Genomic DNA, 113502 nt, shown 5'->3' with positions numbered 1-113502 from the left:
AAGTTGATCGAATAGAAGTGCAGTTCGCAGTCGTCCGGGCGCATGCCGAAACGCGTGATCACGGCCTGGCAGTGCATGGCGATTTCGCCGTGAGAAACCACCACACCCTTCGGTTTACCGGTCGAACCGGAGGTGTAAATCAGGTACGCCTGATGCTGCGGCAAGCTGATCAACGGCAGCTCGGTGGCCGGGTAGCCGGCCAGTGCCGGACTGTCTTCTTCCAGGCTCCAGCGCGCCACGCTCGGCGGCAGATCACCAAGAGCATTGAACATTGCCTGATCGCTGAGCAGCAGACCAATGCGGCTGTCTTCGATCATGTAGTGCAAACGGTCGAGCGGATATTCCGGGTCCAGCGGCACGTACGCGCCGCCGGCCTTGAGAATCGCCAGCAGGCCGACAACCATTTCCAGCGAGCGCTCCAGCGCCAGACCGACCCGCACTTGCGGACCGACGCCGCGTTCACGCAGGGCCCAGGCCAGGCGATTGGCGCGGGCGTCGAGTTCGGCGTAGCTCAGGGTCTGCCCGGCGAACGTCAGGGCCGGCGCGTCTTTACGGGCCAGCGCCTGCTCGGCAAACAGGTGATGGATGCACTGATCGAGGCGATGTTCGCCCGGCTCCGCACCGAGGCTGTCGATCAGTTGCTGTTGTTCCGGCGCCGCCAGCAGCGGCAACTCGCTGAGGCGTTGGTGCGGATCGCTGATCAGCGCTTCGAGCAGATTGCGCCAATGGCAGGCCATGCGTGCAATGGTCGGTTCATCGAACAGATCAGTGCTGTAGGTCAGGCAGCAACCGAGGCGATGGTCGAGGTCGGTGACCTCCAGGTTGAGGTCGAACTTGGTCGCCCGCGCATCGTTGGCCAGGTATTCGACGGTCATCCCGGCGAGCAGGCGGCTCTGCTGGAACTCCCAGCGCTGCACATTGCACATGACCTGGAACAGCGGGTTGTACGCGGCGCTGCGCGGTGGCTGCAGGGCTTCGACCAGATGATCGAACGGCAGGTCCTGATGCGACTGGCCCTCAATCACGGTATGGCGCACCTGCTCGCACAACTCGCCCACCGACATCTGGCCGTCGAGCTGGCAACGCAGCACCTGGGTGTTGAGGAACGCGCCGATCAGCCCTTCGCTTTCCGGGCGGATACGGTTGGCCACCGGCGCACCGATGCGCAGGTCGGTCTGGCCACTGTAGCGGTAGAGCAAGGTGGCGAGCGCGGCGGTCATGGTCATGAACAGGGTCAGACCGTTTTGCGCATTGAAGGCACGGACACGGGCGGCGAGATCATCACTGAGGTCGAAACGGAACAGTTCGCCCTGGTGGCTTTGCACCGGCGGACGCGGACGGTCGCCGGGCAGCTCCAGCAGCGGATGTTCGCGTCCGAGTTGCGCGGTCCAGTAGTCGAGTTGGCGCTGACGTTCACCGGACTCCAGCCAGTTGCGCTGCCAGACGCTGTAATCAAGGTACTGCACCGGCAACGGTTCCAGCGGCGAGTCGCGGTCATCGACGAACGCTTCATACAACGCGCTGAGTTCGCGGGCGAAGATGTCCATCGCCCAGCCTTCGGTGACGATGTGGTGCAGGGTCAGGACAAAGTAGTGCTCATGTTCGGCGGTCTTCACCAGACAGGCGCGCAACAGCGGCCCGGTTTCCAGATCGAACGGCAGGTGCGCTTCGGCATCGGCCAGTTGCTGCACCTTCTGCTCACGCTGGTCAGCCGGCAGTTTCGAAAAATCCTTCCAGCCCATGCGTACGCCCGTCTCGGCATGCACCTGCTGCCGGGCCACGCCGTCGATGCTCGGGAAGGTGGTGCGCAGGGTTTCGTGGCGCAGGATCAATGCCTGCAAGGCCGCCTCGAAACGCTCGACATGCAACACGCCACGCAGGCGCGCCATGCCGCCGACGTTGTACGCCGGGCTGTCCGGTTCCATCTGCCAGAGGAACCACATGCGCTGTTGCGAATAGGACAGCGGCACCGGCTGGCTGCGGTCGACTTTTGCAATCGGTGGCTGCTGGTTGGTCTTGCCGCTGGCCTGGATCAGGCGGATCTGCTCGGCAAAATCGCCAAGTTCGCTGTGTTCGAACAAGGCGCGCAGCGGCAACTCGACGTCACAGGCCTGACGGCTGCGCGAGATGATTTGCGTGGCCAGCAGCGAGTGCCCGCCGAGGGCGAAAAAGTCGTCGCGCAGACCGACTTGCGCCAGACCCAGTACTTCGCGCCAGATCGCGGCGATCTGTTGTTCCAGCTCAGTGACCGGCTCGACGTGCTCGCGGACTTGCCACTGCGGCTCGGGCAAGGCGCGACGGTCGAGTTTGCCGCTGGGGCTCAGGGGCATTTGTTCGAGACGCATCAGTTGCGCCGGGACCATGTATTCCGGCAGCTCGGCGGCCAAAGCGGTTTTCAGACGGGCAATCAGTACGTCCTGATCTTCGCTGCCATCGGCAGCAGTGAAATAGCCGATCAGTTGCGCGCCGGCAGCGGTTTCACGCACCAGCACCACGGCTTGGGCGACACCTTCCTGAGCCAGCAGGCGCGCTTCGATTTCTTCCGGCTCGACACGGAAGCCACGCAGTTTGACCTGCTGATCGAGACGGCCGAGGTATTCGATCACACCGTCCGAGGTCCACCGTGCGCGGTCACCGGTGCGGTACAAACGCGCGCCCTGCTCACCCAGCGGATCGACCACGAAACGCTCGGCAGTCAGCGCCGGGCGACCAAGGTAACCGCGAGCGAGACCGATGCCGCTGATGCACAGTTCACCCGGCACCCCGGCCGGCACCGGATTGAGATCGGCGTCGAGTACGCGGCAGATCACGTTGCCCAACGGCCGGCCGATCGGCGAACGCTCGCCATCAGCCGCTGTGCAGTGCCAGTGGGTGACATTGATCGCGGTTTCGGTCGGGCCATAACGGTTGTGCAATTGCACCGCCGGCAGTTGCGCCAACACGCGGTTGCGCAGTTCTGGCGGCAGCGCTTCACCACCGGAGAACAGCCGACGCAGGCTGGTGCATTCGGCGCTGAGCGGTTCGTCGATGAACAGCGAAAGCAGCGGCGGCACGAAGTGCAACGTCGTCACGCCATATTGCTGAACCAGTTGGGCGATGCGATGCGGATCGCGGTGCTCGCCCGGCGCGGCAATCAACAGCCGCGCGCCGGTGATCAGCGGCCAGAAGCACTCCCACACCGACACGTCGAAACTGATCGGGGCCTTTTGCATCAGCACGTCGGTTTCATCGAGGCCGTAGGTGTTTTGCATCCATTGCAGACGTTCGGCCAAGGCGGCGTGAGTGTTGCCGACGCCCTTCGGTTGGCCGGTGGAACCCGAGGTATAAATCACGTAGGCGAGGTTGTCGCCGTGCAGGTGCAGACCCGGCGCCTGACTCGGCCAGTTTTCCAGGTGCAGCGCGTCCATCGCGATCACACTGACGCCGTCGCGGGCCGGCAGACGGTCGAGCAATGCGGTCTGGGTCAGCAGCAGTTCGACACCGCTGTCGCTGAGCATGTAGGCCAGACGCTCGGCCGGGTAATCCGGGTCCAGCGGCACATAGGCACCGCCGGCCTTGAGAATCGCCAGCAGGCCGATCAGCAGTTGCGGTGAACGCTCGGCAGCAATCGCCACACATACGTCCGGGCCGACCCCTTTGTCGCGCAGGTAATGCGCGAGGCGGTTGGCCTGGGCGTGCAATTCGGCGAAATCGAGACTGCCGCCGTCCCACACCAGCGCAGTGCGTTCCGGAGTCTGGCGCGCCTGATCGTTGAGCCGTTCCGGCAGCCATTGTGGCGCCGGGGTGCATGGCGCGACGCTCCATGCCTGTTGCTGTTCGTGCTCGCACGGCGTCAGCAATTGCAGGTCGCCGATCGCCTGTTGCGGCTGTTCGCAGACGGCGCGCAGCAGGTTGCTGAAGTGTTCGGCCAGACGCTCGATGGTCGCCGCTTCGAACACCTCGTCGGCGTAGTCGAAGGACAGGGTCAGGCGCCCGTTGCGATCCTCTTCGCTGTGCAGTTGCAGGTCGAACTTGGCCTCGCGGCTGTGCCACGGCAGTTCTTCGGCGAGCAGCCCCGGCAAGCGTTTCAGCGCGCCGAGATCGCGTTGCTGGTGGTTGAACATCACCTGAAACAGGCCGTGTTCGCGAGCCTGTGGGAAGGCTTCGAGCAGTTGTTCGAACGGCAAGTCCTGATGGGCTTGAGCGCCAAGCGTGGCCTCGCGGGTCTGCGTCAGCAACTCGACAAACGACAGGTGCGAATCGACCTCGGCACGCAGCACCTGGGTGTTGATGAAGAAGCCGATCAGGCCTTGGGTTTCCAGGCGCGGACGGTTGGCATTGGGCACGCCGATGCGAATGTCGCGCTGACCGCTGTAGCGGTGCAGCAGGCTCTGCAAGGCCGCGAGCAACAGCATGAACGGCGTCGATTGGTGGGCCTGGGCGGTCTGTTTGATCGCATCGCTGAGGCTGACGCCGAGGCGCACGCTGTGGCGGGCGGCGCTGTGCAACTGTCTGGCCGAGCGAGGATGATCGGTGGCCAGTTCCAGCACCGGTTGTTCGTCGCCCAGTTGTGCTTTCCAGTACGCCAGTTGTCGCTCGCCCTCGCCTTGCGCCAGCCATTGGCGCTGCCAGCTGCCGTAGTCGGCGTATTGGGTCGGCAGCGGCGCAAGGTCGGCGCGCTGGCCTTGGGTGGCAGCGGCGTACAGGCGCGAGAACTCGTCGATCAGCAGGTTCAGCGACCAGCCGTCGGCGATGATGTGGTGCAGCGTCACCAGCAGTTGATGATCTTCGTCGCCGAGCCGCACCAGCGTCACCCACAGCAGCGGGCCTTTTTCCAGGTCGAACCGGGTGCGCGCTGCGTCTTCACGGATCTGTTGCGCGCGGGCTTCACGCTCGTGGGCTGGCAGGTCGCTGATGTCGATCAGTTGCAGATTGAATTCAGTCGCCGCCTCGACCTGTTGCAGGGCCACGCCGTCGCGTTCGAAAAAGCGCGTGCGCAGCGATTCGTGGCGTTCGATAAGTTGCTGGAAGCTGGCGCGCACGGCGTCCTGGTCCAGTTCGCCGCGCAGACGCAGGGCACCGGGAATGTTGTAGGCGCTGCTGTGCGGGTCGAGCTGCCAGGTGATCCACAGCCGGTTTTGTGCCAGAGATTGCACGATTGGCTCGCTGCGCGAGAGCGTGTTGATTTGCCCTTGAGCGCTGCCGCCGTCCTGTTGCTGTTGCGCCACGGCGGCGGCAAATGCACACAGGGTCGGCGCCTCGAACAGCAGGCGCAGATTCAGCTCCAGCGAGAGCGCCTCACGCACCCGGGCAATCACTTGCGTGGCGGCGATGGAATTACCGCCGAGCAGGAAGAAGTGGTCGTCGGCGCTGACCTGTTGGACGTTGAGCTGCTCGGCCCAGATCCTGCCGATCAGGGCTTCGAGTTCGTTGGTTTGCACGGCCGATTCGATGCTGGAGGCCTGCGCGGACGGGAACAGCGCATAGCTGTCGAGGCTGCCATCGGCCAGACGATTACGGCAGGCGGAACGTTGCAGCTTGCCGCTGGAGGTCTTCGGCAAGGCGCCCGGATTGAGCAGCACCACCACGCTCGGCGCTTGCTGATACGCCTCGGCCACCGCTTGGCGAATGGCTTTGATCAGCGCTTCGGGCGGGAGAATTTTCTGCACGCTGCGGCTGATTTCCGCGGCGATGCCAATGCCTTCCTCGCCGTCCTGAGAAACCGCAAATGCCGCGACCCGGCCCTTGCGCACCACCTCGACTTCGCGCTCGACGGTTTGCTCGATGTCCTGCGGATACAGGTTGTGACCGCGCACGATGAGCATGTCTTTCAGACGCCCGGTGATGAACAGTTCACCATCGCGAACGAAGCCCAGATCGCCGGTGCGCAGCCAGGTCTGGCCGGCGTGCTGGACGAAAGTCCTGGCGCTGGCTTCGGGGTTGCGCCAGTAACCGCGGGCGATGCTCGGGCCCGCAGCCCAGACTTCGCCGACAGTGTTGTCAGCCAGCTCCTGTAGCGTAACCGGGTCGGCGATCAGCACCGCGTGCTCTGGCTGACTGATGCCGCAACTCATGATCGGGCTGCCGTCGCCCGGCTCGGCGCGGTTTTGCGCCAATGCCTGATCGTCCACGCGCAGCGCCGGAATGCCGGTGCCACGCGGAGTACCGGCCACGAACAGCGTCGCTTCGGCCAAACCGTAAGAAGCCATGAAACTGTCTTCGCTGAAGCCGCACGCGGTGAACTTCTCGGCGAAGCGTTCAAGGGTGTCGAGACGGATCGGTTCCGAGCCGGAATAGGCCACGCGCCAGCGGCTCAGGTCGAGCCGTTCCAGTGCCGATTCGCTGACCCGTTCGCTGCACAAGCGGTAAGCGAAATCCGGTCCGCCGCTGATGGTGCCGCCGTATTGGCTGATCGCTTCGAGCCAGCGCAATGGTCGGCCGAGGAAGTACGCCGGTGACATCAGAATGCACGGCACACCGCTGAAAATCGGCTGGAGCAGACCGCCGATCAGGCCCATGTCGTGGTACAGCGGCAACCAGCTGACGATCACATCGTCGGGGTTCACGTCGATGCCGAAACCGCGGCGAATCAGCAATTCGTTGGCAACCAGATTGCCGTGGCTGACCTGCACGCCTTTGGGCAACGCGGTGGAACCGGAGGTGTATTGCAGGAAAGCGATGTGCTCTGGAGGCAGCGTCGGTTCAACCCAACGCTCGGCCAGTGCGCTGTCGAGGGTGTCGACGCACAACAGCGGCGGCGCGCCGTCGATCTGCTGCAAGGCATCGCGCAGGTCGGCGCTGGTCAGCAGCAAACGCGGCTCGGCGTCGGCAATGATCGACAGCAGACGCTCTTGATGGTGGCGACGCGCCGACTCCGGCGGATAGGCCGGGACCGCAATCACTCCGGCGTACAGGCAACCAAAGAACGCCGCAACGTAGTCTGGGCCGCTGGGGAACAGCAGCACCGCGCGATCGCCGAATTCGGCTTCAGCCTGGAGCGCGGCCGCGATGCTGCGGGCGCGCTGATCGAGTTCGCGATAGCTGAGTACCACAGCCTGCTCTGGGTTTTCAGCGAGAAAACGCAAGGCCAGTTGATCCGGCGTCAGGGCCGCGCGGCGCTGGAGGGCTTGGACCAGGGTGCTGGGGAGTTCGAACGCGTCGGTCATGAGGTTTCCTGCCTGAAGTCGGCTTGCTAGTGGAATCGGGTTGCTGCGTCACGCCCCTTCAAGGGCATGCAGGGCGCGGTCTGTGCCGACCACGCATGGCTTGGGAATGCTGGCTGGCCGGGGCTGTGCAGCCGGAGCCATTCACCAATGAGAACGGATGACGTCTGGAAATAATTAGTCAGCGGGCGGGAGCGCCAACAGGGCTGGGGTGTGGCGGCGTGTCGCAGTTCTCAGAACGCACCTTTGTGGCGCATTACTTCTCTTTCTCAATTGACAATCATTATCATTCAACATAATTTGTCGCTCGATGTGTAGGACGGCCCCTCCCCCAGCCGTCCCACTAACCTATTGGCAGCAAGGTGATTTCCATGACGGAACAAGTATCCACAAGCAGGTGCGATTCACCGCTACTTCAGGCCTTTGTCGACAATCGACTGATTCTGGTCAAAATCGCCGCCCGCATTACCGGGTGCCGGTCGCGTGCCGAAGACGTGGTGCAGGATGCGTTTTTCCGACTGCAATCGGCGCCACCGATCACGTCCTCGATCAAGGCTCAACTGAGTTATCTGTTCCAGATCGTGCGCAACCTCGCCATTGATCACTACCGCAAACAAGCGCTGGAGCAGAAGTATTCGGGCCCCGAAGAGGAAGGGTTGAATGTGGTCATTCAGGGCGCTTCGCCAGAAACCTCACACATCAACTTCTCGACCCTGGAACACATTGCCGACGCGCTGACCGAGCTGCCCAGCCGCACCCGTTATGCGTTCGAGATGTACCGCCTGCACGGTGTGCCGCAAAAGGACATCGCCAAGGAACTCGGCGTCTCGCCGACCCTGGTCAACTTCATGATTCGTGATGCCCTGGTGCACTGCCGCAAGGTGTCGGGCAGTCGTGGGGATGCGGCATCGTTGGGTCGTCGCTAAGCCCGGCTCGCGGCCAAAAAAGATCGCAGCCTTCGACAGCTCCTGCAGAGGAATACGTTTCATGCAGGAACTGCCGAAGGCTGCGATCTTTTGCTTTTACGCCAACGTGCACCGATCAAAAAACCGCTCGCGCCCCAGCAGCATCAGCGCCGCGCGTTTGTGCGGAAAGTCGAATTCCTTCTCGCAGTGGAAGCACTGGTTCTGCATATGCCCGATCATCTTCGCGTTGTCGGCACGCGGCTCGGCCACCACGCGTTGCGTGCGCGGATCATCGAGAAACAGGTAATGCACCAGCGCCGATAGCCAACTCGCCACCTTGTGCGGCCCGCGATGCTCCTCCTCCCCCACCAGCATATGAATGCCGCGGTCGTAATTATCGGCGTCGTAGAACGGCGCGATGCGATCCTCTTTCGCCCAATACGCCTCGAAATAGGCAAACGGCTGATCGTCGAAACAACCGATCAGCGTCAGGGTGTGTGGATCGGTTTCGAGTTTGCTCAGGTACTCGCGGTGCTGCTCGATGCTGCCCTCTTCCTGCCAGAAACGGGCGACCCGCGGGCTGTTCTGCCAGCGATGGAAGCGTGGCAAATCCTCTTCGATTTCCAGCGAACGCAGGGAAATCCACGCGCCAAGACGCGCATCGAAACGCCGATAGACTTCACCGCGCGGCTTCACCGGGCGCAGCGGATGGCGCCTGCCCTGGCTGATGACCATGTGCTGCGGATAGCTGCCAGCCAGTGAAGTGCCCAGCCACGGTTGCGGCAATTGCCAGAACAGCGTGCGCTGGCAGCGGTACTCGCCAGCTACCTCGGTGCTCACCAGCAAACCGCTGCGCAAGGCGTCGGTCGGCGGTTGATCCAGTTGCCAGGTCAATTGCTGACACGCGGGATCGCGGGCGAACAACCAGTAACAGGCTGCCCACAGCGCTTGCCCCACAGGCAGCGCATAACGCTCATCGAGCTGGATCGGTCCCTTGCCATCACGTTCGAGGCGCAGACGAATCAGCGGCTGTCCGTCCAGGCTCAGGCTCAGACGGCTTTCAGTGGCATCGGCTGCGAGGTGACGGCCCGAAGGCAACGCCAGGGCAGTCAGGTCATTCAGATTGGGCATGGGTCGGGCTCACGATATTCGTCGACAGTTCAACGATGGGACGTGAGCCGAGAGTGGAAATTTAGGCCAGCAGGACAATCAGTGATGGGGTACCGGCACTACCGCGATCTTGTACGGCTCGAAAATTTTCAGCATTTCGCCATTGTCGCGCAGGCCTTTGAGCAACTTGCCGAACGCTTCACCGGTGATCGGTGCGGTCGGGCGAAGAATGGCGTAGTGGTGGTAAACCTGATCGATACGCTGCGAGACCAGCAACGCCTCGCGCACCTTTTCATTGCGCAGCAGGTAATCGAACAGATAGGAACGGGTCACCAATGCGATATCGGCGCGGCCGCGCAGAACCATCAACAGGTTGCTGTCGTGGGAATAGGTCAGTGTGGCGTTGTAGTTCTGGGCGAGATACTTCGGGTCGGCATTGAAGTTGGCGAATTCATAGTGATAACCGCTGAACAGCGCCAGACGCTTGCCCGACAGATCGGCGAAATAGTTTTGCTGGCGACCGTCCTCCCGTTGCGCGACGAAAATCTCCGCGTCCTCAAGGCCCATGTCGACGTCCGAGTGGGGAATGTCCTTCCAGCCCCACTCCGGGTTCTCGAAGATCGCCATGTCAATCCGGCCTTGTTTGAAATCACCGAACCGTCGGGGAATCGAGGTCGGCACGAGGACAAACTGATAGTCGCTCTGCAACCGATTCAACGCCTCGACCAGTTGCGGCAACAGGCCGGTGTCGGCCCCGTTTTCCGGGCGAATGGTGTAAGGCGGAAAATGCGCTGCACCCACCCGAACCAATTGCGCTGCCTGCGCGGGCAAAACCCATAATGCAGCCAGCGCTGCGAGCATCAGCCCAGCGGCCGTCCGAACTGGCGAAGACTTCAAAACACCCCACTCCCCGAAAAAATACCGATCAATGCATTCAAGCTAGGCGGTTTCGCCCAGTTAGCCAGTTTCCCGGCCCGATAGAAAGTGGCTCAACGCTCTTCGAGCACCAGAATCAATGCCTCGTCAGCCAGTTGATCGAGGCTCAAACTGCCGCCGGCACGGAACCAGGTGGTGGTCCAGGACAACGCGCCAGTGAGGAAACGTCGGGTAATAAATACATCGCCGCGAATAAACCCGACGTCCTTGGCCTCACCCAGCACCTCTAACCAGATCGCTTCGTAAATATCGCGCAACGCGAGGACTTTGGCCTGGCCCTCCTCGGACAACGAACGCCATTCGTACACCAGCACCGCCATGGCTTCACCGCTGCCGCCCATGATCGATTGCAATTCGCAGCGAATCAGCGCCAACACGCGTTCACGCACATTGCTCGCTTCGGCCAGCGCCGCTCGCATCAACGCCGTGTTGTAGTGAATGGTTTCTTCCATCACCGCACGGAGGATTTCGTCCTTGCTCTTGAAGTGATGAAAAATGCTGCCCGACTGGATACCGACCGCGCCGGCCAGATCGCGCACTGTGGTGCGCTCATAGCCTTTGTTGCGAAACAGGTGAGCCGCCACTTGCAGCAATTTGCCGCGGGCGCTGTCCGGGTCGGTCAACTGGCCTTGATCGACCAATTCGCGCATGACCCTCAGGGCTTTTTGCTCGTCCACCCGTTCTCTCCTACAGTCGATCAGTCTGTTGCCCCCTGAAACCACAGGGTTGCGCGCAATTTAAGCCGCCGACGACGACCAAGCAAGCGCTTGGGCAGAAGATATTTCAGCTGTTTACAAACCAAGCGCTTGCTTGGTAGCCTCCAGACACTTCTGTCGCAGGTTTCTGAGTCGGAGATAAAAATGCCCACCACCGTCCGCATCGGATGCGCCAGCGCATTCTGGGGAGACACCTCCACCGCCGCCGCGCAGCTTGTAGGCGGTGGACGCCTGGATTATCTGGTGTTTGATTACCTCGCCGAGATCACGATGTCGATCATGGCGGGCGCTCGCATGAAGGATCCGCAAGCGGGTTTTGCCGGTGACTTCATCGAAGTCCTCACGCCACTGCTGTCACAACTAGCGAAGCAGAAAATCCGCGTGATCAGCAATGCCGGCGGCATCAACCCGCAAGCCTGCGCCGCCGCTCTGCAAGCCGCCTGCGACAAGACCGGGGTCGCGCTGAAAATCGCCGTATTACTTGGCGATGACCTGCAACCGCAGTTCAAACAACTCGGCGGCGTCAGTGAAATGTTCAGTGGTGCGCCGTTGCCGCCGATGTGTGTGTCGACCAACGCCTACCTCGGCGCACCGGGGATTGTCGAAGCGCTGCGACTGGGTGCCGACATCGTCATCACCGGGCGAGTGGTCGACAGTGCGGTGGTCAGCGCGGCCCTCGTGCATGAGTTCGGCTGGTCGTGGCATGACTACGACAAACTTGCCCAGGCCGCCCTGGCCGGGCACATCATCGAATGCGGCGCGCAATGCACCGGCGGTAACTTCACCGACTGGCGCGACGTGCCGGATTACGAGCACATCGGTTTCCCGATCGTCGAGGTAAGTAGCGACGGCCAGTTCATCGTCAGCAAACCCGAAGGTTCCGGTGGACTGGTCACGCCGCTCACCGTTGGCGAGCAGATGCTTTATGAAATCGGCGACCCGCAGGCGTATCTGTTGCCCGATGTGGTCTGTGACTTCACACAGGTCAAACTCCAGCAACAAGGCAAAAACGCCGTGCATGTGCACGGCGCCAAAGGTCTGCCACCGAGCGACAAGTACAAGGTCAGCGCCACCTACCCGGACGGTTTTCGCTGCACCGCCAGTTGCCTGATCGCCGGTATCGACGCGGTGGAGAAGGCCCGGCGCGTCAGTCAGGCGATCATCGACAAGACATCCGGGATGTTCAGCCAGCGCGGCTGGGGGCCCTACGGCGAAACCGATATCGAACTGCTCGGCAGCGAAGCCACCTATGGCCCCCACGGGCGGCGCCGCGACAGCCGCGAAGTGGTGATCAAGATCGCCGTGCGCCATGCGGACAAACAGGCCTTGGTCCTGTTTTCCCGGGAAATCGCCCAGGCGGCCACCGGCATGGCGCCGGGACTGACCGGCATTGTCGGCGGCCGGCCGACGGTATATCCGGTGATCCGCCTGTTCTCGTTCCTGATCGATAAAAGTGTCTGCAACCTCGAAGTCGATATCGCAGGCGAACGGCATCCCTGCGCCCTGCCGGCGCCCATGCCACTCGACAGCCAGGCGCTGCCAGCGCCCGACCAGCCACCCAGGCCTCAAGGCCGGGCCGACGCCAGTGTGCCGCTGGTGAAACTGGCCGTGGCGCGCTCCGGTGACAAGGGCAACCACAGCAACATCGGCGTCATGCCGCGTAAACCCGACTACCTGCCGTGGATCGCCGAGGCGCTGACCCCGGCCGTCATCGTCGACTGGATGAGCCACGTGCTCGATCCGATCCATGGCCGCGTCGAGCGCTGGTACCTGCCCGGCACCCACAGCCTGAATTTCCTCCTGGAAAACGCCCTCGGCGGCGGCGGCGTGGCCAGCCTGCGCATCGACCCGCAAGGCAAAGCCTTCGCCCAGCAACTGCTGGAAATCCAGATACCGGTGCCGCAGAGCATCGCCGAACAGTTCGACTAGAGGATGGTGTGCATGGCTTACGCGTCGGTTTTCAGAAACGATCTGTTCAGCGGCCAGACCCTCATCGTCACCGGTGGTGGCAGCGGCATCGGGCGTTGTACCGCGCATGAACTGGCGGCGCTCGGCGCCAATGTGCTGCTGGTCGGGCGCAAACCGGAAAAGCTCGAAAAAGTCGCCGCCGAAATCGCCGAAGACGGCGGCCGTGTGCACTGGAAAGCCTGCGACATCCGTGACGAAGAAGCGGTGAAACAACGGGTCCGCGAACTGATCGCCGAACACGGGCCGATTCATGGACTGGTCAACAATGCCGGCGGCCAGTACCCCTCCCCCCTGGCCTCGATCAATCAGAAAGGTTTTGAAACCGTACTGCGCACCAATCTGGTCGGCGGCTTCCTGATGGCCCGGGAAGTGTTCAACCAGTCGATGAGCAAGCACGGTGGCAACATCGTCAACATGCTCGCCGACATGTGGGGTGGCATGCCCGGCATGGGCCACTCCGGCGCGGCGCGTTCGGGCATGGACAACTTCACCAAGACTGCCGCCGTCGAGTGGGGTTACGCCGGGGTCAGGGTCAACGCAGTGGCACCGGGCTGGATCGCTTCCAGCGGCATGGACACCTACGAAGGCGCCTTCAAAGCGGTGATCCCGACCTTGCGCGAACACGTGCCGCTCAAGCGCATCGGCACCGAATCGGAAGTCAGTGCGGCGATTGTGTTCCTGCTCAGCCCGGCGGCGGCGTTCATCAGTGGCAGCACCTTGAAAATCGACGGTGCCGCCAGCCTCGGCAGCCGTGCGTGGCCGTTGCACAAGGCGACCCACAGCGAATCATTCAACGGGTTCCACCGGGCGTACTTGCCCGACGTGCTCAAGGATAAGGAATAAACCATGGCGCAGATCCAGTCCCGACTCGATCCGCACAGCGAAGACTTCGCCCGCAACCGCGCGGCGATGCTCGCAGCCATCGAGCACGTCCAGCAACTCGAACAGAACCTGTTGAACAAAGCCGCCGAAGCCAAGGCGAAATTCGACAAGCGCGGGCAATTGCTACCCCGCGAACGCCTGAACCTGTTGCTCGACCCCGGCGCACCGTTCCTCGAACTGGCGAGCCTGGCCGGCTACAAACTGCACGACGACAAGGACGGCAGCGCCGCCGGTGGCGGCTTAATTGCCGGTATCGGCTACGTCTGCGGCGTGCGCGCGATGGTGGTGGCGAACAACAGTGCGATCAAGGGCGGCACCATTTCGCCGAGCGGCCTGAAAAAGTCCCTGCGCCTGCAGCAGATCGCCCAGGAAAACAAACTGCCTTTGATCACCCTTGCCGAAAGCGGCGGCGCCAACCTTAATTACGCCGCAGAAATTTTCGTCGAAGGCGCACGCAGCTTCGCCAATCAGGCGCGCATGTCGGCAATGGGTTTGCCGCAGATTACCGTGGTGCACGGTTCGGCCACGGCGGGTGGTGCCTATCAGCCGGGGCTGTCGGATTACGTCGTGGTGGTGCGCGGCAAGGCCAAGCTGTTTCTCGCCGGGCCACCGCTGCTCAAAGCCGCGACCGGAGAAGTGGCCACCGATGAGGAACTGGGCGGCGCGGAGATGCACGCACAAATTGCCGGCACTGCCGAATACTTGGCCGAGAACGACGCCGACGGCGTGCGTCAGGTGCGTGAAATCCTCCGTATGTTGCCGTGGAACGAGCAACTGCCGTGGCTGCCGGAGCCGCAATACAAGGAACCGCTGTACCCCATCGAGGAGTTGCTCGGACTGATTCCGGACGATGCGAAAAAGCCGTATGACGTGCGCGAAATCATTGCGCGGATCGCCGACGAATCGGACTTCCTCGAATTCAAGGGCGAGTACGACCAGCAAACCCTTTGCGGCCAGTTGAAGATCCAGGGCCGCGCCTGCGGCTTCATCGGCAACAACGGCCCGATCACGCCCAATGGCGCGAGCAAGGCCGCGCAGTTCATTCAGTTGTGCGACCAGAGCCAAACGCCGCTGCTGTTTTTCCACAACACCACCGGGTTCATGGTCGGCACCGAATCCGAACAGCAAGGCGTGATCAAGCACGGTTCGAAACTGATTCAGGCAGTGGCCAATGCGCGGGTGCCTAAACTGACGATTGTCGTCGGCGGCTCCTACGGCGCGGGCAACTATGCGATGTGCGGGCGCGGTCTCGATCCACGCTTCATCTTCGCCTGGCCGAACAGCCGCACGGCGGTGATGGGCGGCGCGCAGGCCGGTAAAGTCCTGCGCATCGTCACTGAAGCCAAACAGCTCAAGGATGGCCTGACGCCAGACCCGAAGATGCTCGACATGCTCGAGCAGGTCACTGCGCAGAAACTCGACAGCCAGTCCACCGCACTCTACGGCAGCGCCAACCTGTGGGACGACGGCCTGATCGATCCGCGCGACACCCGCACCCTGCTCGGCTACCTGCTGGACATCTGCCACGAGGCCGACATTCGCACGCTGCAACCCAACAGCTTCGGCGTCAGCCGCTTCTGACTGCCACGGATCCCAAGGAGAACAATAAAAATGATCTTCACCCCGGAACACGAAGCCCTGCGCCGCACCGTTCGCCAGTTCGTCGAACACGAGATCAATCCGCACGTCGACGAGTGGGAAAAGGCCGGACGCTTTCCGATCCACGAGATTTTCCGCAAGGCGGGCGACCTCGGTCTGCTGGGGATTTCCAAACCGGAAAAGTTCGGCGGCATGGGCCTGGATTACAGCTACTCGATTGTCGCCGCCGAAGAGTTCGGCACCGTTCATTGCGGCGGCATACCGATGTCGATCGGCGTGCAGACCGACATGTGCACCCCGGCGCTGGCCCGCTTCGGCTCTGATGAACTGCGTGAAGAGTTCCTGCGGCCGGCGATTACCGGCGAGCAGGTCGGCTGCATCGGCGTCTCGGAAGTCGGCGCCGGCTCCGATGTCGCCGGGCTGAAAACCAGCGCGCGCAAGGACGGCGACGACTATGTGATCAACGGCAGCAAGATGTGGATCACCAACTCGCCGAGCGCCGATTTCATCTGCCTGCTGGCCAACACCTCGGACGACAAGCCGCACATCAACAAGTCACTGATCATGGTGCCGATGAACACGCCGGGGATCAGCCTCAGTTCGCACCTGGACAAACTCGGCATGCGCAGTTCGGAAACCGCCCAGGTGTTTTTCGATAACGTTCGCGTGCCGCAGCGCAACCGCATCGGCCACGAAGGCGCCGGCTTCATGATGCAGATGCTGCAGTTTCAGGAAGAACGCCTGTTCGGTGCGGCGAACATGATCAAGGGCCTGGAATATTGCGTCGACAGCACCATCGAGTACTGCAAGGAGCGCAAGACCTTCGGCAACGCACTGATCGACAATCAGGTGATCCACTTCCGCCTTGCCGAGTTGCAGACTGAAATCGAATGCCTGCGCGCGCTGGTCTATCAGGCTACCGAGCAGTATGTGAGGGGCCAGGACGTCACGCGTCTGGCGTCGATGGCCAAGCTCAAGGCCGGACGCCTCGGCCGCGAAGTCAGCGACAGCTGCCTGCAATATTGGGGCGGCATGGGCTTCATGTGGGACAACCCGGTAGCCCGCGCCTATCGCGATGTGCGGCTGGTGTCGATTGGCGGCGGCGCCGACGAAATCATGCTCGGGATCATCTGCAAACTGATGGGCATCCTGCCAGGGAAAAAGAAATGAGCCCCCTGCCCACTTGCCAGACCCTGCTGCTCGAAGAGCATGGCGGCGTGTTGCACATCACCCTCAATCGCCCGGACAGCCGCAATGCGATGAGCCTGCAGATGGTTGCGGAACTGCGTGCGGTGTTGGCGGCTGTGCGGGATGACCGCCGTGTTCGCGCTCTGGTGCTCAGTGGCGCCAGTGGGCATTTTTGTGCCGGCGGCGATATCAAGGACATGGCCAACGCCCGCGCTCAGGGCACCGAGGCTTACCGCGATCTGAATCGCGCGTTCGGCGCCCTGCTGGAAGAAGCACAGCACGCACCGCAAGTGCTGATCACTGTGTTGCAAGGTGCGGTGCTTGGCGGCGGTTTCGGGCTGGCCTGTGTCAGCGATATCGCGATTGCCGATCACCAGGCGCAATTCGGCCTGCCGGAAACCAGCCTCGGTCTGCTGCCGGCGCAGATTGCCCCGTTCGTGGTGCAACGCATCGGCCTCACCGAAACCCGCCGACTGGCACTGACCGCGGCGCGCTTCGACGGCCATCAGGCACGACGCCTGGGGCTGGTGCACTTTGTCGAGCAGGACCCGCAGGCGCTGGCCGAGCGCCTCGATGAGGTTCTGCAGCATGTGTTGTGTTGCGCACCGGAGGCGAACGCCATGACCAAGAAGTTACTGCTGGCCAGCGCCGGGCAACCGTCGAGTGAATTGCTGGATGAGGCGGCGCAGTGGTTCAGCGAGGCGGTAACCGGGGCCGAAGGGATCGAGGGCACCATGGCCTTTGTGCAAAAGCGTAAACCCGGGTGGGCCCTTTAAAAGCATCGCAAGCAGGCTGACTACTACAAGGGGTTTTGTGTCACTCACACAATCTGTAGCAGTGAACCTGCTCGCGATGAGGCCAACACATTCACCGCCACAACTTCAGGAACAAGACTATGCCCGCCATCCACAAAATCCTGATCGCCAACCGCGGTGAAATCGCCTGCCGCATCCAGCGCACTGCCCAGGCTCTGGGCTATCGCACGGTCGCCGTGTTCAGCGACGCCGACGCCGATGCTCTGCACGTGCAGATGGCCGACCAGGCAGTGAACATCGGCCCGGCACCGGTGCAGCAGTCCTACCTGAACATCCCGGCGATCCTCGACGCCGCGCGCCGTAGCGGCGCCGACGCGATCCATCCCGGCTACGGCTTCCTCTCGGAAAATGCCGGGTTCGCCCGGGCCTGCGCAGAGGCTGGCCTGACCTTTATCGGCCCGAGTGCCGAGGCCATCGAGCTGATGGGCAGCAAGCGCCTGTCGAAAATCGCCATGCTCGGCGCCGGCGTGCCGTGCATCGCCGGTTACCAGGGCGCCGCGCAGGACGATGCCACTTTACTGCGCGAAGCCGAACACATCGGCTATCCACTGATGATCAAGGCCAGTGCCGGCGGTGGTGGTCGCGGCATGCGCCTGGTGCACAGCGCAACCGATTTGCCGGCGCAACTGCGCACCGCCCGCTCGGAAGCGATGAGCGCGTTCGGCAGTGACGAGTTGATCCTCGAACAGGCGCTGATCGAACCGCGGCACGTCGAAGTGCAAGTGTTCGGCGATCAGCATGGCCAGCTCATCTACCTCGGCGAACGTGACTGCTCGGTCCAGCGCCGCCATCAGAAAGTCATCGAAGAAGCACCGTGCCCGGTGATGACCGCCGAGCTGCGTCAGGCCATGGGTGAAGCGGCGCTCAAGGGTGGACGCGCTGTCAACTATGTCGGCGCCGGCACCGTGGAGTTTCTGCTCGACGCACGCGGGCAGTTTTACTTTCTGGAGATGAATACCCGGCTGCAGGTGGAGCATCCGGTGACCGAACTGATCACCGGGCTGGACCTGGTCGCCTGGCAGCTACTGGTCGCCGAAGGGCAACCACTGCCGCTGACGCAGGACCAGGTCGTACTCGACGGCCATGCCATGGAGGTGCGCCTCTATGCCGAAGATCCGGCGCAGGATTTCCTGCCGCAGACCGGTCGCGTCACCGCGTGGGAACCGGCGCTGCAACCCGGCACCCGCATCGATCATGGCCTGTACGAAGGCCAGTCGATCAGCCCGTTCTACGACCCGATGCTCGGCAAACTGATCGCCCACGGCGCGACCCGCGACGAAGCCCGGCGCAAACTGTTGCGGGCGGTACAGGACAGCGTGTTGCTGGGTGTGCAAAGCAATCAGCGGTTGCTGGCCAGCCTGCTGCAGCACCCGCAGTTCATCCGTGGCGAATTCAGCACGGCGTTCATCCCTGAGTACTTCAGCGATCACCCCAGCCTGCATCGCTACGTGCCGAGTGCCGAGCAACTGGCAATGGCCGCCGTCCTGTTTTACCAGGCCGCCGCCCAAGGGCATCGCACCTCATTGAAAGGCTGGCGCAACAACGCCAGTGTGCCGCTGCACTATCGCCTTGGCCTCGACGACCAGGACTGGACGCTGCAGCTGCATGCCGGGCGCGATGGCTGTTTTCAGGTACAGGTGCTTGAGCGCACATTCGAACTGAAACTCATCGACTGCAATGCACGTTCAGTGACCCTGGAAATCGATGGCCTGCAGCAACGCCATGCTTTTCGCCAGGCGGCCGATCAACTGTGGCTGTTCGTCCATCCCGGCAGTCTGCATCTGGAGGATCGAACTCACGCCATCATCAGCAGTCAGATCAGCGTCAGTTCCGGCACCCTCAAGGCACCGATGGACGGCGCCATCGTCGACGTCCTGGTCAGCGAAGGCAGCGCGGTCAGCAAAGGTCAGCTGCTGGTGGTGCTGGAGGCAATGAAAATGGAGCATCCGCTCAAGGCCGGCATCGACGGCGTGCTCAAGCGGGTGCAGGTCAAGGTTGGCGATCAGGTAAAAAATCGTCAGGTTCTGTTGCAGGTCGAGTAGTCGCCCAGACACAAACGCCGGGTTTGACTACGCTCTGATGAATCAGGACGCGGAAATCAGGAACCCTGCGATGCCACACTGGCTGGTCATAGATCTGGAAGCCACCACCGATGAGGGGGGCTGGCCGGTCACCGAGATGGAAATTATCGAGATCGGCGCAACACTCGTCGATCGCGCCGGACGCGAGCAGGATCACTTTCAGCGCTTCGTCAAACCGACTCGGCGGCCCTTGCTGACGCCGTTTTGCCGTGAACTGACGCACATCACCCAGGCCAATATTGACGCTGCGCAGCCGTTAAGCGAAGTCTGGCCGGCGTTCGAACGCTGGCTCGCCCAGCATCAGGCGCGGCTCGAAGGCTGGGCCAGTTGGGGCGATTACGACCGAAAGCAATTGCTGCAAGAGTGGCAGCGCCTGCAACTCGACAGCGGTTTGAGCCGGGTGCCGCACATGAACCTCAAGCAGCGCTTTGCCAAGGCGCGACGCCTGGAGCGGCCACTGGGCCTCAATGGTGCATTGCAACTGGCCGGCTTGCAGTTCAGTGGCCAACAGCATCGCGCCCTGGAAGATGCGCGCAACACTGCGCGGTTGCTGCCGCTGGTCTTGCCACTCTAGGGTCAATTCGAGAACTCACTGGACAGTCGCCAGGCAGGTGACGGCGCCAGAAGCCTTGTGCATACTGGCCGCCTCCATTTTTTAGCCCTTTTTCGAGGAATCGCCCATGTTTAAAGTCAACGAGTACTTCGACGGCACCGTCAAGTCGATCGCCTTTGGCACTGCTGAAGGTCCGGCGACCATCGGCGTCATGGCCCCGGGCGAATACGAATTCGGCACCAGCCAGCGCGAAATCATGCACGTCGTTTCCGGCGCTCTGACGGTCAAACTGCCGGACAGCAACGACTGGGAAACCTTCGCCGCCGGCAGCCAGTTCAACGTTCCGGCCAACAGCAAGTTCCAGCTGAAAGTCGCCGTCGACACCGCTTACCTGTGCGAATACCGCGGCTGACACCGCGGTTTTTCCCGGCGCAAAAAAATGCCCGTGTCCAAGGACACGGGCATTTTCATTTGAGGGCCGGTTACTCGAGGATTTCCACCGGCATTCCGACTTGCAACTGACCCTTGCTGTCGTTGACCAGATTCTGCCCGAACATTGCGCCGTCGGCCTGGGCACGGTATTTCTGCAAGGTCGCCAGCGGTTCGCGATCGGCACTGCGCTCGCCGGTCTGCGGATCGATGGTGGTCAGAATGCACCGCGAGCACGGCTTCACGACCCGGAACTCAACATCACCGATACGGATCCGCTTCCAGCCATCCTCGGCGAACGCCTCGCTGCCCTCGATCACCAGATTCGGTCGGAAACGCAGCATCTCCAGCGGCCGCCCAACCTTTTGTACCAGGTCCTGTAACGACGCCTCACCGATCAGCAACAACGGGAAGCCGTCGGCAAACGCAACCTGGTCGTCCTCATGGCCATAACCGGATTGAGTCATGCGAGCGCGACTCAGTGGCACCTGCACCAGCCGCGTGGGTTTGCCAATGAACTCGCTGACCCAGCGGGCCGCTTCGTCGCCGGCATCCGGAACGCGCAAGGTATCGCGCCAGATGGTCACGCCGCGCAGGTCGGAATCAGCCTCAGGCAATGGCACCTCCAGCGCTGCGTGCCCGGGAGCGCTCAGGGTCAAACCGCCCTGCGCATTCCACAGCGCCGCCAGCTGGCTCATTTTCGCTTCGGCGCGCTGGGTCAGGAACCGTCCGCTGGCCTCGTCCACCAGCATCCAGCGGCGGTCACCTTCAAGGCCCAGTTTGTCCAGGCCAATCGATTGCAGAACCTCGGGCTTGCCGGATTTCAACGGGTAACGATAAAGCGCGCTCAGACGCAGCATGGCCAGCTCCCTGGTGGCTAAAGAAAGCCACCCTATACGAGCTTTATCTGCGAATCAAAGCCTGAGTCCGGGCACTGCACGACAACGCAGGCGCAGCGTCGCTTCACTCGACAGCGCCTACGGATGCCGTGGGGTAGTGTGATCAGGCCGGCACTTCATCCAGCATCAAACGCTGGCGCACTACATCGACCAGTTTGTCCGGCTGGAATTTGGAGAGGAAGTTGTCACAGCCGACCTTCTTCACCATCGAGTCGTTGAAACTGCCCGACAGCGACGTGTGCAGCACCACGTACAGCCCACGCAGGCGCGGGTCGTTACGGATCTCGGTGGTCAGGCGATAGCCGTCCATTTCCGGCATTTCCGCGTCGGTGAAGACCATCAGCAATTTGTCGGTCATGCTCACGCCGGTGTCAGCCCAGGCCTTGAGCATGTTCAGCGCCTTCAGACCGTCGCTGGCAATGTGCATTTTCACCCCGAGCTGGCCGAGGGTGTCGCGCAATTGCGAGAGCGCCACGTTGGAGTCGTCCACCAGCAGCACTTCACGGCCACGGGCGCGCTCCAGCACCGGATCATCGAGTTTGTCGCGGGACACCTTGGCGTTGTACGGGACGATTTCGGCGAGCACTTTCTCGACGTCGATGATTTCCACCAGTTGATCGTCGACCTTGCTGATGGCCGTCAGGTAATGCTGGCGGCCGGCGCTGGTCGGCGGTGGCAGGATCGCTTCCCAGTTCATGTTGACGATGCGGTCCACGCCACCGACCAGGAACGCCTGCACCGAACGGTTGTACTCGGTCACGATAATCGTGCTGTTCGGCCCGGGCACCAACGGACGCATGCCGATCGCCTGGGACAGGTCGATCACCGGCAAGGTCTGCCCGCGCAGATTGACCACACCGCACACGAACGGGTGACGTTGTGGCATCAAGGTCAGTTTCGGCAGTTGCAGGACTTCCTGCACCTTGAACACGTTGATTGCGAACAATTGGCGTCCGGCCAGTCGAAACATGAGAATTTCCAGGCGATTCTCACCCACCAGTTGCGTGCGTTGGTCTACCGTGTCGAGAATGCCGGCCATCAATGACTCCTGGGCTTGTTCTGTTGAATTCACTAAGAAGGGTTATCGGCGGTAAATAACGAATCTTGATTCCCGCAAAATTCGCCATCAAAATGCCACAGCCGGGCATTGATGTCACATTAACATCATGCTTTACTGGCTCTCGTGATTTCATCTGCTACAGTCCTGACGGCGCGACCTCGGTTCGCACGTTAGGTTCCCGCGCCTAAGGGATTCCCCTAGTCACAATCAGGCCCAACCTGATGTTCGCAATATCCAATAGCCATTAATGTGACGCCATTCTCATTGCATGAACGGAGTCAGGCTATTGTGTGCGATCGCAGGTCAGTGGAAACACATCCTCTCGAAACCCCGGATCTGTGCACCTGCGCAGTGGGGCGCGATCTCGCGACGGTGCATGATCGTCGGCACACACGGCATTCCCTCATCAGACATGACGTTGTGGAGATAAGCATGCCTATCGACCGTAAAGAGTGGACCCAGCGGTTCCCCGAATTTCTCGTCGAGGCCGAAACGCTCCTGGCCAAGTCCGAAGAATGCCTCAGTCACCTGCAACTGATCAGCAATGACAAGGACGCCATCGACTGCATGCTCAGCACGCTGCTCAAACTCGCGAGCCGGGCCCAGGCCCTGGCGCTTGAGGCGGTGTCCGAGTTTTCCCTGAATATCCACGATCTGCTCATTCAGGCCCAGGATCAGATCGACCTGCACGAACAGGCGCTGCAAGCCTTGCAGGACTGCCTGACCTTGATGGCCTGGCAGCTTGAGCTGGTCGATCCGAGCACCGGCCAGTTGAGCCTCGATGAAAGCGAACAGGCTTCGCTGATCGAGGCATTTGCTTTCCAGGTCGGCCAGACCCGGTTCCAGCCAGCCATGACGGGCAAACGTTTGGCGCCCCTTTCCTGGTCGGAGCGACAGGCCTGACCGGCGCGAGTACACACTGAGCTGCTCAGTGAGACTGCCATGCCACATGTCGCAAATGAATAGTTCATACCTGCCAGCGACATAACGAATTAAATAATTGCGCCTGACCGAGACGGATCTTTTCCGGCGACCTCAGGGTTTTCCTGTGTGCAGCTAAAGCCATCAACTTGCGCTGCCGGCGATATCCACGCAAGACAATTAAACGGGGTTTCCATAATGGAACTCGCGTCCAACACGGCGTATTTCCTGACTCATTGGACATATATAGCAAACGCGACCAACGGTATCTTAAGTGGTATTATGCCGCCCATTAGTTGCTTTCAATTAATGGCACAGTGACTTCAGTGATCGACAATCATGCAAAGTTTGCCGTCAACTTTCGCTTACTGATCCGCGTTGAAACCAATAACATTATTGACAGTATTTCCAGACAGAGATCCGCCCGCGACCGGTCGATCTACCCGCAGCGAACATCCATTGGCTCCATCCGTTATGTACGCCAGCCTCAAGTCAATCATCACATGGCCACCTTCCCGGGAAAACGCCCGCCGGTTCACACTCATACTGTGTATCGCGGCAGCGCTTGGCAGTCTGCTGACCTATGGTTTTTCCGCGCCCGTTCACGTCGGGCTGCTGCTGCTCAATTTCGCCGCGACCGCGTGTGTCTGGGTGCAATATCGACTGTCGCGCAAATCGATCAAGTTCCAGCCACAGGAACTCGCCGACCGCTTGCTGGAAGTTCAGGAAAACGAGCGTCACCGACTCAGTCGCGAACTGCACGACGATATCGGTCAATTGCTGACGGCCGCCAAGCTGCAGAGTGAGTGGCTGAAAAGGCGAATACCGGAAGATCTGCAGGAACACTGCACAACCCTGTGCGACACCCTGGAAGAAACGCTGAACAAAGTGCGCGATGTTTCGGCCATTCTCAATCCACGACAGTTGACCAGTCTCGGTCTTGAAGCCAGCCTGCGTGCGCACTTGCTCAAGACCATGGCCAACACCAACGTGCACTGGAGCCTTGATTGCCAGCAGCGGCTCAATGGCATTCCGGAAGAAATGGCGGTCGCCGCCTTTCGAATCACCCAGGAAGCGGTCACCAATATTCTGCGTCACGCCCAGGCGAAAAACCTGCTGATTCGTGTACAACGGTTGCCGCAAGGCCTGACGTTGCTGATCAGCGATGACGGTCAGGGGTTCGCCCCGGCTGTCGATCCCGGGCGAGAAGGACAACGCGGCATGGCCGGGATGACCGAACGGATCGAGCAACTGGGTGGCACCCTGAGCGTCAGCAGTGAGCCTGGCAAAGGCACTCGAATCGAAGCACTCTTCCCCTGGGCGCCGCGGGCACTCGAGCGGGCCAGTACGAATAAGGTTATGCGTTGACTTGCAACTTACTTCTGGTGGATGACCACTCGCTGATCAGGGCCGGCGTGCGCGCTCTGGTGCTGGATATTCCCGGTTACGCGGTGATTGGCGAAGCCAATGACGGCTCGCAGTTGCTCGAAATGGTCGAGCAACTGAATCCCGATATCGTGTTGCTGGATATCTCCATGAAAGAAACCGGCGGCCTGGAAGCCCTGCAACGGCTCAAACGCGTGCGCCCGCAGAGCAAAGTGCTGATCCTGTCGATGCACACCGACCCCGCCCTGATCATGCAGGCGCTGGAGTCCGGCGCCCACGGCTACCTGCTCAAGGACACCACGGCCACCGAACTCGAACACGCGCTGGAAGCGTTGCGCAACAACGAACGCTACCTGAGTCCGGCCATCGCCCACACGGTGATCAACCAGGCACTGACCCGCAATCAGAAGCAGGCGCCGGAAACCAGCGACTCGCACAACCTGACCGCCAGACAGCTGGAAATATTGCGCCTGATCGTGCGTGGAAAATCCACGCGGGAAATCGCCAACGGCCTGGGTTTGAGCATCAAGACGGTGGAAACCCACCGCTCGCAGATCATGAAGCGCCTGCAGATCTACGACGTGGCGGGCCTGGTGCTGTTCGCCGTACGTGAACAGATCATCAGTCTGGACGACTGACCGCAGGCACGCCGCTCAACAGCGGCGAGTGCTCCGGCAAATGCACGCGCAACGCTGCCGGTCGCGCCTCGAACCGCATGCTGTCGCCCTCCAGCGGCTCGCCATCGAGATTGATGTACAGCCCTTCGGCCACTTTGATTTCGACCCACGGCAAACGGGTCCGGACAAACATATTGTCGATCCCGAAACCGTCGCTGAGCAGGTTTTTCAAGGTGCCCACCAGCTCCTGCGGCGCCGGCAGGATGCTGATGTCCAGCAAGCCGTCGTCGACCAGCGCCTGGGGACACAACACGTGCCCGCCACCCGCCTGGCGACCATTGCCGATCCCCAGGGCCAGCAACTCGCCACTCCAGTGAAAGTCGGGGCCCTGCAATTCGCCGTACGCGGCATGCAACTCACTGAAACGCGACAGACCGGTAAACAGATAAGCCGCGCCGCCCAGCACCTTTTTCAGATCCTCCGAGGTATTGGCCGTCACCTGGCTGCCGAAACCGCCAGTGGCCATATTGAGAAAAATCTGCCCGCCTACTTCACCCAGATCAATATCCCTGGGCGGCACATCCAGCAGTTCAAGCGCCTCGGCCGGCTCCAGCGGAATACCCGCTGCGCGTGAAAAGTCGTTGGCAGTGCCCAGCGGCAGCAGAACCAGGCTGGCCTTGCCCGGATGCGCCGCCAAGGCCTCGGCGATGTCGCGCAAAGTGCCGTCGCCGCCACCGGCAATAATCGTCCTGTAGCCGTCCGCCAGCGCCTGCTCGACCCATCGCTGGGCGTCGCCCGCTTCCCAGGTCAGACGTACCGCCAGTTCCCAGCCTTGTTGGCGCTTTTGCTCGACGGCGGTACGGACCGCCTCGTTCAACGCTTGCTTGCCATGAAGAATCAACAGCGCCCGGCGCTCACTCATAGCGTCACTCCCTGAAATGAATCGGTTGAAACATCTTGACCACTCAGACACGCAAAAAAGCCACAGGCACCGCAATTAATTCGCCCATCGGAGCACCGCGTCCTACACAGCGGTATTTTTTCGTACAAAACATACGGAATCGGCTTAATTGACCCACCTCGACCAATGCTTCAACGTGCGCAGGCTGTATCAATTTTCAATTCAACACCACACGGATGTGCATTTAATGAGTGGATACACCCCCAATACCTCCTGGCGTTCGAGCGCCGGAAGCGTCAGCAAGCGTACCGTTGAAACTGCCGGTGGTTTTTCCCATGGGAAGCCTTGAGGCGAGAATACCGGTGTGTTCGGTGCCCGGTCTGGAAGAACAACACGCGAACATCAAATCCGGTTTTGGGCAAAACACCAGAACCGCTGGAGAAGTGAATATGGAACCTCGTGTGACCGAGCTGGAAACCCACCTGAAATACATTCGGCGGGACATGGACGAGGTTCGCGGTGACGTCAAAACGATCAAGCACCGATTGGCCTACTCGGCAGGAGCAACCGCTGTTGTGCTGGCGCTGCTGGGCTGGGTAGCCAATAGCCGGTTCGACCAGCTCGTAACCTTGATCAGCCATTGAGCGGGCCAATCGTGGCAGGCTTCGCTGGTATTGATCGAAGCCTGCCTTTGCAAGACGGGAGTCACCCCAAAAGGTCGCTCAGCGGAATGAAGACCACCGCATCGCCTTCAAGCAACGTTCTGCCCTCCAGCACTTCCACCAAGCCATCTGCCCACGCGGCACTGCGAAGCACACCGGAGCTCTGGTTGCGATAAATAGTCGCCCGTCCCAGTTCGAGCCGGCCCCGCAGGTATTCACGCCGACTGCCCGCCACCGGCCAGACAAAACCTGCTGGCACCGTGAACTTGAGTGGCTCGACATCCTGCACACCCTGGCGTCGCAACAGATAAGGCCGGGTCAACAACGCAAAGGTCACCAGCGTCGAGGCCGGATTACCCGGCAGACCAATGACCGGCAGGTTGCGGAAATGGCCGAACGTCAGGGGCTTGCCGGGCTTGATCGCCAGTTTCCACAGCGCCAGTTCACCCTCTTCGCGCAAGGCGATACCCAGAAAATCCGCTTCACCCACCGATACGCCGCCGGTGGAAAGAATCAGATCGACATCCAGCAGCTCACCCAGGCGGGCGCGGGTCGCGGCCAGGTCATCCGGAAGAATACCGGCATCGACCACCTCACAGCCCAAGCGCTGCAGCCAACTGCAGAGCACCACCCGATTGCTGTTGTAAATCTGCCCCGGCCCCAGCGCCTGACCCGGCTCGACCAACTCATCGCCGGTGGAGATCACCGCCACGCGCACCTTGCGCACGACGTTCAGTCCGGCGCGCCCCAGCGACGCGCACAGACCTTGCTCGATCGGGCCAAGTCGGGTCCCCGCCGTCAGGATCAGCTCGCCGACGGTGGTTTCCTGGCCTTGCGGACGAATGTTCTGCCCGACCGCCATTGTCTCGATGAAACATACGCGACCATCCGCCCCAACCTCGGCGTTTTCCTGCATTTCCACGCAATCGGCGCCCGGTGGCACTGGTGCGCCCGTGAAGATTCGCGCACAGGTCCCCGGGGTCAATGGCTGCGGAGCCTGCCCGGCGAACACCTTTTGACTGACCGGCATGGCTTCCCCCGTCCAGTCCGCCAGGTTGAGGGCATAACCATCCATCGCACTGTTGGGCCAAGGTGGCAAATCGAGGGTCGACACCAGATCTTCAGCCAGCACCCGCCCCTCGACCTGCGCCAGAGGCAAATACTCATGCTCTGTGATGGGCGTGGCTTCGGCCATTTCCAGCAACCGCGCCAACGCCACCTCGACAGGCAGCAAGCTACCGGTCTTGCCCGCCTTACCCACGGGATTCACAAGGCGCCGCCTGCTTCAGGTGGGTGACGAAATTGCATGGACGGTGACGAGCATCCAGTTGCTCACCCAGAATCCCGTCCCAGCCGGTACGCACCGCGTTGGTCGAACCCGGCAGGCAGCACACCAGCGTGCCATTGGCCAGACCGGCCAACGCCCGCGATTGCACGGTCGAGGTGCCGATATCCGCCACCGAAATCTGCCGGAACAACTCACCGAACCCGTCGACCTGCTTGTCGAGCAGACAGGCAACGGCTTCCGGCGTGCTGTCACGCCCGGTAAAACCGGTACCGCCGGTGATCAGCACCACCTGCACAACGTCGTCGGCAATCCAGTTGGCAACTTGCGCGCGAATTTTGTAGAGATCATCTTTGAGCAGAACCCGTTCGGCCAAAAGATGGCCGGCGGCCGTCAAGCGGTCGACGAAGACCTGGCCTGAGGTGTCGGTTTCCAGAGTTCGGGTATCGCTGACCGTCAACACCGCTATATTGAGCGGCACGAAAGGTACATCAGCCTTGGCTTTCATAGGCTCGTCCAGTTGTAGGGGAAACAGCCCGGTGTTATATCACAGCGCCCCCATTTCCCGCCGCCCTACCGGAGAGCTGCCATGACGCTGAATACCCAATTGCCGCCCTGCTCCATCCTGCTCCTGGCAGGCGGACGCGGCCAACGCATGGGTGGCCAGGACAAAGGGTTGGTCGAGTGGCTGGGCGAGCCTTTGATCGCCCATTTGCAGCGCAAGGTGCGTGATCTGACCGATGACTTGATCATTTCCTGCAATCGCAATCGCGAGCGGTACGCACCGTTCGCCGATCAATTGGTGGTGGATGACGAAAGCGATTTTCCGGGCCCCCTGGCCGGCATTCGTGCCGGCCTGAAAGTCGCGCACCATTCGCATTTGCTGGTATTGCCGTGCGATGTGCCGCGAATCGACGCGGCACTCGTGCAAAGCATGCGCGAAGCCGCTCAATTGCAACCTGAAAAACCTTTAATGTTGCGCCACGATGAACATTGGGAACCTTTGCTCTGCGTGATTCCGGTTGCCCTTCTGCCGGCCTTCGAAACCGCCTGGAACGCCGGTGAACGCAGCCCCGGCCGGGTGATGCGCGGTCTCGGTGCCACCGCGTTGCAATGCCCGGACAATGACCCGCGGCTGGCCAACCTCAACACCCCTGAACTGTTAAGTTCGCACAACACTGTGTCAGACTGACACCATTCAAGGAACTCTCACGCCTTGTATACGTCTCAAGCTCAGTAACCAAAAGAATTCCCATTCGGAGACACACTCATGACTCAACGGACCCTCGCCACTTTCATGCTCGCACTGGGCCTGGCTACCCTCGCAGGTTGCTCGTCGCCAACAGTGATCACCTTGAATGACGGTCGCGAAATCCAGGCCGTCGACACCCCGAAATACGATGATGATTCGGGCTTCTACGAGTTCAAACAGCTGGACGGCAAAGAAACTCGCATCAACAAGGATCAGGTTCGTACCGTTAAGGAGCTGTAAGCTCCGGGTCGACACCCGATACAGAAAAGCCCGCATTCGATGCGGGCTTTTTCATGGGCGCTCGGAAAGTCCGGTGATATCACCACTGCAGGGTGATTCGACTCTCGAACTCGCGCAACTCACCGGTCACCGGGTCGACAAACCGCAGCCCTTGCGCCAGCAGCTTCAACGGATTGGCGTAGTCATCCTCAACATCTTTCAATACCTCCGGATAAAACGGATCGTTGCAGATACTCGCCCCCAACGCAGTCATGTGTACCCGCAGTTGATGCTTCTTGCCAGTGACCGGATACAGGCCATAACGCCATAGATCGCCGTTTTTCTCACGCACCTCAACCGCTGTTTCGGTGTTGCTGACGCCCGGCCCTTCCTGCATGCGGAAAAACGGTTCGCCATCGACCAGGCGACTTTTATGGATCAGGGGAAATTCCAGTCCGGGCAGCGCCGGCGCAATGGCTTCATAGCGTTTGTCGATCTGCCGCGTCGGGAACAGTGACTGGTAAGCGGAACGGGACTGCGGATTGGCGGAAAAAATCACCAGTCCCGCCGTATGCCGGTCGATCCGGTGCAGCGGCACCAGATGGGGATTGTCGAGGCGTCGGATCAACCGGCGCAGTAATGTCTGCTCCACATACTCGCCGGCCGGCGTCACCGGCAGGAAATGCGGTTTGTCGGCCACCACCAGATGGTTATCGGCATACAGAATCGACTCGATCACCGGAATCGGTTTTTCGTCCGGCACTTCGCGAAAGTAATGAATCCGCAGGCCTTCCTTATAGGGCAGATCCACTGCAATCGGCTGTCCCTGACCATCCAGCACGCGGCCCCGGGCGATCCGGTCCAGCCATTGCTCGCGGCCGATGGCGCTGAAGTGATCGCACAGGCAGTCGAGTACGGTCAGCCAGTGACCAGGCGGCAGATAAAGCGTGCTGGCCTGATTCTGCGCAGCGGAAAATGGAGATGTGGACATACGGAAATTCGAACCCTCAATGCAGGCCGGGATTATCCAGCACGGGAGGCCACGAACCTAGCGCAGATTCCTCAGGCCGGAATCGTTTTGAGCGCAGCCGCCTCCGTGAACTCCTTGAGCCAGCGCAGCACGTCGACAGCCTCCCAGCGCCCCGGATCATACAAGGCGTACAGCAAGCCCTGATAGCCGACCACATCCAGCTGCTTGTGGTACCCGGCCCGCTGAAACAAGGCCTCGATCTCGGCAAAGCAGGTGTTGAAATGCAGTTTGTTGAACGGCGTCTTGCCTTCCGTGACCAGCCCGTCAAGGCGCAACTCGAGGACGGCCTCGCGCACCACGTCAACCGACATCCGGTTCACGCTGTTCTTCAACTGTTCGACATTGACCACGGTTCGTCCCTCTGACTCAATTACTGTATGAACATACAGTAACCGAATAAGCCGCGAGGTGCCAAGGGATGGATAAGCGTTGCGACCAGCGGGATGAATGATTAACGCAAGAAGGCCACGACTTCATCCGCGCTGAACGGCCAGCCCAGCTCTGCGCCGGTATCGACCCGGCGCAGTACCGGAATCCGCAGGCTGTAGGCCTCAAACCATGACTCGTCGTCAGCGATATCCACCAGTTCCACCAGCAGACCGCGCTCGACGAACTCCATCAGCATGGATTCCGCGACTTCGCACAGATGACACCCCAGGGTGCCGAACAACTGACATTCAGGAAGCATGATCGCTCAACCAAAAATTCGTGGGCTTATTCTAGGCCGCGCCTGAAAACCCGTCGAGCCAACGCCGCTCAAAGGCTGTAACCCTCCTGCAGGGGGTTGGCGCGCAAAACCCTGACGCAAATCAGTTCGCCCAGAAGCCAATTACACGATGCTCCCGGACTTTTTGCCTCTACGCTTGAGAGGTCAAAACCTGACATCGGAGCGCCCAGTGTTTGCCAATCTGTTGATTATCCTCGCCTCATCCCTCGTGGTGATTGCCCTGTTTCGTCGGCTGCGGCTACCACCCGTGCTGGGTTACCTGTGCGTGGGTTTGCTGGTCGGGCCCAGCGCATTCGATTGGGTCAACCAGAGCGAACACCTGCCGGATGTGGCGGAGCTGGGCGTGGTGTTCCTGCTGTTTTCGCTGGGCCTGGAATTCTCTCTGTCGAAAATGATTGCCCTGCGTCAGGTGGTATTCCGTCTCGGCAGTCAGCAGGTGCTGATCAGTACGGCGCTGCTCGGTCTGTTGCTGATGCTGCTGGGCATGTCCGCGACGCCCGCGCTGCTGCTCGGCGCCGGGCTTTCGTTGTCTTCCACGGCGATCGTCACCAAGGAACTTGGCAGCCTCGGTGAAGTGTTCAGCAGCCACGGGCAGAACGCCGTGGGTGTCTTGCTGTTTCAGGACGTGGTCGCGGTGCTGCTGTTGACGTTGGTGCCGGTGTTCGCTGGCAGCAGCACTCAGGCGTGGTACTGGGCCTTGCCACTGACGTTGTTGAAAACCGTGCTGCTGTTTGTCGGCCTGCTGCTGGCCAGCCGCTGGTTGTTGCCGCGTCTTTTCCATGAAGTGGCGGCGTCACGCTCGGCAGAATTGTTCGTGCTGCTGGCGCTGGTGATCGTGCTGCTGACCGCTTGGCTGACTCACCTGCTGGGGCTGTCGCCGGCCCTCGGCGCATTTCTCGCCGGCATGTTGCTGGGCGAAAGCCATTATCGCCATCAGATCGAGGCGGACATCCGGCCTTTCCGTGACATTTTGCTCGGGGTGTTTTTTGTCAGCATCGGCATGCTGATCGACCTGCAACTGTTCGTCAGTCACAGCCTGCTGATCCTCGGTCTCACCCTGGGCTTGATGGTGATCAAGGGCCTCGTCGTGGCCCTTTTGGTGAAGTGGCGCGGCAGCGACAGCGAAACGGCCTGGCGCAGTGGTCTGGCCCTCGCCCAGGGTGGCGAGTTCTGTTTCGCGCTGATGGCGCAAATGCAACAAAACAGCCTGCTGCCCGACAGGTTGGGCGCCCTGCTGCTGGCAACCACCTTTTGCTCGATGGTACTGACGCCGCTGTTACTGCGGGCAGCCCCGCGCATTGCCGCGACCTTGCACCGCAAGCCCAATCAGGAAGCGCAGATCGAAGAAATCAGTGCGCTCAATGCCGACCTCGACAAGCATGTGGTGATCTGCGGCTACGGACGGGTCGGCCAGTCGATCGGCCGGTTCATGCGTAACGCGCAACAGCCTTACATTGCGCTGGACAACGATCCGGTGCGCGTTCAGGAAGCCACAAGCGGGGACAGCGACGTGCACTACGGCGATTCGACACGCGGCGATCTGCTCACCGCCGTCGGCCTGCTGCGTGCCAGGTTGCTGGTGATCGCCGTGGACCAGAGTGACGTCGCGCTGCGCATCCTCACGCAAGCACGCCGGCTCAATGCCCATGTGCCGATTCTGGTGCGCACGCGCGACGACAGCCAATGGGCGGAACTGAAAGCCGCCGGCGCCACCGAGGTGGTGCCGGAGCTGCTGGAGTCGAGCCTGATGCTCGCCTCACATGCCTTGATCATGCTGGGTCTGCCGGCGCATCAGGTGCAGGAGAAAGTCGATCAGGTGCGCATCGATCGCTACCGTCTGTTGCACGGTTTTTATCCCGGTGCCGACGATGTGGAAACCTAATCCTGACTCACCGCGCCGATTTTGTGCAGCGACAGATCGGCGCCGTAATACTCTTGCTCCTGACTCAGGCGCAATCCGTGCAGCGCCTTGATCACGCCGTAAACGGCGAAGCCGCCGATCAGTGCCACTGCCACACCGAGGGCGCTGCCGATCAACTGGCTGATCAGGCTGACACCGCCCAGACCGCCAAGCGCCGCCTGACCGAAGATGCCACAGGCAATACCGCCCCACACCCCGCACAAACCGTGCAATGGCCACACGCCCAGCACGTCGTCGATGCGCCATTTCACCTGCGCGGCGGTAAAGCACCAGACAAACAGCGCCCCGGCAATCGCCCCAGTCAGCAGCGCGCCGACCGGATGCATCAGATCGGAGCCCGCGCAAACCGCCACCAGTCCGGCCAGCGGGCCGTTGTGCAGGAAACCCGGGTCATTGCGTCCGACGATCAACGCCGCCACCGTGCCGCCGACCATTGCCATCAACGAGTTGACCGCCACCAGGCCACTGACGCCCTGCAGGGTCTGCGCACTCATCACGTTAAAGCCGAACCAGCCGACAATCAGAATCCACGAGCCCAGCGCCAGAAACGGAATGCTCGACGGCGCGAACGCCACCAGTTTTCCATCGCGGTAACGGCCGTTGCGCGGGCCGAGCAGCAGCACCGCTGCCAGCGCCAGCCATCCCCCCATGGCATGCACCACCACGGAACCGGCGAAATCATGGAAGGCCGCGCCAAACTGCGCGGTCAACCAGGCTTGCAGGCCGTAGTTGCCGTTCCAGATCATCCCCTCGAAAAACGGATAGATGAACGCCACAATCAACGCCGTGGCACACAACTGCGGAACAAACCGGGCACGCTCGGCGATGCCGCCGGAAATGATCGCCGGGATCGCTGCGGCGAAAGTCAGCAGGAAGAAAAACTTCACCAGCCCATACCCATGATCAGCGCTCAAAACGGCCGCTGGCTGCATGAACGTCACACCGTAGGAGATCCAATAGCCTATAAAGAAATAGGCTAGGGTCGAGACGGCAAAATCACTGAGGATTTTCGACAACGCGTTGACCTGGTTTTTCTGGCGAACCGTACCGACCTCCAGAAAAGCGAAACCGGCGTGCATCGCCAGCACCATCACCGCACCGATCAGAATGAACAATGTATTGGAGCTGTGCACCAGTGTGTCCACAGCACTTTGCAGATTTTCCATGGAGAGGCAGACCTGAAGGAAAAAAGAGCACCAAAGCGGTTCATGCGGGCATTTCATGCACCAAGTTGCGACCGCCCGGTCAGGGATCCGCAGATTCGCTGTACCGTTTTGGCGCACGAGGTCGATGTCCTGACACGAACCGGGATTATTTGAGTTAAGGTTTTCCGGCATGCACGCCCGGCAACAGCGCACGACTGCCGGACGACGCACCAGCACACAGCAAAAGTTGTACCAGTCATTTGTAATGAACCTTCGCGCAAGGCTCATACTCGAACGCTTCAGACGCCACTTACGGAGATCCACCCATGGCCAGCATCAAGGCAAAGACTGCTCAAGAAATCCTGATGAACGACTTCCAGACGTTGGTTGCCGACACCGAACGGTTGCTCGAGCACACCGCGACCCTGGCCGGTGATCAGGCGGATGAGTTGCGTGAGCAGATTCACGACAGCCTGCTGCGTGCCCGCGAGACCCTGAAACTGACTGAAGAGACGTTGCGTGATCGCGGTCAGGCAGCGGTCAACGCCACCGAGGATTACGTGTCGGCCAATCCGTGGCAGTCGGTCGGTATCGCCGCTGGCGTCGGTTTCCTGATTGGCCTGCTGGCCACTCGGCGCTGATCATGTCGATCGGTGAATCCGGCCCGACTGCGGGCACCGCCTCCTCCACACGGCGTCTGGGCGCCGCTGTCCTTGGTTTGCTGCACAGCCATGTCGAATTGTTCGGCATCGAGCTGCAGGAGCAGAAATCCCGTACCGTCAGCCTGTTGTTGTTTGCGGGTCTGGCGCTGGTGTTTGCGCTGCTGTTGCTGGTCGGCCTGTCAGCCCTGGTGTTGATCCTGCTCTGGGACACCTACCGGCTGGCCGGGATTATCGGCCTGTGCGTGTTCTACACCCTGGCGGCAATCTTCTGCGGGCTGCGCCTCAAGGCAGCGATCTTCGATGAATCCTCACCCTTCCACGGTACGCTGGAAGAGCTGGCCAACGACCGGGAGCGCCTGTTGCCATGAGCCTGCCTGAACTGCCTCACAACAGCTCGCGCCGGGAAATGCGCAAGGCGCTGATTCGCCTGCGCATGGAAATGCATCGCCAGGAAATCCGCCACGAAGCCGGACAGGTCCTGCAACCGTTGCAGCGCGTGCGCGGCATGACGCAAAACCTGCACGACGGCTTCGGCATCAAACACGCGCCGTTATGGGGCGTAGCCGCTGTCACCCTGCTGGGCTTCATTACCGGCAAAGGCGCGAAAAGCGGTGGTATCAGTGGCCTGACGCGGTTGATCCGACTCGGGACCAGCCTCGGGCCGCTGATCAAACTGGTCATGCAAAGCTCGGCCAAGCGTTAAACCGACACATCTGGCTGCATTCTTGCAATATCACCGGGATGAACCTCTTTTATCGAGAGGTTCGATCCTGTACGCCTACCCGGTCGACAGGGTTCAATCAGAACAAGAACGACTAAGGAGGCCCCGTGATCGACGGGCAACCGCTCGCCTGCTTTCAGCCTTTCATCGACACCGCCACCGGCCGTATAGCAGGCGTCGAAGCACTGGGTCGTCTGCGCCAGAATGACGGTCAACTGACCTCGGTCGGACCGCTGTTCGCCGATCCGCGTACGCCGGCAGTCGCCCTGCGGCGTCTCGACCGGCAAATCCGCGACAACGCTCTGAGCCGTTTGCACCAAGCACCGGCGGACTGGTTTCTCAGCCTGAACATGTCGCCGCGCTGGATCAGTCGCCTGCGCCCCGATCAAGCCTTGCCCAGCCTCAAGCAACTGGCGCGTCACGGTGTCGATGCGCAGCGCATTGTGTTCGAGATCACCGAGTTGGGTGGCAACAGTCAGCGTTTGGCCGAAGTGGTCGCCCGCTACCGCGAGGCCGGGGCGAGAATCGCCATTGATGACTTTGGTGCCGGCTACTCGCAACTCGATCGCGTGCTCGCGCTACAGCCGGACATCCTCAAACTCGACATGCGCCTGTTCCAGGCCGCCGCACGAGGCGGGCCGAGCAGTGACGTGGTCAAGGCGCTGGCACAGATGGCCGAGAAGACGGGTTGCTGGATCATCGCCGAAGGCGTCGAGACTGAAGCCCAACTGAATTTCGCCCTCGAGTGCGGCTCACGTTATGTGCAGGGTTTTCTGTTCGCGCGGGCGCAGGAAGCCTTTTTTGCTACCGACGCGTTTGTGCCGCGCTTCGCCGAGTTGCGCCAGCGTTATGTCCAACAGAAACTCTCTGAGCGCGGGCGCTTGATGCGGATGCGCCAGCAACTGGCGGAATTGATGGCGATCCTGCAGGGCTGGGCGCAGGCCCATGCACCTCTCAGCGCCCTGCCCCACCTGGAGGCGTTTCCTTGGCTGCTGCGGTTTTACCAATGCGACCGGCACGGTACGCAGCTGACTCCGAACCTGGAGTGGCGGCACCATGGCTGGGTCGCCGACAACCGGTACCTGGGGCATAACTGGTCATGGCGACCCTACTTCTATCATTTGCTGGCCGAGGGCTGGGAAGAACGTCGCCTGACCCTGTCCAGCACCTACCGCGATGCCACCAGCAATCAGTACTGCCTGACGGCCGGGCAGTTTTTCGATAACGGCGAGCGGCTGCTGTTGATCGATATTGATGCGGCGGGGCTGTAGTTCCGCTTGCAGGTGGCAGCATGAACCGGGAAGCTAGGGCAACAGTCACTTTGACGGAGAGAACCAGCCTTGGATTGGCAAACCCTGCTCAACCGCGAACGCCTCGGAAAACCGCTGCACAGCCCGCAAGAACTGGGTCGCAGCCCTTTTCACAAAGACCATGACCGCATCATTTTCTCCGGTGCCTTTCGCCGCCTCGGGCGCAAGACCCAAGTGCACCCTGTGTCGAGCAACGACCATATCCACACACGCCTGACCCATTCACTGGAAGTCAGTTGCGTGGGCCGTTCGCTGGGTATGCGCGTTGGCGAAACCCTGCGCAATGCCCTGCCCGAATGGTGCGACCCCAGCGATCTGGGAATGGTCGTGCAATCGGCCTGCCTGGCCCACGACATTGGCAATCCGCCCTTCGGCCACTCCGGGGAAGATGCCATTCGCCACTGGTTCCAGCAGGCTGCCGGGCGCGGTTGGCTCGATGGCATGAACGAGGCAGAACGTGCTGACTTCCTCAATTTCGAAGGCAATGCCCAAGGCTTCCGGGTGCTCACGCAGCTTGAGTACCATCAGTTTGACGGCGGTACGCGACTGACCTACGCCACCCTCGGCACGTATTTGAAGTACCCGTGGACCGCGCGTCACGCCGACTCCCTCGGCTACAAGAAGCACAAGTTCGGCTGCTATCAGAGCGAGTTGCCGTTACTCGAGCAAATTGCCCACAAGCTCGGCCTGCCTCAACTGGAAGACCAGCGCTGGGCGCGGCATCCATTGGTGTACCTGATGGAAGCCGCCGACGATATCTGCTACGCGCTGATTGACCTCGAAGATGGTCTGGAGATGGACCTGCTCGATTACAGCGAAGTCGAATCGCTGCTGCTGGGGCTGGTCGGTGACGACCTGCCGGAAACCTACCGGCAACTCGGTCCGCAGGATTCGCGCCGACGCAAACTGGCGATTCTGCGCGGCAAGGCCATCGAACATTTGACCAATGCTGCGGCCCGGGCCTTCGTCGAGCAGCAGGATGCACTGCTCGATGGCACGCTGCACGGCGATCTGGTTGAGCACATGCACGGACCGGCCAAGCGTTGCGTGTTGAACGCCAAGGACATCGCCCGCAAGAAGATCTTCCAGGACAAACGCAAGACCCTGCACGAAATCGGCGCCTATACGACGCTGGAAATCCTGCTGAATGCCTTCTGCGGGGCTGCCCTGGAGCAACACAACGGCCGTACGCCTTCCTTCAAGAGCCGGCGCATCCTCGACTTGCTGGGCAACAATGCGCCGGACCCACACGGTTCGTTGCACACCTCGTTTCTGCGCATGATCGATTTTATCGCTGGCATGACCGACAGCTACGCCAGCGACATGGCCATGGAGATGACCGGACGCTCCAGTCATTGATCCTGACGTATTCAGCCGGCGCTCTTGGCCGGTTGAATACGGGCTGTTTCATGTACAGCGTTAAAGTGGTCAACGCTGTTTCCCCAAGGCTGCGGTATTTTTATTCACCGCCCAGACATTTACACAAACAAATAATAAACAACTGACACAACACCAACCGCCCCTCTAAAACCATTAATCCGCCGCATTTGCAAAACATCCAATGCCAACTATAAGCCAATTAAAAAATTGAGCATCCTTACGCCAAACCCAGATTAGTCGTAGTCCCTTTCCTCATTAGTTGTAGGAATTATCTGATAACGCAAGTGAGTTCATGACAGTTCATGCGAGTGCTCATTCATCTGAGCTAAGGTGCGCCCTTTATTCGTGCTTGTATGGGATTTGATTATGAACTCCGTTTTTATTGTCGACGACCACCCGGTCATCCGTCTCGCCGTTCGAATGCTGCTGGAGCATGAGGGTTACAAGGTCGTCGGTGAAACCGATAACGGGGTCGATGCCATGCAGATGGTGCGCGAGTGCATGCCAGACCTGATCATTCTCGACATCAGCATTCCCAAGCTCGACGGCCTTGAGGTATTGGCCCGATTCAACGCCATGAGTTCGCCATTGAAAACCCTGGTACTCACTGCTCAATGTCCAACGCTGTTCGGCGTTCGCTGCATGCAATCCGGCGCATCAGGTTATGTGTGTAAACAAGAGGACTTGAGCGAACTGGTCAGTGCAATAAAAGCCGTACTTTCCGGCTACAACTATTTCCCCAGTCAGGCATTGAACCCGGTTCGCAGCGACGATATTCGTTATGCCGAACTGGAATTATTCAAGTCCGTCAACGATCGCGAATTGATGGTGCTTCAACTCTTTGCACAAGGCCGCACCAATAAGGAAATCGCCAAGGGCATGTTCTTGAGCAACAAGACCGTCAGCACTTACAAGAAGCGGTTGATGCAAAAGCTCAAAGCCAGATCCCTTGTCGAACTTATCGAGATGGCCAAACGAAACGCACTCGTGTGAGACCCCGCATGCCCAGTCGTTTAAAGGACTATTTAGTTGCGTTGAGCGTTGCTCTTTTTTTGAGTACCTACGCCTTTGCCATGCCCAACGCGGCACCGGACTATGCCCTGCTCAGCCGGTCTTCAGGCGAGGCGGTGCCGGTCATCTTCGAACAGTCCCAACGCGTGTGGCTGAGTGCTCGTAAAGAATTGATACTGGGCACCTCTGCACCCGACTATCCGCCTTTTGACATGACTGTCAGCGGCAAGGACTACGAAGGTCTGACGGCCGACTACGCCGGACTCCTCAGTCAGGCCACCGGCTTGCCGATCCGTGTCATGCGCTTTGCCTCCCGGGACGCAGCGATACGCGCCCTGGTCGATGGCCAGATCGATCTGCTCGGCACCGCGAACGCTTTCGAGGCGGGCAACGCGAACCTCGCGCTGACGGTGCCCTACGCGAGGGATCAGCCGGCGCTGGTCACCCGTGAAGACGAAACCCGCTCCCTGGCCCAAGGCCTGGCCGGACTGCGCCTGAGCATGGTCTATCACTATCTGCCGTTGCACGAGGTCAAGGCGCTGTACCCCAAAGCGCTCATCACTTGTTATCCCTCCTACCAGAATGCCATCAATGCGGTTGCCTTCGATCAGGCCGACGTGTTTCTCGGCGACATCGTTTCCACCCAATACATGGTCAACAAGGGCTACCTGAATAACGTGCGCATGGCCAATTTCGGCAAGCAGGAAACCCGGGGATTCAGCTTTGCCATACGGCGCAACAATCCGCAGTTGCTGTCGATCATCGACACCGTACTCAATGCCGTACCCAGGAGCGAACGCGATAACATCGCCAAGCGCTGGAGTGCCGGCAGTGACCTGTTGCTGACCGACCAGAAACTGCAACTCACCCAGCGTGAAGAAACCTGGATCAAACAGCACCCTGTAGTGAGTGTGGTGGTGAATGAAGCGCTGGCACCGCTGACGTTCTTCGACAGCGGCGGCAATTTACGCGGTATCAGCGCCGACCTGCTCGAACTGATCCGTTTGCGCACAGGCCTGCGTTTCGACATCCGGCGCAGTCGCAACGACGCGGAAATGATCCGGCAAATAGACAGTCACCAGGCCGATCTGATTGCCGCGTTGTTGCCGTCCGCCGAACGCGAGCGAACCCTGAACTTCAGTCGCCCGTACCTGGAAAATTCCTATGTCCTGTTGACCCGCAAGAGCGCCGATGGTCCGACAAACCTGAGCCAGCTCAAGGGCAAACAACTGGCGATTGCCCAAGGCAATCCAATGGTCGAGTACTTGCGCCGGGAGTTTCCTCTCATCCAGTTGATCGAGACGCCGGACACCTTCAGCGCGGTCTCGCTGCTCGCCGAAAAGCATGTCGATGGCGCGGTGAACTCACTGGTGATCGCCAACTATTTCATCTCTTCGCGGATCTTTGATCAGGCGCTGCAAATCACCACCACCATCGGCACCAGCCAGGCCGCGTTCTCATTGGCAACAGCGCGGGACAACACCGAACTGGTCTCGATCATCAACAAGGCGTTGCTGAGCATCGCCCCCGAGGAACTGGGGGTGATCAACGGTCGCTGGCGCGGCTACTCCACCTCGCAGAATATCTGGCGCAATTATCAGCGCCTGTTTTATCAAGTGATCGGCGCCGCCGGGCTGGTTCTCCTGCTGTTACTGGCGTGGAACGCCTACATGCGTCACCAGATCAAGCAACGCCAGGCAGCCGAGCGCGCCCTGAACGATCAGTTCGAGTTCATGCGCTCGCTGGTCAACGGCACACCGCACCCCATTTACGTTCGCGATCGCGAAGGCCTGCTGCAAAGCTGCAATGACAGCTACCTCGAAGCATTCAACGCCAGGCGCGAAGACGTCATCGGCAAAAGCGTGATTGAGGGCTCCCTGAGCAACGCGTTCGAAGCCCAGGCCTTTGAGGCCGATTACCGCCGCGTCGTAGCCGAAGGCACGCCGTTGATACTTGACCGCCCCCTGCACATCGGCAACCGCCGCCTGACCATCTATCACTGGATTCTCCCGTATCGTGATTCCAGTGGAGCCGTCAAAGGCGTCATCGGTGGCTGGATCGACATCAGTGAGCGCCGCCAGCTCTTCGAGGAACTGCGCGCGGCCAAAGAACGCGCCGATGAAGCCAACCGGGCGAAAAGCACGTTTCTGGCCACCATGAGCCACGAGATCCGCACACCGATGAATGCGGTGATCGGCATGCTCGAACTGACACTCCGACGCATGGATCAACAGCACCCGGACCGAACATCCATCGATACCGCCTACCACTCGGCCAAAGACCTGCTCGGTCTGATCGGCGACATTCTCGACATTGCCCGGATCGAATCCGGACGCCTGAGTCTGTGTCCGGAGCGGGTCAACCTGGTCGAAACCGTGGCGTCCGTCACCCGAATCTTCGACGGTCTTGCACGCCAGAAGAGCCTGGCCCTGCACACGTACTTCAATCCGCCGGACCTCGCGGTCGACGTGCAACTGGATCCCCTGCGTTTCAAGCAGGTCCTGTCGAATCTGATCAGCAACGCCATCAAGTTCACCGAGCAAGGCCAGATCAGAATCACCCTCGACCTCATGCAAACCGAGGCCCCTGCCCATGCGCTGATGCAACTGACCGTGCAGGACAGCGGCGTCGGCATCAGTGCCGAGGATCAGCAGCGCTTGTTCGAACCCTTTGCCCAGGCGCCAAACAGCAGTCAGCAGGCCAGAAGTGGCGCCGGCCTCGGTCTGGTGATCAGTCGCAACCTCTGCGAAATGATGGGAGGCCATCTGCAATTGAGCAGCCAGCCAGGCATCGGCACGCAGGTCTGCGTTTCTCTGCCCCTGCAAACCCTGCCGGCCCAGGCGAGCCCCCCTCAACAGGTGCCATCAATCAAGACTGCGCCGACGCCGCTGAACGTTCTCGTGGTGGACGATCACCCCGCCAATCGCCTGTTGATGTGTCAGCAACTGGAGTTTCTCGGGCATCGTTTCAGCATTGCCGAGAACGGCAGCATTGGCCTTGAGCAATGGAAGGCCGGCCAGTTCGACCTGGTCATCGTTGACTGCAACATGCCCTTGATGAACGGCTATGAACTGACTCGCGCCATTCGTCAGCATGAGCTGCTCACGCGCTGCTCGCCCTGCACCGTGCTGGGTTTCACGGCCAATGCGCAGCCCGAGGAAGTTCAGCGCTGCAAACAGGCCGGCATGGACGACTGCCTGTTCAAACCCTTGAGTCTGAGCGTGCTCGGCCAATGGGTCGATGGCATGACCCCGAAGGCACAACCGCCGGCCTTCAACCTGCAAAGTCTGAATCTGCTGTGCGGTGGCGACCCGACGCAGGCTCGGCGCCTGCTGGTTGAACTGCTCAAGAGCAGTCGTCTTGACCGGGAGGAACTGCTCGCGCTGTCGTCCGCCTCCGATCTCGGCGCACTGGCAATCGTCGCCCACAAAATCAAGGGCGCTGCCCGCATCGCCCAGGCTGCGCGGGTGATTGCCTGTTGCGATGCACTCGAACAGGCCTGCGCACACGCATTGTCGAGCGAAGACATCGCCCGCCATTGCGCGGCGACTGACCGGGCCATGCTCGAACTCGAACAGGCGTTACGGCAACAACTTGCCCTCGCGGATCGAAGCACGATGAGCCTGCCTTAACTATGCTTGAACGCTGAGCAGTGAGTTAACCATCATGGAGAGCCTGAAATGCCCAGCCCACTGCGCCCGGAGCAACGCCGGTTCCCGCTGCACGTGCACATCAGCGTCATGTTCACGTTTCTCCTGTTGCTCACTGGCATCGTGCTGGGCCTGTTCAATTATCACCAGACCACGAAAATCATCCTGTCGAGCAGCGAACAACTGTTCAACCGTATCGAACAGGATGTACGCCTGGACCTGCGCGCAACCTACCAGCCGATCCGCCATGTGCTCAGTCTGTTGGCGGACAACCCGGCCACTCAGGCCCAGCGCCTTGAAGAACGCTTGCCGTTGCTCAAACCCTTCGCCCAGTCACTGACGGACAACCCCAACCTCGCCTCCTTGTACCTGGGTTACAGCAACGGCGATTTTTTCATGGTCCGGCCGCTGCGCGACGCTGCCCTGAAAACACGGTTCAAGGCTCCGGATACTGCAAGCTATCAAGTCTGGAGCATCGAGCATGACGCGCAGGGCACGCCGCACTCGCAATCGCTGTTCTTCGATCAGGCCTTGCAGCCGGTCAGCCGCCTGGAGAACCGCGACGACGCCTACGATCCGCGCAGTCGTGCCTGGTTTACCGATGCACGCCGGCAACCCGGTCAGATCACCACTGAACCCTACGTGTTTTTCTCCACCCACAATATCGGCACCACGCTGGCCCGGCGCAGTGGAGAGCGCGCCGTGATCGGTGCCGATCTGACCCTGGCCACACTGTCGGCCACCCTGATCAAGCACCGGGTCACCCCGTCGACCGAGATTGCCCTGTTCGATGCCGATGGCAACGTCGTGGCTTACCCCGACAGCGATCGCTTGATTGTCGATGATCGCAACGCACGCCAGGCCAAAGTGGCTGATCTGAGCCCCGGGCTGCACGTGCTGCTGACGACAGACAACCCTGGCAAGCGCCTGCAGGCCGATGGCCGGCAATGGATCGTCGCCCGCAGCAGCATGCAGGAAGGTGGGCCGAAAGGCCTGCAACTGGCGCTGCTGGTGCCCGAAGACGAACTGTTGGTCGACGCCTATCGCATGCGCTGGCAAGGCGCACTGGTGACCCTGGCCACGTTGTTGCTGTGTCTGCCGCTGGGCTGGCTGATCTCGCGGATTCTGGTCAAACCCTTGCATGCGCTGGTCAAGGAAGCAGACGCAATCCGCAGCTTCGATTTCAACTTTCCCCTGAGCCGACGCTCACCCGTGCTGGAAGTCGATCAGTTGAGCGTGTCGATGGCGCAGATGAAAGACACGCTGGCGAGCTTCTTCCGCATCACCGACAGCCTGTGCGCGGAAACCCGTTTCGCACCGTTGCTGCACAGGGTGCTGTTCGAAACCGTGGGGATCGCCCAGGCCCAGGCCGGCCTGATTTATCTGCGCGACAATGACGACACGCGCATGGTGCCTTACGGGCTGGTGATCAATGGCACGCCGCAGCCCCTGGAGAACTTCGACATTCAGGCGCATGACCTGCAACAGGACCACGGCCCGATGTGGTTCAGGCAACTGATCGGTGCGAACAGCCTGGTCAGCGATCTGGGTTTCGATCAGGCGGCGGATCTGCAGCAAGTCCTGCTGGCCATGCAAGCGCCGCGCGTTCATATGATCGGCATCCGCCTGCACAACCGCCACGATGAAACCATCGGCCTGCTGATTCTGCTGGTCAACGACAGCGGCACGGCGGCGGATCTGGAAAAACTGCAGCCTGATCGCATCGCGTTCCTGCAAGCGGTGTCCGGTGCCGCCGCCGTGAGTATCGAAAGCCAGCGTCTGCAAGCCAGACAGAAACAGTTGCTGGATGCGTTCATTCAACTGCTCGCCGGCGCCATTGATGCCAAGAGCCCCTACACCGGCGGCCATTGCCAACGCGTGCCGGAGCTGACCCTGATGCTGGCCCAGGCCGCCGCGGCCAGTCAGGCCCCGGCGTTCAGCGCCTATCGGCCGACCGAGGATGAATGGGAAGCCCTGCACATCGCTGCCTGGCTGCACGATTGCGGCAAGGTCACGACGCCGGAATACGTCGTCGATAAAGCCACCAAACTGGAAACCATCAACGACCGCATCCACGAGATCCGCACCCGCTTCGAGGTGCTCAAGCGCGATGCGTGGATCAGCTACTGGCAGGCACTGGCGCTCGGTGCTGACGCGACAACACTGGCGCAAGAGCGAGATGCCACGCTGAGCGCGCTGGACGACGATTTTGCCTTCGTCGCGCGCTGCAATCTTGGCAGTGAGGCGATGGCCGAAGCGGATCTCGAACGCCTCAACGACCTTGCCCAACGCACCTGGATGCGCACCCTGGATGACCGTCTGGGGGTGTCGTGGGCAGAAAACAGGCGTCAGGCACAAACACCGGCATCGACCCTGCCGGTTCGCGAAAAGTTATTGGCGGACAAGCCCGAACATTTGTTCGAACGAGACAAGAACGAGTTGATTCCCGACGACAATCCATGGGGGTTCAAGCTAGACGTGCCACGTTATAAATACAATCGCGGCGAACTGTACAACCTGAGCATCACCCGCGGCACACTGACCCGTGAGGAGCGCTACATCATCAATCATCACATGGTGCAGACGATCATGATGCTCAGCCACCTGCCCTTCCCCGGCCATCTGGACAGCATCGCCGAAATCGCCGGCGGTCATCACGAAAAAATGGACGGTACCGGATACCCGAAACGCCTGAAGCGCGAAGACATGAGCCTGCCGGCGCGGATGATGGCGATTGCCGATATTTTCGAAGCGTTAACGGCGGCCGATCGCCCCTACAAGAAGGCCAAGACCCTCAGCGAAGCGCTGGGGATCATGGCCACCATGTGTCGCGAAGCGCACATTGATGCGCCGCTGTTCGGCCTGTTCATCAGCGATGGCGTCTACCTGCAGTACGCCACGCGCTTTCTCGATCCACAGCAGATTGATGCCGTGGATACCGCCAGCCTGTTGCGCAAGGCTGGCCTCAGCGCTTGATCAGCAGTCGGTCAGGCGCAGGAAAATCGCCGCCAGTTGCTCAATGCCGGCCTGATCGTCGACGCCAAAGCGCGCCAGCTTCGGGCTATCGAGATCGAGCACGCCGATCAAACGGCCATCCTTGACCAACGGCACCACCAGCTCACTGTTCGAGGCGCTGTCGCAGGCGATATGGCCGGGAAACGCATGCACGTCTTCCACCCGCTGGGTTTGCCGACTGGCAGCTGCCGCGCCGCACACACCGCGTCCAAACGGAATGCGCACGCAGGCGATCTGACCCTGAAACGGGCCGAGCACCAGCTCTTCGTTGCGGTTGAGGTAGAAACCGGCCCAGTTCAGGTCCTCGAGCTGGTTGAACAGAAACGCCGAAAACTGCGCGGCGTTGGCGATGAAGTCGCGCTCGTCCGCCAGCAGCGATTCCAGTTGCGCGGCCAACATGCCATAGCCTTCGAGGCCCTGGCCGCTTTGTTGCAAATCAATCATGCCTTGTGCTCCAACAATTTCAGTCCCACCCAGTAACGGGCGAATTGGTACGCGCAACGTCCGTTGCGGTTACCGCGGCCGGTGGCCCAACGCACGGCGAGGATGTCCAGTGCTTCGTCGCGCTGCCAGCTCAAACCGGCCTTGGCGGCCAACTGACCGATCCAGTGCTCGACGACGTTGAGGAAATGCTCCTGGGTAAACGGGTAAAACGACAGCCATAGACCGAAACGGTCCGACAGCGCGATCTTGTCTTCCACGGCCTCGCTGGGGTGCAGCTCACCATCGACGCGTTTCCAGTTTTCGTTGTCACTTTCCTTCTCCGGCACCAGATGGCGGCGGTTGGAAGTGGCGTACAGCAAGACGTTATCCGGCGCCTGCTCCAGCGAGCCGTCGAGCACACTTTTGAGCACGCGGTAATCGCCTTCACCGGACTCGAACGACAAGTCATCACAGAACAGCACGAACCGTTGCGGCAACTTGGCGATCTGCTCGACCACACGCGGCAGGTCGGCCAGATGGTCACGCTCGATTTCGATCAGGCGCAGACCCGCCCCGGCGTGTTCGGCGAGCAGCGCCCGCACCAGCGACGATTTGCCGGTACCGCGCGAGCCCCAGAGCAAGGCATGGTTGGCCGGCATGCCGTCAAGGAATTGCTGTGTGTTGCGACCCAGTTGCTCAAGCTGCCGATCAACACCGATCAGGTCGCTCAGGCGCATGTCGAGACTGACTTCCAGCGGCAGCAGATACCCGCTGCGCCCGTCGCGCTGCCAGCGCGCCGCCAGGCAGGTGCTCCAGTCAATGACGGGACGCGGTGCCGGCAACAGCGGCTCGATCCGCGCCAGAACCGACTCGGCGCGCTCAAGAAAAGCATTCAATCGGGAATCCACGTCTTCTCCTCGGGCACGTTCACAGTGATGATGGTGATCCAGCGACGACAATCAGATCAATAATCCCGCACCGCGCCTTGTTACAAGGCGATTCGGGAACCTCGGTTTCGAGACATGATCGACTATGCTTGAGCAGCGAAGGGAAACGGAAGTGGTTCAACACCCCATGGATATCAAATTCACCCACCGGCTGTCATACAAGCAAGCCAGGCTGACTGTGCTGGTCGGGTTTATTCTGGGCACGCTGCTCAGTCTGCTGCAAATAGGCATCGATTATGCCAGCGAAGACGCCTCCATCAACCGTGAAATCCTGTCCTTGCTGGAAATCAGCCACAATCCGGCATCACGCATCGCCTACAACATCGACGCCGAACTCGCGCAGGAACTCACCCTGGGCCTGTTGCGCTCACCGGCGATCATCTCCGCGCAGCTGACCGACAACAACAGTAACGTGCTGGCCAGCGTCAAACGTCCGGAACTGCAAAGCGGCTACCGGGTGATCAGCGATTTTCTGTTCGGCGCCAAGCGCCAGTTCGAGGATCGCCTGTACCTGGATCATCTGCCCAACGAATCGTTGGGGGTGTTGAGCCTTGAAGTCGATACCTACGCATTCGGCAGCCGCTTTCTGCGCCGCGCCGAGATTACCCTGTTCAACGGTTTCGCCCGCAGCCTGATCCTCACCGGCCTGTTGCTGGCGTTGTTCTACGTGATGCTGACCAAACCGCTGGTGCGGGTGATTCGCGAACTCAGCGGGCGCGATCCACGCAGCGCCGAACCGACCTCACTGATCTGTCCGGGCGGACACGCCAATGACGAAATCGGTGTGCTGGTCAAAGTGGCCAATCAACAATTCGAAAATATCGCCACCGAGATCCAGCAGCGGCGCAACGCCGAAAACCGTCTGACCGACTACCTCGGCCAACTGGAACACATTGTCTCGGCGCGCACCGCCGAACTCAAGGCAATCAATGCCCGGCTCAGTCAGTCCAACGAGGAGCTCGAAGTCGCCCGCCGCACCGCACTGGAAATGGCCGAAGCGCGATCGGCGTTCCTCGCCAACATGAGCCATGAAATCCGCACGCCGCTCAACGGTCTGCTGGGGATGATCGCACTGTCCCTCGACGGGCCGTTGAATGCCGAGCAACAGCAACAGCTTTCGATCGCCCACGACTCGGGCAAGGTGCTGGTGGAACTGCTCAACGATATTCTCGACCTGTCGAAATTCGATGCCGGGCAACTGGAGCTCGAGCACATCCCGTTCGATCTGGGTTCGCTGATCGAGGACACGGCCAACCTGTTGTCGCAGAACGCCGCACCGAGCGTTGAACTGACCTGCCTGATCGATCCGTACTTCCCGGCGCTGGTGCTGGGAGACCCGACCCGCGTGCGGCAGATCGTCAGCAACCTGTTGTCCAACGCGCTGAAATTCACCCGTTTCGGTCGCGTGGATGTGCGCCTGTCGACCTGTAACGACGGCGTGCGCATCGAAGTCTGCGACACCGGTATCGGCATTGCCCAGGAAGCGCAGGTCAGGATCTTCCAGCCGTTCACCCAGGCCGGTGCCGGCATTACGCGCCAGTACGGTGGTACCGGGCTCGGACTGGCGCTGACGTACAACCTGTGCGAAGCGATGCAAGGGCGCCTGACCATCAGCTCCGAGACCGGCTTCGGCAGCCAGTTCTCTGCCGAACTGCCGTTGCCCTGCCACACCCGGGCTCTGCCCCCCGCGCCATTGCACGGCAAAGTACTGGCCATCACCGCCGCCAGCAGTGGCCTGGCCGAATTGCTGAAAAGCCTGCTGCCGGCCTGGGGCCTTGAATACGAGCAACGCACCATCGAGGATTCACTGCTCGGTCTGACGCCTGACGTTTTGATCACCGATTGCCCGGAATGCCTGTTCGGGCTGCGTCCGACCCTCACCGCCCCGATCCTGCTGGTGACCGCTTACGGCAGTTTCCTGCCCAGCGAAGAAGCGGCGGCCCTTGCGCCACTGCAGCAACAGGCGCGTCCGCTGGCACGCAATGCGCTCTATCAGAATCTGCGCCGCACCCTGCAACCCGACACCGCGGCCATCCACGATACTCGCCTGGAGACAACCCCCAACGTGCGGCGCGGGCTGGTGCTGCTGGTCGAGGACAATCCGGTCAACCAACTGGTGGCCAAGGGCATGCTCGGCAAACTGGGCTGCGACGTCGTGGTGGCTGCCCACGGCGCCGAGGCGCTGGATCAACTGGAGTATCACTCGTTCGATCTGGTGCTGATGGACTGCAACATGCCGGTGATGGACGGCTACGAAGCCAGCCGGCAGATCCGCCAGAGCGGACGCTGGCCGGACCTGCCGATCATCGCCCTGACCGCCAACGCCATGTCCGAGGAACGCGAACGCTGCCGGGCAGCGGGCATGAGCGACTATCTGGCCAAGCCGTTCCGCCGGGAAGAACTGGCAGCCCTGCTCGATCAATGGATTCCGGCTACGACAGCGCCTTGATCTGCCCCAGCAGATGATCGAGACCGTGGCGCAAGTCGTTGAGACGATCCAGATCGACCCCGCTGTCGCATAGCAGGCGCGCCTTGAGCGGCCCGACCTGCTCGCGCAGTGCCTGACCTGCCGGGGTCAGGCTCAAGTGCACTTCACGCTCATCGCGCGCCGAGCGTCGACGCTGCACCAGTTGCAACTGCTCCAGCCGCTTGAGCAAGGGCGTCAGCGTCCCGGAATCCAGGGCCAGGCGCTCACCCAGCGCCTTGACCGTCGGTTGCTCCGGCGCGCAATCCTGCCACTCCCACAACACCAGCATCGCCAGGTATTGCGGATAGGTCAGGCCAAGCTCATCGAGCATCGGCTTGTAAGCACGAATCACCGCCCGGGACGCGGCATACAACTTGAAGCACAACTGGCTGTCGAGCTTCAGCGAATCGACGGGCAGGCGGTTCATTTGAGCAGGGCTTCGATCTCGCCAGTCAGGTCCTGCGGCTTGGTGGCCGGGGAGAAACGCTTGACCAACTGGCCGTCCTTGCCGATCAGGAACTTGGTGAAGTTCCACTTGATGCCTTGGGAGCCGAGCACACCCGGGGCACGTTTTTTCAACTGCACGAACAGCGGATGGGCCGCGGCACCGTTGACGTCGATCTTCTTGAACAGCGGGAAACTGACGCCGTAGTTAAGCTCGCAGAACTCGCTGATCGCGCCTTCATTGCCCGGCTCTTGCTTGCCAAATTGATTACACGGGAAACCCAGCACGACCAGGCCCTGGTCCTTGTAGGTCTGCCAAAGTTGCTCAAGGCCTTTGTATTGCGGAGTGAAACCGCATTTGCTGGCGGTATTGACCACCAGCACCGCTTTGCCAGCGAAATCAGCCAGGGTCTTTTGCTCACCCTTGATGGTGGTGCACGGAATATTCAGCAGGTTGTCGCTCATGGCACGAGGTCCTCGGGTTATCGGCGAAGGCCAAACATAGCGAGCAATTAAATTGTGTGCAATTTAATATTTGAAATCGTTCCCCGCAGGAACCGCCAAAGGCTCGGGCCGCATTCGGACGATCTTTCGATTTGTCTTGAAGATCAAAAGATCGCAGCCTTCGGCAGCTCCTGCCGAGGTTCAATCAAACCGTTCAAACGTGAAGTTCATTCGCGCGGTTCAAGGTTCAGGCACACCGAATTGATGCAATAACGCAAACCGGTCGGCGGCGGGCCGTCCGGGAATACGTGCCCCAGGTGCGCATCGCAACGGGCGCATTTCACTTCGGTGCGAATCATGCCGTGGCTGGTGTCACGGATTTCGGTCATGGCGCTTGCGCCGATCGGCGCGTAGAAGCTCGGCCAGCCGCAGCCGGAATCGAATTTGGTCGTGGAATCGAACAGCGGCTCGTTACAGCAGACACAGTGATAAACACCGTCGGTTTTGGTGGCGTTGTATTTGCCGGAGAACGGTCGTTCGGTGGCACTCAGACGGCACACGTTGTATTGCTCGGGGTCGAGCATCGCACGCCATTCTTCCAGGGTTTTTTCCAACTTTTCCATCATCACACCTCAGCGGCTGAAAAAGCCCGATCTGTACCTTTTCCACGGATCGGGTGGCACGTATGATTGCGCCTCGTCACACGCCAGTCTGGCAGTCAGACCGGGCGCATTCAAACGGATTCTCGGCGCCACGGCGCAAGACTCCGCCTGTGCGAAGACGCAGGAATCCCAGTACGGTTGTCCATTCGCCGTCTGGATCGTTCATTTTCGGGATCACATCGCCATGCAGTTCAGCAAATCGAACAAGCTCGCCAACGTCTGCTACGACATTCGCGGCCCGGTGCTCAAGCACGCCAAACGACTGGAGGAGGAAGGCCAGCGCATCCTCAAGCTGAACATCGGCAACCCGGCGCCATTTGGTTTCGAAGCGCCGGACGAAATCCTTCAGGATGTGATCCGCAACCTGCCGACCGCGCAAGGCTACAGCGACTCCAAAGGCCTGTTCAGCGCGCGCAAGGCCGTGATGCAGTACTACCAGCAGAAGCAGGTCGAAGGTGTCGGCATCGAAGACATCTACCTGGGCAACGGTGTTTCCGAGCTGATCGTGATGTCGTTGCAGGCATTGCTCAACAACGGTGACGAAGTGCTGGTGCCGGCCCCGGACTATCCGCTGTGGACCGCTGCCGTGAGCCTTGCCGGTGGCAACGCCGTGCATTACCTGTGCGACGAAGGCGCCGGCTGGTTCCCGGACCTGGCCGACATCAAGGCCAAGATCACCCCGAACACCAAAGCGATGGTGATCATCAACCCGAACAACCCGACCGGTGCGGTGTATTCGAAGGAAGTCCTGCTAGGCATGCTGGAAATTGCCCGGGCACACAACCTGGTGGTGTTCTCCGACGAAATCTACGACAAGATCCTGTACGACGACGCCGTGCACATCTGCACCGCTTCGCTGGCGCCCGACCTGCTGTGCCTGACCTTCAACGGCCTGTCCAAGTCCTATCGCGTGGCCGGTTTCCGCTCCGGCTGGATCGCCATTTCCGGACCGAAGCACAACGCCCAGAGCTACATCGAAGGCATCGACATGCTCGCCAACATGCGCCTGTGCGCCAACGTACCGAGTCAGCACGCCATCCAGACCGCCTTGGGCGGCTACCAGAGCATCAACGACCTGGTGTTGCCGCAGGGTCGCCTGCTGGAACAACGCAATCGCACCTGGGAGTTGCTCAACGACATTCCGGGGGTGAGCTGCGTCAAGCCGATGGGCGCGCTGTACGCGTTCCCGAAAATCGACCCGAAGGTCTGCCCGATCCACAACGACGAAAAATTCGTCCTCGACCTGCTGCTTTCGGAAAAGCTGCTGGTGGTGCAAGGCACGGCGTTCAACTGGCCGTGGCCGGATCACTTCCGTGTCGTCACCCTGCCCCGCGTCGATGATCTGGAAATGGCCATCGGCCGCATCGGCAACTTCCTCAAGTCGTACCGCCAGTAACTGGCCAGCAGTGCGCAACGGCCCGAACGTTGCGCACTGTCTGATTCAGCAACACTTCTGTGAACCGCACTTCCACAGCCCTTCTACACTTGCGATTCGAACAGCTCATCCGCACTTGGCGTAATGGCGACGGGTCGCTGCCGCGCGTTATCCGTTTCGATATTGGCGGTGAGAATTGTCCTTCATACCGGGGAATTGGCTGTAGGACACAGTTTGAAATAGTCACTCGGTTGAATAGCCCGGTGCAGCACCTTATATACCCCGCAGTACGCTACATCTTTAGCTTGAGGAGATTTCTATAACCATGATGCGCATCCTGCTGTTTTTGGCCACTAACCTGGCGGTCGTGCTGATAGCCAGCATCACCCTGAGCCTGTTCGGCTTCAACGGGTTCATGGCGGCCAACGGGGTTGATCTCGACCTTAGTCAGCTGCTGGTTTTCTGTGCGGTCTTTGGTTTCGCCGGCTCCCTGTTCTCGCTGTTCATCTCCAAGTGGATGGCGAAAATGAGCACCGGCACCCAGATCATCAGCCAGCCACGTACCCGGCATGAGCAATGGCTGCTGCAAACGGTGGAGCAACTGTCCCGCGAAGCCGGGATCAAGATGCCCGAAGTCGGTATCTTCCCGGCCTACGAAGCAAACGCCTTCGCCACCGGCTGGAACAAGAACGACGCGCTGGTCGCGGTCAGCCAGGGTCTGCTGGAGCGCTTTTCGCCCGACGAGGTGAAAGCGGTGCTGGCCCACGAAATCGGTCATGTGGCCAACGGTGACATGGTTACCCTGGCACTGATTCAGGGCGTGGTGAACACTTTCGTGATGTTCTTCGCACGGATTATCGGTAACTTCGTCGACAAGGTGATCTTCAAAAACGAAGAAGGCCAGGGCATCGCCTACTACGTGGCGACCATCTTCGCCGAACTGGTGCTGGGCATTCTCGCCAGCGCGATCGTCATGTGGTTCTCGCGCAAACGCGAATTCCGTGCCGACGAAGCCGGTGCACGCCTGGCCGGCACCAACGCCATGATCGGCGCCCTGCAACGCCTGCGCGCCGAACAGGGCCTGCCGGTGCACATGCCGGACACCCTGAACGCCTTTGGCATCAACGGTGGCATCAAACAGGGCTTTGCCCGTATGTTCATGAGCCACCCGCCGCTGGAAGAGCGTATCGACGCGCTGCGTCGTCGCGGTTGATCAATCTGTAACGAAAAGGCCCGCAGCGATGCGGGCCTTTTTTGTGCTCGGGATAATGGATTGCCTGTTCTGGCCCCATCGCTGGCAAGCCAGCACCCACAGGATTTTGTGCTGTTATCTGGATCTCTGATACAACACGGATCACTGTGGGGGCTGGCTTGCCAGCGATGAGGCCGGCCCTGCCAATAAAAAACCTATCGGCCAGAAACCCGGTAAACCCGCTCCTCCAGCCGCGTCACGCCTGCCTGCAGAAACTTCCAGCTCTCGCCCAGCACATCCCGCTCTTCCAGCGCCTGCACCTGCCAGAGATCCCCGAGCAACCGCTTTACCTCATCATCCCCCACCGCAAATGGCGGACCCGGTATCTGCGCCTGATCGTAATCCAGCGTAATCAACACCCCTTGCACACCCTGCGGCAGGATCTGCTGAAGATGCGCCGCATAGCGCTCACGCATCGGCGCGGGCAAGGCAATCAGCGCGGCGCGGTCGTAAAAGGCCACACAATCCGCCACATCGCTCGCCGTCAGCGCAAAGAAATCGCCGCACCACAACTCGATGGCATCACTGCGATAGACCTTGAATGCGCCCTTCTCGCTGATCTGTGGCTGTATCTGGTGCTCGTTGAAAAAGTCCTCAATGGCCTTTTCCGACAGTTCGACCCCCAGCACCTGATGACCGCGCCCGGCCAGCCACGCCAGATCCAGACTTTTCCCGCACAGAGGCACAAGCACCCGCGCCGTTGCCGGGATCGACAGTTCCGGCCAGTGCCGTTGCAAATACGGATTCACCTCCGACAGATGAAAGCCGATCTGATTCGACGCCCACTTTTTGTGCCAAAACTCAGGCTGCATGCATCACTCCCAAAAAACCGATCAAAACGCGTTAAAACTTATATTAGATTTAGATCAATGTACTGACCGAAGATGGCTCATCTTAACGCTCAGGAATCCCTCCATGTTTCCCAGCCTGTTTATTTCCCATGGTTCGCCCATGCTCGCTCTCGAGCCCGGCGCCAGCGGTCCGGCACTGGCCCGACTGGCCGCCGAGCTGCCCCGTCCCAAAGCCATCGTGATCGTCTCTGCCCATTGGGAGAGCGACGAATTGCTGGTCAGCAGTCATCCACAGCCCGAAACCTGGCACGACTTCGGCGGCTTTCCTCGGGCGCTGTTTGAAGTGCAGTACCCGGCACCGGGCGATCCGCAACTGGCGACCGAAGTCACCAAACTGCTGAACGCCGCGCATCTGCCTGCACGCCTCGACCCGCAACGGCCGTTCGATCACGGCGTGTGGGTGCCGTTGTCGCTGATGTACCCGCAGGCGGATATCCCGGTGGTGCAGGTTTCACTACCAACTCGTGGTGGTCCGGCACTGCAAACCCGTGTCGGCCGTGCGCTGGCAGGGCTGCGTGATCAGGGAATTTTGCTGATCGGGTCCGGGAGCATCACCCATAATCTGCGGGAACTGGATTGGCATGCGGGTCCGGAGAGCGTCGCGCCATGGGCACGGGATTTTCGCGACTGGATGATCGACAAGCTGGCGGCAAATGATGAGGCGGCGCTGCAAGACTACCGTCAGCAAGCACCGAATGCGGTGCGCAGCCATCCGAGTGATGAGCATTTGTTGCCGTTGTATTTCGCCCGGGGCGCGGGGGGTGAATTCAGTGTGGCGCATCAGGGATTCACGATGGGTGCGCTGGGGATGGATATCTATAGCTTCGGCTGACGTCATCGCTGGCAAGCCAGCTCCCACAGGGTTTTGTGTGAAACCCGGGCAGCAGGCAAAAAAAATCCCCGAACCAGTCGGGGATTTTTTTGTTCGATCAATCAGTCCAAGGGCGGATCAATCTTCGCGATAGCGACGCAGCTTCAACTGCTTGCCAGCAACGCGAGTGTCCTTCAGCTTGGTCAGGAGTTTGTCCAGACCATCTTCCGGCAGCTCGACGAGGCTGAAGCTGTCACGCACCTGGATGCGACCGATCGCTTCACGGGCCAGACCGCCTTCGTTGAGGATGGCGCCCAGCAGGTTCTTGGCGGCGATACCGTCACGCGCACCCAGCGCGGTACGGCAACGGGCACGGCCTTCGCCCAGAGGCATTGGCGCGCGACGCTCGCGATCACCACGATCAGGACGGTCACCGGAACGCTCAGGACGGTCGCCACGCGGTGCGTTGTTCGGCACCAGTGGACGTTCCTTCTCGATCGCTGCCAGGTTCAGCGCCTGACCGTTGGTAGCCTTGCGCAGCAGGGCTGCAGCCAGTGCACGCGGGGTGCAACCGATGTCAGCGGTCAGACGATCCAGCAGCTCACCGTGAGTCGATTCGGCATCAGCGACCAGCGGCGACAGGCTGTTGGTCAGTTTCTTGATGCGTGCATCGAGAACGGCTTGAGCGTCCGGCAGGCGAACTTCAGCCACCTTCTGACCGGTGACACGCTCGATCACTTGCAGCATGCGGCGCTCACGTGGAGTCACCAGCAGCAGCGCACGACCTTCGCGACCGGCACGGCCGGTACGGCCGATACGGTGCACGTAGGATTCCGGGTCGTACGGCATGTCCACGTTGAACACGTGAGTGATGCGCGGAACGTCCAGACCACGGGCAGCAACGTCGGTCGCGACAACGATGTCCAGACGGCCATCCTTGAGCGAGTCGATCACGCGCTCACGCTGGTTCTGGGCGATGTCACCGTTCAGCGCCGCGGCTTTGTAGCCTTTGGCGTCGAGGGCACTGGCCAGGTCCAGGGTCGCTTGCTTGGTGCGCACGAACATGATCAGAGCGTCGAAGTCTTCCACTTCCAGCAAGCTGAGAACGGCAGAGGTCTTCTGGTCAGCGTGAACCAACAGGTGAGCCTGTTCGATCGCGGTAACGGTCTGGGTCTTGCTCTGGATCTTCACGTGCTTCGGATCGCGCAGGTGACGCTCGGCGATGGCACGGATCGACTGCGGCAGGGTCGCCGAGAACAATACGGTCTGACGGGTTTCCGGCATGGCCTTGAAGATCACTTCCAGGTCGTCCATGAAACCGAGTTTGAGCATTTCGTCTGCTTCGTCCAGAACCAGGTGGTTCACGGTAGCGAGGACTTTTTCGTCGCGACGCAGGTGGTCGCACAGACGGCCCGGCGTGGCGACAACGATCTGTGCGCCATTACGGATTGCTTTCAATTGTGGGCCCATCGGCGCGCCGCCGTAGACAGCCACAACAGTTACGCCCGGCATTTGCTTGGCGTAGGTTTCGAAAGCGGTTGCAACTTGTAGCGCCAACTCACGAGTTGGGGCCAGGATCAGAGCTTGCGGCTCGCGCTTGGACGGATCAATGCGGTGCAGGATAGGCAGGGCAAAGGCAGCGGTTTTACCGGTACCGGTTTGCGCCTGACCAATCATATCGTGACCGGCGAGGATGATCGGGATCGACTGCTGCTGAATGGCCGAAGGCTCTTCATAGCCGGTAGCGACTACTGCAGCGACAATATTAGGATGAAGTTCAAGAGCGGCGAAGCCGCCGATTTCCTGGGTCATGGGTCTGCCTCTAAGTGCATCCGCAAAGACCCATGCTCCAAAGCTGCACATGCCGTGTTGAGACTCAAGAGTCGCCCTGGCAGCTTTGTCGGCGGGGATTTGCGAAAACGTATGAATGAAAAAGAATCGTCAAGGAAGAGCCCGCAGTGCGGACGTGCAGCCGAAGCTGACTTCGGGGAATTGCGCTACCTAAACGCGGCCCGGTTAAAGGCCGGCGCGCACTATACCGGAATTTGCCCAAAAAGGGAGCTTTTTTTATTGCCTGAATCCGTGTGTCACCGCCGTGTAACGGGGTTTTGCGGATAATCGGGCGAAGGTCTATTTTTCAAGGGCCCGGCCCTGCGGGCGATGACGCTTAAACGATTCACCGAGCTGCGACATACCGTCGCTGCACCCGCCCTTCCCGTCCGAGGATTTAGCCATGAATCAGCCCTGCGCCGGCCGCGTCAGCCGTGAACGTCGTGGTCATGTCCACCTGATCGGCCTGGATCGAGCCGCCAAACGCAACGCCTTCGACCTCGACCTGCTCAACGAACTGAGCCTGGCCTACGGCGAGTTCGAGGCCGACAACGAAGCACGGGTGGCCGTGGTGTTCGGTCACGGCGAGCACTTTACCGCCGGCCTGGATCTGGTCAACGCCAGTGCCGCACTGGCCGAAGGCTGGCAGGTTCCGACCGGCGGTTGCGACCCGTGGGGTGTTTTCGTCGGACCACGGGTCAGCAAACCGGTGATTGTCGCCGCGCAGGGTTATTGCCTGACCATCGGCATCGAGCTGATGCTGGCGGCGGACATCAACCTCTGCGCGAGCAATACCCGCTTCGCGCAAATGGAAGTGCAGCGTGGGATTTTTCCTTTTGGTGGCGCGACGTTACGTTTTCATCAGGTCGCCGGCTGGGGCAATGCCATGCGCTGGCTGCTGACCGGCGATGAGTTCGATGCCCACGATGCCCTGCGCCTGGGATTGGTGCAGGAAGTGATGGCCAGCGAAGACTTGTTGCCGCGAGCGATTGAACTGGCCGAACGGATTGCCCGGCAGGCACCGCTGGGGGTGCAGGCGACGTTGATGTCGGCACGGCAGGCGCGCTATGAAGGTGAGACAGCGGCGGCGCAAGGGTTGCCGGCGCTGGTGAAGAAGTTGCTGGCCAGTGAAGATGCCAAAGAGGGAGTACGGTCGCTGGTGGAGCGGCGACCCGGCATATTCAAAGGAATATGAATCTGTGGTGGTCTTGAGGCCCCTTCGCGAGCAAGCTCGCTCCCACAGTGACCAGGTCGTTCACGGATTTTGTGAACGACGCTAACCCTGTGGGAGCGAGCTTGCTCGCGAAGGGGCCATCACTGACAACTCAGGTCGCCGGGCGAATCGCATTGATCAACGACTGCAACGAATACCCCAACTTCGGCGCCAGGGCTGCAGCCCGCGCAGTCAGCGCCTGCATGTCCAGCGCCTGATCGAGGTCCGCCGGCACAATCAGAATCACATTGCCCTCCTTCACCGGCAGTTCCCAGTAATGCCGGTGATAGAGCCCGCGCAACAGCGCGGCGCCCAGCGGTTTGCCGTCATCGGTGGCCCACTGGTTGATCACCAGCCAGCCACCCGGATTCAGGCGTTTCTGACAGTCACCGAGGAAACTCCAGGCCAGATGCCCGACGCCAGGACCGACATCGGTATACAGATCGACGAAAATCAGATCTGCAGGCTCGGCCGTCGGCAACAACTCCAGCGCATCGCCAACACGAATGTACAGCCGCGGATCGTCGTCCAGCCCGAGGTATTCGATCGCCAGACGCGGTACGTCCGGGCGCAGTTCGATGGCTTCGACGTCCTCCAGCGGCAGGAACTTGAGGCAGGCCTGGGTCAGCGTGCCGGCACCGAGGCCGAGGAACAGCGCGCTCTCCGGTTGCTCGTGGCACAGCGCGCCAATCAGCATCGCCCGGGTGTAGTCGTATTCCAGCCAGCTCGGATCGGCGGTAAACACGCAGCTTTGCTCGATGGCATCACCGAACTCCAGAAAGCGGTAATCAGCCACTTCCAGCACGCGAATCACGCCGAACTCATCCTGTACTTCGGCGAGCAGATGCTCGACGCGCTCCTCAGTCATTTCGTCTCCTGATGGTCACCGGGCGCGGTGACGCGATGGCACCGCTATGGTGCCGTGGCAAAGCGGCGATTGTCGGCGATGGGGCGGGAACAGGTCACGCACTAATTTGCTGATACCATGCCCTTCCGTGCGTAGAAAACTCGAGACCGTGATGAGCCAACCGTGGAGCCCTGACAGCTGGCGTGCCCTGCCGATCCAGCAACAACCCCAATACCCCGACGCCGCGCATCTGCGTCAGGTCGAGCAGACCCTGGCCAGCTACCCGCCGCTGGTGTTTGCCGGCGAAGCGCGCGAGCTGCGCCGGCAGTTTGCCGAAGTAACCCAGGGCCGGGCGTTCCTGCTGCAGGGCGGCGATTGCGCGGAAAGCTTTGCCGAGTTCTCTGCGGCGAAGATTCGCGACACTTTTAAAGTGTTGTTGCAAATGGCGATCGTCATGACCTTCGCCGCCGGTTGCCCGGTGGTCAAGGTCGGGCGCATGGCCGGTCAGTTCGCCAAGCCGCGCTCCGCCAACGATGAAACCCTCGACGGTGTGACCCTGCCGGCCTACCGCGGCGACATCGTCAACGGCATCGGCTTCGACGAAAAGAGCCGCGTGCCGGATCCGGAGCGCCTGCTGCAGTCCTATCACCAGTCCACCGCCACCCTGAACCTGTTGCGCGCCTTCGCCCAGGGTGGGTTTGCCGACCTGCATCAGGTGCACAAGTGGAACCTGGACTTCATCGCCAACTCGGCACTCGCCGAAAAGTACAGCCACCTTGCCGATCGCATTGATGAAACCCTGGCGTTCATGCGCGCCTGCGGCATGGACAGCTCGCCGCAACTGCGCGAAACCAGTTTTTTCACTGCCCATGAGGCGCTGCTGCTGAACTACGAAGAAGCCTTCGTGCGTCGCGACAGCCTGACCAACGATTACTACGATTGCTCGGCGCACATGCTGTGGATCGGCGACCGCACCCGTCAGCTCGACGGCGCCCATGTCGAATTCCTGCGCGGGGTGCACAACCCGATCGGAGTGAAAGTCGGCCCGAGCATGAACCCGGACGACCTGATCCGCCTGATCGACGTGCTCAACCCGGACAACGACCCGGGCCGCCTGAACCTGATCGCTCGCATGGGCGCGAACAAGGTCGGCGATCACCTGCCGGCGCTGATTCGCGCCGTACAGCGTGAGGGCAAGCAGGTGCTGTGGAGTTCCGACCCGATGCACGGCAACACGATCAAGGCGAGCAGCGGCTACAAGACCCGCGACTTCGCGCAGATCCTTGGCGAGGTGAAGCAGTTCTTCCAGGTGCACGAAGCCGAAGGCAGTTATGCCGGCGGGATTCACATCGAGATGACCGGGCAGAATGTGACCGAGTGCATCGGTGGTGCGCGGCCGATCACTGAAGATGGGTTGTCGGACCGTTATCACACCCACTGCGATCCACGGATGAATGCCGATCAGTCGCTGGAACTGGCGTTTTTAATTGCCGAAACGTTGAAACAAGTCCGGCGCTGAATCAGTCAGGTATCTAGCGCCTGAGAGGCCGCATTCGCGAGCAAGCTCGCTCCCACAGTGGATCTGTGTCGTTCACAAATCCACTGTGGGAGCGAGCTTGCTCGCGAAGAGGCCAGTTCAGTCACCGCCGATCTGCGCCAATGCCACCCGCAAACGCCCTGCACTCTCACGCTGACAATTAAGCTGCACCCGCTCCAGCCCCAACCAAACCGCCATGCGCCGCAAATTCAAAGCCAGCGCCAGCATCCCCTCATCCTCCAGCCCCGGTTCCTCCTCGTGCAGCGCATGCACCGCCAAGCGTCCCGTCGCCCGCTCGGCGCGCAGATCGACCCGCGCGGCAATGCGCTCGTTGTGCAAAAAGGGCAGCACGTAATAGCCGTAGACCCGTTTGTGCTGCGGCGTGTAGATCTCCAGGCGATAGCGGAAATCGAACAACCGCTCGGTGCGACTGCGCTCCCAGATCAATGAATCGAACGGCGACAACAGCGCACTGGCGACGACTTTGCGCGGCACTTTCGGCTCCGGCAGGCAATAGGCGATCTGTCGCCAACCGGCGACTTCGCAGGTCTGCAACTGCCCGTCCTCGACCAGTTCCGCCAGACGCGGCCGGGCGTCCCCCGGGCTCAAGCGGAAATAATCGCGCAGATCCTTTTCCGTCCCCACGCCCAATGCCTGAGCCGCGTGCAGCAGCAAACCGCGCTGCGCTTCGGCTTCATCCGGCAGTGGCTGCTGCAGAATCGACAACGGGATGACCCGCTCCGGCAGATCATACAAACGCTCAAAACCCCGGCGGCCGGCCACGGTGACCTCGCCGGCGGCGAACAACCATTCCAGTGCATGCTTTTCCGCACTCCAGTCCCACCAGGGCCCGGCCTTGTCTTCGCGGGTCGACAAACTGCCGGCGCCCAATGCGCCCCGCTCCTCGACCGAGGCCAGGACCCGGCGAATCGTCTCCTGTTGTTCACGTCCGAACGTTGCCAGTTGCTGATAGATGTCCTCACCACGTTTGGCGCGCTGCATCCGCCAGCCCATCAGCGGATACATCGCCAGCGGCAGCAACGATGCTTCATGGCCCCAGTATTCGAACAGCGTGCGACGTTTACCCGGACTCCAGGCAGCCTGGTCGAGCAAATCAGAGGAATAGCAACCGAGACGGGAAAACAAAGGCAGGTAGTGCGAGCGCACCACGGCGTTGACGGAGTCGATCTGCAGCAGACCCAGCCGTTCGATCAGACGATTGAGGTGTGGCGCCTTGACGGTCGGCGGCTGGCGCCCGTTGAACCCTTGGGCAGCCAGCGCCAGTCGTCGCGCCTGTTTGAGGGAAAAGGACAGCGTCGCGGGCATGAACATCTCCTTGTCTGCTCGCAACCTACCTCACCGGAAAGGGGTTTGTGTAGTAAGTGCCTGATCATTTATGCATCGGATCGTCCCAGAACGGCCGCACCGCTTCGTGCTCGACGTCGGCCCGACTGACGCCGATGTCTTTCAACGCTTCATCACTCAGACTGGCGAGCAACTCGCGTTCGCGGTGAAGTTCGTACCAGCGGCTAAACTTGTGCAGCAGGTCGGAAACGATATGGCCGTGGCCGGAAAACTTTGTTTCGTCTACATACTCTCTTTGACCTTTCATCGTGTTGCCCTCCTTGTGGATGGCTCAAGTCTCGCGCCGACGCTAAGATCAATCCAACGAATGTTTCTGATGGCATGCATCACGGAGATTCATCAATTGTCGGCCTACCCCAGTATTGATACCGATGTTCTGCGCACCTTTGTCGCGATTGCCGATCAGGGCGGTTTCACCCGCGCCGGCGAAATGGTCAACCGCACACAGTCGGCGGTGAGCATGCAGATGAAGCGTCTGGAAGAAGACGTGTTGCAGCGCCAGTTGTTCGAGCGTGATGGTCGCCAGGTGCGCCTGACTGCCGAGGGCCAGGTCTTGCTCGGGTATGCGCGGCGCATCCTCAAGTTGCACAGCGAAGTGTTCAACACATTGCGCGAGCCGCACATGGTCGGCACGGTGCGCATCGGCACGCCGGATGATTACGTGATGCGTTTTCTGCCGGGGATCCTCTCGCGGTTTGCGCAGTTCTATCCGCTGATCCAGATCGAAGTGCATTGCGAATCGACCCGACAGCTGCTGCAGCGCACCGATCTCGACTTGTCGATCGTGACTCGCGAGCCGGGCAACGAGATTGGCCAGTTGTTGCGCAAGGAGCGTTTTGTCTGGGCCGAGGCACAGAACTTCAGTGCCCACGAACAGACGCCGTTGCCGCTGGCGATGTTCAACAGTGACTGTTTTTGCCGTTTGTGGGCCTGCAACGCGCTGGACGCGATGGGCCGCGAATACCGCATCGCCTATAACAGCACCAGCCTGTCGGCGCTGATGGCGGTGGTGAGCGCCGGCCTGGCGATCACCGCGCAGCTGGAAAGCCTGATCACTCCGGACATGCGCATTCTCGGCGCCAACGAAGATCTGCCACTGTTACCGGAGGCAAGCATCATGCTGATCCGCAACCTGAACAATCCGTCGCCGATCACCGAGTGCCTGGCCGAGCACATCGTCGAAGGCTTCAAACTTTAAACGCGAGCATCACCGCACACAGCACCAGAAAACCGCAAAACAGCCCGCGCAAGAGCTTTTCCGGCATCGCGTGGGCGACCTTCACCCCCCAACTGATGCTGGCCAGCCCCCCGATGGCCAGCGGCAAGCCGATCATCCAGTCCACTTCATGATGCACCGCGTACGTCACCAGCGTGACCCCGGTGCTCGGCAATGCCAGGGCCAGCGACAAACCCTGAGCAACCACCTGAGTGGTGCCGAACAGGCTGGTCAGCACGGGCGTCGCCACCACTGCCCCGCCGACACCGAACAAACCGCCCATGGTCCCGGAGGCCGCTCCCAGCACGCCGAGCCAAGGCCAGGAATAACGCATTTCGGACGTCGCCGCCGGACGCTTGCCGAACATCTTCAGCAGGTTATAGGCCGACAGCACCACAAGAAATGCGACAAAACCGATGCGCATGGTTTGCGCGTCAATACCCACCGCCCAGATCGAGCCGAGCCAGGCAAAGCAAAAGCCCATGACCGCCAACGGCACCGCATGACGCAGTTCGATGCGATTGCGCTGGTGATAGCGCCACAACGCCAGCATCACATTCGGCACCACCATGACCAATGCGGTGCCCTGAGCGATCTGCTGATCAAGGCCGAACCACACGCCCAGCAGCGGGATCGCGATCAAGCCGCCACCAATGCCGAAGATGCCACCGAGCGTACCGAGGGCGGCACCGAACAACAGGTACAACAAAAACTCCATCACAGGCGAATTCCTCTTACGTCAGGCGAATCATCCTACGCAGTCACGGCTGGCGGGGAAACGCACAGCGACGCACAATGGCTATGCAGATTTCGCACAGGCGTAGCTTTTTCATGAACCCCAACCAATTGACCGAGCAGCTCGGACTGTTTCTCGATGTACTGGAAAGCGGGAGCTTTTCCGCCGCCTCGCGGCGCCATCCGCTGACACCATCGGCGGTCGCGCGGCGTATCGACAGCCTGGAAAGTGCAGTCGGCAGCCAATTATTCATCCGCAGCACCCACGCCGTGCTCGCCACCCCCGCGGGTCTGGCGTTCGCCGAACGGGCGCGGCGCATCATTGCCGAGTTGCAACTGGCCCGGGCCGAGGCCGTGTCCCTGAGCAGCGCGCCGGAAGGCCTGATCCGTATTGACGCGCCGGCAGCCTTCGGACGACGGCATCTGGCGCCAGTGATTGCCGACTTTCTCGTCCTCTACCCGGGGCTGGATGTGCAATTGCACCTGATCGACAGCTTTGTCGATATGGCCGGATCGAATCTGGGCAAGGTCGATCTGGTGTTGCGCGCCGGGCAGTTGGCTGACACCCGACTGGTCGCCACCCCGCTGGCGAGTATTGTGCGCATCGCCTGTGCCAGCCCGGACTATCTCAAGCGCCGAGGCTTACCGAGTGCTCCGGCGCAGTTATCCGAACACGACGGCCTCGACTGGGACGGCCTCGCCCCGCCTTTCGCCTGGCGCTTCGAGCAGGACGGCCAGATGCAACTGCATCGGCCGGGTCGCATCCGCATGAGTGCCAACAATGCCGAAGCGCTGGTGTGTGGTGCTCTGGCCGGATTGGGCGTTGCACACCTGCCGACCTGGCTGGCGAGCGAATACCTGCTGCGCGGTGAGTTGTTGCCGCTGTTCTGCGAACACGGTCTGCCGGAACCGGAATCCACCGGTATCTACGCATTACGCATGGAACAGCAAACCCATTCGCGCAGCCGTTTGCTGCTGGAATACCTCAAAACGCGGTTTAGCCCGGTGCCGCCCTGGGATCTGGCGCTGCAGCGCGAGCTGGGCCGGCACTAGGACGGGAAAATTATCTGGCGCATTAAAGGTTCGGGCGCTAGATTCATGACCATTCTCGAACAAGGCTTTGACATGACTTCCGAACGCGATACCTGCGAGGACCTGCTGCTGGATAACCAGGCCTGCTTCGCCCTGCACTCCACTTCGCTGATGATGACCAAGGTTTACAAGCCGCTGTTGCAGGTCTTGAACCTGACCTATCCGCAGTACCTGGCGATGATGGTGCTGTGGGAGAAGGATGGTTTGACCGTCGGAGAAATCAGCGCTCGACTACTGACCGATCCGGGCTCGCTGACGCCATTGCTCAAGCGCCTGGAAAGCGAAGGCTTGCTCAGCCGCACACGCAGTCGCGAAGATGAGCGCGTGGTGATCGTCGAACTGACGGAACAGGGTCGTGCGCTGCGCGACAAGGCGCAAACCATTCCGCAATGCATCCTGGGCGCCAGCGGCTTCACCCTGGAACGCCTGCAGAAGCTGCAAGCGGAGTTACAGGCACTGCGTAGCCATCTGCAGGACAGCCTGATCTGACCCGCCATTAGTTCCACTGTAGGAGTGAGCCTGCTCGCGATATCGGTAGCGCCATCGTACTGACTGTTACACCGCTATCGCGCGCAGGCTCGCTCCTACCTGTGATTTCGTTGTCTGAAAAATATTTTTTCACGCCTGACTTCCCCGCCAACCCGTCTAAACAGCGCTTTCCAGGATAACCGGGCGCGTGCTTTAGCGTCGAAGCGAACATTTCTCAAAAGAATATCTTGCGCACTAAACATTAGCGAGCTACATTCACTTCGCACTTAGTTAGCGCGCAAACAATTAGCGCACAAATACACTCAACGAGGCTCACACCATGCAAACGCTCTACACCGCAATCGCAACCTCCACCGGCGGCCGTGATGGTCGTGCGATCTCCAGCGACAACATCCTCGACGTCAAACTCGCCACCCCGAAAGAACTCGGCGGTGCCGGCGGTGCTGCGACCAACCCTGAGCAACTGTTCGCTGCCGGCTACTCGGCCTGCTTCATCGGCGCACTGAAATTCGTCGCCAGCCAGACCAAACACAAGATCCCTGACGACGCCTCGATCACCGCACACGTTGGTATCGGCCAGATTCCGGGCGGTTTCGGTCTGGACATCGACCTGCACATCAGCCTTCCGGGTCTGGAACAGGCCGATGCACAGAGCCTGGTCGAAGCGGCGCATCAGGTCTGCCCGTACTCCAACGCTACCCGTGGCAACGTTGACGTACGTCTGCACACCACCGTCTGAAGCCATACGCAAATCCCAATGTCGGCCTTCGCCCACAGGGGATTGTGTGAAACTCAAATCGCAGGCACAAAAAAGCCCGACTCAATGGTCGGGCTTTTTCTTTCCACGAAAAGCGATGCTTATTTGGCACGGCCTTTGTAGGAACCGCCTTCGCGGGTATCGATCTCGATCATGTCACCGATTTCGATGAAGTCAGCAACCGACAGCTCGGTACCGTTCTTCAGTTTGGCAGGCTTCATCACCTTGCCGGAAGTGTCACCGCGAGCGGAACCTTCGGTGTAGTCAACCTGACGCACGATGGTGGTCGGCAGTTCTACGGAAACCAGACGCTCTTCGAAGAACACGGCTTCGCAAACGTCGGTCATGCCTTCTTCCACGAATGGCAGAACAGCTTCGATGTCTTCAGCGTTCAGCTCGTACATGGTGTAGTCGGTGGTGTCCATGAACGTGTAGGAGTCACCGCTGATGAAAGACAGGGTGGCTTCTTTGCGATCCAGGATCACGTCGTCCAGTTTGTCGTCCGCACCGTAAACGGTTTCGGTCTTGTAACCGGTCAGCAGGTTCTTCAGCTTGGTCTTCATGATCGCGCTGTTACGGCCCGACTTGGTGAATTCAGCTTTCTGAACCAGCCAAGGATCGTTGTCGATACGGATCACGGTACCGGGTTTGAGTTCTTTACCAGTTTTCATTGCGAATATCCGAATTTGGATGGGATTTACAAAAATCTAGGCCGCGTATCATATCCAATTTAGGTAAAACCTTACCAGCGCTGCGGCAAGATCGGCCTGCAAGCCTTGTTCCAGACACCACACTTCGGCGTTTTCCTGCAGTTCTGGCCAATGTTTGCGGGCGTTGAGCCAGTGATCGCCAATCGGCTGTCCGGCACTCCACGCCCGCCACAGACCGTTCATCGCCTCAGCGGCGGCCGGTGAAAGCCCTTTCGTATACAGCGCGAGGAACGCGTCGAGCTTGTCCAGATGGATGTCTTCGTCCTGCTGATAGATGTGCCAGAGCATTGGCCGCCCCGCCCACTGCGCCCGCACGAACGAGTCTTCACCCCGCACCGCGTTGAAATCGCAGCACCAGAGCAGGTGATCGTATTGATCCTGACGGACGAACGGCAGCACCTGCACCGTCAACGCCTGACGCACGTTGAGGTCGCCGACAGCCAGCGAATCGACCCCGAGCCAGTGCGCAACATCACCGAGAATTCGCCCTTCCGGCACCAGCAGGTGGGTGGGTTCGTCATCGGCGGCCAGCACATCCAGCCAGCTGGCGAGACCGGTGTTCTCGTAGGCAAACAATGAAATCAGTTGTGCGCCCGGTGCGCGAACGACCCCCAGACTGTCGAGGAATTGCCGCTGCGCAGCGGCGTCCTGTTGAAATTGCCGACGCCGCTCAAGCAAACCGCGTTCACGCAGCAAGCCACCGGTGCCCGGCTGAAACCCGGGGAAGAAGAAAAACTTCTGCACCGATTTGTATTTCACAGAGGGCAAACCATGACAACCGACGACCCAGTCTTCGGCGCTGAGGTAATCGAGGTTCATCCACAGCGGCGGCTGTTGGCGCTCGGCCATTGCATCCATGTACGCAGGCGGCAACTGACAGGCAAACGCGGCGATCACCACGTCTGCGGCTTGCGCCTGTGTCCACTCGCTCGGCCAGTGGCACACCTCGACGCCCTCTTGCCATTGCTGCGCGACATGGATATTGATCTCGGGGCACATACGCTCGAAGGCACGCAGATCATCGACCCACAAGCGCACCGTCAGTGAATGCTCGGCCACCAGTTGCCGGGCCAGACGCCAGGTCACGCCGATGTCGCCATAGTTGTCGACCACGGTGCAAAAAATATCCCAGCGGGTTTTCAGATCCGACATTCAAGACTCCCGTTGGCAAAAGCCGCGATTGTCCGCATAAATGACCTCGCGCAGAAGAGCCGACGGCGATTAATCTTCGTGCGACAATCGCCACTTGCCCGCAACCATCCGCCAGGAGGCAGCCATGCCCTATCGCCCCAATCCGCGTCGCCCCTTGCCTGTCCAGCTTAGCGCGCTGCGCCTGACCGGCAGTATTGCCTTGGGCATGTGGCTAGGGTTCCTGGCCATTGCGCTGACCTGCTGGCTGCTCGCGCCTGTGCTGTTCAAGGAACAATTGGCGCCGGTCGCCCAGGCGGTACAGCAACTGGCCAATCCGCCGGCCGTCCAGGTCCAACCGGAGAGTCCACCGCAAAGCCGGCTGTTCGAGCAGTACGAAGAGAATCTGCGCAAGAACGAACAACAGGCGCGACTGGATCAGGCACGCGGTAACACGCGCAACCAGTCAAATCCTAAATGCCAGTTCTGGCTGCAACAGGACCAGACCGCGCCGAGCGAAAAGAGCCGCGCCAATGTTTTGCAATTCTGCGATTGATCATGAACAAACACATCGTCCACCAACTGATTCTCGACAAACTGCGCGTTGACCTCGACATCGCCGAGCGCGCCGCGCAAACCGCTTACGAAACCGCGACCCACGAGGAAAACATCGCCGAAAACAAGTACGACACCCTCGGACTGGAAGCGTCGTATCTGGCAGCAGGTCAGGCGAAACGGGTCGAGGAAATTCGCCAGTCACTGGCGCTGTGCCAGAACCTGACGTTGCGTGCCTACGACGAAAGCCGTGGCATCGAGGTCGGCTCCCTGCTCGGTCTGGAGGACGAAAAGGGTCGCGAACAATGGCTGTTTCTGGCGCCGGATGCGGCGGGCCTGAAAGTCGATGTGGTGGGTCAGCCGATTACCGTCATCACCCCGCGCTCGCCGCTGGGCAACAGCCTGCTGGGCAAATTCGAGGGCGATGAGGTGGAGATTCTGGTGGCGGGCACCCGGCAACAGTTCGCTGTCACCGAGGTGCTGTAGGACAACCGCTTAGTGAACCGGCAGTTCGACGCCGTCGAACAGCTCTTCCAGTTCCTGCTTGTTGTGACACTGAATGGCCTTGGCCATCACTTCGCGGGTCAGGTGCGGCGCGAACTTCTCGATGAAATCGCACATGAAGCCGCGCAGGAAGGTGCCGCGACGGAAACCGATCTTGGTGATGCTCGACTCGAACAGCTCGCTGGCATCCAGCACTACCAGGTCGTTGTCGAGTTTGGTGTCGACCGCCATCTTCGCCACGATGCCCACGCCCAGGCCCAGACGCACGTAGGTTTTGATCACGTCGGCGTCGGCGGCGGTGAACACCACTTTCGGCGTCAGGCCACGATGGCTGAAGGCTTCGTCGAGTTTCGAACGGCCGGTAAACCCGAACACGTAAGTCACGATCGGGTATTCGGCCAGCGCTTCAAGCGTCAGTTTCGGCAGTTTGGTCAACGGGTGGCCCTGCGGCACGACCACGCAACGGTTCCAGCGGTAGCACGGCATCATTACCAGATCGCCGAACAATTCCAGCGCCTCGGTGGCAATAGCGAAATCGACGGTGCCGTCAGCGGCCATCTCGGCGATCTGCATCGGCGAACCCTGGTGCATGTGCAGCGCCACGTCCGGGTATTGCTTGATGAAATTGCTGATCACCGGCGGCAGCGCATAACGCGCCTGAGTGTGCGTGGTGGCAATCGACAGGGTGCCCTTTTTCTCGTTGGAGAATTCCTGGGCAATCTGTTTGATGCTTTCGACCTTGCGCAGAATCTCACCGGCAGTGGTGATGATGCGCTCGCCGGCCGGCGTGACGCGAGTCAGGTGTTTGCCGCTGCGGGCAAACACTTCGACGCCGAGTTCGTCTTCCAGCAAGCGGATTTGTTTACTGATGCCCGGTTGCGAGGTGTAAAGGCTTTGGGCTGTAGCGGAAACGTTGAGGTCGTGGTGCGCCACTTCCCAGATGTAGCGCAATTGTTGAAGCTTCATATGAATCCCTCAAAGCAGGTAGACGCCACGGGCATCAGCGTTGGTATATAACTATATTAATGGTTTGAAGAATAAATCTAGAACTTTTTTATCAAAAGACCATTATTCCTGCTCAGCGATCCTCCCGCCGCCGACGCTCCACCAAGGGCACCAGATACACCGGCACCTTGGCCAATTGCAGGACCCGGGCCGCCGTGCGCCCCAATGGCGTTTCTGCGCCCACCCCGTGGCTGTGACTTCCTACGATCAGCAAATCGACGGAGAGTTTCTGCACCTGGTCCAGAATCACCTGCGACGGATCGCCCTGCAGCACACGCACGGCACAAATGCGCTGCAGATCCTGCTCGCCCTCTTCACCCAGTTCTTCGCGAAAACTTTCCAGCACGCGCTGCTCGATACTGGCGATGACGGTTTTCAGACCCTGACTGTGGAATTCGTTCAGTGCCTGCTCGTCGAGATAACTCTGCAACACCGATTCGGCGAACAGCCCCATCGGCTCCACGGCATGCACCACATACAGGTCGGCATTGAACGTTCGCGCCAGCGCCAGGGCATGCTGCATCACTAACGGTGCGTACAGACCGAGGTCAGTGGCATACAGCATCGAACGAATCATATGACCTCCTCGCGTGCCAACATGGCGGAGATTTGATTCAGCTTAGCAGTGCCTTGGCGACTACGACGGGCGACGCAACGTCTTGAACCACAGGGCTTTAGACCGGCGGTTCGTTGCTGATGCCATGGGGCACGTGGCCCGTGGCGACCACTTCACGGGCCAGTTCGCAGTGACCGGTCTGATCGTCGAAAAACACATCGGCGGCAAACGCTTCGAGAAACGCCGATTTGGTCAGGCCGCCGAGAAACAGTGATTCATCGAGACGGATATCCCATTCGCGCAAGGTGCGGATGACGCGCTCATGGGCCGGCGCCGAACGCGCGGTGACCAGCGCCGTGCGAATCGGACACGCGTCGTCGGGAAACTCGCGCTGCAACAGATTGAGCGCAGCGAGAAAGCCTTTGAACGGTCCGCCGCGCAAAGGCTCACGCGCCGACTCACGCTCCTTGGCCTGAAACGCTTCCAGCCCACCAGACTGATAGACGCGCTCCGACTCGTCGGAAAAAATCACCGCGTCACCATCGAACGCGATGCGCAATTCGTCGCTCGCCGCACGGCTGGCGCCGCCGGACAGAATCGTCGCCGCCGCGAACCCGGCATCCAGCGCTGCGCGCACGTCCTCGGCGTGAGTGGAGAGAAACAGGTCGCAACCGAAGGCCTTCAGGTACGGATAAGGGCTACGTCCGCCGACGAAAGCTGCGCGGGAAATGGCCAGGCCGTAATGGTGAATCGAGTTGAACACCCGCAAGCCGGTGTCGGCGCTGTTGCGCGACACCAGAATCACCTCGACCCGCGCGCGGCCGAGGCGACTGTTGAGGCTCAGGAGCTTTTCCACCAGCGGGAAGGCATCGCCCGGCGCGAGGATTTCGTCTTCGTGTTCGATCTGATACTGCCGATAGGCTTCAACGCCGCTCGACAGGTAAACCTTGTGGCTTTCGCTCAGGTCGAACAGGGCCCGCGACGAGATCGCCAGCACCAGTTTGTCATCGATGTTCTTGGCCATGCCTTCCCCCACCCCTTACACAAAAATCGACCTAAACGTTACGTCGGTCGATAAAACAAAGACTGCGATACAGCGCGTCGATACGCGGCAGTTCGAGACCCGCCGCTTTGGCCGCCGCCAGTGGCCGGGCGTAGATCGCCTCAAGCTCCAGCGGACGTTTGTGCACAAAGTCGTGGTGCATGCTCGGCCAGTAGTCAGGCATTTTCTCGGTCATCGTGAACAGGTAGTCGGCGTAACCCGGCGGCATGTCGTGGCCACAGGCCTTGGCGCCCTGCACCACTTCGGCCATCAATGCCTGAATCAGCACGCGACTGCCGGCATCGGCCATCAGCGGTGCGGTGCCGGCGCCGAGCAGCACCGACAGACCGTTGTAGGGAATATTCCACACCAGCTTCTGCCAGCGCGCCTGATGCAGATCGGGCATCGCTTGCGACTCGATGCCCGCCGCACGGAACAGGCCGGAGCCCTCCTCGACCAGCGCCATGCGTGCGGCATTCTCCAGCGCCGGACCGCTGTGATAACCGACGTTGACCGCGCCCAGGGCCTGATGCGTGATCTGCCCCGGCCCCTCGCGATGCACGCAGATCAGGCACAGCCCGCCCAGCAGATGCAGGGACTCGGGCAATAGCTCACGCAAACTGTCTTCGACGTCGAGGCCGTTTTGCAGCACCAGCACCTTCGCGTCAGGCTTCGCCGCCTGAATGATCGACGGTGCCAGACCGGCATTGCTGGTGGTCTTGGCGCCGACCAGCAGCCAGTCGCACTGGGGCATGTCTTCGGCCGCCGCATAGGCCTGCGCCGGATGCAACGTCAGCGGACCATGCACCGCACTGTTCACCTGCAAGCCGCGCTCGGCCACCGCCGAGAACTCGCTGCGCAACAGAAAGTGCACATCGAAGCCGGCCCGCGCCAGCATCACACCGTAGAAACCGCCAATCGCACCGGTACCGATAATCCCCACCACCGGTTTGTTCACTGCCCCCATCATGGCAACTCCTCTGCAATTCGACCCAGTGCCTGCACCAATGCCCCGTTGAGAGCATCGGCCGTCAGGCGCGTATGCAATGCTCCAAAGAACTCGCCGTCGCGCACCACAAACAACGCCGGCAAATGAAAGACCTGATAACGCTCGACCAACCCGCCGTTGGCGCCGGCATCGATCCAGCACAAGCGATCCACCGCCAGCGCCATTCCCGGCAACACTTCGCGGGCGAAACGGCAACTGGCACAGCCGACACTGGTGAAAATCACCAGGGAAACGCCGCTCATTGCCAGCAGCCGCTGGTCGGCGTCGAAATCGGTCAGCTCGGATTCGACCACTATACTGGGGGAAACAATGTCAAATGGCCGACACAGGGAGTCTGTGCTCATGGGACGTTTCATTCCTCATCCGGACGAGGTGCCGGTTGAATTAACCTTGCTCAAGCCTGAGTGTATTTCCAGGCAACAGCTGCACACTATCAGCCTCGGCGGCATCGCTTGCAATTACCACCGCGCCTGGCGCCACGGCACGGCGCTGCAAGTGCGCATGCCGACGCTCAATGCCGATATCTGCTATCCGGGCTACGTGGCGTGGTGTCTGCGGCGCAAAAAAGGTTATCTGGTGGGGATCGCCTTCACTGACGAACAGACGCTGTTCAGCGCAAGAATGGGTGAGCAAGTGTGTCAGATCGAGCGTTTCTGCCGCATGAACGACGCCCACGAAGATCTGCAGGATATTCAGGCACTGGCCCTGCAATGGGTCGAACAGCATGCCGACGAGTTCTCCCACGACAGCGTGCGCAAGGCTTTCGCCCAGCCTGTGCCGGACTGACGCAGTTTTCTAAAGCGTTACGTGCCCATTGTCGAGCAGCGTCTGACGCGCTAAGGTTCCGCTCCCCGACGCGCTTAAATCTGCTGTGCTCCGCCGCGCGGGGATCGCTGGCGGCCGGCACCCGTGACCTGACGAGTAAACGATGGCTGATTTACCGATCAACGACCTAAACGTCGCCTCTAACGAGACCCTGATCACTCCCGATCAGCTCAAGCGTGATATTCCTCTGAGCGACGCTGCCCTGCGCACCGTCACCAAGGGCCGCGAAGTCATTCGCAACATTCTTGATGGCACCGATCACCGTCTGTTCGTAGTGATCGGCCCGTGTTCGATCCACGACATCAAGGCCGCCCACGAATACGCCGATCGCCTCAAGGTGCTGGCGGAGGAAGTCTCCGACACCCTGTATCTGGTCATGCGGGTGTACTTCGAGAAGCCGCGCACCACCGTCGGCTGGAAAGGTCTGATCAACGATCCGTACCTCGACGACTCGTTCAAGATTCAGGACGGTCTGCATATCGGTCGCCAGCTGTTGCTGGATCTGGCCGAAAAAGGCCTGCCGACCGCCACCGAAGCCCTCGACCCGATCTCCCCGCAGTACCTGCAGGACCTGATCAGCTGGTCGGCCATCGGCGCGCGCACCACCGAATCCCAGACCCACCGTGAAATGGCTTCCGGCCTGTCTTCGGCCGTTGGCTTCAAGAACGGCACCGATGGCGGCCTGACCGTGGCGATCAACGCGCTGCAGTCGGTGTCCAGCCCGCACCGCTTCCTCGGCATCAACCAGGAAGGTGGCGTGTCGATCGTCACCACCAAGGGCAACGCCTACGGTCACGTGGTGCTGCGCGGTGGTAACGGCAAGCCGAACTACGATTCGGTCAGCGTCGCCCTGTGCGAGCAGGCACTGGACAAGGCGAAGATCAAGCCGAACATCATGGTCGATTGCAGCCACGCCAACTCCAACAAGGATCCGGCCTTGCAGCCACTGGTGATGGAAAACGTCGCCAACCAGATCCTCGAAGGCAACCAGTCGATCATCGGCCTGATGGTCGAGAGTCACCTGAACTGGGGTTGCCAGGCGATTCCAAAAGACCTCGCCGACCTGCAATACGGCGTGTCGATCACCGATGCCTGCATCGACTGGTCCGCCACCGAGAACACCCTGCGCAGCATGCACGCCAAGCTCAAGGACGTGTTGCCGAAACGTCAGCGCAGCTGATCCAGGTTTCGCAGGCATAAAAAAACGCCGGGCATTGCCCGGCGTTTTTGTGTGTGTTCGATTAGATCTTCGCGGCGCGGCGCTGATGACGTTCCATGTAGCGCTCGACGTAGGAGCACGACGGAATCACCGTGTAGCCCATTTCTTCGGCGTACTGCAGCGCGCTTTCCGTCAGCGCTGCGGCAATGCCACGACCACGCAAGGCATTGGGCACGAACGTGCGATAGATATCCAGGGTCTGTTTCCCCAGATCCATGTATGTCAGGTAGGCACGATGACCGTCCACATTGGTCTCGAACTGATGACCAGCCTGGTCATGGTGGATGGACAACGCCTCGCTCATCACTACTCCTCGCGGGTCTTGGATTCTGACCCCTACCTTACCGATGTTTTTCCGGCGAAGGAACAACTACGCCACCCCGTGCCTGATGGACACCGAGAAGAGCCACACCGATCTCGCGCAACCGAGCACCTGATAAATAGTAGGCACCATTGGCAAAAATGCTCAAGGTGCACTCGTCATCACGGGTGGTTGACGGGGGGTTGCTCCGTTGGACGCAGGGATCGTGCGGGAGACCCTCTTCCCGATCGATGCACCTGAACATTGCCGGATGTTGAGACTTAAGACGCAGCGCCTTTTTTAAAGTCACCTCAACATGGACAAAGATAAGCGAAGCAGCACGCAAAACCGAAACAAAAGTGTAGACGAAGTCATCTAGTCAGACTTTAGCCAAGACTGCGAAAACAGCACGCGGCCAAGGGAACTTTTTCTCATTAACTCGCTCGGCGCGGGGCTTGCAGCTGGGTATTTTTTATACAACCTGTTAAAAGTTGCTCGAAAAAGAATCAACGCCTACAATTTTTTTTGCTTCTTGCGCTACGTCAGTTTACTTACTACAAGTAATGGGTACTATGTACGCCGGCTATTTCCTCAATCGTGAGGAGACAGCCACTTAATTTGAAAGTCCTTGAAGGGGAACACGATGAACAACGTTCTGAAATTCTCTGCTCTGGCTCTGGCCGCAGTTCTGGCTACCGGTTGCAGCAGCGCATCGAAAGAAACCGAAGCACGTCTGACCGCTACTGAAGACGCAGCTGCTCGCGCCCAGGCTCGTGCAGACGAAGCATACCGTAAAGCTGATGAAGCTCTGGCTGCTGCTCAAAAAGCACAACAGACTGCTGACGAAGCTAACGAGCGTGCTCTGCGTATGCTGGACAAAGCTAGCCGCAAGTAATAATCCCTCGGGATTGTTATCAAGCCGACCCATTTTTTGGGTCGGCTTTTTTATTGCCCGCACTTTCGTCCGGGCAATAAAAAACCCGTCGACGCCTGACGCATCGACGGGTTCGGACCAGACCTTACTGCTGCAGGTCGATCGGCGCGCTCGAGACAATCGGCGCCGAGGTATTCGGCGTGCCGATCTCGGTTGGCAAGCCATCTTCAGCCGCGACCACATCACGCACCACATCCCAGTTCATACGCAGGTTGTTGGTGATGTCGTCACGCTTGAGCATCGCGTTGATCACCGCGGTGTGCTTGTCGACCACCGACGGGTTGCCCTTGTCGTCGATCGGCGTGTGCGCTTCCAGGTAGACCTTGCCGCCACTGCGACCGAACTTGTAGGCATCGTTGAGGATGCGTACCGAAGTACCGACCGGCACCATGCTGGCCATCTCCAGCACGTTGTTGTTGAACATGCGGAAGCAGCCGTGACTGGTACGCATGCCGATACCGAACTTCTTGTTCGAACCGTGGATCAGGTAGCCCGGCGTGCCGAGGGTGAACTTGAACGGTCCCAGCGGGTTATCCGGGCCGGCCGGCACCACGTTCGGCAACGGATCGCCGTCAGCGGCGTGCTCGGCCTTGATCGAGGCCGGAGGCGTCCAGGTCGGGTTCGGCGTCTTCGCAGTGATAGAGGTGTGCGCGATTGGCGAACCCCAGCCTTCACGACCGATACCCAACGGGAAGGTGTACACCACGTTGCGGCCTTTCGGGTAGTAATAGAGGCGGTATTCGGCGAGGTTGATCACGATGCCCTCGCGCGGCCCCGGCGGCAGGATGAAGCGCGTCGGCAGGACGATTTCGGTACCGGCTCCCGGCAACCACGCATCGACGCCCGGGTTGGCCGCGACCATTTCCGAATAACCCAGATCGTATTTGGTTCCCAGGTCAGCGAAGGTGTCTTCGTACTTGGCTTTGATCACCTGGACCTGACCGATGATGTCTTCACCGGGGGGTGGCAGGGGAAACTCCAATGCAGCAACGGGACCGGCCACACACAGGGCGGCAAGTGACAGGCAGCGGGTGACGGCAGGAAAGCGCGGCAACATCCGGAAAATCCTTCGCATGATCATCAAGGGTATAAGTGCGCGATTGTACACCGCACCTTGGGAATTCGGGGAGACCACCCCGCAGCAGGCGACAAGGTGCTTTGGATGGGAGCAAGCCCGCTCCCGCACCGGACGCCTCGCCGGGCAGCTTAGAGTTCGAAACGCAACTCGGGCCAGATCGGTGAGGTGCCGCGCTTCTGCGATTCCAGAATTGCCCGGCACAACGAACACAGGCGCTGATCCTGGAACACCCGGCGATCCACGCTCGACCAGCGTGGTTGCGCCGGCAGCAGACTGCCGCACAAGGTGCGATCCGCCGAGCCGCCGAGTTCCAGCTGACGGGTCACCAGATGCACCCGCACTTCCTGGCAGGCGAACAGATCCAGCTGTTCGTCAGGCTCGATCAGTTGGTAGGCAAACAGGGACCAGGCAGAACGCGGCATTGGGGGCTCCAAATAAGGGGGCGCCACATTAGCCGAAAGCCTGCCACTAGAAAAGCCTCATAACAGCGGTTTTAGCGTCGGCCAGACATTTTCCAGCAACTTGCCCTGAGCCCCGGCTGCCGGGTGCAGACCATCGGCCTGCATCAGGTCCGGATGACCGCCGACGCCGTCGAGGAAAAACGGTACCAGCGGGATCTTCTTCTCATCGGCGAGTTTGCCGTAAACCTCGGCAAAGGCATCGGTGTAGCGCTTGCCGTAGTTGGGAGGCAGCTGCATGCCGAGCAACAGCACCTTGGCGCCACTCTGGCGCGAGCTGTCGATCATCGCCGCAAGGTTTTGTTGCAATTGCGTTGGCGGCATTCCGCGCAGGCCATCGTTGCCGCCCAACTCGAGGATCACCAGCTCCGGCTTATGCTCTGCAAGCAGCGCCGGCAGCCGTGCCTGGCCTCCGGCACTGGTGTCGCCGCTGATGGAGGCGTTAACGACTTTATCGTCGAAACCCTCCTGTTTGAGCCGTTGCTCGAGCAGCGATACCCACCCCAACCGGGTATCCAGTCCGAAACCGGCGCTGATACTATCGCCAACGATCAGGACAGTACCCGCCGCTGCGTTCTGGGCCATGCACATCAGGGCCAGGCCAGCACTCAAAAACCACACACGCATCGGATTCTCCATGGGCGCAAGCATTCTCACCGCGAAGAACCTCAGCAAAGTGGTTCCCAGCGCGGAAGGTGAACTGACTATCCTGCACGAACTCAGCCTGGAACTGAACAAGGGCGACAGCCTGGCCATCGTCGGCGCGTCCGGTTCCGGCAAATCCACCCTGCTCGGCCTGCTCGCCGGCCTCGACCTGCCGAGCAGTGGCGAAGTCATTCTCGCCGGCCAGGGCTTGAGCAATCTCGACGAAGACCAGCGCGCGCGCATCCGTGCCGAGCACGTCGGCTTCGTCTTTCAGTCGTTCCAGTTGCTCGACAGCCTCAACGCACTGGAAAACGTCATGCTGCCGCTGGAACTCGATGGCCGCAAAGACGCCCGTGAACGTGCGACCGAATTGCTCCAGCGCGTGGGTCTCGGCCAGCGCCTGACACATTCGCCGCGCCAGCTCTCCGGTGGCGAACAGCAACGTGTAGCCATTGCCCGTGCGTTCGCTGCCGAGCCGGATGTGCTGTTCGCCGACGAACCCACCGGCAACCTCGACAGCCACACCGGCGAGCGCATCAGCGACTTGCTGTTCGAATTGAACAAGGAACGCGGCACCACCCTGGTGCTGGTGACCCATGACGAACGCCTGGCCCATCGCTGCCGGCGTCTGATCCGACTTGAAGCCGGGCTGTTGGTCGCCCCTCTGGAGCCTTGATGGCACGTCTGCCGCTGTTGCGCCTGTTCAGCCTCGCCATTCGCCAACTGCTGCGCAATGCCCGCGCCGGGGAGTTGCGCGTGTTGTTCTTCGCACTGGTGGTCGCCGTGGCGGCCAGTACCGCTATCGGCTACTTTGGTGCCCGCCTCAATGGCGCCATGATGCTGCGCGCCACCGAGTTCCTGGGCGCCGACCTGGTGCTGGAAGGCAGCTCGCCGGCACGCGAGGAACAGATCCGCAGCGGCACCGAGCTGCGCTTGAATCACGCGCAGGTGGTGGAGTTTTCCAGCGTCATTGCTACCGACAACGGCATTCAGCTATCGAGCATCAAAGCGGTCGATCGCGCCTATCCCTTGCGCGGTGAACTGAAGAGCGCCCCGGCGCCATTCGCTGTCGAAGCGTCCGGCGGTGAACCGCAACCCGGTGAGGCCTGGGTCGAGGCGCGCCTGCTGACCGCACTGGACCTGAAGATCGGCGACAGCATCGACGTCGGCATGAAGACGTTGAAGCTGACGCGCGTGCTGACCTACGAACCGGACCGCGCCGGCAACTTCTACAGCCTGACGCCACGGGTCATGATCAACCTCGATGACCTTGCCGCCACCGGCGTGGTCCAGCCCGGCAGTCGCGTGAGCTACCGCGAACTCTGGCGCGGTGAACCGCAGGCGCTGGAAACCTATCGGCAATTGATCAAACCGGGGCTGGCGGCGAACCAGCGGATTCAGGATGCCCGTGACGGCAATCGGCAGATTGGCGGCGCGCTGGGCAAAGCCGAGCGTTATCTGAACATGGCCAGTCTGGTGGCGGTGCTGCTGGCCGGGGTGGCCGTGGCGTTGTCGGCGAATCGCTTTGCCAGTCGCCGCTTCGACGCCAGTGCCTTGTTGCGCTGCCTGGGTCTGTCGCGCCGGGAAACCATGGTGTTGTTCAGCCTGCAGCTGACGGCGCTCGGGCTGCTTGCCGCCCTCAGCGGCGCGCTGCTCGGCTGGCTGGCGCAACTGGGTCTGTTCGCGCTGCTGCATGACCTGCTGCCAAGTGATGTGCCACCGGGCGGAGTGTTCCCGGCCATTGCCGGGATCGGCACTGGACTGGTGGCGCTGGCCGGATTCGCCCTGCCACCGCTCGCCGCGTTGGGACGTGTACCGCCGCTGCGCGTACTGCGCCGCGACATGCTGCCGATACCTTCGAGCACCTGGATGGTTTACGGCGCAGCCCTGGGCGCCCTCGGCCTGATCATGTGGCGCCTGAGCCTGGACCTGCTGCTGACCTTCGCCCTGCTCGGCGGCGGTGTAGTAGCGGCGGTCATTCTGGGTGGATTGCTACTGTTGCTGCTCAACAGTTTGCGCCGCCTGCTGGCCCGCGCCTCCCTGCCGTGGCGCCTGGGCCTTGGCCAGTTGTTGCGTCATCCACTGGCCGCCGCCGGGCAAGCATTGGCGTTCGGTTTGATTCTGTTGTCGATGGCCTTGATCGCCCTGCTGCGTGGTGAACTGCTCGACACCTGGCAGAACCAGTTGCCGAAAAACGCCCCGAACTACTTTGCCCTGAACATCCTGCCGGCGGACAAACAGGCCTTCACCGATCGTTTGGTCAATGTGTCCGCGCAAGCAGCGCCCCTGTACCCGGTGGTACCAGGACGCCTGATCAGCATCAACGACGAAGCGGTGCAGCAGATCGTCAGCAAGGATTCGGCCGGCGACCGCGCCATTCAGCGCGATCTCAGTCTGACGTGGGCCGCCGACCTGCCGGCCGGCAACAAGCTGACCGCCGGGGAATGGTGGAAGGATCAGCCGGGCGACGAGATTCCTGGCGTTTCCGTGGAAGGCAAAGTCGCCGAGAGCCTCAAACTGAAACTGGGCGATCACCTGGTATTCAGCGTCGGCGGGGTCAACCGAGAAGCGAAGGTCACCAGCCTGCGTGAAATCAATTGGGACAACTTCCAGCCAAACTTCTTCATGATCTTCCAGCCCGGCACCTTGAGGGATCTGCCGGCGACCTACCTGACCAGTTTCTATCTGGCTCCCGGCCACGATCAGCAGATCATCGAGCTGTCGCGGGCGTTCCCGGCAGTGACCATTCTGCAGGTCGAAGCGCTGCTCGAACAGCTGCGCAGCATCCTCGCCCAGGTCACGCTGGCGGTGGAGTACGTGTTGTTGTTCGTGCTGGCGGCGGGGATGGCGGTGCTGTTTTCCGGATTGCAGGCAACCCTGGACGAACGCATCCGCCAAGGTGCGTTGCTGCGCGCACTCGGCGCGGAACGGCGGTTGCTGATCAAGGCGCGGCGCATCGAGTTCGGTTTGCTCGGCGCAGTGAGCGGCTTGCTGGCGGCCATCGGTTCGGAAGTGGTGAGCCTGGTGCTGTACCGCTACGCCTTCGATCTGCCGTGGCATCCGCATCCGTGGTTGCTGTTATTGCCACTGATTGGCGCGGCCTTGATTGGCGGCGCCGGAGTGTTCGGCACCCGGCGCGCGTTGAACGCGAGCCCACTGACAGTGTTGCGCGAGGGTTGATAGACTCAAGCACTCTCCATCACAAGAACTTGCCATGAGCCGTTATCGCCCTCCCCGCACCGCCGGCACCGCGCTGATCACCCCTGAAGGTGAAGCGCGGATGCGCGCCGAATTTCATGAGTTGTGGCATGTGCGCCGCCCGCAGGTGACGCAATCGGTCAGTGAGGCGGCGGCGCAGGGTGATCGCTCGGAAAACGCCGAGTACACCTACGGCAAGAAGATGCTGCGCGAGATCGACAGTCGCGTGCGTTTTCTCACCAAGCGCCTGGAAGCCTTGAAGGTCGTCAGCGAAAAACCCAGCGATCCGAACAAGGTCTATTTCGGCGCCTGGGTCACCATCGAAGACGAAGACGGCAAGCAGTCGCGCTACCGCATCGTCGGTCCGGATGAACTGGATCTGAAGCTGGGTTTGATCAGCATCGACTCACCGCTGGCCCGCGCCTTGATCGGCAAGGCGCTGGACGCCGAAGTGCGGGTGCAGACGCCGACTGGCGAGCAATTCGTCTATGTCGTGGCGATCGACTACCCGTAACGCATTTCAACCACGGGTGATCAGTCCCTGCCGCGCAACACGGGTCAGCTGTTTGATCATTTCCGCAGCATCTGCAGCGCTGGGCGCCTGAATCACGGCCAGGTCGAAACTGTCGCTGGCAAAGCGTGCCAGTGACTCGCCGTCTTCGACAAACTGGATCAGGAACGCGGCAGGACCGCCGCTGCGACGTGGCCAGCCATCGAGATAACGCAACAGCGTCGGCTGATGTTTGCCACCAAGCAGGATTTTCGGGTTGCGCTGGGTGATATGCGCGGTGATCGGCGCTGGACGTGCTGGAGGGCGTAGTGCATTCATCGTGTCGTGTCTCTGCCTCAAAAGTCTGCATGGCAGGTGAGAGGCAACACCGAACCAGCGCTTTAGCGGTATTTCGAAGCCCTGTTCCGGCTTCTGACGGCAACTGTCTGAGTCACCTGGCGCCCCGCAAGTAGCTGTTTAAATCGGCGCATGAGCAACATCCTAGAGAACGTGACCGATGGGTGTCAAGAATCAGCCGCAACAAAAAAGGCCCGCACAATGCGGGCCTGTTGCTTGAGCCAGAGCGCTTAACCGGCGATGGCGCGATCCACCGAAAGCTTGCCGGCGCCTTCAATCAGTACTGCGAGGCTGCCACCGAGCAACGCCAGGGCAAACTCGTAGCCGTTGTTGGCCATGAACAGACCGTTGCTGATGTGCACGGTGAAGATGGCCACCAGCGACAGGAAGGTCAGACCCAGCGCTGCCGGACGCACCAGCAGGCCGATGATCAGCGCCAGCCCGGCGAAGAACTCGGTACCGCCGGCCAGTGTGGCCATCAGGTAACCCGGGTGCAGACCGATGCTGTCCATGTACTGCGCCGTGCCCGCCAGACCGTAACCACCGAACAGACCGAAAAGTTTTTGCGAACCGTGAGCCGCGAAGATCACGCCGACAGCGATGCGCAGGATGGTCAGACCGTAGCCGGCGCGGGTGAACAGAACTTTGTTGATCAGAGAGCTCATGGGGCATTCCTTGTTTTTGCGAGAAGTTGTGTGTGTTGGTTGGCCGCTATATTAATCAGTAAATCTCATGTTAAAAGCGCAAATATTCCGCCATAACAATCAGTTTATTAGATCATTTCCGTGAGACGATTTTTTGCGCCCCGGGCTCCAACGACTCCCGCTCCCGGTCGAACGCCAAGTAATACTTGTTCACGCTATTAACATAGCTGACAGGCCCCATTCCTACTTGCTCCATGGCGATGCGTTCGACCTGGAAAAACCACTGATTGGGGTTCAGCCCACGCCGCCGGGCTTCGGCGCGCATGCCCTGCACACGTTCGGGACCGATGTTGTAGGCCGCCAGGGTGAAGGCCATGCGCTCGCGCTCATTGAGCTTGGGGCTGTTGAAGAACTTGCGACGGATCATCGCCAGGTACTTGGCGCCGGCCTGCACGTTGGCATCGAGATTCTGGATATTGTTGACACCCACACGCTGGGCGGCGGACGGCGTGATTTGCATCAACCCGGTCGGGCCGCTGCCACTGCGGGCGCTGGGTTGCAGCGCCGATTCCTTGAACGCCAGCGCGGCAAGGTTCAACCAGTCCATGTTCTGCGCCTGGGCATGTTTTTGCAGGGTCGGGCGCAGTTTTTCCAAGCGCTGGCGATCGGCCCTGGCCAGTGGATAGTGAACCTGGTACAGCCGCCGATAGATACGCAGAAACGCCGCATCTTCGTTCGACGGTTTTTTGTAACCGCTGAGGAAACGATCAACGCTCGCCCGCAGCATCGAAGCATCGCGACGCACGAACCAGTATTCCTCCCCCGGCTCGCTGATCATCAGTTGCCGGTCGAAACGCAGCTTCGGCAAGATTTTGCCCCAACGCTCGGCAATCGGTTGCTCGACAATGGTCAGGTGGAAGATGCCGCCCTGCACCATCTCCAGCACATCTTCGACCGCCAGCGTCGGGTCGACCCATTCGATCTTGATTGGCGCCAGTTTGTGCAGCGCCAGTTTCTGATTGAGCTGACTGACCGCCTCCCCCGCCGCACTGCCGGTCGGCAACGCCAGGGTCTTGCCGGAGAGCTGTTCGACCTTGGTGTAACGCCGCTCGCCCTTGATCCCGACCAGCACCAGTGGCACGTTGCTGGCAATCGGCTCACTGCTGGCCACCGCATGGCCCGGTTGCAGTTCAAGCAACTCGCCCGGTGCGACCAGATCACCCTCGCCGCGCTGCAAGGCGCCCAGCAGCTGATCCTTGGCCTTGGGAATGATCTTGAGGGTGATTTCCTGGCCGTCACGGGCGTGGCCATTGAGGTATTGCTCGAAGGCGCGCAGGCGATGGTATTCGACACCGATGGACTGCCCTTGAACTTCACCGGAGCTGTTGCGGCTCTGGTTGACCAGCACGCGCAAGACGCGGCTGCTGCGAATCTCGGACAAGTCACGCACCTTGGCCGCCGGTACGGCTTGCAGCGGCCCGGGCAGGCGCGCAACCGCCGTCATCGGCAGCAGCAGCGAACCACACAACAGGAGCAACATCGAGGGACGAACCATCCACTCTCCGGAAAGAATACGGGGTAATTTCACCGCTGAACGGTCGAAATCACCGACGAAAACAGAGCGCCTGGAGCGCTGACAAAGTGCGAGAGACTGGCACAGTGATGGCATTGCTGCCAACCCGGACTGCGTCGCGGCATCAAAAGACAGCTATAACTCGTTGTAGTTCTTGGCTTTTCTTATGAATCTACAGCTCTGGTATGCTTTCCGGCCTTCGGCCCGAGGTAGCAACCATGCAACTCATCGATATCGGCGTCAACCTGACCAACCCAAGTTTCGCCGACAAACACCAGGCCGTACTCGACCGCGCCTACGCTGCCGGGGTCTGCCAACTGGTACTGACGGGCACCAGCGTCGAGGGTAGCCAACAGGCCCTGGAACTGTGCCAGCAACTGGATGAAAGCGCTCAGCGCCTGTTCGCCACCGCCGGCATCCATCCGCATTCGGCCAGCGACTGGAACGCCGACAGCGCCCGCCGTTTGCGCAGTCTGTTGCAAGAGAACAACGTGGTCGCCGTGGGTGAATGCGGACTGGATTTCAACCGTGATTTCTCGCCGCGCCCACAGCAGGAAAAAGTCCTCGAAGAACACCTGGCGCTGGCCGCTGAACTGCAGTTGCCGGTGTTCCTGCACGAGCGCGACGCCAGCCAGCGCCTGCTGGAGATTCTCAAAGACTTCCGCGATCAACTGCCGGCCGCCGTGGTGCACTGCTTCACCGGCGAGCAAAAGGCGTTGTTCAGTTACCTCGATCTGGACCTGCACATCGGCATCACCGGGTGGATCTGCGATGAGCGCCGGGGCACGCATTTGCACCCGCTGGTCAAAGAGATCAAGCGTGGACGGCTGATGCTGGAAAGCGACGCGCCGTACTTGCTGCCGCGCACCCTGCGGCCGAAACCGAAAAACGGCCGCAATGAGCCGGCCTACCTGACCGAAGTGTTGCGCGAAGTGGCGTTGCATCGAGGTGAGACCGAGGAAGATCTGGCGGCGCATACCACGGCGTGTGCCCGCGTGTTTTACGGTTTACCCACACTTTCCTGACACCCTAAAAACTCAATGCAGGAGTGAGCCTGCTCGCGATGGCGGTGTGCCCATCGACAACGATGTAAATTGATCCACCGCCATCGCGAGCAGGCTCACTCCTACACGGGCGAGACCTGATCGTCTGTTGACTCATATCAAGATCTTCCAGTCTGCATAGCGGCACAATAATGGCACCTTGCCAATGCTGTTTCCGCTATCAGAGAAGACCTCCATGGGTGCCTGGCTTAGCAATATCTCGCTGAAATACAAATTCTGGGCGGTTAACGCGGTCGCCTTTGTCACCACCCTGCTGTTGGTGTTGTACGCCGTGCAACTTGAACAGCAGGCTCGCAGCCACGCCGCGCAAGCGTCCGCTCAGGCTCAGGCGCAGTTGCTCAAGGCCTGGCCGGCCGGGCAAGCCCTGCCCAAGGCCGATCAGGTACTGACCTTCAAACGCGGCGAAGCGCCCCGCCTCAATGATCAGCCGTTGCTGGAGGTCACCGACAGCAACGGCTGGAACGAGATCAATCCGATGCCGCTGTTCGGTGACAACCCGCTGATGGGCGCCGAAGTGTTCAGCCGCGCCGACGGTCAGCACGTCGCCGTGATTGCCTATGGCCCGAGCCTGAGTCAGGTGTTCAGCGAGCGATTCGCCAACTACGCGGTGGCGGTGTTTATCCTGATGCTGGCGATGCTCGGCGCTTCGCAGTTGCTGATCCGCTTCCTGCTCAGCCAGCTCAACACGTTGAAAGACGTGATGCTGCATGTCGAGAAAAGCGGTGACCTCTCCGCTCGGGTGCCGCTGGCCTGCAAAGATGAAGTCGGGCAGATGGCCAATGCGTTCAACGCGATGCAGGCCGGTTATCAACGGGTGGTCACCACCGTTGCCAACACGGCGCGGCAACTGGATGTCGGCGCGGCGCGGCTGGCGTCGAGCATGAACGAAGTGCGCCACGGCATGCTCGGGCAACAGAGCGAAACCGATCAGGCCGCCACCGCCATCAACGAGATGACCGCCACCGTTTACCACATCGCCCAACACGCCGGCGCCACCCGTGACCTCTCGCAGACCGCCGATGGCCTGGCCGGCAGCGGCCAGCAAGTGGTGGCCCGGGTGCAGCATTCGATCGCCGGGTTATCGAGCGGCGTGCAGCAGACCGCCGAGATGATTCAGCGTCTGGCCGAAGACAGCCAGAAGATCAACGGCGTGGTCAGCGTGATCCACAGCATCGCCGAACAGACCAACCTGTTGGCGCTGAACGCCGCCATCGAAGCCGCGCGTGCCGGCGAGATGGGCCGTGGCTTTGCCGTGGTCGCCGATGAAGTGCGCAATCTGGCGAAACGGGTGCAGACCTCGACGGACGAGATCACCACCATGGTCTCGGCGTTGCAGGCCGGCACACGCGACGCGGTGGATTTCATGCAGGAGAGTTCGTACAAGGCCGATGACTGTGTGCAACAGGCGCAAGCGGCCGGTGAAGCGCTGGCGGAAATCACCGGTGCCGTGGCGCAGATGCGCGAGAGCAACACGCAGATTGCGGTGGCTGCGGAGCAGCAGAGTCAGGTGGCGGAAGAGATGAATCGGGCGGTGGTGAGCATTCGGGATGTGACCGAGAACACAGTGCAGCAGACCGTGGATTCAGCGACGACCAGTAATGAATTGGCGACGTTGGCTGGGGAGTTAAGCAAGGCGATAGGCCAACTCAAACTCTGAAGACCTCATCACGGGCAAGCTCGCTCCCACAGGTTTCATGGGTGCTCACAAAATGGCTGCTCACTGCAGATCACTGTGGGAGCGAGCTTGCCCGCGCTGGCGCCTGCCGAGACACCAGCGAATCCAGCCATAGTGCCTATCACCGCCATAGCCAACCTCGATTCGCCGCCCCACCCGCCCCGGCCTATTCTTCAACCTTGTGTTCAACATGGATCGAGGAGTAGTCAACATGGGCAAACGTCACCCCAATCTTCCCGCGTGGCAATGGCGCGCGTACCCGAACAATCATCAGCACCCGACCAATCTGGTGCTGCACCTGATTGCCGTACCGCTGTTCATCGTGGCATTTCTGCTGATCGTCTCCGGGGTGTTCAGCCTGAGCCTGGGCAGCGTGGCTATCGGTGTGATCGGCATCATCGCGGCGCTGGGTCTGCAGCGCCACGGCCACAGCCTGGAGGCGCAAGCCTCCGAGCCGTTCAGTGACCGCAAGGATGCCGTGTCGCGCTTGCTGGTCGAACAATTCCTGACCTTTCCACGGTTTTTCCTCAGCGGCGGCTGGTGGCGCGCCTGGCGTGAGCGCCACCGTCGGCATTGATTCAGGCGAAGATCGTGACGGTCTGGCGACTCATGGCAATCAATTGCCCTTGCGCGCTCCAGAGCTTGGCGGCCACATGGCCGTAACCGTCGGCGGCGTACTCAATGTCGGCGAGGTATTTGCACCAGTCCAGCGTGCTCAAATCGTGTAACGGTTGCACGAATTCAATGGTCCAGGTCAACGTGCTGCCCGGTGCCGGTTTCCTCAGATACGGCAACAGTGCCGGAGGCCATGCATCCACCAGCGCCAGCAGATGCGCCTCATTGACTGGCTCTTCCTTGACGTCCCCACGCAACCGCACCCAGCCGCCCATCTGCCGCGATTGAGTGCCGGTGAACGGCATGCCGCCGACACTCCAGCGCATCGCCAGATGACGCATGAACTCCGGGGTCACGCCCTTGATATAGGGCAATTCCTGGCATTCCTCCCAGTGCTTCATGTCAACGGCCGGATAGGCCGCAACGGCCACTTCCGAAGGTCGCGAAGCACCGAAGCTGCCTTGCACGATCGTCACTACCTGCCCGTTCTGCATGGCCCGCCCCAGCACCTGGCTGACCGCTTTGCCTTCGCGCAACACATCGACTTCGAAACTCACTGGCACTTGCGGCTCGACCGGGCCGACAAAGGTGATCGCCAGCGACCGCACCGGGCGATCTGCCGGCACCTTCGCGCGCATGGCTTCATATTGCAGCGCCGCCACCAGGCCACCAAAACTGGCGCGGCCCTGACCCCACTCGGCGGGAATCGTCAGTTCCGGTTGACGGCGGACCGCCTCCAGCAGATCGGAAAAGCGCATGACAACCTCGGCAATCAAGAAATGAATGCCGCGATCTTAACCAGCATGGCAGAGCGCCGCAGCGTCTATTCCGGTCAAATGGGCTGACAGAAAGGCCTTACACCGATTTGCCAGCCCGCTCCCTCGGGGGGATCTGAGGGGAATTCAGGATTTGAAGCAGGTCGCGCTGAATTTTTCGAGCACGCGGTCGGCCTTGAGTTCGGCCGCGATCAGCCCGGCCTGCCAGGTGGCGACGCAGGGTTGCAGGTCGGATTCCTGCTGCGCCTTGGCCAGCCATTGCCAGCAATCGTGCCAGTCACCCAGTGCCCCTTGCGTGGCCTTCAAGTGTTTCAGCGCCGCCTTCGGCAAGCGATCCAGCTCGGGATAGGCTTCGATGCCATAGCGCACACGCTTGATCAGCAAGCGCAGGCGATGACGATCGTGGGCCGGATCGTGCAGTGCCTCGTCGAGTTTCTCCCATTGCTTGCCGAGACGTTTTTCAATGCGTTTATCCAGGTCCTTGAGCAATCCTTGCCGCTGGGACGCCCGCAGGAAGCGCGGGAACGCGTCGAGAATCATCAGCAACGCATTGAGCTCCGCGCTCGCCGCCAGCGCCGGGTAGGCTTCGGCCATTTGCGCCATGCGCCGTTGCGCGGCGTCAGGCTGATGGTGTTGCAGCAGATACGCCGCCAGCACTTCACGGTCGCGCCAAGGCGTCGTCACCTGGCCAACCGCTGACGCGGCGTCTTCCAGTTGCTCGACGCCGGGCAAGCCGCGCAACGGCCGCAACAGGCTGCGCAAGCGGCGTACGGTGGTGCGCAAGTCGTGCAACGCCTCGGGGTCGGTGCGCGCCGTCAGGCGCGCCTGACAGGCCAGCAACCGCACTTCCAGGCTCAGGACATGAGCTACCAACCGGTCAACCAACACAGACATCACTTGCTCCTGATTCAAATGGCTTGCGGGACGAGTCTGATGTTTTGCGAACTCAGCATCCTTGCTTCACGTCAGCAGCTTAGCGTCCGGCGCGGGATTCGCGAATGTAGAAGCGCGCCTTCTCGGCTTTGTTGCTGCACCCTTCGAAACCTTCGAATTGCTGCTGGGTTTTTGCCGCCGTCAGTAACGACAGCGCCTTGGAATAACTGACCGTACCGGCAAACCCTTCGGCCTTGGCCAGGTCCAGCTCATGCCACGCCGCATCGAGCTGGCTGCCGCAGGTGTCACGGTACGCGGTCTTGCCGGCGCAACCGGCCAATGCCAGAGCCATCAACGGCACACAGATCCAGGCTTTCATCACTCACACCTCAACGATAGGTCAACAGACGTGCAGGTAAGACGGTCGGGCTGCAAAAAAGTGCCTTGCCCGACTCGAATCTGCACTGGCGAAAAGGATAGCGCTGAAACATCACGCCATTGTGAAAAACGACGCCACCGGCGCACTGAGCGACCTCGGCGATTGAGCCCGTCTGTCGAAGGGTGCATTGTGGGACCTTGTCGGGAGGAAGCTTGATGAAAAAACGTGTCGCGCTGGTGCTGGGCTCCGGGGGCGCCCGGGGTTATGCCCATATCGGGGTCATTGAAGAAATCGAACGACGCGGTTACGACATCGCCTGTATTGCCGGTTGTTCGATGGGCGCCGTGGTGGGCGGAATTTACGCCGCCGGCAAACTCGACGAGTACCGCAACTGGATCGAAAGCCTGGATTACCTCGATGTGCTGCGTCTGGTGGACGTGAGCTTTCGCCTCGGCGCGATTCGTGGCGAGAAAGTCTTCGGGCAGATCCGCAAGATCGTCGGCGAAATCAATATCGAGGACCTGCGCATCCCCTACACCGCCGTGGCCGCCGACCTTACCAACCAGCAGGAAATCTGGTTTCAGGAAGGTTGCCTGCACCAGGCCATGCGCGCCTCGGCGGCGATTCCCAGCCTGTTCACCCCGGTGATGCAAGGCAATCGCATGCTGGTCGACGGCGGCATCCTCAACCCGTTGCCGATCGTGCCGGTAGTGTCCAGCCATTGTGATCTGATCATCGCGGTCAATCTCAACTCGACCAACCAGCGCCATTACCAATTGCCGGTGATCCAGCGTCCCCCCGCATTCCGCTCGCGGTTCGACAGTCTGATCACTTCACTGGGTTCGAAGATGCCATTCCGCCGCAAACAGGCCGAGCAATTACTGATGCTTGAGCAGGAAGCGTTGCGCGCCGAGGCGGCAGACATCAATCCGTGGCTCGAAGGTGTCGGGCCGGAGAGCCAGCAACCGGCGGCCGCGCCCGAGCGTGAAGGCGCACCGAAGTCGGCGACCGGTTCGTACATCATCGACAACGTCGGGCCGGCGTCGTTGCTCGACCTGATCAACCAGAGTTTCGAGGTAATGCAGACCTCGCTGGCGCAGTACAAGATCGCCGGGTATCCGCCGGATATCCTGATCAACGTGCCGAAACGGGTGTGCCGGTTTTTCGAGTTTTACAAGGCGCCGGAGTTGATCGCGCTGGGACGCGAGATTGCCCGGGATACGCTGGATCGCTATGACAGCGAGCAGGGCTGAAATCCCGGCAACCTGACCGGGCCTCTTCGCGGGCAAGCCCGCTCCCACAGGGTTCTCGGGTGTTACTGAAATGTGTGTTGCACACCGTCCACTGTGGGAGCGGGCTTGCCCGCGAAGAGGCCAGACCAGCCAACACAAAACCTACTGACTGTTCTCACTCAACAAGCGATACCCAACCCCCGCCTCCGTCACGATAAACCGCGGCTGCGTCGGATCATCCGCGAGTTTCTGGCGCAAATGCCCCACCACAATCCGCAAATAATGACTGTCCTCGGTATGGGTCGGCCCCCAGATGTCCTTGAGCAATTGCTGCTGGGTGATCACCCGTCCCGGATGCCGTGCCAGTTGCGCCAGCACGGCATATTCCTTACGGGTCAGCGCCACTTCGACCCCGTCGAGCAGCACCCGGCGATAGGCGAGGTCGACGGTCAGCGGGCCGAAACTCAACGCCGCCTGTTGCGCTTCTCCCGCTGGCGCCTGGCGTAACAGCGCGCGGATTCGTGCGAGAAACTCCTGAATGCCGAACGGCTTGGTCACGTAGTCATTGGCGCCGCCATCCAGCGCCTGCACCTTCTGCCCTTCACTGGCGCGCACCGACAGCACCAGCACCGGCGCCGTGGCCCACTCGCGAAATTCGCGCAGCACTTGCTGGCCGTCCATGTCCGGCAGACCGAGGTCGAGCACCAGCAAGTCCGGCTTGTTCAGCGCCGCCTGCGCCAGGCCCTCGGCACCCGTGCCGGCCTCCAGCACTTTGTAGCCCTGTGACGCGAGGCTGATGCGCAAAAACTTGCGAATCTGCGGTTCGTCGTCGATCACCAAAATGGTCGCGGTCTGGCTCATGAATTCACATCAACACAAAAGATTGGCAAGAGAGTAGCGCAGTAGCGATCAGGCTTCATCGTCCATCCCCGGCTGCGTCTGCAACGGCAGGTGCAAGGTGATGCAGGTGCCGCGGCCGTCGATACCGTCGGCGACGCTGATGCGCCCGCCATGGGCGCCCACCATGCCCTGACAGATCGCCAGCCCCAGGCCGGTGCCCTGGCCGCCACGATCACCGCGTGCGGCGGTGTAGAACATGTCGAAAATCTTCGCCCGCTCGTCCTCGGGAATCCCCGGGCCTTCATCGCTGACCGAAAAGAAAATCTCTTGGTCATTGGCGCCTGCGATGAGTTGCAACCGACCGTGGGGCGGCGAGAACCGTGCTGCGTTCTCCAGCACGTTGACCAGCGCCTGTTCGATCAGCGCGGCGTGCACGTACAGCAACGGCAACTCGCCGGGCACATCGGCACTGACCTGCAACGGCGCCAGCACTGCGCGCAGGCGATTGAGCGAACTGCCGACGATGTCTGCCGGCGACACCCAGTCGCGCGCCAGTTTCAGTGCACCGTGGCCGAGGCGGGTCATGTCGAGCAGGTTCTGGATGTAGCGGTCGAGGCGCTCGGCCTCATCGCGGGTACCCTCGAGCAACTCGCGACGGTCCTCCAGCGGGATCGCTTCACCGAGCGCCAGCAGGCTGTCGATGCTGCCGCGCATGGCGGTCAGCGGCGTGCGCAGATCGTGGGACACCGAGGCCAGCAACGCGCTGCGCAACTGCTCGGTTTCGCCATGCAGGCGCGCCGCTTCCAGATCATCCGCCAGTTGTGCCCGGGCCAGCGCCTGCGCCAGCGGCTGACTCAACGCGGTGAGCAAGCGACGACGCTGACCGCTCAAGGTCTGGCCTTCTTTGGCGCAGACCCCAAGCAGCGCCAGCGGCCCATCCTCGACCGACAGCGGCCACCACCACCAACGTCCGAACGGCAGCGTGCCGGTGCCCATGCCGGCGGGTTGATCGTGTTGCCAGGCCCAGTCGGCGGCGGCGCGTTCGGCTTCGCTGAATTCCAGCGGCCCGCCGGTCTCGACTTTCCAGCCGCCCTGGCCGTCGCGATTGAGCAGGCACAGTTGCAGATCGCTCCAGCCGTTGAGGTGTTGCGCTGCGGCGCTGACCACGGCCTGACGATCCGTCGCGGCAGTGAGTTTGCGCGACAGGTCGAGCAGTTCGGTGGTCTCTTCCTGGGTGTCACGCAGCGCCTGCAGTTGTCGACGCTGACGCGCCGCGAGGTTGCCGGTGAGCGCCGCCATCAGCAGGAAAAACAGCAAGGTCAGGACGTCTTCTTCACGCTGGATGGCGAAGGAAAAATTCGGCGGGATGAACAGAAAATCGTAGGTCAGAAACGATAGCGCGGCGCAGGCCAGGGCCGGCCCGAGACTGCTGCGCACCGCCACCAGCAACACCGCGGCGAGGAACACCAGCGAGATGTTCGGCAACGGCAAAATACTCGATACCGCCCACGCCAGCGCACAGGCCAGCACCGTGGCAACCAATGCCAGCAGATAGTCGAACCAGACCAGCGTCGGCGTCACTTGCAGGCGCTGCTGAGGGTGTTCACGGTCGTTATCGAGGACGTTGATTTCCAGGCCATGCGCCTGCCGCAGCAAACGTGCGGCGAGCCCGCCACCGAACAGCCGACGACGCAGACTCGGCCGCGACTGACCGACCAACACCAGACTCGCACGGCGTTCGGCGGCATGCTGAATCAGGGTCTTCGCCACTTCACCGGCACGCAGCAATACCACTTCACCGCCCAGACGCTCGGCCAATTGCTGCGCGCTTTGCAGGCGCAGGCGCGACTGTTCATCGCGCACCGTGCCGTTGTCGACATGCACCAGACTCCACGGCAAATGCCGACGCTGGGCGACGCGACTGGCGTGACGCACCAGACGTTCAGCCTGTGCATCGCCATCGACGCCCACCAGCAAACGGCCGCGCACTGCCGGGGCCGCCTGACCGAGCTGGCGATAACCCTGGGCGAGATCGTTATCGACCTGCGCGGCCGCCGTTTGCATCGCCAGCTCACGCAATGCAGTGAGGTTGGTCTGGGTGAAAAACGCATCAATCGCCGCGCGCGCCTGTTCCGGCACGTAGACCTTGCCCTCGCGCAGACGCTCGAGCAGTTCACGGGGAGGCAGGTCGATCAGCAGCAGTTCGTAGGCTTCCTGCAGCACCCAGTCCGGCAGGGTTTCGCGTACCTGCACACCGGTGATGCCGCGCACCTGATCATTAAGGCTTTCCAGGTGCTGGACGTTGACGGTGGTGAACACGTCGATGCCGGCGGCGAGCAGCTCCTGAATGTCCTGCCAGCGCTTGGCGTGGCGACTGCCGGGGGCGTTGCTGTGGGCCAGTTCATCGACCAGCACCAGTTTCGGCTTCGCCGCGAGCAGACCGTCAAGGTCCATTTCTTCAAGCATGACGCCACGGTATTCCGAGCGCACCAGCGGTTGCTGCGGCAGACCGCCAAGCAGCGCTTCAGTCTCGGCGCGGCCATGGGTTTCGACCACGCCGGCGATGACTTTCACGCCTTGGCGCAGTTGGGTGTGGGCAGCCTGGAGCATGGCGTAGGTCTTGCCGACGCCGGGGGCGGCGCCGAGGAAAACCTTGAGCCGGCCACGGCCGTCGCGGGGCAGGTCTGCTAACAGCGCATCGGCGCGGCCGGAGTCACTCATGCTTGGGGATCTCTTCATTCAGGTGATTATGTGTGACCTGTGCCGGCCTCTTCGCGCGCAAGCCGGCTCCCACAGGTTCAGCGTTGCGCTTGTGGGAGCGGCTTGCCGGCGAATGGCCGCGCCGCAGAATTACAGCTTTTCCAGCGCCATGTTCAACTCAAGCACATTGACCACCGGTGGCCCAACCAGCGGCTGTTCGATGTGCGCATCGAGCAGTTGCTGCAAAGTCGACACCGGCACGTTTCGCGCCGCCGCGACACGCGCCAGTTGATAGGCAATTGCGGCCGGTGGCAAGTGCGGATCGAGGCCGCTGCCGGAGGTGGTCAGCAGCGCCAGAGGCACTGGCCCCTGGCCGGGCACTTGCAACTTGTTGGCGTCGTCGATCACGCGCGTGGCCAGCGCCGGATTACTCGGCGCCAGGTTGCTGGCACTGCTGGAAACGGTCGCAAACGCGCCCGCCGAAGGACGCGGATGGAACCACGCATCACCGACGAAGTCCTGGGCGATCAGCGACGAGCCGCGGACTTTACCGGTAGCGTCATGCACCAGGCTGCCATTGGCCTGCTCGGGAAAGGCAACCTGCGCGACACCGGTGACCACCAGTGGATAGGCGACGCCGGTGATCAGGGTCATCAGCACCAGCAGGCTCAGGGCCGGACGTATCATTGTGGACATTGCAAAATCCTCGAATTCGTTGGGCAACTTGGGTGGAGTGTCAGGGAGACTTCTTCCCCCTCACCCCAGCCCTCTCCCCCAAGGGGGCGAGGGGGAAAGGGAGCCGATTTCTGTATCGTTCAAGACCTGAATTCGGCTCGGTATTTCAGGTCGATGCAGCTTTCGTAATCACCTCGGTCAGTCCCCTCTCCCCTTGGGAGAGGGTCAGGGTGAGGGGCTGCGATATCAAACTCACACCAGATGCAGCGCCGTGAGCAGCATGTCGATCGCCTTGATCCCCACGAACGGCACCAGAATCCCGCCCAGTCCGTAGATCAGTAGATTGCGCCGCAACAACGCCGCCGCACTCGCCGCCTGCACTCGCACACCGCGCAGGGCCAACGGAATCAGCACAACAATGATCAAGGCGTTGAACACGATCGCCGAAAGAATCGCGCTCTGCGGACTGGTCAGGTGCATGATGTTCAGCACGCCCAGTTGCGGATAGATCGCCGCGAACAGCGCCGGCAGGATCGCGAAGTACTTGGCTACGTCGTTAGCGATGGAAAAGGTCGTCAGCGCGCCACGGGTCACCAGCAATTCCTTACCGATCTGCACCACGTCCAGCAGCTTGGTCGGGTCGCTGTCGAGGTCGACCATGTTCGCCGCTTCGCGCGCCGCCTGGGTGCCATCGTTCATCGCCATGCCGACGTCAGCCTGGGCCAGTGCCGGGGCGTCGTTGGCGCCGTCGCCGCACATGGCGACTAGACGACCGTCGTTCTGTTCGTGACGGATGCGCGCCAGTTTTTTCTCCGGAGTGGCTTCGGCGAGCACGTCATCGACGCCTGCTTCAGCGGCGATGGCGGCAGCGGTCAACGGGTTGTCGCCGGTGACCATCACAGTGCGAATTCCCAGTTTGCGCAGCTCGGCGAAACGTTCGCGAATGCCTGGTTTGACCACGTCCTTGAGGTGGATCACACCAAGCAGTTTGCCGTCGACGCAGACCAGCAACGGGGTGCCGCCGCTCTGGGCGATCTTGTCGATTTCCCGCGACAGGGCCGGGGCCAGATCAGCGCGTTTTTGTCCGATGAAACTCAGCAGCGAATCCACCGCACCTTTGCGATAAACCCGGCCCTGATAGTCGACACCGGACAAACGGGTTTCGGCACTGAACGGTACGGCGGTCAGGGTATCCAGGGCCGGCTCGGACTGCGGGTGCAGACCGCGCAGGTATTCGACGATGGATTTGCCTTCAGCGGTTTCGTCCGCCAGCGAGGCGAACAACGCACCTTCAGCCAGTTCGCGACCATTCACACCGGGGGCGGCATGCACCGCGCTGCAACGACGGTTGCCGAAGGTGATGGTGCCGGTCTTGTCCAGGAGCAGCACGTGCACGTCACCGGCCGCTTCCACGGCGCGACCGGACTTGGCGATCACGTTCAGGCGCACCAGGCGATCCATCCCGGCAATCCCGATGGCGGACAGCAGGCCGCCGATGGTGGTCGGAATCAGCGTAACCAGCAGCGCCACCAGGAACACCAGCGGCAGGCTGCCATTGGCGAAGTGGGCGAACGGTTGCAGGGTCACGACGACCAAGAGGAAGATCAGGGTCAGGCCGATCAGCAGGATGTCCAGCGCCACTTCGTTCGGGGTTTTCTGGCGCTTGGCGCCTTCGACCAGCGCGATCATGCGGTCGAGGGTCGACTCACCGGGGTTGGCGGTGATCTTCACCAGCAGCCAGTCGGACACCAGCCGGGTGTTGCCGGTGACGGCGGAACGGTCGCCGCCGGACTCGCGAATCACCGGCGCCGATTCACCGGTGATCGCCGCTTCGTTGACTGCGGCGATGCCTTCGATGACTTCGCCGTCACCGGGAATCATCTCCCCCGCTTCGACGCGCACCACATCCCCTTTGCGCAGGCTGGCGGCGGGCACCACCTGGAAGCTGCCATTGGCCAGTTTGCGCCGCGCACTGAGGCCTTCGCTGCCAGCCTTGAGGCTGTCGGCGCGGGCCTTGCCGCGACCTTCGGCCAAGGCTTCGGCGAAGTTGGCGAACAGCACGGTGAACCACAGCCACAGGGCAATCTGCGCGGCGACGAAAGTCGGCACGACGTTGTCCGGGATGAAGCACAGCACGGTGGTGAAAATCGCCGTCAGTTCGACCACCAGCATCACGGGCGAACGCACCAGCTGGCGCGGGTCGAGCTTGACGAAGGCTTGCACCAGCGCCGGACGCCACAGCGCCGAGATCGCGGTTTTCGGTGCTTCTGCCGACTTGGCCGGCACCGCAGGTTTTGCAGGAACATGCATATTCATGATGGATTCCTTAGAAGCCCATACTTAGGTGTTCGGCGATTGGACCGAGCGCCAGGGTTGGCAGAAAGGTCAAGCCGCCCACCAGCAAAATGGTCACGGTCAACAGGGTCACGAACAACGGGCCGTGGGTCGGGAAGCTGTTCTGGCCGATCGGTGCGGTTTTCTTCATCGCCAGGCTGCCGGCCAGGGCCAGTACCGGAAGGATGTAACCAAAGCGGCCGATCAACATGCCCAAGCCCAGCATCAGGTTGTGGAACGGTGTGTTCGCGCTCAGACCACCGAACGCCGAACCGTTGTTGGCGCTGGCCGAGGTGTAGGCGTACAGCAACTGGCTGAAACCGTGCGGGCCGGGGTTGCTGATGGTCGCCGCCGGGCCTGGCAGGGTCGCCGCGATGGCGCCGAGTACCAGCACGCCAATCGGCATCACCAGCAAGGTCACCACCAGCAGTTGCACTTCCCGCGCCTGGAGTTTCTTGCCGAGGTATTCCGGGGTGCGGCCGATCATCAGGCCGGCGAGGAACACCGCGATCAGCACGTTGAGCAACATGCCGTAGAGCCCGGCACCGACGCCGCCGAAGATCACTTCGCCGACCATCATGTTGACCAGCGCGACCATGCCGCTAAGCGGGTTGAGGCTGTCATGCATGCCATTGACCGAACCGTTCGATGCGGCGGTGGTGGTCACCGACCACAGCACAGTGGCGGTGGTACCGAAGCGTGCTTCCTTGCCTTCCAGCGGCGCAGTCTGTTCGACGGCGACGTTGTTCAGCGCCGGGTTAGGCTGATATTCGGCCCACAGCGAAGTCGCGCCACCGATCAGGAACAACGCCAGCATGCAGGCGATGATCGCGCGGCTTTGACGCAGGTCTTTGACGTAGTGACCGAAGGTGAACACCAGTGCCACCGGGATCAGAATGATCGAAGACACTTCGAACAAGTTGCTCCAGGCGCTCGGGTTCTCGAACGGGTGCGCCGAGTTCACGCCGAAGAAGCCACCACCGTTGGTGCCCAGTTGCTTGATCGCAATCTGGCTGGCCGCCGGGCCGAGCGGGATCACTTGATCAACGCCTTGCATGGTCACCGCATTGACGTATTGCGCGAAGGTCTGCGGCACGCCCTGCCACACCAGATACAGCGCCAGCAGCAGGCACAGTGGCAGCAGGCCGTAGAGGGTGGCGCGGGTCATGTCGACCCAGAAGTTGCCGAGGGTCTTGGTCGACTTGCGGCCGATACCACGGCACAGCGCAACCAGCACGGCCAGACCGGTGGCGGCGCTGACGAAGTTCTGCACGGTGAGACCGACCATCTGGCTCAGGTAGCTGAGGGTCGCTTCACCGCTGTAGGACTGCCAGTTGGTGTTGGTCATGAAACTGACCGCAGTGTTGAACGCCTGGGTCCATTCCTGGCCCGGCAGGTTTTGCGGGTTCAGCGGCAGGTGATCCTGAAACAACAGGATCGCGAACAACAGGAGGAAACCGGCGAGGTTGAACGCCAGCAGCGCCAGGGTGTATTTCTGCCAGCTCTGCTCGGCGTTCGGATCAACCCCGGCAACGCGATAGCAACCGCGCTCGACCGGACCGAGAATCGGCGTCAGCCAGGTGCGCTGCCCTTCCATCACTTTGTAGTAAAAGCGCCCGAGGAACGGCGCCGGCAGCAAGACCACCGCGAAAAACGCGAGGATCAGCCAATAGTCATAACTGTGCATAGCCACTCCTAGTTCCGATCCGCGCGCAACAGCGCAACCAACAGATAAATGAACAGCCCCACTGCCAATAGCAGTGACACCCCGTCCAGAACGCTCATGGAAGATCTCCGTGTTACGGCGTATTGCCGCGTGTGGAGGCATTGTCGGAAAGGAGGCTGTAAAGGAACGAGAGCGAGGGTGTTGGCTGTGCATAAAGAAAGCGTAAAGAGTGGGTTTATGCCGGCGTTACAGGTGGGTTTTGCGCCGTATGGGCGGGCCTCTTCGCGGGCAAGCTCGCTCCCACAGGTGTCGGCGTTGTTCAGGCGAGCGCATTTCAAAAATGTGGGAGCGAGCTTGCTCGCGAAGACGGCATAACGAGCAACATCGCACTCAACTGGCGCACAAAAAGCAGCTATCCCACCGCGAACATCCCCGATACGACAGCTTTCAACTCATTACGACTTGTTTCACGGCAATGGCACGCCCACTGCACACGCCCTCCTCCGAAGCTGTCCAAACCGTTCAGGGAGCAAGCGCATGAACACACAACTCAAACCCACACTGGGCACGTTGCACCTGTGGGGCATCGCCGTCGGGCTGGTGATTTCCGGGGAATACTTCGGCTGGAGTTACGGCTGGGGCGTGGCCGGAACGCTGGGGTTTCTGGTGACCTCATTCATGGTCGCGACCATGTACACCTGCTTCATCTTCAGCTTCACCGAACTGACCACCGCCATTCCCCACGCCGGCGGGCCGTTCGCCTACAGCCGCCGCGCCTTCGGTGAAAAAGGCGGATTGGTTGCCGGGCTGGCGACGCTGATTGAATTCGTGTTCGCGCCACCGGCGATTGCGCTGGCGATTGGCGCTTATCTGAATGTGCAGTTCCCTGCGCTGGATCCGAAACACGCGGCGGTTGGCGCGTATATCGTCTTTATGGGGTTGAACATTCTCGGCGTGAAACTGGCCGCGACCTTTGAGCTGATCGTCTGCGTATTGGCCGTCGCCGAACTGCTGGTGTTCATGGGGGTGGTCGCGCCGGCGTTCAGCTTCAGCAATTTCGCCCTCAATGGCTGGGCCGGTTCGGACGTGTTCGGCGCGCCGGCGATTGCCGGAATGTTCGCGGCGATTCCATTCGCGATCTGGTTTTTCCTGGCCATCGAGGGTGCGGCGATGGCCGCCGAAGAAGCCAAGGATCCGAAACGCACGATTCCCAAGGCTTATATCAGCGGCATTCTGACCCTGGTGCTGCTGGCCATGGGCGTGATGTTCTTCGCCGGCGGCGTCGGTGACTGGCGCACACTGGCCAACATCAACGACCCGTTGCCACAGGCGATGAAAACCGTGGTCGGCGACAACTCCGGCTGGTTGCACATGCTGGTGTGGATCGGCCTGTTCGGCCTGGTGGCGAGCTTCCATGGGATCATCCTCGGTTACTCGCGACAATTCTTCGCCCTCGCCCGCGCCGGTTACTTGCCGGCCTCGCTGGCAAAACTCTCGCGTTTCCAGACGCCGCACCGCGCGATTATCGTGGGCGGCATCATTGGCATCGCTGCCATCTATAGCGACGGCTTGATCAACCTTGGCGGTATGACGCTCACTGCCGCGATGATCACCATGGCGGTGTTCGGGGCAATCGTGATGTACATCATGAGCATGCTCAGTCTGTTCAAACTGCGTCGATCAGAGCCGAATCTGGAGCGCACTTTCCGCGCGCCGTGCTATCCGCTGGTGCCGATGATTGCATTGGTACTGGCGGTGGTATGCCTGGTGGCAATGGCCTGGTTCAACGCGCTGATCGGGCTGATTTTCCTCGGCTTCATGGCCGTTGGTTTCGCTTACTTCCTGCTCACCGGCCAGTTGCGCGCCAACGCACCGGCCGACGCAATGCTCACCGGTTTGTAAAGCTCAAGCAGGCGCGGGCTGCACCTGCAAGGAACTAAGGTGCATCCGGCATAACCGGCCTAGAATGGAACCACTGCGACGTCACTTCGCTCAAAAGTGGTGTGCAGCTTCGTACGGCGAAATTCTCGCCCGTCGATCTGCCATTAAGGAGAGCCGTTATGCCTTGGTATGCCTGGTTGATTCTGGTCGTTGCAATCGGCTCGATCGTGGGTGGATTGATGATGCTGCGCGACACCGCCAACAAAGTCGAACTGACCGATGAAGAACGCAAACGCGTGGCCGAGCGCAACGCCGAAGCGGACGCCAAAGAAGCCCAAGATCGCTGAACCCGAACCCCGCCTGACTGGCGGGGTTTTCATTTCAGTAACCCGTGGGACTTATCCGCGCTGTTTTTAGAAGTTGAAGTACAGTCACCATGTAATTTTCCTTGGTTAAGATGGGGCATTGTTGCGGAGAGCTACACATGCGTTACTCGCAAGACCATAAAGCCCAGACCCATCAGCGCATTATCAAGGAGGCCTCGGCACGATTTCGCAAGGACGGCATAGGCGCGACCGGCCTGCAACCGTTAATGAAAGCCTTGGGGCTGACCCACGGCGGTTTCTATTCGCACTTCAAGTCCAAGGACGAACTGGTCGAGAAAGCCTTGCAGGAGGCGGGTGAACAAGTCGCCGGGGTCTGTGCGCAAATCTTTGCCGCAGACAACCCGCTCGAGGCGTTCATAGATACCTATTTGTCGGAATGGCACAGGACATCGCCCGATGAAGGTTGCCCGCTGCTGACCATTTCTTCGGAACTGGGCCTGCGCGGACAACCGAGCCCTACCAGCGATCAGGTCCTCAATGCCCGACTGGAACAAATCGAGGACAACCTTGAGGGAGACAACTGCGCCGACCGCGCCATTGTGATCATGTCGACGCTCGTCGGCGCGTTGCTGCTGTCGCGCAGTGTCGCGGATGCCGGGTTTGCGCAACGCATCCTCGACGTTACCCGCGAACACCTCAAGCACACCGAAGATTAAGCCTGCCAGCGCTTGAACAGCACGCTGGCATTGACTCCGCCAAAACCGAAGCCGTTGGACAATGCGTATTCGATCGGCATCGACCGCGCCTGGCCATGGACAATGTCCACCCCTTCGCTGGCAGGGTCGGGGTTATCGAAGTTGAGGGTCGGCGGCACCACCTGATCGCGAATCGCCAACAACGTGAAGATCGCTTCAAGCCCCCCGGCAGCACCGAGCAGGTGGCCGGTGGCGGATTTGGTTGAGGTCACGGCAATTTTATTCTGCGTGCCGAACAGCGCCTTGATCGCTGCCAGTTCACCCAGGTCGCCCACCGGGGTCGAAGTCGCATGCGCATTGAGATGCTGCACCTGATCCGGCGTGATTCCACCCTGCGCCAGCGCTAGTGCCATCGCCCGCCGCGCACCGCTGCCGTCTTCCGGCCCGGCAGTCAGGTGATAGGCATCGGCAGTGGTGCCATAACCGACCAGCTCGGCCAGTGGCTGCGCGCCACGGGCCAAAGCATGCTCCAGTGATTCGATCACCAGCAGACCGGCGCCCTCGCCCATGACGAAACCGTCCCGGTCGCGATCGAACGGTCGTGAAGCGCGCTCGGGAGTATCGTTGAAAGCACTGGAAAGCGCCCGGGCAGCAGCAAAACCGGCGAGGCTGACCCGGTCGATTGCCGCTTCGGCACCGCCGCACACGGCGATATCCGCTTCACCGGCACGTATCAGCCGCGCAGCATCCCCAATCGCCTGGACCCCGGCGGCGCACGCCGTCACCGGCGCCCCCAACGGCCCTTTAAGGCCATGCTGGATCGACACATGACCGGCGGCGAGATTGACCAGGAAAGATGGAATGGTGAATGGGGACAGACGCCGAGGCCCTCGACTGTCTGTGGTGCGCACCGCGTCGGCGATGGCACCAAAGCCACCGACACCGGAGCCAATGATGGTCGCCGTACGCTCCTGCTCGGCGGCTTCGGCAGGGTGCCATCCGGCCTGCTCCAGCGCCTGGCGTGCTGCCTCCATGGCAAACAGAATGAAGCGATCCATTTTCTTCTGTTCTTTGGGCGGTGTGGCGCGATCCGGATCGAATCCGGCCTCGGCGTCCTCTTCCGGTGTCGGCACGCTGCCACCGACCCGTGCCGGCAAATCGGCGACCACCGCGTCAGGCAGCGCACGCAACCCCGAACGTCCCGCCAACAAACGTTGCCAGACCGCTTCGACACCACTGCCCAACGGAGACACCAGACCCATGCCGGTGACGACTACTCGACGCTGACTCATACCGTAATTACCCCTGCTCGATTCAATGACCTGATTTGTAGCGCTGGGCTGCAGCGCTGCGCGAAAGGTTCGGCGCCATAACATGGCGCGCCGCCACAAACGACTGCCATTCGCCGGCATCGGGCAGCGATGGAATGGTGACCAGTTCGCCCTGATCCAGACCGGCCAGGGCGGCATCCACCATCTCCCCGGCGTCCATGACCATTTCCGCCGGAATGCCACTGGCGTCGATCCCCGAACGCTCCCAGATTTCAGTGCGGGTCACGCCCGGCAGCACGGCCTGGATCTGCACGCCCGAGCCTTCGAGCTCCGCGTTCAACGATTGGGTCAGACTCAACACATAGGCCTTGCTGGCGGTGTAGGTCGCATTGAAGCGCTCGGGGAACAACGCCACGACCGAGGCGATGTTGATGATCGTGCCGCGACCTGCCTTGGCGAAACTGGCAGCGGCGGCCGACGCCAGACGCGTGACGGCGGTGATGTTCAACTGGATCAGGCGTTCCAGTTGATCCATGTCGGCATTGGCCAGCGGGCCGTCGGCGGCCACGCCGGCATTGTTAACCAGCAGGCTGATGCTCGAATCGCTGCGCAAGCGCTGTTCGAGTTTGATCACGTCGTCCTTTTGGGTCAGATCCGCTTTCCACACCTCGACCTGCACACCGTGAGCGTCGCGCAATTGGCTGGCGGCGCTGTCCAGACGGGCCTTGTCACGGGCCACCAGCAACAGATCAAAACCACGCGCCGCCAGACGCTCGGCGTAAATCGCACCGATACCGGACGAGGCGCCAGTGATCAGAGCCGTACCTTGAGACTGCACAGAATTCATGACTTTGCTCCTGAAAAACTTGTGAGTGGGTAAATAACCCCCGAGCCGGGCAGCTCAGGGGCGGCGAATTATTATAGGCATAATATCAAGCCAATATGATATTCGTAATTTTTACCCTGCTGGAGAACACCTCGCCTGCCTGCCGCAGGTGTTCGCATTGCAAAACGAAAAAGGCCGGTCAATGACCGGCCCCTTGGCGTTGAACCTTCAGCTTAGTTGACTTCCAGCTTCTCGCGATTGCGATCCAGAATTGCCTTGCCGATTCCCTTCACTTCCAGCAGCTCATCCACCGAGGCAAAGGGTCCGTTTGTTTCGCGATATGCAACAATCGCCTTCGCCTTGGCTTCACCCACACCTGAGAGCTCTTTCTGCAGCGTTACCGCATCGGCGTCGTTGAGATCAATCCTGGCACTCTGGGCGGCCGCTGGCACTTCCATCACCAGAGGCGCCTTGGGTGAATCGGAAGGCGCGACAGGTGCGGCGATTGCGGCAATCGAGGCGCTGGTGAGGAAAGCGAAAATCAGAGAGTAGAAGTAACCGGTACGCATTTGTGACGCTCCATCATCGTTTGAGAAAGCAGCTTTTCCGAAGCTGCTCTCCAAACTTAGGTCATGGTGCACCCATGTCAAAAATGCGTGCGTTACAGGATGTGAAACAATCAGGGTTCGAGACGACGTTGCTGATAGATCCAGTCAACGATCTCGCCATCGGGGGTGTAGCCGGAGACGGTTTCGCGGAGGAGTTCGCGAACGCGAGTGTAATCGTCGCTTTCCACCGCTATCAACAGCTCGCTCAGCTTTAGCTTCAAAACATCCCAAGGCAGATGATCTTCGTTAGCAGACATGATCATTGGGTGAGGGGTTGCCGACACATTGTCGCCAATAAGCAGCTCCTCGTAGAGTTTTTCACCTGGACGCAAACCGGTGAACTCGATGGAGATGTCACCCTGAGGATTGCGCTCCGAGCGGATGCTCAAACCGGACAGATGAACCATTTTTTCTGCCAGTTCGACGATCTTCACAGGCTCGCCCATGTCCAGAACAAATACGTCACCGCCCTGCCCCATCGAGCCGGCTTGTATCACCAATTGAGCGGCCTCAGGGATGGTCATGAAATAACGAGTGATTTTGGGGTGTGTGACAGTCAGAGGGCCGCCGGATTTGATCTGGCTGTGAAACAACGGGATGACCGAGCCCGAAGAGCCCAGCACGTTGCCGAACCGGACCATGGTGAAGCGCGTTTTGTTGACGCGCAAGACATTTGCCCTGTCGCCCAAAAAAACCGGCGCAATCTCACGACTGAGCGCCTGCAACGTCATTTCGGCAAGACGTTTGGTGCTGCCCATGACATTTGTCGGGCGCACCGCCTTGTCAGTGGATATCAGAACGAAATTTGAGACCCCCGACTGCACGGCAGCCTGAGCCGTGTTAAGCGTGCCGATCACATTGTTCAATACGCCTTCCGCAATGTTGTGCTCTACCATCGGCACATGCTTATAAGCAGCGGCGTGATATACCGTGTCAACTTTCCAAGTCGTCATTACATCCAGCAGTTTGTCCTGATGGCGTATCGACCCAAGTATGGGTAGCAATCGAACAGTCACAGACTCCCGCGCCCTGCGCTGCTCAAGCTCCGACAGAATGTTGTAGAGATTGAATTCGCTGTGCTCAAACAGCAGAAGTGTCGTCGGTGACAAAGCAAAAATCTGTCGACAAAGTTCCGAACCAATTGACCCCCCGGCCCCCGTGACCATCACGGTCCTGCCCTTGATACAGCGCTCGAGCAAATCAGGTTGGGCTGGAACAGCATCACGGCCCAGCAAGTCCGCAATATCTACTTCCTGAATGTCTTCGACCTTTACTCGGCCACTCGCCAGATCGGAAAAGTTCGGCACGCTGCGAATGTGCAACGGAAAACCTTCCAGCAGATTAAGAATTTCTCTCCGACGCGCGCGCGTTGAAGATGGCAGTGCAAGAAGTATTTCCTGCGCCCCGGTGACGTCGATCATCTGCTGAATATGTTTGGGTTTATAGACCTGAAGGCCGGAAATAGAGCGATCGGAAATACCCGGATCATCGTCGATAAAAGCCACCGGGCGCATTGTTCGGCCCATCCGCAATGCCGCGACCAGTTGATTCCCCGCGACACCCGCACCGTAAATCGCAACCTTCGTGAGCCCATCGTCGCGACTGGCAAACGGAACGCGCTGGGCGGCAGTGAACCAGTCCCCCATGAAGTACTGCCGCATAACCAACCGCAGCCCACCGATGATGACGAGGCTCAACCACCAGTAGTTGAATATGATCGAACGCGGCACTACCGCCTCGTGATTGCTGTACCAATAGACGACGACAGCCAAGATAAGCGATGAAAGGCTAACGGCCTTGATAATTGCAATGAGGGCGTCATTACCGAAATAGCGCATGACGGCACGATACATGCCGAAACGTATGAACAAGGGAATAGCGACAAATGGAGCACAGGCGAAGAGCCAGAAATGGACCCTCAAAGGATTATACATATCATCCAGGCCCAGACGCACGATAAACGCCAGCCAAAGTGCCGCCCAGACCAGCAGGATGTCTGTAGCGACCTGAACCAGCCTTTTTCGACGCCGCGGGAGGCCTACCAAGTACGCTCTGATTTTATCCATAAACTCTTCAAACACCTTAGTTGCTCCTCTCTGCCGCCCCCTCACCTTAAGCTTTAAAGGCGTGCCGCAACCACGTAAACCTAATGATCGAGTGGTTGCTGCTTAGTTCTATACCGCTGAATCTTCCTCATTTCCAGCGCGAAATTTTATTGCCAGGAAAATAAGTGGCACATAAGCTAAAATAACCCCAGAAGCTCCGTCCAGGCCAAAACGCGTCACGCATACGGCTATTGGCAACAGCCAGAAAAGATTGATCATGCCAACACCGATCGTTACAGGTAAATGCCTGCTGAAGCGACGTGAGGCGAATTGGTAGGCATGACTGCGATGTGCTTCATGGACTTTCTCCCCTCTAAACAAACGGCGAAACAGCGTAAATGTTGCATCGACGATGAATACCCCAAGCAAAATCAGCCAGGCCCATAGCATGGGTGCACTCACCCACGCTCCCTGCAGAGACAGTCCTCCCAACACGATGCCGAGAAACCCACTACCGGCGTCGCCCATGAAAATCTTCGCGGGTGGGAAGTTCCAATAAAGAAAACCTGCCACAGAAGCGGCGAGCAACAGCGGTCCCCCGATGAGGTTATTCAGCCCCGCCAACCAGTAAAGCAGACAGGCTCCCAAGCAGGCACACATCGCCTCTACGCTGGCGATGCCATCAATTCCGTCCATGAAGTTGTAGAGATTGAGTAGCCACACAAGATATAAAGCTGCCAGTACATGACCTGCCCAGCCCATGTCGACATGGACGCCAAACAGTGCGATTGGAGGAAATCCTCCCATCCAGCCAAGCAACCAGACCGCCGCTGTAAAATGTCCCAACAGGCGCCAGCGGGCGGCGATATGTCCATGGTCGTCCATAAATCCGATAACCGCGATAGCTGTCGCGGCAACAGTCATACCAAGGAAGTTGGCTAATGGAATTTCGTCAAAATAGAACAGAAGACCCGACGCAAAAAGAAAAGCTACAACAATGGCAACCCCACCACCTCGGGGAGTAGGGGTCGAGTGAGAACTACGCGCATTGGGGATATCCATCAAGCTACGGGATAAAGCATAGTTACGCAGCCTTGACGTCAGAAAAAAAGAAATTCCAGCAACTATCGGAATACACCAAACGTAATTCATGATTTTCGAGAGTCCAGAAAATATTTTGCCGTGAGACTCAAACCCTGTTCAAGACTCACGGGAGGAGTCCAACCCAGTAATTGTCGATTCTTGCTGATATCGACCTGTAAAGAACCGAAAAGACGTTGAGCCAAGCCCCGCTTGCCAAGAATAGTTGAAACTATGCTCAATACCCAAACAGGTATGGACAACAGGCGTGCCGGTTTCCCCAGATACCCGGCAATCTTGCGCAATAATTCAGAAGTGGAAACATCGTCTCCATCACTCGCCAAAAATGTTTGGTTGGCCGCTGCCGGATGCTCAAGGCAGGTCACTACGAAATCTACAAGATTATCCAGGTAGATCAGACTACGACGATTTCGAACAGCACCAAAAGGCAACGGGATAGCTCTATCAAGCCAGCGCATCATGCTTAGAAAGTTGGCTTTTACTCCGGGGCCGTAGACAAGGACGGGCCGTATAATCACTACTTCCATTTCGGTTTCCGTTGCAAGAGCTTTTAAACCTTGCTCCGCTTCAAATTTCGAGATGCCATAGGGATCTTTGGGGGCAGGGATATCGTCTGCAGTGTAAGGCTTGCCCATCAAAGTCGTCTCTCCATTGACTTTGATGGAGCTGATGAAAATGAAGCGCTTGACTCCCCGATCGGCGGCCTGTCGAGCGAGATTCATCGTGCCCTCGACATTTACTGCGCGAAACGCGGAAAGGGCATCAGCAGCCTGTTCATGCAGCTTATGAACCCTTGCGGCAGCATGCACCACAATGTCCACGTTATTGATCGATCCCCAGTCGGTTTGACCATCTATATCAGAAATTTTTACGGTTTTAACCCCCTCGGGCAGTACCCTGGCAAGCGTTCGGAGAGGCACAATGAGATCACATGTCCCCATCAATGCAAGACGCTGAACAATAGCTTTCCCTAAAAAGCCGGAACCACCAGTAACCAGGATAGACTTGGGGATCATCTTGAACTCGAAGATGTGTAAATAAGAAAAAGCGAAAGTAGGTGGCAACACTACGTTCAAGGCTAAGAAGATCCATCGTATTCAGAGCCTCCCTCGATTCACTTCAACAACGAACGATACACTTCCGTATAAGAATCAACCATTCGCTTTGCTGTAAATACCTGCTCGAAACGCAAGGCTGCCCTACGCCCCATCGCACTACTCTCTTCAGGATTTTCCCACAGTGTAATCATCGCCTGCGCCAGCGCTTCAGAATTACAGGGCGGAACGACCAACCCTGTCTCACCGGCAATATTTATATAAGTTGTTCCAGTACCAATCTCGCAGGAGATAAGAGGCTTACTAAACATCGCAGCTTCAAGAAGTGAAATCCCAAACGCTTCAGACCGAAGATGAGAGGGAAAAACCAAACCGTAACACAACATTAATAACGCAGTTTTATCAACGTCGGGCAAACCGCCCAGAAAGTGAATGTTGGACAGACCTAATCTGACAGCCTTGGCCTTCAACTCGGCCTCCATAGGCCCTTGCCCCAAAATAGCGATTGGAAATCGAGCCGTACGAGCCGCTTCAAGCAAATAATCAAGTCCTTTGTAGTAGCGTAAAGCGCCTACAAAAAGAAAAAAACGCGAGCCGAGCTTATCTTTCCAACAACCCAATTTTTCCGATGAAACATGCGGGTAGGTATTCCTATCCAACCCGATCGGAATTACAGTTACCTTATCCTTGAATTTTTGGAGCGTCGAACTGCTTTCTATATACTTCGGAGATGAAGCAACGATACGATTTACGCTTCCCAAAAAACCGTGCATCAAAGGCTGATACAACTTTAACAACGTTTTTTGCTTAACAATGTCTGAATGATAACTAACAACCGTTGGCTTACGTATGCGCGAGGCGAAATGCACAATATCCATGAATGGCCATGGGAAATGATAGTTTATGATATCAACATCCTTGGCCAACTCCGTAAAATCCTTGAAGGCTGACGTCGAAAACCCAGTGGATGCTAAGTGCAGGTCCAGCTTTGACGTGTGAGCGAAGTGCCCACCAACTTTTACGTTACGTGCAGCCCCATGAGCACTCAAAGACAGTACTTGCGCAGTAACCCCATGTTCTCTTCCCCCTTCCGCAAGCTGGAAAATGACCTGTTCAATCCCACCCATCGTTTGCGGATAATAGGTTTTAAAGAAATGGAGAACTTTCATTTTTTGATTTTCCCTATCGTTTTTTTTGCCGGCACTCCTACGTAAACTCCCGGCGTCTCTAAGTCACGATGCGCGCAAGCTCCTGCCCCCAATGTCACGTCATCACAAATTTTGATGCCGTCAATAACTGTAGCGCCAGCGCCAATAAAGCAAAAACGTCCTATACAGGTTCTTCCTGCTACAGCCGCCTTTATAGAAACATGAGTAAAATCATCCACGACGCACTCATGTTCTACAATCGCTCCGGTATTTACAATGCACCCGATTCCCACAGAGGCGATAGGGCCGACATGAGCGTGATGCGCTACAAACGTTCCATGACCAACTTTCGCGCCAACACCTATCGTAGCTGTAGGCGAAATGAGCGTAGCCAAAGGCCAGCCACGACCCTTTGCCCATTCGTACTGCGCTTGCCGGCTAAGACCATCGCCTGAGGCTGGCATGACAGCCCAGCCTTCTGGCAAATCTTCGTCCCACTTCCGTAGTACAGCAAACTCACCAAAAGTTTCATTTGGGCGAGCATTGCTGTCTATGAAGCGAAGTTGTCTTATACCTGACGCTAATGCGACATCAGCCACTGCGCGAGCGTGACCACCAAAGCCAAGAATGAGTAAACCAGATAGAGTAGGCATTGGCCTCATTCCTTTCAAGAAACTTTCAGTCTCGAAATTTTTTCTAAAACATCGATATGTTCGTTAACAACGTCTGTCCAATTGCGTTTGGACAGCGCTTCATAAACTTCCTTTTGAACATCGAGCAACTCATCACGATTCAGGATACCCCAACGAATTCGCTCAGCGATATCCTTCCAATCATAGGGATCGAAAAAGGTCAATTTTTGTAGATCAGAGCCTACCAACACTTCTTCCGTAACAGGGATACGAGCCATGACAACGGGTGTTGCGACAGACAGTGCCTCACTAAAGGTAAATGGGCATCCCCCTTCGCTCATACTCGGATTCACAGCCAGATCCGCTAACTTGTAACACGCTGCCAACTCTTGAACGGTCAATCCGTGCACGCAAAGAACGTCATTCTCTAGGTAATTATCCCGAATAAATTCCTTGACCTCCGGAAAACCATCAGCATGGCCCGTCAGTATCAGCTTATGGCGAATAAAATCATTACGAACAAGGTATTTGTACGCCTTTAACAACGAAATTACATTTTTATTCGGCCGAAACTGGCTAGCATAGAAAATAAACTTCGTATCAGCGTTGGAAAATGTCGATGAATATGAAAAATTAGACGACTTTTTCATCACCCGCTTGAAAAGGGTTTTGCAATAGTTGTTAGAGGTGATTTCCACATCGGAAAAGCCATTGACGGTCACCCAACTACTTAAATCATTAGGCGCATGATAAACCACTGAAATATTCGAAGGTTTTACAGCATACCTTTCGACGAGGGTATTCCATTTAACACTTTCACTATAAGTGACAAAATGCTCACCCCCATGAATTGCCGCCTCAACTCTTTCATAGACTTGCAGGAACCGCTCACCCCCTACGTTTGAAAATCCGATAGGAAAATCTGAAAGTACTACATCGGGCACACACATCAAGCGTGGAGCTTGAATTTTGTTAAATTCCGGCCAGAAAGCTGTTGGACAATACCAAGCTTTTACATCCGCCATTTTATCAATAAGCTGCTGCATGCGATCAGACTCGACTTGCTCCAAACCACGATACAAACGAAGTACAAATGCATCTTCTTTAGGAGCACCGATAGCTGCTCGCAGGCGGTTAACTTTCCACATTACCGGTCTCAAAACACGGCGTGCGAGAGCTTTTAACTTTAATACAAGAGCATATAGTGGAACGAGAATAAGCAACGGACTCAATAAAATAAACAACAAGAACAGAGCCGCCGCTTCGCTCCCAAGTCGAAACACCCCACTATAAGAATCGAGAGAAATCAAACGATTCTCGAAATGACGCGTCAGCTTTATTTTCCAAGTCAAAAGCTTTTTCGCAAACCGTTGCCTGATAGTCAGACCTTTGATTTTTCTTTTTCTGGCAGTATAAGCCTCGTAAATCTGCAAGATCATAGGCGACTTTGGTGGAGAGATAAGTTCAAACAGGTCCTGTTGAACCCCTTCACTCAGAAAAAGGTCTTGAAGTGCTTGTTTTGACCAGCTCGGGCAAACCAAAACAAACTTTACGTCGTCCCGCCCAGCCGCGCCGTTAAGAAATGCAGCAAGGTACCGACCAAGACCTTCATTTCGGAGATTCACTCCTGGAGCGTATGCCAGGTAGATTCCGAACTTTTTCATAAGCACTCCCTTACGACCTGCCAATAGGCACTCGCTAATTTATCTATACTTTGCTCGCCCAGCACTTCACCAGACGGCAAAAAATTGCGACGCTCTAAATGTGCAAGTTCCATTTCTTTAAGCTGACTTGCCATATGCTTTGGTTGGTCTGATTTCATCCAACTTAAATTCAAAGAGAACTGTTGATCGATTTCCCTCATGGCAGGGTAGTCACTGCTCAACGAAGGAACACCCAGACCGGCAGCTTCAATCACGCTAAAAGTACCATTATCTATCGCACCCGCATGCCACAAAAAAGCGGCGCTGGCTAACATACTCTGATAATTTTGATCGGC

Annotated in this window: 106 protein-coding genes (2 of these 106 cut by a window edge); 49 read left to right on the top strand and 57 right to left on the bottom strand. The window is 60.1% G+C overall.

All coding sequences use genetic code 11. The features are described from left to right. A protein-coding gene (locus PseuLF5_RS16365; protein WP_340134017.1) for a non-ribosomal peptide synthetase crosses the window boundary here: on the bottom strand, positions 1 to 7145 show its 5' portion. The gene continues 5854 nt to the left of window position 1, outside the view; the window shows 7145 of its 12999 coding nt (coding positions 1-7145); the start codon lies at positions 7143 to 7145; the stop codon falls past the left edge of the window. Positions 7146 to 7513: 368 nt separating this feature from the next. Here PseuLF5_RS16365 and PseuLF5_RS16360 point away from each other — a divergent pair, with 368 nt between their 5' ends. Further along, positions 7514 to 8068 carry an RNA polymerase factor sigma-70 gene (locus tag PseuLF5_RS16360; RefSeq protein WP_123466439.1) on the top strand — a complete coding sequence of 185 codons (555 nt, stop codon included), beginning with the start codon at positions 7514 to 7516 and terminating at the stop codon, positions 8066 to 8068. A gap of 96 nt (positions 8069 to 8164) precedes the next feature. On the opposite strand, the gene PseuLF5_RS16355 is transcribed toward PseuLF5_RS16360, so the two are convergent. From PseuLF5_RS16355 to PseuLF5_RS16345, 3 genes are all read right to left on the bottom strand, one after another. Beyond that, positions 8165 to 9178, bottom strand: coding sequence for a GNAT family N-acetyltransferase (locus PseuLF5_RS16355; protein ID WP_123466441.1), 1014 nt, complete (start codon positions 9176 to 9178; stop codon positions 8165 to 8167). Between the two features lie 78 nt (positions 9179 to 9256). Further along, positions 9257 to 10054, bottom strand: coding sequence for a substrate-binding periplasmic protein (locus PseuLF5_RS16350; protein ID WP_222832372.1), 798 nt, complete (start codon positions 10052 to 10054; stop codon positions 9257 to 9259). Between the two features lie 92 nt (positions 10055 to 10146). Continuing rightward, positions 10147 to 10770, bottom strand: coding sequence for a TetR/AcrR family transcriptional regulator (locus PseuLF5_RS16345; protein ID WP_340134015.1), 624 nt, complete (start codon positions 10768 to 10770; stop codon positions 10147 to 10149). A 183-nt stretch (positions 10771 to 10953) separates the two neighbouring features. Between PseuLF5_RS16345 and PseuLF5_RS16340 the strand changes: the two genes are divergently transcribed. The 8 genes from PseuLF5_RS16340 (at position 10954) to ppnP (ending at position 20307) form a co-directional block, all read left to right on the top strand. Further along, on the top strand, positions 10954 to 12738 hold the full coding sequence (locus tag PseuLF5_RS16340) for an acyclic terpene utilization AtuA family protein (RefSeq protein ID WP_340134014.1): 1785 nt from the start codon (positions 10954 to 10956) through the stop codon (positions 12736 to 12738). 12 nt (positions 12739 to 12750) lie between these two features. Then, entirely contained in the window at positions 12751 to 13620 is an 870-nt protein-coding gene (locus tag PseuLF5_RS16335; RefSeq protein WP_123466451.1) for an SDR family oxidoreductase, read from the top strand. Positions 13621 to 13623: 3 nt separating this feature from the next. After that, positions 13624 to 15240, top strand: a complete 1617-nt coding sequence (gene atuC, locus PseuLF5_RS16330) for a geranyl-CoA carboxylase subunit beta (RefSeq protein ID WP_186746419.1) — start codon at positions 13624 to 13626, stop codon at positions 15238 to 15240. Positions 15241 to 15270: 30 nt separating this feature from the next. Then, positions 15271 to 16428 (top strand): citronellyl-CoA dehydrogenase, encoded by a 1158-nt coding sequence (gene atuD / locus PseuLF5_RS16325; protein WP_123466456.1) that lies wholly within the window; start codon positions 15271 to 15273, stop codon positions 16426 to 16428. After that, entirely contained in the window at positions 16425 to 17222 is a 798-nt protein-coding gene (locus PseuLF5_RS16320; RefSeq protein WP_340134013.1) for an enoyl-CoA hydratase/isomerase family protein, read from the top strand. The genes atuD and PseuLF5_RS16320 overlap by 4 nt, the downstream gene beginning before the upstream one ends. Before the next feature lie 119 nt (positions 17223 to 17341). After that, positions 17342 to 19303 (top strand): acetyl/propionyl/methylcrotonyl-CoA carboxylase subunit alpha, encoded by a 1962-nt coding sequence (locus PseuLF5_RS16315; RefSeq protein WP_340134012.1) that lies wholly within the window; start codon positions 17342 to 17344, stop codon positions 19301 to 19303. Between the two features lie 70 nt (positions 19304 to 19373). Then, positions 19374 to 19916 carry an exonuclease domain-containing protein gene (locus PseuLF5_RS16310; protein WP_128615830.1) on the top strand — a complete coding sequence of 181 codons (543 nt, stop codon included), beginning with the start codon at positions 19374 to 19376 and terminating at the stop codon, positions 19914 to 19916. Between the two features lie 106 nt (positions 19917 to 20022). Further along, entirely contained in the window at positions 20023 to 20307 is a 285-nt protein-coding gene (ppnP, locus tag PseuLF5_RS16305; RefSeq protein ID WP_007973461.1) for a pyrimidine/purine nucleoside phosphorylase, read from the top strand. Between the two features lie 70 nt (positions 20308 to 20377). Here ppnP and PseuLF5_RS16300 read toward each other — a convergent pair whose 3' ends face one another. Beyond that, positions 20378 to 21184, bottom strand: coding sequence for an MOSC domain-containing protein (locus tag PseuLF5_RS16300; protein WP_336347393.1), 807 nt, complete (start codon positions 21182 to 21184; stop codon positions 20378 to 20380). Between the two features lie 142 nt (positions 21185 to 21326). Continuing rightward, positions 21327 to 22262: a chemotaxis protein CheV gene (locus PseuLF5_RS16295; protein ID WP_123466466.1), complete on the bottom strand. Its 936-nt coding sequence runs from the start codon at positions 22260 to 22262 to the stop codon at positions 21327 to 21329. A gap of 453 nt (positions 22263 to 22715) precedes the next feature. Between PseuLF5_RS16295 and PseuLF5_RS16290 the strand changes: the two genes are divergently transcribed. The 3 genes from PseuLF5_RS16290 to PseuLF5_RS16280 all read left to right on the top strand — a co-directional run bounded on the left by PseuLF5_RS16290 (position 22716) and on the right by PseuLF5_RS16280 (position 25228). Continuing rightward, a complete protein-coding gene (locus PseuLF5_RS16290) occupies positions 22716 to 23186 on the top strand; it encodes a hypothetical protein (protein WP_123466468.1) in 471 nt (156 codons plus the stop codon). Positions 23187 to 23678: 492 nt separating this feature from the next. Continuing rightward, positions 23679 to 24572 carry a sensor histidine kinase gene (locus tag PseuLF5_RS16285; RefSeq protein WP_340134048.1) on the top strand — a complete coding sequence of 298 codons (894 nt, stop codon included), beginning with the start codon at positions 23679 to 23681 and terminating at the stop codon, positions 24570 to 24572. Beyond that, positions 24569 to 25228, top strand: a complete 660-nt coding sequence (locus tag PseuLF5_RS16280) for a response regulator (protein WP_123466472.1) — start codon at positions 24569 to 24571, stop codon at positions 25226 to 25228. The genes PseuLF5_RS16285 and PseuLF5_RS16280 overlap by 4 nt, the downstream gene beginning before the upstream one ends. On the opposite strand, the gene yegS is transcribed toward PseuLF5_RS16280, so the two are convergent. After that, a complete protein-coding gene (gene yegS / locus PseuLF5_RS16275; RefSeq protein ID WP_340134011.1) occupies positions 25212 to 26129 on the bottom strand; it encodes a lipid kinase YegS in 918 nt (305 codons plus the stop codon). The genes PseuLF5_RS16280 and yegS overlap by 17 nt on opposite strands. 314 nt (positions 26130 to 26443) lie before the next feature. On the opposite strand from yegS, the gene PseuLF5_RS16270 reads away from it, so the two are divergent. Continuing rightward, the gene (locus tag PseuLF5_RS16270; protein ID WP_259741330.1) at positions 26444 to 26752 is read left to right on the top strand and encodes a hypothetical protein; all 309 of its coding nucleotides are present in this window, start codon (positions 26444 to 26446) and stop codon (positions 26750 to 26752) included. A gap of 61 nt (positions 26753 to 26813) precedes the next feature. On the opposite strand, the gene PseuLF5_RS16265 is transcribed toward PseuLF5_RS16270, so the two are convergent. Both PseuLF5_RS16265 and moaB read right to left on the bottom strand, forming a co-directional pair. Next, on the bottom strand, positions 26814 to 28040 hold the full coding sequence (locus PseuLF5_RS16265; RefSeq protein ID WP_340134010.1) for a molybdopterin molybdotransferase MoeA: 1227 nt from the start codon (positions 28038 to 28040) through the stop codon (positions 26814 to 26816). After that, the gene (gene moaB / locus PseuLF5_RS16260) at positions 28024 to 28563 is read right to left on the bottom strand and encodes a molybdenum cofactor biosynthesis protein B (RefSeq protein WP_123466480.1); all 540 of its coding nucleotides are present in this window, start codon (positions 28561 to 28563) and stop codon (positions 28024 to 28026) included. Before moaB ends, PseuLF5_RS16265 begins: the two co-directional genes overlap by 17 nt. A gap of 81 nt (positions 28564 to 28644) precedes the next feature. On the opposite strand from moaB, the gene mobA reads away from it, so the two are divergent. Continuing rightward, a complete protein-coding gene (gene mobA, locus PseuLF5_RS16255; protein WP_222832366.1) occupies positions 28645 to 29247 on the top strand; it encodes a molybdenum cofactor guanylyltransferase MobA in 603 nt (200 codons plus the stop codon). Between the two features lie 78 nt (positions 29248 to 29325). Continuing rightward, positions 29326 to 29547: a YgdI/YgdR family lipoprotein gene (locus PseuLF5_RS16250; RefSeq protein ID WP_007908660.1), complete on the top strand. Its 222-nt coding sequence runs from the start codon at positions 29326 to 29328 to the stop codon at positions 29545 to 29547. A 79-nt stretch (positions 29548 to 29626) separates the two neighbouring features. On the opposite strand, the gene PseuLF5_RS16245 is transcribed toward PseuLF5_RS16250, so the two are convergent. The 3 genes from PseuLF5_RS16245 to PseuLF5_RS16235 form a co-directional block, all read right to left on the bottom strand. Continuing rightward, entirely contained in the window at positions 29627 to 30517 is an 891-nt protein-coding gene (locus PseuLF5_RS16245; protein WP_128615825.1) for a pseudouridine synthase, read from the bottom strand. A 71-nt stretch (positions 30518 to 30588) separates the two neighbouring features. Continuing rightward, a complete protein-coding gene (locus PseuLF5_RS16240; protein WP_123466484.1) occupies positions 30589 to 30906 on the bottom strand; it encodes a transcriptional regulator in 318 nt (105 codons plus the stop codon). Positions 30907 to 31007: 101 nt separating this feature from the next. Then, complete coding sequence (locus tag PseuLF5_RS16235) at positions 31008 to 31244, bottom strand: glutaredoxin family protein (protein WP_123466486.1); 237 nt, start codon at positions 31242 to 31244, stop codon at positions 31008 to 31010. A 208-nt stretch (positions 31245 to 31452) separates the two neighbouring features. Here PseuLF5_RS16235 and PseuLF5_RS16230 point away from each other — a divergent pair, with 208 nt between their 5' ends. Then, entirely contained in the window at positions 31453 to 33165 is a 1713-nt protein-coding gene (locus PseuLF5_RS16230) for a cation:proton antiporter (protein WP_340134008.1), read from the top strand. Here the strand turns inward: PseuLF5_RS16230 and PseuLF5_RS16225 are convergent. Then, positions 33162 to 34370 (bottom strand): ammonium transporter, encoded by a 1209-nt coding sequence (locus PseuLF5_RS16225; protein WP_340134006.1) that lies wholly within the window; start codon positions 34368 to 34370, stop codon positions 33162 to 33164. The genes PseuLF5_RS16230 and PseuLF5_RS16225 overlap by 4 nt on opposite strands. A 305-nt stretch (positions 34371 to 34675) precedes the next feature. Between PseuLF5_RS16225 and PseuLF5_RS16220 the strand changes: the two genes are divergently transcribed. The 8 genes from PseuLF5_RS16220 to PseuLF5_RS16185 all read left to right on the top strand — a co-directional run bounded on the left by PseuLF5_RS16220 (position 34676) and on the right by PseuLF5_RS16185 (position 46059). Further along, entirely contained in the window at positions 34676 to 34990 is a 315-nt protein-coding gene (locus tag PseuLF5_RS16220; protein WP_123466492.1) for a DUF883 family protein, read from the top strand. A gap of 2 nt (positions 34991 to 34992) precedes the next feature. Further along, on the top strand, positions 34993 to 35379 hold the full coding sequence (locus PseuLF5_RS16215) for a phage holin family protein (RefSeq protein WP_123466494.1): 387 nt from the start codon (positions 34993 to 34995) through the stop codon (positions 35377 to 35379). Next, complete coding sequence (locus PseuLF5_RS16210; RefSeq protein ID WP_186746440.1) at positions 35376 to 35714, top strand: hypothetical protein; 339 nt, start codon at positions 35376 to 35378, stop codon at positions 35712 to 35714. Before PseuLF5_RS16215 ends, PseuLF5_RS16210 begins: the two co-directional genes overlap by 4 nt. 125 nt (positions 35715 to 35839) lie before the next feature. Next, complete coding sequence (locus tag PseuLF5_RS16205) at positions 35840 to 37003, top strand: EAL domain-containing protein (protein ID WP_340134002.1); 1164 nt, start codon at positions 35840 to 35842, stop codon at positions 37001 to 37003. A gap of 69 nt (positions 37004 to 37072) precedes the next feature. Beyond that, a complete protein-coding gene (locus PseuLF5_RS16200; protein ID WP_128615821.1) occupies positions 37073 to 38401 on the top strand; it encodes a deoxyguanosinetriphosphate triphosphohydrolase in 1329 nt (442 codons plus the stop codon). 387 nt (positions 38402 to 38788) lie between these two features. After that, entirely contained in the window at positions 38789 to 39415 is a 627-nt protein-coding gene (locus PseuLF5_RS16195; protein WP_123466502.1) for a response regulator transcription factor, read from the top strand. Between the two features lie 8 nt (positions 39416 to 39423). After that, the gene (locus PseuLF5_RS16190; RefSeq protein WP_340134001.1) at positions 39424 to 43065 is read left to right on the top strand and encodes a transporter substrate-binding domain-containing protein; all 3642 of its coding nucleotides are present in this window, start codon (positions 39424 to 39426) and stop codon (positions 43063 to 43065) included. A 48-nt stretch (positions 43066 to 43113) separates the two neighbouring features. Further along, positions 43114 to 46059, top strand: a complete 2946-nt coding sequence (locus PseuLF5_RS16185; protein ID WP_340133999.1) for an HD domain-containing phosphohydrolase — start codon at positions 43114 to 43116, stop codon at positions 46057 to 46059. Here the strand turns inward: PseuLF5_RS16185 and PseuLF5_RS16180 are convergent, their stop codons facing one another. Next, complete coding sequence (locus tag PseuLF5_RS16180; protein WP_123466508.1) at positions 46060 to 46542, bottom strand: GAF domain-containing protein; 483 nt, start codon at positions 46540 to 46542, stop codon at positions 46060 to 46062. Then, complete coding sequence (locus PseuLF5_RS16175) at positions 46539 to 47429, bottom strand: ATP-binding protein (protein ID WP_123466509.1); 891 nt, start codon at positions 47427 to 47429, stop codon at positions 46539 to 46541. Before PseuLF5_RS16175 ends, PseuLF5_RS16180 begins: the two co-directional genes overlap by 4 nt. A gap of 166 nt (positions 47430 to 47595) precedes the next feature. Here PseuLF5_RS16175 and PseuLF5_RS16170 point away from each other — a divergent pair, with 166 nt between their 5' ends. After that, on the top strand, positions 47596 to 49917 hold the full coding sequence (locus PseuLF5_RS16170; RefSeq protein ID WP_340133998.1) for a hybrid sensor histidine kinase/response regulator: 2322 nt from the start codon (positions 47596 to 47598) through the stop codon (positions 49915 to 49917). On the opposite strand, the gene PseuLF5_RS16165 is transcribed toward PseuLF5_RS16170, so the two are convergent. The 3 genes from PseuLF5_RS16165 to msrB all read right to left on the bottom strand — a co-directional run bounded on the left by PseuLF5_RS16165 (position 49901) and on the right by msrB (position 51446). Beyond that, entirely contained in the window at positions 49901 to 50362 is a 462-nt protein-coding gene (locus PseuLF5_RS16165) for a MarR family winged helix-turn-helix transcriptional regulator (RefSeq protein WP_123466513.1), read from the bottom strand. The two genes, PseuLF5_RS16170 and PseuLF5_RS16165, sit on opposite strands and share 17 nt — an antisense overlap. Beyond that, the gene (locus PseuLF5_RS16160; protein WP_267804493.1) at positions 50359 to 50844 is read right to left on the bottom strand and encodes a glutathione peroxidase; all 486 of its coding nucleotides are present in this window, start codon (positions 50842 to 50844) and stop codon (positions 50359 to 50361) included. Before PseuLF5_RS16160 ends, PseuLF5_RS16165 begins: the two co-directional genes overlap by 4 nt. Positions 50845 to 51050: 206 nt before the next feature. Next, positions 51051 to 51446: a peptide-methionine (R)-S-oxide reductase MsrB gene (gene msrB / locus PseuLF5_RS16155; RefSeq protein ID WP_123466517.1), complete on the bottom strand. Its 396-nt coding sequence runs from the start codon at positions 51444 to 51446 to the stop codon at positions 51051 to 51053. A 223-nt stretch (positions 51447 to 51669) separates the two neighbouring features. On the opposite strand from msrB, the gene PseuLF5_RS16150 reads away from it, so the two are divergent. Together PseuLF5_RS16150 and htpX are read left to right on the top strand one after the other, a co-directional pair. Further along, a complete protein-coding gene (locus tag PseuLF5_RS16150) occupies positions 51670 to 52881 on the top strand; it encodes a pyridoxal phosphate-dependent aminotransferase (protein ID WP_123466519.1) in 1212 nt (403 codons plus the stop codon). 304 nt (positions 52882 to 53185) lie between these two features. Further along, positions 53186 to 54073 (top strand): protease HtpX, encoded by an 888-nt coding sequence (htpX, locus tag PseuLF5_RS16145; protein WP_123466521.1) that lies wholly within the window; start codon positions 53186 to 53188, stop codon positions 54071 to 54073. A gap of 194 nt (positions 54074 to 54267) precedes the next feature. Here the strand turns inward: htpX and PseuLF5_RS16140 are convergent, their stop codons facing one another. Further along, positions 54268 to 54924: a thiopurine S-methyltransferase gene (locus PseuLF5_RS16140; RefSeq protein WP_267804492.1), complete on the bottom strand. Its 657-nt coding sequence runs from the start codon at positions 54922 to 54924 to the stop codon at positions 54268 to 54270. Positions 54925 to 55027: 103 nt separating this feature from the next. On the opposite strand from PseuLF5_RS16140, the gene PseuLF5_RS16135 reads away from it, so the two are divergent. Then, positions 55028 to 55795: a DODA-type extradiol aromatic ring-opening family dioxygenase gene (locus tag PseuLF5_RS16135; protein ID WP_340133994.1), complete on the top strand. Its 768-nt coding sequence runs from the start codon at positions 55028 to 55030 to the stop codon at positions 55793 to 55795. 117 nt (positions 55796 to 55912) lie between these two features. On the opposite strand, the gene PseuLF5_RS16130 is transcribed toward PseuLF5_RS16135, so the two are convergent. Then, complete coding sequence (locus PseuLF5_RS16130; RefSeq protein WP_007964821.1) at positions 55913 to 57586, bottom strand: DEAD/DEAH box helicase; 1674 nt, start codon at positions 57584 to 57586, stop codon at positions 55913 to 55915. A gap of 421 nt (positions 57587 to 58007) precedes the next feature. On the opposite strand from PseuLF5_RS16130, the gene PseuLF5_RS16125 reads away from it, so the two are divergent. Next, on the top strand, positions 58008 to 58799 hold the full coding sequence (locus PseuLF5_RS16125) for a crotonase/enoyl-CoA hydratase family protein (protein WP_123466527.1): 792 nt from the start codon (positions 58008 to 58010) through the stop codon (positions 58797 to 58799). A gap of 130 nt (positions 58800 to 58929) precedes the next feature. On the opposite strand, the gene PseuLF5_RS16120 is transcribed toward PseuLF5_RS16125, so the two are convergent. Next, a complete protein-coding gene (locus tag PseuLF5_RS16120) occupies positions 58930 to 59685 on the bottom strand; it encodes a spermidine synthase (protein ID WP_186746456.1) in 756 nt (251 codons plus the stop codon). Positions 59686 to 59836: 151 nt separating this feature from the next. Between PseuLF5_RS16120 and PseuLF5_RS16115 the strand changes: the two genes are divergently transcribed. Then, a complete protein-coding gene (locus PseuLF5_RS16115) occupies positions 59837 to 61183 on the top strand; it encodes a class II 3-deoxy-7-phosphoheptulonate synthase (protein ID WP_322375698.1) in 1347 nt (448 codons plus the stop codon). A gap of 117 nt (positions 61184 to 61300) precedes the next feature. Here PseuLF5_RS16115 and PseuLF5_RS16110 read toward each other — a convergent pair whose 3' ends face one another. Continuing rightward, positions 61301 to 62527, bottom strand: coding sequence for a winged helix-turn-helix domain-containing protein (locus tag PseuLF5_RS16110; RefSeq protein WP_340133993.1), 1227 nt, complete (start codon positions 62525 to 62527; stop codon positions 61301 to 61303). Positions 62528 to 62591: 64 nt separating this feature from the next. Beyond that, positions 62592 to 62813 (bottom strand): DUF1127 domain-containing protein, encoded by a 222-nt coding sequence (locus PseuLF5_RS16105; protein ID WP_123466535.1) that lies wholly within the window; start codon positions 62811 to 62813, stop codon positions 62592 to 62594. Positions 62814 to 62909: 96 nt separating this feature from the next. Between PseuLF5_RS16105 and PseuLF5_RS16100 the strand changes: the two genes are divergently transcribed. Beyond that, entirely contained in the window at positions 62910 to 63764 is an 855-nt protein-coding gene (locus PseuLF5_RS16100) for a LysR substrate-binding domain-containing protein (protein ID WP_177490677.1), read from the top strand. On the opposite strand, the gene PseuLF5_RS16095 is transcribed toward PseuLF5_RS16100, so the two are convergent. After that, entirely contained in the window at positions 63754 to 64503 is a 750-nt protein-coding gene (locus PseuLF5_RS16095) for a sulfite exporter TauE/SafE family protein (protein ID WP_222832354.1), read from the bottom strand. The two genes, PseuLF5_RS16100 and PseuLF5_RS16095, sit on opposite strands and share 11 nt — an antisense overlap. A gap of 110 nt (positions 64504 to 64613) precedes the next feature. On the opposite strand from PseuLF5_RS16095, the gene PseuLF5_RS16090 reads away from it, so the two are divergent. The 3 genes from PseuLF5_RS16090 to PseuLF5_RS16080 all read left to right on the top strand — a co-directional run bounded on the left by PseuLF5_RS16090 (position 64614) and on the right by PseuLF5_RS16080 (position 66837). After that, positions 64614 to 65570 (top strand): LysR family transcriptional regulator, encoded by a 957-nt coding sequence (locus PseuLF5_RS16090; protein WP_186746462.1) that lies wholly within the window; start codon positions 64614 to 64616, stop codon positions 65568 to 65570. 72 nt (positions 65571 to 65642) lie between these two features. Next, the gene (locus tag PseuLF5_RS16085) at positions 65643 to 66098 is read left to right on the top strand and encodes a MarR family winged helix-turn-helix transcriptional regulator (RefSeq protein ID WP_186746483.1); all 456 of its coding nucleotides are present in this window, start codon (positions 65643 to 65645) and stop codon (positions 66096 to 66098) included. A gap of 319 nt (positions 66099 to 66417) precedes the next feature. Beyond that, positions 66418 to 66837 (top strand): organic hydroperoxide resistance protein, encoded by a 420-nt coding sequence (locus tag PseuLF5_RS16080; RefSeq protein ID WP_340133991.1) that lies wholly within the window; start codon positions 66418 to 66420, stop codon positions 66835 to 66837. Between the two features lie 119 nt (positions 66838 to 66956). Here the strand turns inward: PseuLF5_RS16080 and PseuLF5_RS16075 are convergent, their stop codons facing one another. Both PseuLF5_RS16075 and earP read right to left on the bottom strand, forming a co-directional pair. After that, on the bottom strand, positions 66957 to 67526 hold the full coding sequence (locus PseuLF5_RS16075) for an elongation factor P (protein WP_123466546.1): 570 nt from the start codon (positions 67524 to 67526) through the stop codon (positions 66957 to 66959). Positions 67527 to 67574: 48 nt separating this feature from the next. Next, positions 67575 to 68717 carry an elongation factor P maturation arginine rhamnosyltransferase EarP gene (earP, locus tag PseuLF5_RS16070; protein ID WP_340133990.1) on the bottom strand — a complete coding sequence of 381 codons (1143 nt, stop codon included), beginning with the start codon at positions 68715 to 68717 and terminating at the stop codon, positions 67575 to 67577. 124 nt (positions 68718 to 68841) lie between these two features. Between earP and PseuLF5_RS16065 the strand changes: the two genes are divergently transcribed. Together PseuLF5_RS16065 and PseuLF5_RS16060 are read left to right on the top strand one after the other, a co-directional pair. Continuing rightward, positions 68842 to 69249, top strand: coding sequence for a hypothetical protein (locus tag PseuLF5_RS16065; protein ID WP_267804489.1), 408 nt, complete (start codon positions 68842 to 68844; stop codon positions 69247 to 69249). Between the two features lie 2 nt (positions 69250 to 69251). Then, positions 69252 to 69734, top strand: coding sequence for a GreA/GreB family elongation factor (locus PseuLF5_RS16060; protein ID WP_128615999.1), 483 nt, complete (start codon positions 69252 to 69254; stop codon positions 69732 to 69734). A gap of 9 nt (positions 69735 to 69743) precedes the next feature. Here the strand turns inward: PseuLF5_RS16060 and cysB are convergent, their stop codons facing one another. The 5 genes from cysB to PseuLF5_RS16035 form a co-directional block, all read right to left on the bottom strand. Further along, complete coding sequence (gene cysB, locus PseuLF5_RS16055; protein WP_007908591.1) at positions 69744 to 70718, bottom strand: HTH-type transcriptional regulator CysB; 975 nt, start codon at positions 70716 to 70718, stop codon at positions 69744 to 69746. A gap of 112 nt (positions 70719 to 70830) precedes the next feature. Continuing rightward, entirely contained in the window at positions 70831 to 71334 is a 504-nt protein-coding gene (locus PseuLF5_RS16050; RefSeq protein ID WP_123466554.1) for a universal stress protein, read from the bottom strand. Between the two features lie 97 nt (positions 71335 to 71431). Next, complete coding sequence (locus PseuLF5_RS16045; protein WP_123466556.1) at positions 71432 to 72337, bottom strand: 5'-nucleotidase; 906 nt, start codon at positions 72335 to 72337, stop codon at positions 71432 to 71434. 31 nt (positions 72338 to 72368) lie between these two features. Continuing rightward, entirely contained in the window at positions 72369 to 73325 is a 957-nt protein-coding gene (locus tag PseuLF5_RS16040) for a putative 2-dehydropantoate 2-reductase (RefSeq protein WP_340133987.1), read from the bottom strand. Then, positions 73322 to 73708, bottom strand: a complete 387-nt coding sequence (locus PseuLF5_RS16035; protein WP_186746471.1) for a thioredoxin family protein — start codon at positions 73706 to 73708, stop codon at positions 73322 to 73324. Before PseuLF5_RS16035 ends, PseuLF5_RS16040 begins: the two co-directional genes overlap by 4 nt. Here PseuLF5_RS16035 and PseuLF5_RS16030 point away from each other — a divergent pair. Then, positions 73707 to 74150: a PilZ domain-containing protein gene (locus PseuLF5_RS16030; RefSeq protein ID WP_123466561.1), complete on the top strand. Its 444-nt coding sequence runs from the start codon at positions 73707 to 73709 to the stop codon at positions 74148 to 74150. The two genes, PseuLF5_RS16035 and PseuLF5_RS16030, sit on opposite strands and share 2 nt — an antisense overlap. Positions 74151 to 74292: 142 nt before the next feature. Beyond that, positions 74293 to 75369 carry a 3-deoxy-7-phosphoheptulonate synthase gene (locus PseuLF5_RS16025; protein ID WP_102900377.1) on the top strand — a complete coding sequence of 359 codons (1077 nt, stop codon included), beginning with the start codon at positions 74293 to 74295 and terminating at the stop codon, positions 75367 to 75369. Positions 75370 to 75430: 61 nt separating this feature from the next. Here the strand turns inward: PseuLF5_RS16025 and PseuLF5_RS16020 are convergent, their stop codons facing one another. Then, complete coding sequence (locus PseuLF5_RS16020) at positions 75431 to 75712, bottom strand: GNAT family N-acetyltransferase (protein WP_003226804.1); 282 nt, start codon at positions 75710 to 75712, stop codon at positions 75431 to 75433. A 640-nt stretch (positions 75713 to 76352) separates the two neighbouring features. On the opposite strand from PseuLF5_RS16020, the gene oprI reads away from it, so the two are divergent. After that, complete coding sequence (gene oprI / locus PseuLF5_RS16015; protein ID WP_025113130.1) at positions 76353 to 76604, top strand: outer membrane lipoprotei OprI; 252 nt, start codon at positions 76353 to 76355, stop codon at positions 76602 to 76604. 124 nt (positions 76605 to 76728) lie between these two features. On the opposite strand, the gene PseuLF5_RS16010 is transcribed toward oprI, so the two are convergent. The 3 genes from PseuLF5_RS16010 to PseuLF5_RS16000 all read right to left on the bottom strand — a co-directional run bounded on the left by PseuLF5_RS16010 (position 76729) and on the right by PseuLF5_RS16000 (position 78806). Further along, positions 76729 to 77700, bottom strand: a complete 972-nt coding sequence (locus PseuLF5_RS16010) for a L,D-transpeptidase family protein (protein WP_123466563.1) — start codon at positions 77698 to 77700, stop codon at positions 76729 to 76731. Positions 77701 to 77849: 149 nt separating this feature from the next. After that, on the bottom strand, positions 77850 to 78143 hold the full coding sequence (locus PseuLF5_RS16005) for a hypothetical protein (RefSeq protein WP_007955656.1): 294 nt from the start codon (positions 78141 to 78143) through the stop codon (positions 77850 to 77852). Positions 78144 to 78200: 57 nt separating this feature from the next. Next, positions 78201 to 78806: an arylesterase gene (locus PseuLF5_RS16000; RefSeq protein WP_166496840.1), complete on the bottom strand. Its 606-nt coding sequence runs from the start codon at positions 78804 to 78806 to the stop codon at positions 78201 to 78203. Positions 78807 to 78816: 10 nt separating this feature from the next. Between PseuLF5_RS16000 and PseuLF5_RS15995 the strand changes: the two genes are divergently transcribed. From PseuLF5_RS15995 to greB, 3 genes are read left to right on the top strand one after another with little or no spacing between them, the layout of a single operon-like run. After that, entirely contained in the window at positions 78817 to 79500 is a 684-nt protein-coding gene (locus tag PseuLF5_RS15995; RefSeq protein ID WP_007908572.1) for an ABC transporter ATP-binding protein, read from the top strand. Continuing rightward, positions 79500 to 82004 carry an ABC transporter permease gene (locus PseuLF5_RS15990; RefSeq protein WP_340133985.1) on the top strand — a complete coding sequence of 835 codons (2505 nt, stop codon included), beginning with the start codon at positions 79500 to 79502 and terminating at the stop codon, positions 82002 to 82004. Before PseuLF5_RS15995 ends, PseuLF5_RS15990 begins: the two co-directional genes overlap by 1 nt. 34 nt (positions 82005 to 82038) lie before the next feature. Then, positions 82039 to 82536, top strand: a complete 498-nt coding sequence (greB, locus tag PseuLF5_RS15985) for a transcription elongation factor GreB (protein ID WP_123466566.1) — start codon at positions 82039 to 82041, stop codon at positions 82534 to 82536. Between the two features lie 6 nt (positions 82537 to 82542). On the opposite strand, the gene PseuLF5_RS15980 is transcribed toward greB, so the two are convergent. The 3 genes from PseuLF5_RS15980 to PseuLF5_RS15970 form a co-directional block, all read right to left on the bottom strand. Then, on the bottom strand, positions 82543 to 82851 hold the full coding sequence (locus PseuLF5_RS15980) for a class I SAM-dependent methyltransferase (RefSeq protein WP_123466568.1): 309 nt from the start codon (positions 82849 to 82851) through the stop codon (positions 82543 to 82545). Positions 82852 to 83099: 248 nt separating this feature from the next. Further along, the gene (locus PseuLF5_RS15975) at positions 83100 to 83534 is read right to left on the bottom strand and encodes a DoxX family protein (RefSeq protein ID WP_007908568.1); all 435 of its coding nucleotides are present in this window, start codon (positions 83532 to 83534) and stop codon (positions 83100 to 83102) included. A 112-nt stretch (positions 83535 to 83646) separates the two neighbouring features. Next, positions 83647 to 85068: a transglycosylase SLT domain-containing protein gene (locus tag PseuLF5_RS15970; protein ID WP_123466570.1), complete on the bottom strand. Its 1422-nt coding sequence runs from the start codon at positions 85066 to 85068 to the stop codon at positions 83647 to 83649. A 236-nt stretch (positions 85069 to 85304) separates the two neighbouring features. Between PseuLF5_RS15970 and PseuLF5_RS15965 the strand changes: the two genes are divergently transcribed. From PseuLF5_RS15965 to PseuLF5_RS15955, 3 genes are all read left to right on the top strand, one after another. After that, the gene (locus PseuLF5_RS15965; RefSeq protein WP_340133983.1) at positions 85305 to 86111 is read left to right on the top strand and encodes a TatD family hydrolase; all 807 of its coding nucleotides are present in this window, start codon (positions 85305 to 85307) and stop codon (positions 86109 to 86111) included. A 214-nt stretch (positions 86112 to 86325) separates the two neighbouring features. After that, complete coding sequence (locus PseuLF5_RS15960; RefSeq protein ID WP_123466573.1) at positions 86326 to 87807, top strand: methyl-accepting chemotaxis protein; 1482 nt, start codon at positions 86326 to 86328, stop codon at positions 87805 to 87807. A 229-nt stretch (positions 87808 to 88036) separates the two neighbouring features. Further along, positions 88037 to 88402: an Mpo1-like protein gene (locus tag PseuLF5_RS15955; RefSeq protein ID WP_186746479.1), complete on the top strand. Its 366-nt coding sequence runs from the start codon at positions 88037 to 88039 to the stop codon at positions 88400 to 88402. Between the two features lies 1 nt (position 88403). Here the strand turns inward: PseuLF5_RS15955 and PseuLF5_RS15950 are convergent, their stop codons facing one another. The 3 genes from PseuLF5_RS15950 to PseuLF5_RS15940 form a co-directional block, all read right to left on the bottom strand. After that, a complete protein-coding gene (locus tag PseuLF5_RS15950) occupies positions 88404 to 89198 on the bottom strand; it encodes an acyl-CoA thioesterase (protein WP_336347376.1) in 795 nt (264 codons plus the stop codon). 144 nt (positions 89199 to 89342) lie between these two features. Then, positions 89343 to 90110, bottom strand: coding sequence for a CHAD domain-containing protein (locus PseuLF5_RS15945; RefSeq protein WP_217890327.1), 768 nt, complete (start codon positions 90108 to 90110; stop codon positions 89343 to 89345). Positions 90111 to 90189: 79 nt separating this feature from the next. Next, entirely contained in the window at positions 90190 to 90468 is a 279-nt protein-coding gene (locus tag PseuLF5_RS15940) for a hypothetical protein (RefSeq protein WP_123466578.1), read from the bottom strand. A 215-nt stretch (positions 90469 to 90683) separates the two neighbouring features. Between PseuLF5_RS15940 and PseuLF5_RS15935 the strand changes: the two genes are divergently transcribed. Further along, entirely contained in the window at positions 90684 to 91721 is a 1038-nt protein-coding gene (locus tag PseuLF5_RS15935; protein WP_123466579.1) for a patatin-like phospholipase family protein, read from the top strand. A gap of 141 nt (positions 91722 to 91862) precedes the next feature. Here the strand turns inward: PseuLF5_RS15935 and PseuLF5_RS15930 are convergent, their stop codons facing one another. From PseuLF5_RS15930 to kdpF, 6 genes are all read right to left on the bottom strand, one after another. After that, positions 91863 to 92561 (bottom strand): response regulator, encoded by a 699-nt coding sequence (locus PseuLF5_RS15930; protein WP_267803101.1) that lies wholly within the window; start codon positions 92559 to 92561, stop codon positions 91863 to 91865. Between the two features lie 48 nt (positions 92562 to 92609). Beyond that, positions 92610 to 95261: a sensor histidine kinase gene (locus PseuLF5_RS15925; protein WP_123466583.1), complete on the bottom strand. Its 2652-nt coding sequence runs from the start codon at positions 95259 to 95261 to the stop codon at positions 92610 to 92612. Positions 95262 to 95390: 129 nt separating this feature from the next. Next, on the bottom strand, positions 95391 to 95936 hold the full coding sequence (gene kdpC / locus PseuLF5_RS15920) for a potassium-transporting ATPase subunit KdpC (protein ID WP_123466585.1): 546 nt from the start codon (positions 95934 to 95936) through the stop codon (positions 95391 to 95393). Between the two features lie 231 nt (positions 95937 to 96167). Continuing rightward, the gene (gene kdpB / locus PseuLF5_RS15915) at positions 96168 to 98231 is read right to left on the bottom strand and encodes a potassium-transporting ATPase subunit KdpB (protein WP_340133981.1); all 2064 of its coding nucleotides are present in this window, start codon (positions 98229 to 98231) and stop codon (positions 96168 to 96170) included. Positions 98232 to 98241: 10 nt separating this feature from the next. Then, the gene (kdpA, locus tag PseuLF5_RS15910) at positions 98242 to 99936 is read right to left on the bottom strand and encodes a potassium-transporting ATPase subunit KdpA (protein ID WP_186744837.1); all 1695 of its coding nucleotides are present in this window, start codon (positions 99934 to 99936) and stop codon (positions 98242 to 98244) included. A gap of 8 nt (positions 99937 to 99944) precedes the next feature. Beyond that, positions 99945 to 100034 carry a K(+)-transporting ATPase subunit F gene (gene kdpF / locus PseuLF5_RS15905; protein ID WP_007899818.1) on the bottom strand — a complete coding sequence of 30 codons (90 nt, stop codon included), beginning with the start codon at positions 100032 to 100034 and terminating at the stop codon, positions 99945 to 99947. Between the two features lie 418 nt (positions 100035 to 100452). Between kdpF and eat the strand changes: the two genes are divergently transcribed. The 3 genes from eat to PseuLF5_RS15890 all read left to right on the top strand — a co-directional run bounded on the left by eat (position 100453) and on the right by PseuLF5_RS15890 (position 102838). Continuing rightward, positions 100453 to 101817, top strand: coding sequence for an ethanolamine permease (gene eat, locus PseuLF5_RS15900; RefSeq protein ID WP_340133979.1), 1365 nt, complete (start codon positions 100453 to 100455; stop codon positions 101815 to 101817). Positions 101818 to 101975: 158 nt separating this feature from the next. Next, positions 101976 to 102143 (top strand): DUF2897 family protein, encoded by a 168-nt coding sequence (locus tag PseuLF5_RS15895; protein ID WP_064503201.1) that lies wholly within the window; start codon positions 101976 to 101978, stop codon positions 102141 to 102143. Positions 102144 to 102280: 137 nt separating this feature from the next. Continuing rightward, complete coding sequence (locus tag PseuLF5_RS15890) at positions 102281 to 102838, top strand: TetR/AcrR family transcriptional regulator (RefSeq protein ID WP_123466593.1); 558 nt, start codon at positions 102281 to 102283, stop codon at positions 102836 to 102838. On the opposite strand, the gene fabF is transcribed toward PseuLF5_RS15890, so the two are convergent. The 10 genes from fabF to PseuLF5_RS15840 all read right to left on the bottom strand — a co-directional run. Continuing rightward, complete coding sequence (gene fabF / locus PseuLF5_RS15885) at positions 102835 to 104109, bottom strand: beta-ketoacyl-ACP synthase II (RefSeq protein ID WP_128615967.1); 1275 nt, start codon at positions 104107 to 104109, stop codon at positions 102835 to 102837. The genes PseuLF5_RS15890 and fabF overlap by 4 nt on opposite strands. A gap of 22 nt (positions 104110 to 104131) precedes the next feature. Next, positions 104132 to 104935 (bottom strand): SDR family NAD(P)-dependent oxidoreductase, encoded by an 804-nt coding sequence (locus PseuLF5_RS15880; RefSeq protein WP_336347374.1) that lies wholly within the window; start codon positions 104933 to 104935, stop codon positions 104132 to 104134. 212 nt (positions 104936 to 105147) lie between these two features. Then, positions 105148 to 105483, bottom strand: a complete 336-nt coding sequence (locus tag PseuLF5_RS15875; protein WP_123466599.1) for a ComEA family DNA-binding protein — start codon at positions 105481 to 105483, stop codon at positions 105148 to 105150. Between the two features lie 110 nt (positions 105484 to 105593). Then, on the bottom strand, positions 105594 to 107588 hold the full coding sequence (locus tag PseuLF5_RS15870; protein WP_340134045.1) for a polysaccharide biosynthesis protein: 1995 nt from the start codon (positions 107586 to 107588) through the stop codon (positions 105594 to 105596). Positions 107589 to 107696: 108 nt separating this feature from the next. Next, the gene (locus PseuLF5_RS15865; RefSeq protein ID WP_340133978.1) at positions 107697 to 108719 is read right to left on the bottom strand and encodes an MraY family glycosyltransferase; all 1023 of its coding nucleotides are present in this window, start codon (positions 108717 to 108719) and stop codon (positions 107697 to 107699) included. After that, positions 108716 to 109684: a UDP-glucose 4-epimerase family protein gene (locus PseuLF5_RS15860; protein WP_340134044.1), complete on the bottom strand. Its 969-nt coding sequence runs from the start codon at positions 109682 to 109684 to the stop codon at positions 108716 to 108718. Before PseuLF5_RS15860 ends, PseuLF5_RS15865 begins: the two co-directional genes overlap by 4 nt. Positions 109685 to 109782: 98 nt before the next feature. After that, the gene (locus PseuLF5_RS15855; protein ID WP_340133977.1) at positions 109783 to 110892 is read right to left on the bottom strand and encodes a glycosyltransferase family 4 protein; all 1110 of its coding nucleotides are present in this window, start codon (positions 110890 to 110892) and stop codon (positions 109783 to 109785) included. Beyond that, complete coding sequence (locus tag PseuLF5_RS15850) at positions 110889 to 111524, bottom strand: acetyltransferase (protein ID WP_340133976.1); 636 nt, start codon at positions 111522 to 111524, stop codon at positions 110889 to 110891. The genes PseuLF5_RS15855 and PseuLF5_RS15850 overlap by 4 nt, the downstream gene beginning before the upstream one ends. A 14-nt stretch (positions 111525 to 111538) precedes the next feature. After that, complete coding sequence (locus tag PseuLF5_RS15845) at positions 111539 to 113167, bottom strand: glycosyltransferase (RefSeq protein ID WP_340133975.1); 1629 nt, start codon at positions 113165 to 113167, stop codon at positions 111539 to 111541. After that, positions 113164 to 113502, bottom strand: partial view of a glycosytransferase gene (locus PseuLF5_RS15840; protein WP_340133974.1) — the 3' end only. It continues 1941 nt past the right edge of the window; 339 of the gene's 2280 nt are visible here — the last part of the coding sequence; its start codon lies off the right edge, out of view; its stop codon occupies positions 113164 to 113166. The genes PseuLF5_RS15845 and PseuLF5_RS15840 overlap by 4 nt, the downstream gene beginning before the upstream one ends.

This window comes from Pseudomonas sp. LF-5, assembly GCF_037626295.1.
Classification (GTDB): Bacteria; Pseudomonadota; Gammaproteobacteria; order Pseudomonadales; family Pseudomonadaceae; genus Aquipseudomonas; species Aquipseudomonas monsensis.
This window is presented reverse-complemented; position numbering and strand designations above follow the sequence as displayed.

Excerpts from the sequence above, each read along its gene's own strand:
- earP (WP_340133990.1), bottom strand. The coding sequence starts at position 68,717 with ATGTCGGATCTGAAAACCCGCTGGGATATTTTTTGCACCGTGGTCGAC.
- PseuLF5_RS15845 (WP_340133975.1), bottom strand. The coding sequence starts at position 113,167 with ATGAAAAAGTTCGGAATCTACCTGGCATACGCTCCAGGAGTGAATCTC.
- PseuLF5_RS15925 (WP_123466583.1), bottom strand. The coding sequence starts at position 95,261 with ATGAGTGACTCCGGCCGCGCCGATGCGCTGTTAGCAGACCTGCCCCGC.
- PseuLF5_RS15870 (WP_340134045.1), bottom strand. The coding sequence starts at position 107,588 with ATGGATAAAATCAGAGCGTACTTGGTAGGCCTCCCGCGGCGTCGAAAA.
- kdpA (WP_186744837.1), bottom strand. The coding sequence starts at position 99,936 with ATGCACAGTTATGACTATTGGCTGATCCTCGCGTTTTTCGCGGTGGTC.
- cysB (WP_007908591.1), bottom strand. The coding sequence starts at position 70,718 with ATGAAGCTTCAACAATTGCGCTACATCTGGGAAGTGGCGCACCACGAC.
- PseuLF5_RS16310 (WP_128615830.1), top strand. The coding sequence starts at position 19,374 with ATGCCACACTGGCTGGTCATAGATCTGGAAGCCACCACCGATGAGGGG.
- PseuLF5_RS16010 (WP_123466563.1), bottom strand. The coding sequence starts at position 77,700 with ATGTTGCCGCGCTTTCCTGCCGTCACCCGCTGCCTGTCACTTGCCGCC.
- PseuLF5_RS15965 (WP_340133983.1), top strand. The coding sequence starts at position 85,305 with ATGCAACTCATCGATATCGGCGTCAACCTGACCAACCCAAGTTTCGCC.
- PseuLF5_RS15855 (WP_340133977.1), bottom strand. The coding sequence starts at position 110,892 with ATGAAAGTTCTCCATTTCTTTAAAACCTATTATCCGCAAACGATGGGT.
- atuD (WP_123466456.1), top strand. The coding sequence starts at position 15,271 with ATGATCTTCACCCCGGAACACGAAGCCCTGCGCCGCACCGTTCGCCAG.
- moaB (WP_123466480.1), bottom strand. The coding sequence starts at position 28,563 with ATGAAAGCCAAGGCTGATGTACCTTTCGTGCCGCTCAATATAGCGGTG.
- PseuLF5_RS15930 (WP_267803101.1), bottom strand. The coding sequence starts at position 92,561 with ATGAGCCAGACCGCGACCATTTTGGTGATCGACGACGAACCGCAGATT.
- yegS (WP_340134011.1), bottom strand. The coding sequence starts at position 26,129 with ATGAGTGAGCGCCGGGCGCTGTTGATTCTTCATGGCAAGCAAGCGTTG.
- PseuLF5_RS15940 (WP_123466578.1), bottom strand. The coding sequence starts at position 90,468 with ATGAAAGCCTGGATCTGTGTGCCGTTGATGGCTCTGGCATTGGCCGGT.
- PseuLF5_RS15955 (WP_186746479.1), top strand. The coding sequence starts at position 88,037 with ATGGGCAAACGTCACCCCAATCTTCCCGCGTGGCAATGGCGCGCGTAC.
- PseuLF5_RS16040 (WP_340133987.1), bottom strand. The coding sequence starts at position 73,325 with ATGATGGGGGCAGTGAACAAACCGGTGGTGGGGATTATCGGTACCGGT.
- PseuLF5_RS16195 (WP_123466502.1), top strand. The coding sequence starts at position 38,789 with ATGAACTCCGTTTTTATTGTCGACGACCACCCGGTCATCCGTCTCGCC.
- PseuLF5_RS16110 (WP_340133993.1), bottom strand. The coding sequence starts at position 62,527 with ATGCCCGCGACGCTGTCCTTTTCCCTCAAACAGGCGCGACGACTGGCG.
- oprI (WP_025113130.1), top strand. The coding sequence starts at position 76,353 with ATGAACAACGTTCTGAAATTCTCTGCTCTGGCTCTGGCCGCAGTTCTG.
- PseuLF5_RS16225 (WP_340134006.1), bottom strand. The coding sequence starts at position 34,370 with ATGGAAAATCTGCAAAGTGCTGTGGACACACTGGTGCACAGCTCCAAT.
- PseuLF5_RS16245 (WP_128615825.1), bottom strand. The coding sequence starts at position 30,517 with ATGTCCACATCTCCATTTTCCGCTGCGCAGAATCAGGCCAGCACGCTT.
- PseuLF5_RS16085 (WP_186746483.1), top strand. The coding sequence starts at position 65,643 with ATGACTTCCGAACGCGATACCTGCGAGGACCTGCTGCTGGATAACCAG.
- eat (WP_340133979.1), top strand. The coding sequence starts at position 100,453 with ATGAACACACAACTCAAACCCACACTGGGCACGTTGCACCTGTGGGGC.
- mobA (WP_222832366.1), top strand. The coding sequence starts at position 28,645 with ATGACGCTGAATACCCAATTGCCGCCCTGCTCCATCCTGCTCCTGGCA.
- PseuLF5_RS15945 (WP_217890327.1), bottom strand. The coding sequence starts at position 90,110 with ATGTCTGTGTTGGTTGACCGGTTGGTAGCTCATGTCCTGAGCCTGGAA.
- PseuLF5_RS16105 (WP_123466535.1), bottom strand. The coding sequence starts at position 62,813 with ATGAAAGGTCAAAGAGAGTATGTAGACGAAACAAAGTTTTCCGGCCAC.
- PseuLF5_RS16340 (WP_340134014.1), top strand. The coding sequence starts at position 10,954 with ATGCCCACCACCGTCCGCATCGGATGCGCCAGCGCATTCTGGGGAGAC.
- PseuLF5_RS16165 (WP_123466513.1), bottom strand. The coding sequence starts at position 50,362 with ATGAACCGCCTGCCCGTCGATTCGCTGAAGCTCGACAGCCAGTTGTGC.
- PseuLF5_RS16120 (WP_186746456.1), bottom strand. The coding sequence starts at position 59,685 with ATGACTGAGGAGCGCGTCGAGCATCTGCTCGCCGAAGTACAGGATGAG.
- PseuLF5_RS16035 (WP_186746471.1), bottom strand. The coding sequence starts at position 73,708 with ATGAGCACAGACTCCCTGTGTCGGCCATTTGACATTGTTTCCCCCAGT.
- PseuLF5_RS15865 (WP_340133978.1), bottom strand. The coding sequence starts at position 108,719 with ATGAATTACGTTTGGTGTATTCCGATAGTTGCTGGAATTTCTTTTTTT.
- PseuLF5_RS16270 (WP_259741330.1), top strand. The coding sequence starts at position 26,444 with ATGGGAAGCCTTGAGGCGAGAATACCGGTGTGTTCGGTGCCCGGTCTG.
- PseuLF5_RS16135 (WP_340133994.1), top strand. The coding sequence starts at position 55,028 with ATGTTTCCCAGCCTGTTTATTTCCCATGGTTCGCCCATGCTCGCTCTC.
- PseuLF5_RS16045 (WP_123466556.1), bottom strand. The coding sequence starts at position 72,337 with ATGGCCAAGAACATCGATGACAAACTGGTGCTGGCGATCTCGTCGCGG.
- PseuLF5_RS16115 (WP_322375698.1), top strand. The coding sequence starts at position 59,837 with ATGAGCCAACCGTGGAGCCCTGACAGCTGGCGTGCCCTGCCGATCCAG.
- PseuLF5_RS16140 (WP_267804492.1), bottom strand. The coding sequence starts at position 54,924 with ATGCAGCCTGAGTTTTGGCACAAAAAGTGGGCGTCGAATCAGATCGGC.
- PseuLF5_RS15875 (WP_123466599.1), bottom strand. The coding sequence starts at position 105,483 with ATGCGTACCGGTTACTTCTACTCTCTGATTTTCGCTTTCCTCACCAGC.
- PseuLF5_RS16180 (WP_123466508.1), bottom strand. The coding sequence starts at position 46,542 with ATGATTGATTTGCAACAAAGCGGCCAGGGCCTCGAAGGCTATGGCATG.
- PseuLF5_RS16355 (WP_123466441.1), bottom strand. The coding sequence starts at position 9,178 with ATGCCCAATCTGAATGACCTGACTGCCCTGGCGTTGCCTTCGGGCCGT.
- PseuLF5_RS16235 (WP_123466486.1), bottom strand. The coding sequence starts at position 31,244 with ATGCTTCCTGAATGTCAGTTGTTCGGCACCCTGGGGTGTCATCTGTGC.
- PseuLF5_RS15850 (WP_340133976.1), bottom strand. The coding sequence starts at position 111,524 with ATGCCTACTCTATCTGGTTTACTCATTCTTGGCTTTGGTGGTCACGCT.
- kdpF (WP_007899818.1), bottom strand. The coding sequence starts at position 100,034 with ATGAGCGTTCTGGACGGGGTGTCACTGCTATTGGCAGTGGGGCTGTTC.
- PseuLF5_RS16220 (WP_123466492.1), top strand. The coding sequence starts at position 34,676 with ATGGCCAGCATCAAGGCAAAGACTGCTCAAGAAATCCTGATGAACGAC.
- PseuLF5_RS16005 (WP_007955656.1), bottom strand. The coding sequence starts at position 78,143 with ATGCCGCGTTCTGCCTGGTCCCTGTTTGCCTACCAACTGATCGAGCCT.
- PseuLF5_RS15970 (WP_123466570.1), bottom strand. The coding sequence starts at position 85,068 with ATGGTTCGTCCCTCGATGTTGCTCCTGTTGTGTGGTTCGCTGCTGCTG.
- PseuLF5_RS16250 (WP_007908660.1), top strand. The coding sequence starts at position 29,326 with ATGACTCAACGGACCCTCGCCACTTTCATGCTCGCACTGGGCCTGGCT.
- PseuLF5_RS16075 (WP_123466546.1), bottom strand. The coding sequence starts at position 67,526 with ATGAAAACTGGTAAAGAACTCAAACCCGGTACCGTGATCCGTATCGAC.
- PseuLF5_RS15860 (WP_340134044.1), bottom strand. The coding sequence starts at position 109,684 with ATGATCCCCAAGTCTATCCTGGTTACTGGTGGTTCCGGCTTTTTAGGG.
- greB (WP_123466566.1), top strand. The coding sequence starts at position 82,039 with ATGAGCCGTTATCGCCCTCCCCGCACCGCCGGCACCGCGCTGATCACC.
- PseuLF5_RS16320 (WP_340134013.1), top strand. The coding sequence starts at position 16,425 with ATGAGCCCCCTGCCCACTTGCCAGACCCTGCTGCTCGAAGAGCATGGC.
- PseuLF5_RS16170 (WP_340133998.1), top strand. The coding sequence starts at position 47,596 with ATGGATATCAAATTCACCCACCGGCTGTCATACAAGCAAGCCAGGCTG.
- msrB (WP_123466517.1), bottom strand. The coding sequence starts at position 51,446 with ATGGAAAAGTTGGAAAAAACCCTGGAAGAATGGCGTGCGATGCTCGAC.
- PseuLF5_RS16065 (WP_267804489.1), top strand. The coding sequence starts at position 68,842 with ATGCCCTATCGCCCCAATCCGCGTCGCCCCTTGCCTGTCCAGCTTAGC.
- PseuLF5_RS16360 (WP_123466439.1), top strand. The coding sequence starts at position 7,514 with ATGACGGAACAAGTATCCACAAGCAGGTGCGATTCACCGCTACTTCAG.
- PseuLF5_RS15990 (WP_340133985.1), top strand. The coding sequence starts at position 79,500 with ATGGCACGTCTGCCGCTGTTGCGCCTGTTCAGCCTCGCCATTCGCCAA.
- kdpB (WP_340133981.1), bottom strand. The coding sequence starts at position 98,231 with ATGAATATGCATGTTCCTGCAAAACCTGCGGTGCCGGCCAAGTCGGCA.
- PseuLF5_RS15950 (WP_336347376.1), bottom strand. The coding sequence starts at position 89,198 with ATGCGCTTTTCCGATCTGCTGGAGGCGGTCCGCCGTCAACCGGAACTG.
- PseuLF5_RS16060 (WP_128615999.1), top strand. The coding sequence starts at position 69,252 with ATGAACAAACACATCGTCCACCAACTGATTCTCGACAAACTGCGCGTT.
- kdpC (WP_123466585.1), bottom strand. The coding sequence starts at position 95,936 with ATGTCCACAATGATACGTCCGGCCCTGAGCCTGCTGGTGCTGATGACC.
- PseuLF5_RS16315 (WP_340134012.1), top strand. The coding sequence starts at position 17,342 with ATGCCCGCCATCCACAAAATCCTGATCGCCAACCGCGGTGAAATCGCC.
- PseuLF5_RS16025 (WP_102900377.1), top strand. The coding sequence starts at position 74,293 with ATGGCTGATTTACCGATCAACGACCTAAACGTCGCCTCTAACGAGACC.
- PseuLF5_RS16190 (WP_340134001.1), top strand. The coding sequence starts at position 39,424 with ATGCCCAGTCGTTTAAAGGACTATTTAGTTGCGTTGAGCGTTGCTCTT.
- PseuLF5_RS16300 (WP_336347393.1), bottom strand. The coding sequence starts at position 21,184 with ATGCTGCGTCTGAGCGCGCTTTATCGTTACCCGTTGAAATCCGGCAAG.
- PseuLF5_RS15890 (WP_123466593.1), top strand. The coding sequence starts at position 102,281 with ATGCGTTACTCGCAAGACCATAAAGCCCAGACCCATCAGCGCATTATC.
- htpX (WP_123466521.1), top strand. The coding sequence starts at position 53,186 with ATGATGCGCATCCTGCTGTTTTTGGCCACTAACCTGGCGGTCGTGCTG.
- PseuLF5_RS16215 (WP_123466494.1), top strand. The coding sequence starts at position 34,993 with ATGTCGATCGGTGAATCCGGCCCGACTGCGGGCACCGCCTCCTCCACA.
- PseuLF5_RS16150 (WP_123466519.1), top strand. The coding sequence starts at position 51,670 with ATGCAGTTCAGCAAATCGAACAAGCTCGCCAACGTCTGCTACGACATT.
- PseuLF5_RS15960 (WP_123466573.1), top strand. The coding sequence starts at position 86,326 with ATGGGTGCCTGGCTTAGCAATATCTCGCTGAAATACAAATTCTGGGCG.
- PseuLF5_RS15935 (WP_123466579.1), top strand. The coding sequence starts at position 90,684 with ATGAAAAAACGTGTCGCGCTGGTGCTGGGCTCCGGGGGCGCCCGGGGT.
- PseuLF5_RS16185 (WP_340133999.1), top strand. The coding sequence starts at position 43,114 with ATGCCCAGCCCACTGCGCCCGGAGCAACGCCGGTTCCCGCTGCACGTG.
- PseuLF5_RS16210 (WP_186746440.1), top strand. The coding sequence starts at position 35,376 with ATGAGCCTGCCTGAACTGCCTCACAACAGCTCGCGCCGGGAAATGCGC.
- PseuLF5_RS15975 (WP_007908568.1), bottom strand. The coding sequence starts at position 83,534 with ATGAGCTCTCTGATCAACAAAGTTCTGTTCACCCGCGCCGGCTACGGT.
- PseuLF5_RS16125 (WP_123466527.1), top strand. The coding sequence starts at position 58,008 with ATGAATCAGCCCTGCGCCGGCCGCGTCAGCCGTGAACGTCGTGGTCAT.
- PseuLF5_RS16335 (WP_123466451.1), top strand. The coding sequence starts at position 12,751 with ATGGCTTACGCGTCGGTTTTCAGAAACGATCTGTTCAGCGGCCAGACC.
- PseuLF5_RS16080 (WP_340133991.1), top strand. The coding sequence starts at position 66,418 with ATGCAAACGCTCTACACCGCAATCGCAACCTCCACCGGCGGCCGTGAT.
- PseuLF5_RS16160 (WP_267804493.1), bottom strand. The coding sequence starts at position 50,844 with ATGAGCGACAACCTGCTGAATATTCCGTGCACCACCATCAAGGGTGAG.
- PseuLF5_RS16050 (WP_123466554.1), bottom strand. The coding sequence starts at position 71,334 with ATGATTCGTTCGATGCTGTATGCCACTGACCTCGGTCTGTACGCACCG.
- atuC (WP_186746419.1), top strand. The coding sequence starts at position 13,624 with ATGGCGCAGATCCAGTCCCGACTCGATCCGCACAGCGAAGACTTCGCC.
- PseuLF5_RS16130 (WP_007964821.1), bottom strand. The coding sequence starts at position 57,586 with ATGACCCAGGAAATCGGCGGCTTCGCCGCTCTTGAACTTCATCCTAAT.
- PseuLF5_RS16030 (WP_123466561.1), top strand. The coding sequence starts at position 73,707 with ATGGGACGTTTCATTCCTCATCCGGACGAGGTGCCGGTTGAATTAACC.
- ppnP (WP_007973461.1), top strand. The coding sequence starts at position 20,023 with ATGTTTAAAGTCAACGAGTACTTCGACGGCACCGTCAAGTCGATCGCC.
- PseuLF5_RS15980 (WP_123466568.1), bottom strand. The coding sequence starts at position 82,851 with ATGAATGCACTACGCCCTCCAGCACGTCCAGCGCCGATCACCGCGCAT.
- fabF (WP_128615967.1), bottom strand. The coding sequence starts at position 104,109 with ATGAGTCAGCGTCGAGTAGTCGTCACCGGCATGGGTCTGGTGTCTCCG.
- PseuLF5_RS16000 (WP_166496840.1), bottom strand. The coding sequence starts at position 78,806 with ATGCGTGTGTGGTTTTTGAGTGCTGGCCTGGCCCTGATGTGCATGGCC.
- PseuLF5_RS15995 (WP_007908572.1), top strand. The coding sequence starts at position 78,817 with ATGGGCGCAAGCATTCTCACCGCGAAGAACCTCAGCAAAGTGGTTCCC.
- PseuLF5_RS16295 (WP_123466466.1), bottom strand. The coding sequence starts at position 22,262 with ATGGCCGGCATTCTCGACACGGTAGACCAACGCACGCAACTGGTGGGT.
- PseuLF5_RS15895 (WP_064503201.1), top strand. The coding sequence starts at position 101,976 with ATGCCTTGGTATGCCTGGTTGATTCTGGTCGTTGCAATCGGCTCGATC.
- PseuLF5_RS15880 (WP_336347374.1), bottom strand. The coding sequence starts at position 104,935 with ATGAATTCTGTGCAGTCTCAAGGTACGGCTCTGATCACTGGCGCCTCG.
- PseuLF5_RS16290 (WP_123466468.1), top strand. The coding sequence starts at position 22,716 with ATGCCTATCGACCGTAAAGAGTGGACCCAGCGGTTCCCCGAATTTCTC.
- PseuLF5_RS16090 (WP_186746462.1), top strand. The coding sequence starts at position 64,614 with ATGAACCCCAACCAATTGACCGAGCAGCTCGGACTGTTTCTCGATGTA.
- PseuLF5_RS16020 (WP_003226804.1), bottom strand. The coding sequence starts at position 75,712 with ATGAGCGAGGCGTTGTCCATCCACCATGACCAGGCTGGTCATCAGTTC.
- PseuLF5_RS16285 (WP_340134048.1), top strand. The coding sequence starts at position 23,679 with ATGTACGCCAGCCTCAAGTCAATCATCACATGGCCACCTTCCCGGGAA.